The organism is Mesorhizobium sp. M7A.F.Ca.US.008.03.1.1 (assembly GCF_003997495.1).
Classification (GTDB): domain Bacteria; phylum Pseudomonadota; class Alphaproteobacteria; order Rhizobiales; family Rhizobiaceae; genus Mesorhizobium.
Window position 1 is genome coordinate 1 of the sequence record NZ_RZRU01000015.1, and the last position, 113,232, is coordinate 113,232.

Sequence of the window (113,232 nt, forward strand, 5' to 3'; positions counted from 1 at the left end):
CGCCGACAACTCCAGACATGCCAGCCCTTGGGCTGCAAAGGTCTATCAGGACGCCAGAAAGCGAGGGTGCAGACACCCTCATGCCGTTCGCATCCTTGCCAGAGCTTGGCTCAGAATCCTCTGGCGCACCTGGCAGGACGGTACACTCTACAATCCAGACAGACACCCCGCCGCAGCCGTCTTGCTCGCCAAAGGTTGACACAGGAAGTCTCATGGAACTGTCTCCTTGAGCCGGAATATCGCCCCTCGGGGCGTCGATCGCCACCCGAAACTTGCCTTCTTGCGGCGCATACCCAGATAGACTCCGATTTCGAGCCCAGGAGTCGCTCATGGCCGGCGAAAAAGTAAATCTCAGCGGGGCAAAAGAGACCTTGCTGATGACGCTCTACGGCAAGGCGCTGGAGAGCAGGTTGCCGGATTCGCTGCTCGGGGATCATTTCGCCGACGAGGCGGTTCGCAAGATCGACTATGATTTCTCCCGGCTCAAGGTTGACGACAATCTCGGCGTCGGCCTGGCGATCCGGGCAAAGACGCTGGACGTCCGCGTCGAGGACTTTCTCGCCAGAAATCCCGACGCCATCGTGCTGCATCTGGGCTGTGGGCTCGATACGCGCATCTTCCGTGTCGATCCCCCGCCAGGCGTGGACTGGTTCGATGTCGACTATCCCCAGGTTATCGAACTCAGGCGCAAGCTTTACCCGTTGCGCGACCATTACCACCTGATCGGTTCGTCGCTGACCGAACCGGATTGGCTGGCTGAAGTGCCGCGCAATCGCCCGGCCATCGTGGTGGCGGAAGGACTGACGCCCTATCTTCCAGCAGAAGAGGGGCCACGCCTGTTAGCGCGGCTCGTCTCGCATCTAGCCAGCGGCGAGCTGATGTTCGACGCCTACAGCCGTTTCGGCCTGAAGCTGCTTCGCCTCAATCCGACCATCAAGGCGACGGGCGCCGAGGTCCACTGGGCCATCGACGATCCGCACGAACTGGAGTTGGCGGTTCCGAAGTTGCGATTCGTTGAGGACATCTCGGCCTACAAGCTTGAACACGCCGCCCGTATGGGCTGGTCCGCGAAGCTGTTCATCCGGCTGTGGCGACATATTCCTGCATTGCGAAAGGTGGGCAGGCTTTTGCGCTATCGGTTTTGAGACGTCCTTTGTTTGGCGCAATTCCCGGGAGAAGGCGCCACGCTTTTCCCGGAAAACCGCTTCACACTTTCCCGGAATTGCTTCTAGCGCGTCTTGGCGGTCGCCAGCGCGCGTGAAAAAGCCGTGGCAAAACTCTCGCGGGAATCGGGGTCCAGGAACGATCCGATCGGCACGTTCTGGCCTTCGCCTTCCACCGTCATCCCTGTGATGCCGATCTCGGCGTGGCGGGCCACCGAAAACCGCGCCCAGAACGGATTGAAGCGATGCGCTTCCGATTTCCCCGAGGGGGCTGTCTTGCGGATGTCGAGGCTGGTGCGCGAGACCGAGACTTCTTCGCGTGCGCGAGCGGCACGATAGTTGACGCGAAAGGCGATGTAGACGGCGGCCACGTCGAGGCCGAAGAAGCCAAACACCGGCCAAGCGCCGCGCGACAGGAAAAACGCGCCTGTCACCAGCCAGCCGAACATCAGCGCCCCCATCAGCACGAAGAAGCCTGTCCGGCCCAGAGACCGGTGCGGGGTGAGTAGCGCCTGAAAGAATGGCTCGTCGGCCTGAAACGAGGCGTTTGTGTCGCTCATGAGGGGATATTATAGGAGGGAAATGGCAAGCCCCAAGTCCAAAGATTTTTCCCTGTCCAAAAAAGAGCTGTTGCCCGCACGACGCGATGGTTCGAACGCAAAGCCGCGCCCGCGGCCGGCGAGAAGCGCGTCACGCTACAGCCCGGCCGAAGTGAACGAGATATTCCGGCGCTTTTCCGTCCAGCGGCCCGAGCCGAAGGGGGAGCTCGAACATGTCAACGCCTTCACGCTGCTGGTCGCGGTGGTGCTGTCGGCGCAAGCGACGGATGCAGGGGTCAACAAGGCGACGCGGGCGCTGTTCAAGGCTGCCGATACGCCGCACAAGATGCTGGCGCTGGGGGAGGCAAGGGTCGGCGAATATATCCGCACCATCGGGCTGTGGCGCAACAAGGCGAAGAATGTGATTGCGCTGTCGCAGGCTCTGATCCGCGACCATGGCGGCGAGGTACCCCATAGTCGCGATGAATTGGTCAAGCTGCCCGGGGTCGGGCGCAAGACCGCCAATGTCGTGCTCAACATGGCATTCGGCCAGCACACGATGGCGGTCGACACACACATTCTCCGCATCGGCAACCGGCTTGGATTGGCGCCCGGCAAGACGCCGGAACAGGTCGAGCAGGGACTGTTGAAGATCATTCCGGACGAATATATGCGCCATGCACATCACTGGCTGATCCTGCATGGCCGCTACGTCTGCAAGGCGCGCAAGCCGGATTGCCCGGCCTGCGTCATCGCCGACATCTGCAAGGCCGAGGTCAAGACGACCGATGTGCCGGCTCCGCTGGTACCGATCGCACCGCTCGACCCTGTCGAAGAGGTTCAGGACCGAAACGGAACGACGGCGTAATTCAACTCTCCTCCACAAACACCTCTTCGCGCTTTTTCTTGACCGCCGGCAGGAAGACGATGACGAGCACGGCGAGCGCGATGAGCAGCAGGCTGGCGCTGATCGGTCTGGTCACGAAGGTGCTCGGGTCGCCGCGCGACAGGATCATGGCGCGGCGCAGGTTTTCCTCGAGCAGCGGGCCGAGCACGAAGCCGAGCAGCAGCGGTGCCGGTTCGCAGCGCAGCTTGGTCAGGAGATAGCCGAGGAAGCCGAAGAAGGCGACGGCGTAGAGGTCGTAGACGTTGCTGTTGACGCTGTAGACGCCGATCGAGCAGAACACCATGATGATCGGGAAAAGCACGTAATAGGGGATCGTCAGCAGCTTCACCCAAAGCCCGATCAGCGGCAGGTTGAGGACGATCAGCATCAGATTGCCGATCCACATCGAGGCGATGATGCCCCAAAACAGCGCCGGCTGTTCGGTCGCCACATTGGGGCCGGGCACGATGCCCTGGATGATCATCGCGCCGATCATCAGCGCCATGACCGGGTTGGCCGGAATCCCGAGCGTCAGCATCGGGATGAAGGACGTTTGCGCACCGGCATTGTTGGCCGATTCCGGCCCGGCGACGCCCTCGATAGCCCCCTTGCCGAACTCCTTCGGGTTTTTCGAGACGCGTTTTTCGACCGTGTAGGACGCAAAAGCCGCCAGGATCGCGCCGCCTCCCGGCAGGATGCCGAGAGCCGAACCGATGATCGTTCCGCGCACGATGGGCGCTGCCATGCGCCGAAAGTCCTCGCGGGTCGGCATAAGGCCGGTCACCTTGCGGATCATCACGGAGCGCTCATCCTCGTTTTCGAGGTTGCGCAGGATCTCGGCAACGCCGAAGACGCCGACCGCCACCGCAACGAAATTCAACCCGTCGGCATATTCCCGGATTCCAAGCGTGAAGCGCGGCGTGCCGGTGTAAATGTCGGTGCCGACAATGCCGAGCAGCAGGCCGAGCACGACCATGGCCAGCGCCTTGACGATCGAGCCGTGGGCGAGCGCGACGGACGAAACCAAGCCGACGATCATCAGCGAAAAATACTCGGCCGCGCCGAATTTCAGCGCTAGCGCCGTCAGCGGCGGGGCAAAGATGGCGACGAGGAACGTCGACACGGTGCCGGCAAAGAACGAGCCGATGGCCGCGATCGCGAGGGCCGCCCCGGCGCGGCCGTTCCTGGCCATCTGGTAGCCGTCGATCGCGGTGACGGCGGACGAGGATTCGCCGGGCATGTTGATGAGAATGGCGGTGGTCGAGCCGCCATATTGCGCACCGTAATAGATGCCGGCAAGCATGATGAGAGAGGAAACCGGGTCGCCGATCTGGAAGGTGATGGGCAAAAGCATGGCGATGGTCGCGGTGGCGCCGATGCCGGGCAGAACGCCGATCAGCGTGCCGAGAAGGACGCCGATCAGGCAGAAACCGAGGTTGGTCAGCGACGTCGCCGTTGAAAAGCCGAGCGCGAGGTTGTCGAGCAGATCCATGCTCATCGCCTCACGATACCAACCATGGGGCCAGCCACGGGCCGAAGCGGCGGAACGGCAGGCCGAGCGCGTAGCTGAAGACAAGGAACGCAAACAACGTCAGGCCGGCCGACAGCACGAGCGCGGTCAACGGCTTCATGCGGCGGCTGGCAAACGACGCGATCAGCGCCGTCAGGAAGATCGACGGGATGAATCCGAGGCCGCGCACCGTCAGGCCGAAGAAGATCGGAGCAGGCAGGATGAGCAGCATGCCGCGCCACGCAATATGCCCGATCGCTTCGCCCTCGACGCGTACGGCCTGGACGAGAATGACGGCGCCAAGCAGGATCAGCACGATCGCCAGGACCAGCGGAAAATAGCCTGGACCCATGCGCAACGCGGTGCCGATCTCGAGGCCGAGCGATTGCAGCGCGAACCATGCGCCGAAACCGATGAACAGGGCGGCGCACAGGCCGTTGGCCCTGTCGATCGCGAAAGGTTTCATGATGGTTCTCCCAAGCCCGCAGTGGGTAGCGGATGCCGAGCGGACAGGGGCGCTGGCGGCGCCCCTATTCAAACCTCAGTCGGCGTACTGACCGGCGGCTTCGATGATCGGCTTCCAGCGCGCGATCTCGCTTTCCAGCTTGGCCTTCAGTGCGGCGGGCGTCGCATCGGCCTCGGTCGACGGCTTGGTGCCGAGTTCGGCGAAGCGGGCCGCGACGTTCTGATCCTTCAGCGCGGCCTGCAGCGATTTCGACAGGCGTTCGGTGATCCCGGCCGGCGTGCCCTTGGGTGCATATAGGCCGTGCCAGATGCCCACCTGCACTTCGGGAAGGCCGCCTTCCACCGTCGTCGGCACGTTTTTAAGTACATCGAGGCGCTCCGGCGAGGTGACGGCATAGGCCTTGATAGTGCCGCCCTGGATCTGCTTGGTGGTGTTGGTCGTTTGGTCGCACATGATGTCGACCTGGCCGCCGAGGAGATCGGTCATGGCCGGGCCGGTGCCCTTGTAGGGTACGGTGACCAGCGGCGTCTTGATGGCGCTCATGAACAGCATGCCGCACAGATGCGATGCCGCACCGATGCCAGCATTGGCGACGGTTATGGAATCCTTGTTGGCCTTGGCGTACTCCACCAACCCCTTGAGATCGGTCGGCTCCAGGTCCTTGCGACCGACGATGGTCATCGGCACCTCGGTGACGAGGCCGACATATTCGAAGGCGTTCAGGGTGTCGTAGGCGAGCTTTCTGTACAGCGTCGCACTTGTCGCCATGCCTATATGATGGAGCAGCAGCGTATAGCCATCAGGCTCGGCGTTGGCGACGCGGCCGGCACCCAGCGTGCCGCCCGCGCCGCCGACATTCTCGACGATGACCTGCTGGCCGAGATCCTTCGACATGGCTTCGGCGACGAGGCGCGTGACCGTGTCGGTCGGGCCGCCGGCCGCAAACGGCACCACAACGGTGATGGTGCGTTCAGGGTAGGTCTGCGCGCCAGCAGTGAACCCATAAAGCGTGACGGCCGCGGCAGCAGCCAGAGTGGCGACAAATCTTCTCATCGTGATCTCCTCCCGGGATGAATCTTTAACCGCTGTGCGGAACTCCTCTCAACACCGGCTGCGCATGAAGCAACAACTAGGGCAAGCTAACAAATAGCAACTGGGCTCAAAACGGCAAACTGCCGATATCCGCAAACATCCGCACTCAATGGATGGAAGATGTCGAGATGGAAGATCTCGGAGGATGATCGCCACCCTAGTAGCCGTAGCCGCGCGCCATCGCCGCGGCGAAGACCGGGATGAGCAGGAAGATGAAAGCTTCGGCGCGGATGTAGGTCTTCACGGACGCAAGCTCGGTCGCCGGTACCTGGAACGAGGCATTGCCGCTCGCCTGCCTGTTCCAGGATATGAAGCGGACGGTTGGAATGATCGACAGCAGGCCGACAGCGCCGAACGCCGCTATCTTGGCCCAGAACACCCAGTTGTAGACGTAGAATTCCCAGCCCTTGAGGCCATAGAAGACGCGGCCGATGCCGACGACGATGATCAGTGCGGCGATGACGCCGTAATGGCGGTCGATGCCGGCGAGCCTCTTGAGCGTCGCAGCACCCAGGTCGCCGCGGATCAGGACGAATTCGGCGCCGATGATCCCCGCCAGCGAAAACACCAGCAGATGATGGAAGATCGCAAGCACAAGATCGGTGGTGTCCATGCTCTTTCCCCGGGTTTGACGGCACCAATGCGCGCCTGAAAAAGGTCGCGCTGGCAGGTGTTGAATCAGCCTGCCGTGGAAAATAACACCGTCGCGCAAAATTCCCATAGCGCGCCTGGATGATGGGCCGTGTTGCCCTGGCCCCTTGCGCCGCACCGGCGATTTGCTAAGCGCTGACGATCCGTGCGAGGCAGATCCCATGAACAATCCGCAAGCGACCAGTGCTCCTGTCATCGAAACGAAGCGAACCATCCTGCGGGCACACCGGCTGGACGATTTCGACACCTATGCCGCGATGTGGACCGATCCCGTCGTCACCCGCTTCATCGGCGGCAAGCCGCGCACGCGCGAAGAAAGCTGGATGCGCTTCCTGCGTCACGCCGGCCTGTGGTCGTTGCTCGGCTATGGCTTCTGGGCGATCGAGGAGAAGGCGACCGGGCGCTTCATCGGCGAGGCCGGGTTTCACGATCTGAAGCGCGACATGGAACCATCGATCGAAGGCATTCCCGAGGCCGGGTGGGCGCTGGTTCCGGCCGTGCACGGGGCGGGCTTCGCCACCGAGGTGGTTGGCCGCGTCCTGGCGTGGGGCGAAGTGATTTTCGGGCGCGAGAAGACCGTCTGCATCATCGATCCGGAAAACGGCGCTTCTCTGAGGGTGGCTGCCAAGTGCGGTTACCGGGAAGTGGTAAAGACCACCTATCACGACGCTCCGACCATCCTGCTGGCGCGGTGACCTGGGTGGCGCGGTTGACCGCTGCCGGCGCCGGCATGATGGCGCCTGTCGCCAGCAATGACGACGAGGCGGGCCGCGCCAAGAACCGCCGTGTGGTTCTGGTCAAGTTGAACTGAGCGAGCCTTCCCAACCAGGACGCATTCTACGGCATGGCGTCCGCTGCCAGGCTTGCCTGCTCGAGCATTGAGGCGTCCTCGCCGAAGGCGCGGGTGGCGCGGGCCGCCGCCTCGAGCAGCGGACGCCTCATGCGCTGCAGAAATGCCGCGTCGACGCGCGTGCTTGGTCCAGCCAGGGTCAAGGCGCCGAGCAGGACGCCCCCCGGCCCGAACACCGGCGCCGACACGCCCCCCGTCTCGGGGTCGCGGTCGCCGACGGCGAGACAGTTGCAGGTCTTGCGGATGGTCTCGTAGGGTTCGCCCTGCTGGCCCGAAAACGCCGCGAGCACGCGGCCGCCCGAGCCGAGCAGCAAAGGCAATACGTCGCCTTCGCGTATCGTGTAGCGGACCGGGTGCTTGGATTCGACGCGGTAAAGACAGGTGCGCACGTCACCAGAGCGAACGTAGAAGGCAACGCTCTCCCAGCTTCGCTCGGAAAGATCGCGCATGATCGGCAGCAGGATATCGACCGCCACGACCGAACGCTGGTAGAGCGCACCGAGCCGAAAGGTCGCGGGTCCGACGCGGTAGCGCCCATTGTCGAGGCGCTCGAGCAAGCGTCCGCGCAAAAGGGAATTCGCAAGCCGCAGGATGGTGCTCTTGTAGAGGTCGGTGCGCGCCGCGATTTCGGCCAGGCTGAGCGACCGGTCATCCGTGGTGAAGGCATCGAGGATGGCAATCGCCCGATCGAGTGCCGCAACACCTTCGGTGGACGAGCGGTCGATTTTCGCATCTGCCGGTTTGCTTGGCGAGTCCATGGCGGGTCCGGTTTGAAGAAAGCCGAGCGACGCGACTGTGTCGCGCCGCCAAATCGTTCTGTCCAGTAGAATATCGTTTCCGTTGACAGAACTCCGTAACATCTGCTTGAAATCGATGACGGGTCTGGATGCAGGCGCGTTTTGGCGGGCACCGGAGGAGGTGTCGTGATTTGGAGGAATCCCATGCTGAACAGACGCAGGTTTTTGATGAGCACCGCAGCCGTGGGTGCCGGGCTGATGACGTCGCATCTTTCTCCCGCTTTCGCCGAAGGTGCGCCCCAGATACAGCTCTTCGTGCCTGCCGCACCGGGTGGTGGCTGGGACCAGACGGCGCGCACGATTGATCAGGTGCTGCGCAGTGAAAAGCTCATCTCGGGCTCGCAGATCACCAATGTCGGCGGCGCCGGCGGCACTGTCGGGCTGCCGCAATTCATCAGCCAGTGGAACGGCAAAGGCAATTCCCTGATGGTTGCCGGCATGGTCATGGTTGGCGCCATCATTGCCAACAAGGCCGCGAACAACCTGACGCAAGTCACCCCGATCGCCCGCCTCACCGGCGAGTTCGAGGCGTTGGTCGTGCCGGCGGAGTCACCGTTCAAGACGGCCGCTGATTTCGTCGCCGCGCTCAAGGCCGATCCGACAAAGGTTCCTGTCGCTGGCGGCTCCGCAGGCGGTTCCGATCACATCCTGTTCGGCTTGATTGCCAAGACCGTCGGCGTGCCGGCGACAAACCTGTCCTACGTGCCGTTCGCCGGCGGCGGCGAGGCGTTGTCGGCGCTGCTCGGCAACCAGGTCGCGGCCGGCATCTCCGGCTTTGGCGAGTTCTCCGAGCAGGTCAAGGCGGGCGCGCTGCGGCTGCTCGCCATCTCGGCAGACAAGCGCCAGGACGGCATCGATGCGCCGACGCTGAAGGAGGCCGGCATCGATGTCGAGCTGTTCAACTGGCGCGGCGTCTTCGCACCGCCGGGCATTTCCGACGCCGACAAGGCGGCGATGGTCAAAATGATCGAGACCATGGCCAAGAGCGATGCATGGACAACCGAGTGCAAAAACCGCAACTGGACGCCCATCCTTTTGACTGGCGACGACTACGCAAAATTCCTTACCGAGGACACGGCCCGCATCACCGCGATCCTCAAGGATCTCGGCCTCGCCTGATGTCTTCAGGGGGCGGTTAGAGTGCCGCCCCTTCCCATCTCGCCTGCCGCATGGACATATGATTGATGCGGCGAATGCGGCCGGCTGCAGGATGCCGGCCACCTTGGGAGGACACCGATGAGCACCAGCGACCAGCAGGCGGCGCCGTCGCGCCTTGCCGTGCCGGAATTGTTGATCGGCATCGGGCTTCTGGCCTGCGCCGGGGCCGTAGCCTGGCAGACCTTGGCGATCCCGGTGTCGCCGCTCTATTCCAAGGTCGGGCCGACCGTCTTTCCCTATATCACCATGACCGGCATGATCGTGCTTTCGCTGCTGCTCATCGTCGCCGCACTGCGCGGCGGCTGGCAGCCGGAGGAAGAAAAGGAAACGCCGACCGACTGGAAGGCGATGGGCATCGTCGTTGCCGGACTGGTGGCGAACCTGGTGCTGATCCAGCCGCTCGGCTTCACCGCCGCCTCGGTCGTTATGTTCGTTCTGGTCTGCTACGGCTTCGGCAGCAAGCGCACGCTGCGTGACGCAGTGCTCGGTCTGATCCTGGCGCTGGCCGCCTATTTCGGCTTCGCCAGGGCGCTTGGCGTCAACATCGGTGCTGGCTTCCTCGAGAACCAGCTGAACACGGTCATCGATGCGCTCATCACCATGTTGAGGGGCTGACGCCATGGAAACGCTCGGACATCTCGCACATGGCTTCTCGGTTGCCTTCACACCGGTCAACCTTCTGTGGTGCCTGCTTGGCACCACGCTTGGCACCGCCATCGGTGTGCTGCCCGGTCTTGGGCCGGCGCTGACCATCGCGCTGCTTTTGCCGATCACCTATCAGGTGGCGCCGGAGGCATCCTTCATCCTGTTCGCCGGCATCTACTACGGCGCCATGTATGGTGGTTCGACGACGTCGATCCTGCTCAACACGCCCGGCGAAAGCGCCACCATCGTCACTGCGCTGGAAGGCAACAGGATGGCGCGTTCGGGCCGTGGCGGTGCGGCACTCGCCACATCGGCGATCGGCTCTTTCGTTGCCGGCACCATCGGCACGATGGGCGTCGCTTTCCTGGCGCCGGTGGTGGTCAAGTTCGCGCTGGCCTTCGGGCCGGCCGAATATTTCTCGCTGATGGTGCTGGCCTTCATCACCGTTTCGGCGGTGCTCGGCTCCTCGTCCGTGCGCGGCCTGACCAGCCTGTTCGCAGGCTTCGTCATCGGCATGATCGGCGTCGACCTGCAGACCGGCCAGCCGCGCTTCACCTTCGGCATGACCGAACTGCTCGACGGCGTCGACGTCATCATCGCCGCCGTTGGCCTGTTTGCCGTCGGCGAAACGCTGTACATGGCCTCGCGCCGCTATGCCGGCAAGGACGAGATCGTGCCGCTGAAGGGCTCGCTCTACATGACTGCGGCCGAGTGGGGGCGTTCGTGGAAACCCTGGCTGCGCGGCGCCGCGATCGGCTTCCCGATCGGCGCCATGCCGGCCGGCGGCGCCGAAATCCCGACCTTCCTGTCCTATGCCATCGAAAAGAAGCTGTCGAAGCACAAGGAGGAGTTCGGCACCGTCGGCGCCATCGAGGGCGTTGCCGGCCCGGAAGCCGCCAACAATGCGTCCGCAGCCGGCGTGCTGGTGCCGATGCTGACGCTTGGCCTGCCGACCTCGGCGACGGCGGCGATCATGCTGTCGGCGTTCCAGAGCTACGGCATAAACCCCGGACCGCTGCTTCTGACGACCCAGGGCGACCTCGTCTGGGGATTGATCGCCAGCCTGTTCATCGCCAACGTCATCCTGGTCATCCTCAATCTGCCGCTGATCGGCCTGTGGGTGCGGCTGCTGAAAATCCCGGCACCGCAGCTCTATGCCGGCATTCTGGTGTTCGCCACGGTCGGCACCTATGGCATTTCGCAATCGCCCATCGACCTCGTCATCCTCTATCTCCTGGGGGCCGCCGGTTTCCTGATGCGGCGGTTCGATTTCCCGACCGCGCCTGTCATCATCGGTATGATCCTTGGGCCGCTCGCCGAAACCCAGTTCCGCCGGGCGATGACCATCTCGAATGGCGATTGGTCGGTGTTTTACACCCACAAGCTGTCGCTGACGCTGCTGACGCTCGCCTTCATCGGCCTCGCCGGCCCGCATATCTGGGCCTTCATCGAGCATCGGCGTCGGCGCGGGCCGGAGCATGTGCCCGGCGATGCCTGATCGACCCATGATGCCATGACCCAACTGCTTTCCGGTATCCGCGTCCTCGACCTGACCAATGTGCTGGCCGGTCCCTACTGTGCCTATCAGCTGGCGCTGCTTGGCGCCGACGTGATCAAAGTCGAGGCGCCGCAAGGCGGTGACCTGGCGCGCCAGCTCGGCGGCTCGCCAAAGCTGAACAGCGCCGGCATGGGAGCCTCGTTCCTGGCGCAGAACGCCGGCAAACGGTCGGTTGTGCTCGACCTCAAGAAGCAAGCCGATCGCGAGCGCTTTTTCGATCTGGTGGCCAGCGCCGACGCTCTGGTCGAGAATTTCCGCCCCGGCGTGATGGATCGGCTGGGGCTTGGCTACGAGGCGCTGAAGACGGTCCGTCCGGGCCTCGTCTACTGCGCGATATCGGGTTTCGGCCAGACCGGGCCAATGCGCGACAATCCCGCCTATGACCAGATCATCCAGGGCCTGTCTGGGATCATGAGCATCACCGGCACACCGGAAACGGCGCCGCTGCGGGTCGGCTATCCCGTCGCCGACACGCTTGGCGGACTGGTCGGTGCGTTCGCCATCACCTCGGCGCTGGTGCGGCAGAAGACGAGCGGCGAGGGTGCCTTTCTCGACGTCTCGATGCTCGAATGCACGCTTTCCGCACTTGGCTGGCCGGTTTCCAACTATCTGACCGCAGGTATCGACCCCAAGCCGATGGGCAATGAGAATATGACGGCGGCACCCTCCGGTGCGTTTCGCACCGGCGACGGGCTCATCAACATCGCCGCCAACAAGCAGGAGCAGTTCGTGGCGCTGTGCCGGCTGATCGGCCGGCCGGAACTGGCTTCCGATGTGCGCTTTGCCGAGCGCGAGACGCGCAAGCGCAACCGTGCGGCGCTTAAAGTCGAGATCGAGGACGCCCTGGCGGGCGCGCCGGCTGCGGCCTGGGAAGAGATGCTCAATCGCGCCGGCGTGCCTGCCGGCAGGGTGCTGACGATCCCGCAAGTGCTGGCCGAGCCGCAAGTCCTCGAACGCCAGGTGACCGCGAATTTCGACGATGTGGCTGGCATGGACAAGCCGCTGACCGTTCTGCGCGGCGGCTTCATGGTCGATGGCGAGGTGCCCTTGCCGACAAAGCCGCCGCCGGCGCTCGGCGAACATATGGGCGAGGTGTTCGCCGACCTGCCACCCCGCGCCAAGACAAAGGCACGCGCATGAGCGGCACGGAGAAGAAGACGGGCCGTGAGCGTGGCGAGGAATGGTGGCAGACCGACATCATCGAGATGCGGCCTGGTGTCATCCGGCTGCGCGGCTACGAGATCCGGGATCTGATCGGCCGCGTCAGCTTCCCGGCTGTCATCTGGTTGATGCTGCGCGGTGAACTGCCCAGCGAGGATCAGGCAGAGTTGCTCGGCATTGCCTTGGCTGCCGCCGTCGACCACGGACCGCAGGCGCCATCGATCGCCATCGCGCGTATGGCTGCAACCTGCGGCGTCGGTATCAACAGCGCCATGGCCTCGGCCATCAACGTTCTCGGCGACGTGCATGGAGGCGCCGGCGAGCAGGCACTTTCCTTCTATGGCGACATTGCCGTGGCGATCGATGCCGGGATGACGCTGAATGAAGCGGTCTCGGCGCGGCTCGACCGGTTCTTCGCCGAGGAGAAGGGCTATGTGCCGGGGCTCGGACATCGCTTCCATCCCGTCGACCCGCGCGCGCCGCGTCTGCTGGAACTGACCCGCGAATTTGCCGCACGGGGTGCCGTCAATGGACGTTTCGCCGACATCGCCGATGCGATCGAGGCGGATGTCGCGCGGCGCAAGGGGAAAAAAATACCGCTCAACATCGATGGCGCCACCGCCGTCATCTATGGCGAACTCGGTTTTCCGCCGCCGCTGACGCGCGGGCTTTTCGTGCTGTCGCGCTCGGTCGGCATCCTGGCGCATGCCTGGGAGCAGTCGCAGCAGGCCGAGCGAAACAAGGGGCCGCTGCCGCGCGAGTGGCTGTGGGCCTATACCGGCACGCCGGTGCGGCCGTTTCCCGAAAGCGATGACCCCGGCGAGTGAGGTTTTATGCCTGGTCCACCTGCAAAGGCTGAGGGATCTTCAGCGTCTTCACCAACGTTGAAAGATCTGGCTCGTCGATGAGCATGGCCGCGTCGGCTGGCGCCAGCCAGGCGCGCTGGCGTCGTTTGGCTTCCTGCCAGTCGGCCAGTTCCTCCGTTACCTCGAGCAGATAGACGATGACGTCGACGCGGACAAAGCGATTGGCCAGCCGCTTCCAGTAGGAATAGGTGCCCGCCGGCTGTTTCAGCGTCTTGCCGAGCACGCCGGCTTCTTCCTGCGCCTCGATGGTGGCCGCCTTGCGTCCGCTCTTGCCCTTCATCGGCCAGCCCTTGGGGACGATGAAGCGCCTGGTGGTACGCGACGTGACCAGCATAACCTCGATGTCGCCGTGCGCGGTCAGACGAAAGGGAATAGCCGCCACCTGGCGGATTCTCTCGCCCTTCTTTGCCTTGCGTACGGCCTTCTTCTTGGTGGCTGCCATTCGTCAATCCAGTCGATGCAATGCCGCATAGCGCGACAGTGCGTCGTTGCAAAACCAAAACTTTCGCATGTGCCGGAAGACACTCGAAATACCTAAGTCGGCTAATAAACGAAAAAGGCCTTGATGTCAGCGGCAATTGCTCACGGCGGTGGTGCCGATTATCTGGGTCTGGCAGCTTGGCTTGAGCTGCTGCACGACCGGTGGCGGTTGCTGAACAATCTGGCGGTCCTGGGCGCGGTACTGCTGCTGTTGCTGCTGATATTGCTGCCGCTGTATCCTGTTTTGCAGGATTTGCAGGTCGTTCTGCCGGATCAGCGCATTGTTGCCGGTAGCGGAATTGAGCGCTTGCGCAGAAGCCGGCAGGCAAACGCCCGCCAGCACTGCGGCCAGCATTGCCACTGTGAAGATCGTTGATGGCCGAAGTGCCGACATCCGCTCATTCCCGCGCAAAAACTCTGTCCACTGATATAGGACGTTTGCGCGGCGATGCCATGGCCAGCGGGTCGATCGACCAGATCTGTCTGTCACGGCTGAGGGCAGCTTCCGCTTCGGCGGAGAATCTGCCTGGCAGCCCCGCATTGCACTTGACGGAAGCCGTCGATTCGCCGCTCTATCGGGTCGGCGCCGGCCTTGAGCCGAATGGCGTCAATGGCGTCGGCATGTCCGTCAGATATAATGGCGCCTTCGGAAACGCGATCAGCGCATCTCTCAAGGTCAGCTTCCAGCTGGCCCGAGGCGGAGCCGGGCGGGAGGGATCTTGATGAGGAAGTACGCGTATTTCGTGGCGATGCTGGGTGTTGCCTGCACCCTCGGTGTGCCGGCCGTGGCGGCGCAAACCAAGAGCGACAAGGCGGTCGCGGCACCGGCTGCCACCGGCGCGCCGCAGTTGCCCGGCGGCGCGTCGGCACTGTCCGAAACCCACGGCGACTGGACGGTCAATTGCCAGATATCGGGCACGGCCAAGACCTGCAGCCTGTCGCATCAGCAATTCAACAAGCAAAACAATCAGCGGCTGCTGGCGATCGAGCTGTCGAGCAAGACCGGCGAGGATGCGACGGGAACGCTTGCGCTGCCGTTCGGCCTGGCGCTGGCCAAGGGAGTGAGCCTGACCATCGACGATCAGAAGCTTGACGGCAGCCTGGCGTTCAACACCTGCCAGGTCGTCGGCTGTCTGGTTCCGGTGGTGTTCGATGCGACTGTCACGCCGCTGCTGAAATCAGGCACCACACTGAAGATCGACGCTTTCGCGGCAGACACCGGACAAGCGGTGAGCTTTTCCATTCCGCTCAACGGCTTCGCCGGCGCGCTTGCCCGGACCGCCGAGCTTTTGACCAATTGATTTAGAGCCGCAGGACTTGAAGCGCGCCTGAATGCCGTCTCGCGGCAGGGCGGTGCGTTACTGCAGCAGAACGTCTTTCAACTCAAACGACGATCGTTTTAAGTCTTTCGGCGATCAGGGCGGCGAGCCGCGCCGCCACATCGTCCTTGCTCATCTCCGGCCATTCCTCGACACTGGCCTTTGACACGATCCGCACCCGGTTGCGATCGCCGCCCATCACGCCCGAAAAACCGACGCCGCTTCCCTGCGACACGTCGTTGGCAACGATGAGATCGGCGCCTTTCTTCTTGAGCTTGGCCTCGGCGTTGGGCAGGAGATCCTGTGTCTCGGCGGCGAAGCCGATAACCAGGCCGGGTCGCTGGCTGTGATGGCCGACGCCGGCGAGGATGTCGGGATTCTCGACCATGCGCAGCACCGGCGGCCCTTCGCCCACGACCTTCTTGATCTTCTCACCGGCTGAATTCTCGGTTCGCCAGTCGGCCACGGCGGCGACGAACACTGCCGCGTCTGCGGGCAGGAGCTGTTCCACCGCGTCGCGCATCTCTTGCGCACGTTCGACATGGATGGTCTTCACGCCTGCCGGATCGGCGATGCCGACAGGGCCGGAGACGAGGTGCACATCGGCGCCGAGCCTGGCCAGTGCCGCGGCGATGGCATGGCCCTGCTTGCCGGACGAACGGTTGGCGATGTAGCGCACCGGGTCGATCGGCTCATGGGTCGGGCCGGAGGTGACGATGATCTTGCGCCCCGACAGCGGCCTGGGGCCGACATCGAGCAGCGCCTCGATCGCAGCAACGATCTGCAGCGGTTCGGCCATGCGGCCTTCGCCCGCTTCATTGCTTTCGGCCATCTCGCCCTTGGCCGGACCGACGAAGGTGACGCCGTCCTTCTGCAGCGTCACGCGGTTGCGGCGGGTGGCCGGATGCGCCCACATTCTGGGGTTCATGGCCGGCGCCATCAGCACCGGCTTGTCGGTGGCGATGAGCACGGTGGAGGCCAGATCGTTGGCGTGGCCGTTTGCGAGCTTCGCCATCAGGTCGGCGGTGGCGGGCGCCACAACCAGCAGATCGGCCTCGCGCGACAGCCTGATATGGCCGACATCGTGCTCGTCATTGCGGTCGAACAGCTCGGTAAAGACATGGTCGGCGGAGAGCGCGCCGACCGACAGCGTGGTGACGAATTCCTGCGCGGCTGATGTCATGACCACCCGAACCGCAGCCTCGCGCTCGCGCAGCCGGCGGATCAGGTCGAGCGCCTTGTAGGCGGCGATACCGCCGCCGATGATGAGCAGGATGCGCTTGTCGGAGAGGGGCATGCCCGAGACCAGTTCCTGTCGTTCTGGCCTCCGTCCGAGCGCCAAGATTTCGTCACGTGAAGTCTTCAGCCGCCACGCTCCATCCTCGATCTTGTTTGGGATTGCCAAGTCACGCAAGGCATCCCGCACTTCCTGCTCCATCGAAACGCCACGCGCGGCAGCGCGCTCGCGAAGCACCTGCTTCACGCTGTCGTCAAGATTGCGGACTGTTATTGTGCCCATGGGCTGCTCCTTGCTCTAACATAGGCAACGAACACAATGCATGCAATGACAGCAATGCCGTCATTGCTGTCGCTCAGATCAGCTTCCAGGCGATATAGACGAGCGTCAACGCAATCACCCAGAGCGCCCAGCGGCCGGAGCGGCTGTAGCGCGCCTCGGCTTTGCCGATGGCGTGGGCGGTGGTTTCGTCGAAGCGCAGGCCGTGCTCCGCCATCAGGTCGATCTCGCGCGACAGCCGGTCGGTGCGCGCCGCAAGCTCGGGCACCTGGCGGGCCAGTGTCAGCAGCGCCTTGGCGCCATCGCGCGCATCGATCATCATGCCACGCGGTCCAAGATTGCCTGATATCCAGTCGCCGACCACCGGCTCGGCCGTCTTCCACATGTTGAAGGCCGGGTCGAGCGTGCGCGCCACGCCCTCGACCACGACCATGGTCTTCTGCAGCAGGATCAATTCGGGCCGCGTCGCCATGTCGAAGAGCTCGGTGACCTCGAACAGCAGGGTCAGAAGCTTGGCCATCGAGATGGTCTCGGCCGGCTGGCCATGGATCGGTTCGCCGATAGCCCTAATCGCCTGCGCGAAGGCCGCGACATTGTGCTGGCGCGGCACATAGCCGGCCTCGAAATGCACTTCGGCGACGCGCAGATAGTCGCGCGTGATGAAGCCGTAGAGGATTTCGGCGAGGAAACGGCGCTCCTTCTTACCGAGACGTCCGGCAATGCCGAGATCGACGGCGACGATCGTGCCGTTTGCCTCGACGAAGAGGTTGCCCGGGTGCATGTCGGCATGGAAGAAGCCGTCGCGCAGCGTGTGGCGCAGGAACGACTGGATGAGGTTGGCGGCGATCGCCTTCAGATCGTGGCCGGCAGCATCCAGGCCGGCAATGTCGTTCATCTTGACGCCGTCGACCCATTCCATGGTCAACACGTCGCGGCCGGTGCGCTCCCAGTCGACGGACGGCACGCGAAAGCCGGGGTCATCCCTGGTGCTTTCGCCGAGTTCCGAGAGAGCCGCCGCCTCGAGGCGAAGATCCATCTCGATCTTGGTGGTCTGCGCCAGCGTCTGGGTGACCTCGACCGGCCGCAGCCGGCGTGACGACGGGATGTATTTTTCCTGCAGGCGGGCGGCGAGGAAATAGCTTTCGAGATCCTGGAAGAAGCGGCGGCGCACGCCGGGACGGATCACCTTGACCGCAACCTTGGTGGCAACGCCGTCATGCATGGCATCGGCGGCATGGACCTGGGCGATGGAGGCGGCTGCGACCGGATCGCCGAATTGCGTATAGAGATCGCCGACCTTGCGCCCGAGCGAAGCCTCGATGGCCGCGATGGCTTCAGCCCTGGGGAAGGTGTGCATCTTGTCCTGCAACATGGCGAGATCGAGCGCCATGTCGTTGCCGACGACGTCGGGCCGTGTCGCCAGGAACTGGCCGAGCTTTACATAAGATGGACCGAGCCGGACGACCGCCTTTGCCAGCCGGTCGCTGCGCTCATAGGCCAGCGCGCGGCGGCGGGTGAACAGCCGCGCCATCCGCCAGCCGAATTTCGGCAGGCCGGACAGTTCCTCACCGGGCAAGGCGGCGACGACACCCTCGCGGACCAGCACCCAGCCGGCCCTTACGAGCCGGAATCCTGCACTGACATTGCTCATGGCAGCGCCAATCCTGCCGGCTCTTTGAACCGGCATAGCACGCGTCGATTGTGAGAAATGCGGTCCGGCCTCAAAGCTTCCAGCCCGAATGAAGTGCTGCAATACCGCCGGAATAGTTGCGGAAGGAAACGCGGTCGAAGCCGGCGTGGGAAATCATCGTCGCGAAATTCTGCTGATTGGGAAACCTGGCGATCGATTCGACCAGATAGGAATAGGGTTCGCCGTCGCCAGTGACCATCTTGCCGATCTTGGGGATGGCGTTGAACGACCAGGCTTCGTAGGCCTTGTCGAGCAGCGGCATCTCGACCTCGGAAAACTCCAGGCACAGGAAGCGCCCGCCGGGCTTCAGCACGCGAAACGCTTCGCCCAAGGCCACCTCGATGCGCGGGACGTTGCGGATGCCGAAAGCGATGGTGTAGGCATCGAATGTGGCGTCGGCAAAGGGCAGTTCCTCGGCGTTGGCCTCGACGAAATCGGTGTTGCCGGACAGGCCTTTCTTTTCGGCCCGGTCGCGGCCGACAGCCAGCATCGAGCCATTGATGTCGAGCACGGTGGCTTGGGCATTGCCGTGGCTGGCATCGACGATGCGGAAGGCGATGTCGCCGGTGCCGCCGGCAACGTCCAGCACGCGCCAGCCGAGCCTTTTTGGAGGATTGAGCCAGGTGACCATGGCGTCCTTCCACAGCCGGTGCAGGCCGGCCGACATCAGATCGTTCATCAGGTCGTAACGGTTGGCGACCTTGTGGAAAACATCGTTGACCAGGGACTGCTTGTCGCCAGCCCCTACACGCTTGAAACCATAGGAGGTTTCCATGCCGCCCGCGGCCGTGGTTCTCTCAACTGACATTTTTTTGATCCGTCATAAAACCGGCGGGACCATAGCCGATCGATGGTGCGGGCGCTATTGTTTAAGGCGCGGTGTTCAGCCGCGCTTCCAGGTGGCGGGTTTCGAGACCTGGACGGACCGACGGGATGATTGAATGCCTTTGAAAGCGGAACTGCACTGCCACATCGAAGGGGCAGCGGCGCCCGAACTCGTCATCCGCCAGGCGCAGAAATACGGCAAGGACACCTCGCCCTATATCCAGAACGGTTCCTTCGTCTGGCACGATTTCACATCGTTCCTTGCCGCTTACGATTTTTCCGCCGATCTGTTCCGGACCGAGGAGGACTATGCGCGGCTGGCCGACCATTATCTGACCAGTCTCGCTCGCGATGGCGCCATCTATTCCGAGGTGTTCACCTCGCCGGACCACGCGAAAAAGGCCGGCCTGTCGCCGAAAGCCTATACCGATGCGCTCGGCGAAGGCATGGCCCGCGCAAAGGCCAAGACCGGCATCGAGGGCCGCATGATCGTCACCGGCGTGCGCCATGTCGGCGTCGAGTCGATCGAGCAGGCGGCGCGTTTCGCGGCGCGCTGCGGGCATCCGCTGGTCACCGGTTTCGGCGTCGCCGGTGATGAGCGCATCGGCGATATGGAGGACTATGTCAGGGCTTTCGAGATCGCCCGTGAGGCGGGGCTCGGCATCACCATCCATGCCGGCGAACTGACGGGCTGGGAGACGGTCCAGGCGGCGCTCGATCATATCCGTCCGTCCCGCATCGGCCATGGCGTTCGCGCCATCGAGAACCCGGACCTCGTCCGGCGCATCGCCGACGAGGGCGTCGTGCTGGAATGCTGCCCCGGTTCCAACATCGCGCTCAAGGTGTTCGACAGTTTCGCCGATCATCCGTTTCCGGCCCTGCAGGCGGCCGGCTGCAAGGTGACGCTCAATTCCGACGATCCGCCCTATTTCTGGACCTCGCTGAAGCGCGAATACGACATTGCCGCCGAGCATTTCTCGATGAACGAAAAGGCGCTGGCCGCCGTCACCAGAACGGCCATCGAGGCCGCTTTTGTCGACAAAAAGACCAAGACGGCTCTTCTTGCCCGGTTGAACGGAGCGGCGCGCTGATTTCCGCCGACAAAGCTGTGGTCGGTGCGGGCCAAGCGGTTCCTTGGCCGGCGCATTGCCGCTAGGGTTCGCCCAGGCAGCTTGAAGCGCGGCGCGTCCGAAAGGGCCATGCGCGCATTTTCGGGCGCAGGCATCAGGAGAACACCATGAAGGGCGTCACCGTCGTCGACCATCCGCTTGTCCAGCACAAGCTGACCATCATGCGCAAGAAGGAAACCTCGACGGCCGGCTTTCGCCGGCTGCTACGCGAGATATCGCTGCTGCTCGGCTACGAGGTCACCCGCAACCTCGAACTGACGACGACGACCATCGAAACGCCGATGGAAACCATGGAAGCGCCGACGCTTGAGGGCAAGAAACTGGTCTTCGCCTCGGTGCTGCGCGCCGGCAACGGCTTGCTGGAAGGCCTGCTCGACCTGGTACCCGCGGCGCGCGTCGCCCATGTCGGTCTCTACCGCGATCACGAAACGCTGGAAGCGGTCGAGTATTTCTTCAAGGCGCCGAGCGATCTCGCGGACCGGCTGGTGATCGTCGTCGATCCGATGCTGGCGACCGCCAATTCGGCGATCGCGGCGATCGACAAGCTGAAAGAGCGCGGCGCCACCAACATCCGTTTCCTTTGCCTGCTGGCGGCGCCCGAAGGCATCGAGCGCTTCATCAAGGCGCATCCGGACGTTCCCGTCTTCACCGCTTCGATCGACCGCCAGCTCAACGAGAAGGGCTACATCATGCCCGGCCTCGGCGACGCCGGCGACCGCATGTACGGGACCAAGTAATATCAGGCAAAGTCGCCTGGTACGATTTACCAAATATTTACGCAAAGGCGCGGTTTTGGCGCGCGTTAAAGCGGCAAACACCATCCGGGCTTAACGATCGGCTGTCACTACAGCGCCGAGCGTCCATTTCGGACGCGCAAAGGACGCTGTAGCACTTTGATTTTGCGCATGAGCCTTTCCGAAAATCGATCCCGATTTTCGGGGTCATGCGGCGAGGCCGATCCATGCTGCGCAAACTTCTGATCCTCGCCGTTTTCGCCGGCACATCGGCATCGATACCGATTGTGTATCAGTCGAATCCGCAACTCGTCGAAAACCTGCTGAGGTCGGCGGTGCCGGGCAAACAAGCGGCCGAAGCCCAACCGGACGTCAATCTGGCATCGGTGCCCAGCAAGCCCGCGGCACCGCTGCCGATGGGCCGCAAGGTGGTCGTGTCGGCAGACGAGCGCGGACATTTCTCATCGGCCTTCAAGCTCAATGGACGTCAGGTCGACGGCATGATCGACACCGGCGCCACGCTGGTCGCCATCAACATTTCGACGGCACGCAGGATCGGCCTGTCGCTGAACGCTTCGGACTTCAACCGCGAGGTCAACACAGCCAACGGCACCATCAAGGCGGCCGTGGCCATGATCGACCGCCTGCAGATCGGCAACATCACGGTCAACGACGTCCAGACCATCGTGCTCGACGACAGGGCGCTGCGCACCAATCTGATCGGCATGAGCTTCCTCAACCGGCTCGACAAATACCAGGTCGAGAACGGCACGCTGCTGCTCGTCCAGTAAAGGCGTTACTGCTTTTGACGCAATTCCGGACGGATAACCGCTTCACACTTTTCCTGGAATTGCTCTAGCCGCGCGGCAAAATCCGCCGGATGACCGACTTGTCGGCGGGCGGCTTCGAGGCGCCGACCGTATAGGCCGAAAGCACGGTTATGGCAGCGGTCTCGGCATCGGCCGATGAGCGGGCATGGACCAGCGCCAGCGGCTCGCCGACCCCAACCTCCGCACCGACCGGCAACAGCCTGGTGATGCCGACCGCGGGGTCGACCTTGTCGTCCGGCCGCGTGCGCCCACCTCCCAGGCCGACCACGGCGAGCCCGATGTCGCGGGTGGCGATGCCGGTGACGAAGCCATTTGCGGTCGCCTTGACGGCAAATTCGATCGCCGCCGCTGGCAGGTATTTTTCCGGCTTCTCGATGAAATCGGCGGGGCCGCCAAGCGCGGCCACCATGCGTGCGAAGGTGGCGGCGGCGCGACCGCTGGCGAGCGTCTCGGTGGCGCGCCGCATGCCATCCTGGTTGGACGACACCAGCCCGGCCGACTGCAGCATTTCGGCGGCCAGCGCCAGCGTCACGTCCTCGAGCCTCCGGTCGCGAAACCGGCCGGTGAGGAAATCAACGGCATTGCGCACCTCGACGGCGTTGCCGGCGGCCGACGCCAGCGGCTCGTTCATGCCGGTGATCAACGCCGAGGCCTTCAGTCCGGCCCCGTTGGCGATCTCAACCAGGCTGTTGGCGAGTGCGGTGGCGTCGCGCGATTTTTCCATGAAGGCGCCGTTGCCGACCTTGACGTCGAGCACCAGCGATTGCAGCCCGGCCGCCAGCTTCTTCGACAGGATCGAAGCGGTGATCAGCGGCACCGATTCGACCGTGCCGGAGACGTCGCGGATCGCATAGAGCCGTCGATCGGCGGGCGCGAGGTCGGCGGTCTGGCCGATGATGGCACAGCCTGTTTCGAGCACCGCCTTGCGAAACAGCGCTACATCGGGCTGGCTGACGTAGCCGGGGATGGCATCCATCTTGTCCAGCGTACCGCCGGTGTGGCCAAGGCCACGGCCCGAGATCATCGGCACATAGGCGCCGCAGGCAGCGACGATCGGCGCCAGCATCAGCGAGACATTATCGCCGACGCCGCCGGTCGAATGCTTGTCGGTGACCGGGCCGGGCAGGTCCGACCAGTCGAGCACATCGCCGGAATCGCGCATCGCCAGCGTCAGCGCCACGGCCTCGTCGCGGTTCATGCCGTTGAAGAACACCGCCATGGCGAAGGCGCCGGCCTGGCCGTCCGTGACGGCGCCCGACGTCACGCCCTCGACGAAGCCGGCGATCTCCTCTTCCGACAGCCTGAGGCCATCGCGCTTGCGGCGGATGATTTCCTGGGGAAGCATCAGATCTCCAGCAGTCCGTCGCGGAACACGCGCTGCAGGATCGTCGCCAGCCGCGCGCCGCCGACCGGCGCCATGTCCTTGGTCTCCTGGTGCGAAAGCTCGGCCCCGGTCATGCCGGCCGCCAAATTGGTGATGACCGAACAGGCGGCGACGCGCAGTCCGAGGAAGCGGGCGAGAATGACCTCCGGTACGGTCGACATGCCGACCGCATTGGCGCCCATGATGCGCGCCATGCGGATTTCGGCCGGCGTTTCGAAGCATGGGCCGGAGAACCACATATAGACGCCCTTGTGCAGGGTGGTGCCCGTCGCATTTGCCGCCCGTTCGATGGCCTGGCGGATGCCGGCATCATAGGCTTCGGTCAGGCCGACGAAACGCCGGTCGCTTGGTTCGCCGATCAGCGGGTTGGTGCCCGAGAAATTGATGTGGTCCGATATCAGCATCACCGAGCCCGGCGGCATGTCCGGATCGACCGAGCCGGCGGCATTGGTGAGGATCAGTTTCGTGATGCCGATGCCGGCAAGCACTTCCAGCACCGGCCGCATCGCCGCGGCAACGCCGTGCTCGTAGTAATGGGCGCGGCCCGACAGCATCAGCACCGGCACGCCGGCAAACAGCCCTGCCACCACTTCGCCAGCGTGCCCGGTGACACCGCTTCTTGGAAAACCCGGCAGGTCGGCATAGGAGATGCGGATCGGGTCCTCGATCTGGTCGACCAGACCGCCGAGGCCCGAACCGAGCACCAGTGCCGTGGCCGGCGCCAGGCCGTCCAGCCTTTCGACGAGATGATCCAGGGCTTTTTCCGTCATCGCTGCCAGCTGTTCATTTGAGCCCGTTGTTCATTTCAAAATATCGCCGCGGAAGCCATAGGGCAGCATGTCGCCCATGGTCACGGTCTCGGCCACACCGGCATTGTCGCAGAGATAGAGCTTTGTTTCCGGCCGGCAGAATTCGGCAAGCCGCTGGCGGCAGCCGCCGCAAGGCGAGCATTTGGCCATGCGTTCGGCAAGGACGGCGATCTCCACGATCTTGCCGCCGCCGCCCATGATGTAGTGGCCGAGCGCCGTGGTCTCGGCGCACCAGCCTTCCGGATAGGAGGCGACTTCGATGTTGGCGCCGGTAAAGACGCGCCCGTCCTCGGTGCGCAAGGCAGCGCCGACCGGAAACTTGGAATAGGGCGCGTAGGCCTTGGCCATGGCGGCCTTGGCGGCCTCGAACAGATCATGCGACATTCAGGTGTTCTCTCCGATGATCGTGTTCAAAACCCGGCGCAAAGCCGACCTGCCGCTCAACGTTCCTTGACATAAGGCACGCCGCCGGCGCGGGGCGGGATTGCCTTGCCGATGAAGCCGGCGAGCAGGATGACGGTGAGGATGTAGGGCAGCGCCTGCATGAATTGCGCCGGCACCTTGCCGATGATGGGCAGCGGCGAGCCTTGCAGGCGGATCGACGCCGCGTCGAGGAAGCCGAACAGAAGGCAGGCGAACATGGCGTTGACCGGCTTCCACTTGGCGAAGATCAGGGCTGCCAGCGCGATGTAGCCCTTGCCGGCCGTCATGTCCTTCACGAAGCCGCCATTTTGCACCATCGACAGGTAGGCGCCGGCAATGCCGGTGAGGATGCCGGTGCAGATCAGCGCCCTGTAGCGCAGCCAGGCGACCGATATGCCGGCGGTGTCGACGGCGGCCGGGTTCTCGCCTACGGCGCGCAGCCTGAGGCCAAAACGGGTGCGAAACAGCACCCACCAGGTGAACGGCACCATCAGGAAGGCAAGATAGACCAGGATCGAGTGGCCTGACAGGAGCTCGGCATAGATCGGTCCGATGATCGGCACGTCGCGGATGGCCTCGGCACCCGGCAGGGTGATGGCCTCGAAGCGCTCGCCCGGTTGCAGCGCCGGCGTGCGCCCGCCCTGCTGGAACCAGGCCTGGCCGAGGATGATGGTCGAGCCGGCGGCGATGAAATTGATCGCGACGCCGGAGACGATCTGGTTGCCGCGATGGGTGATCGAGGCAAAGCCGTGGATCATGGCGAAGGCGACCGAGATCAGGATCGCCATGCCGAGGCCGAGAAAGGCCGAATGGAACACGGAAGCGGCCGCAGCACCAGCGAAGGCGCCGACCAGCATCTTGCCTTCGAGGCCGATGTCGAAGATGCCGGCGCGTTCCGAATAGAGCCCGGCGAGGCAGGCAAGCAGCAGCGGCACCGAGAGGCGGATGGTGGAGTCCAATGTCTGGATGATCGCGTTGAACACATCCATCTCAGGCACCTTTCCCCTTGACCGCTTCCATGCCGACCGATCGCGGACTGAACGAGGCGAATAGCGCCTGGATGTAGGGCCGGAACATATGCTCGAGGGCACCGGCAAACAGGATGACCAAGCCTTGAATGATGACGATCATGTCGCGGCTGATTGCCGGCATCTCGAAGGCGAGTTCGGCGCCGCCCTGGTAGAGCATGCCGAACAGAATCGCCGCAAGCACGATGCCGACAGGGTGCAGGCGGCCCATCAGCGCCACGGCGATGCCGACGAAGCCGGCGCCGGAAACGAAGTCGATGGCGACATTGTGCTGATCGCCCATCACCGGATTGAGCGCCATCATGCCGGCCAGCCCGCCCGAGATCATCATGGCGGGGATGATGATGCGGGTTTCGGAAATGCCGGCATAGCGTGCCGCCTTCGGGCTGTGACCGTAGGTGCGCATCTCATAGCCGAGCTTGGTGCGCCAGATCAGCAGCCAGACCAGAAAGGCCATGACCAGCGCCAGCAGGAAGGTGACGTTGAGCGGCGCCGAACGGATCTTGGCGCCGAACAGCTCGATGATCCAGTTGAGCTTGGGTAATTCCGCGCCGGCGAGGAAGTTGCGCGTCTGCGGCGCTTGCGAGGCGGCTGGCTTCAAAGGGCCGACCAGCAGGTAAACCATGATCGAGGCGGCGATGAAGTTGAACATGATGGTGGTGATGACGATGTGCGAGCCACGCTTGGCCTGCAGATAGGCCGGGATCAGCGCCCACAATGCGCCCACCGCCGCCGCTGCAATGATCGCCAGCGGGAAGGTCAGCCACCATGGCAGTGTACTGTCGAAGCTCAGGCAGACGATGGCGATGCCGAGGCCGGCGATGTAGGCCTGCCCCTCGGTGCCGATGTTGAACAGGCCGCAATGCGCTGCCACCGCCACCGAAAGCCCGGTGAAGATGAACGTAGTGGCATAGAAGAGGGTGAAGGCGATGCCTGTGCCCTTGCCGAAGGCGCCCTCGACCAGGATGACGGCGGCGCGGAGCGGATTCTCGCCGACCAGAAGCACGACGAAGCCGGCGACGACGAAGGCGACGAACAGATTGATCAGCGGGATCAGGCCATAGTCGGCCCAGGCCGGCAGTTTGGCGTAAGGCGTGCTCAAAGTGCTGCCTCCTGGTGCTCGATGCCGGCCATCAGCAGGCCGAGTTCGCCCTCGGTCGCTTCCGGGCCGCGCTCGCCGACGATGCGGCCGGCAAACATCACCAGGATACGGTCGGACAGCGAACGGATCTCGTCCAGCTCGACCGACACCACCAGCACCGCCTTGCCTTGGTCGCGCATGGCGATCAGGCGCTTGTGGATGAACTCGATGGCGCCGACGTCGACGCCGCGTGTCGGCTGGCCAACGATCAGAACACCCGGGTCCTGTTCCATCTCCCGCGCCAGCACGATCTTCTGCTGGTTGCCGCCGGAGAAATTGGCGGTCTTCAGCCGGCAGTCGGCCGGGCGGATGTCGTATTTGGCTATTCTGTCCCTGGCATCGTTGCGGATGGCATCGATGTTGAGGAAAGGGCCCCGGAGATAGCGGGGATCATCGTGATAGCCGAGGATCGAGTTCTCGTTCTCCTCGAAGGCCAGCACCAGCCCGACGTGATGGCGGTCCTCCGGCACATGCGCCAGGCCGCGGTCGCGCAATTCGCCCGGGTCGGCGGCGCCGGTCAGGTCGATCGGCTTGCCGTCGAGCATGACAGACCCGGAAACAGCGCGCCTGATGCCGGAAATCGCCTCGAGCAGTTCGGATTGTCCGTTGCCGGCGACGCCGGCGATGCCGACGATCTCGCCCGCCCTGATATCGAAGGAGATGTCGTCGACCATGGTGACGCCGCGCGTATCCTTCACCGTCAGGTTCTTGACCGCGAGCTTGACCCCGCCGGCTGCCGCCTCGCCCTTCTCGACCCGCAAGAGCACGCGCCGCCCGACCATCAGCTCGGCCAATTCCTCGACCGTGGTCTTGGCTGTCTCGCGCGTCGCCACCATCGTGCCCTGGCGCATCACCGACACGGTGTCGGTGATGGCCATGATCTCGCGCAATTTGTGGGTGATCAGCACCACCGTCTTGCCCTGGTCCTTCAGCTGCCCGAGGATACGGAAAAGATGGTCGGCCTCGGCCGGTGTCAAAACGCCCGTCGGCTCGTCGAGGATCAGGATCTCGGCGCCGCGGTAGAGTGCCTTCAGGATCTCGACACGCTGCTGCAGGCCGACCGGCAGTTCCTCGATGATTGCATCGGGATCGACTTCCAGCCCGTATTCACGCTCCAGCCGCTCCAGTTCGGAGCGCGCCTTGGCGATGCTCTTCTTCAGCAGCGCATCGCTTTCGGCGCCGAGGATGACGTTCTCCAGCACCGTGAAATTGTCGACCAGCATGAAGTGCTGATGCACCATGCCGATGCCGAGTGCGATTGCGTCATTGGGGGTCTTGATCGAGGCCGGCTGGCCGCCAACGCGGATCTCGCCGCTGTCGGCCTGGTAGAAGCCGTAGAGGATCGACATCAGCGTCGATTTGCCAGCTCCGTTCTCGCCGACAATGCCGTGGATCGTGCCGCGACCGATCTCAAGATTGATGTCCCGGTTGGCGCGCACCGCACCAAAACTCTTGTTGATGCCGATCAACTCGATTGCGGCTTGCGCCATGCAGCCTGTCCCACTCTTATTTTTTTATCGCTTGGTCAAAACGCCTAGCATGACGCTCAGCCCGTGCCAATTGGCGGAGCAGGTTCACTCTCGACAAATCCCGGTGCGCTTGTCAATTTGCAACGTGGCCGGGGCCTTCACATTCGCTAGTATGACGGAGCCGAAATTCGCATCACGGCGCAAGAACATCACGGCGCAAGACCATCGCGGTGAAGACTGGGGAATTCACATGATTATGCCCGCCGACCGGCTGACGACGCTGGAGATCCGCGCCGCCGAGCAGGAGAAGACCATCGAGGAACTGTCCGGCCAGATCGCCGAGCAGTGGAAAGTGATCGAGCGCATGCAGCGCAAGCTCGACTCGCTGACGGATCGCTTCCTGGCGCTGGAGGAGCAGACAGGAGATGAAGTGCCGGTGACCAAGCCGCCGCACTGGTGAGGAAAAAGGGAAGGTGCACGCCGTGGTCAGTGAAAGCGATCGCATCGCGCGGGCCGGCGACTATGTGCTCGGTCTTATGAACGATGCGGAACGTGAAAGGGCAGAGCGCGACCTCGAGATCGATCCCGCCTTCCGCGACGCGGTCGTGCAGCTTGCCGAACGCATGCACATCTTCGACCGTGCGGAAAAACCAGCCGGCGCCAATCATTGGGCTCTGGTTACGCAACGCCTCGCCGAATTGCCGCAGATGCGCAGCGTTGGTCTGGGCGGCAATGATGCTGGGCCGCGCCCGGCGATCCGAAGCCTGTCGCAGCGGTCGCACGGCTTCGGCCTGCATGCAGTTGGCGGCCAGCGCGGATTTGCCGTCGCCATCGGGCTGTTAGCGGCGTTTGCGCTGGGCTATCTGGCGGGCAAGTTGTAAGCTGACGTAAATCGAAGTGAGTGCTATAGAAGATAGATATTACACAAAAACGTGTTCGAACTTAAATTCATCTATCTTTCTCTGGTATGCAACTTGGATAAGACCAAGAAGAATGCAAGCGGCGAATGTCTCGTGAATGTCATCAGTCGACTTAGGTTCGTCCAAATTGAATCTTCCGTTTAATCGTTCAGATCCATGTACCAAAGATGATCTTATACCATACATTTTTCCGATCGACTTCTCTATGTCTATTTTCGCCGTCTCTATGCCAGGGAATATCACTTTTAGCTTTGACTTCAAGGCTCCCACTATCGTGTAGCCCGACTCGCCTAAAACCGACTCGATTCCGGCGACGCTCCACACGATATCTTGCAATTCGTCACTCATGTAGTGCTGACGGAAGAGTCTAGTGTATATCGATAGCGCTCTGGACACGCCTGACGATGTGTCACCTGTAACAACGCCCGGCATCTTAGAATACCAGTCCCAAACGGATGGAGTGCTGAATTGTCGAAAGGTTGGCCATCCAACTTTGTCATTCATTGTATGAATATATCGCCAAAAGCCATTGAAGGCTCCGATGCCTCTATGTCGATCCGATTCGGAATCGCTGGGATTGAAAGAAAAGCAGCCGGGTCTTGCAATGTTAATCGCGCAACCGAAATTATTTATAATCTTTTGAAGATCCCACCTAATATCACGCCCTACTATGCTATTTTTCGCTTCGGCCAAATCGATAAGGGCTTTTTTGTTAAGAAATCCCTCAAACCTTACTAGGCAAACTGGACCGCCATCAAAGGATTTTGGCTTTTCATTCCAATTTACTTCTTTTTCAAAGGCGGATGGATCGCCTTTTCGCACAGATTCAAAATATTCTTCCCAATTACAGAGGCCGATACCAATTTCAATATAGTCAATAAATCTAGAAAGGTGCTTGGTATTGAGTCGCCCGCATCTAAACCCCAGATCATTGATTCCGTTTTGAAAACAATCAGCAATAAATGGATCGTCATTACCCCATGGGGGCCAAATCGAATCGGTAGCTACTACGCTACCCAAAAAAACGCCGGCGTCTTTGCCGGCGTTCTTTTTTCTGAAGAAGATCGCCACGTAACTTAATCTATGCGCTCAATAGGGGCAGGCGTTATCAGCCGTATAGTCGTGCACTTCGATCTTGCCGGCGATGATGTCGGCCTTGGCCTTTTCGACGGCCGTCTTCATCTCGTCCGTCACCAGCGCCTTGTTGTTGTCGTCCATGGCGTAGTCGACGCCGCCTTCCTTAAGGCCCAGATTCTCGACGCCGCCCTTGAAGGTGCCGTTCTTGCCGTCCATGAAGGCGGTGTAGACGGCGACGTCGACGCGCTTCAGCATCGAGGTCAGCACCTTGCCGGGCTGCAGGCCGTTCTGGTTGGAATCGACACCGATGCCGAGCTTGCCGGCATCCGCCGCAGCCTGCAGCACGCCGACGCCAGTGCCGCCTGCCGCGGCATAGACCACGTCGGAGCCCTGGTCGATCTGCGTCTTGGCGATCTCGCCGCCCTTGGCCGGATCGTTCCAGGCAGCCGGCGTGTCACCCGTCATGTTCTGGATGACATCGGTCGCGCCGGCCGATTTGGCGCCGCCGACATAGCCGCATTCGAACTTGCGGATCAGCGGGATGTCCATGCCGCCGACGAAGGAGACCTTCTTGGACTTCGAGGCCATCGCCGCCATGATGCCGACGAGATAGGAGCCTTCGTTTTCCTTGAATACCAGCGAGCGGACATTGGGCATGTCGACGGCGTCGTCGATGATGGCGAAGTTGAGATCGGGATATTCGGCCGCGACCTTCTTCAGCGCATCCTCCCAAGCGAAGCCGGCCATGACGATCGGATTGTGACCGTCCTCGGCGAAGCGGCGCAGCGCCTGCTCACGCTGCGAGGCATTGGAGACCTCGAATTCGACGTAGGCCGTGCCGGTTTCCGTCTTGAATTTCTCGGCGCCGTGATAGGCAGCCTCGTTGAAGGATTTGTCGAATTTGCCGCCGAGATCATAGAGGATGGCCGGCTGGACATCCGCGGCGAAAGCCGGAAGAACCATTGCGGTTGCGGCCAGGAGGCCGAGAACGATACGTTTCATGTGATCCACACCCTGTCGGTTATTTTTTCCGTTACGCACCGCATGCCGGCCCGGTTCTCCGGCAGGCATGCGACGTCAGCCAGGAGTGTACTCCCTCCCGCTCGGCGGCAATCTGGCATGGCCCGAAACAAAATTCACGCGGAATTTTGACCTTTTGGAAAAGCTTGGTGCGGGCAAGCCGCACCGCAGCTTGTCCTTGCGCCAAGTGTTACGCGGACGCGGCAGCAGGGATGGCGCAGGCGACGCCGGTGCCTTTGAGGTTGCAAGTGCCGTAAGGGTTCTTCGCCAGATATTGCTGGTGATCGGCTTCGGCGAAGTAGAATTCGGCCGCCGGGGCGATCTCGGTGGTGATCCTGCCGTGGCCGGCACCGCGCAGCGAGGTCTCATACGCGTCGCGCGAGGCGCTCGCCGCCGACAATTGCGCCTCGTCGCTCGCGTAGATCGCGGACCGATAGGCGGTGCCGACATCATTGCCCTGGCGCATGCCTTGCGTGGGGTCGTGGCTTTCCCAGAACAGCTTCAGAAGCCCGGCATAGGAGACGATCTCGGGGTCATGGACCACCAGCACCACTTCGGCATGACCGGTAAGCCCGGTGCAGGTCTCCTGATGGGTCGGATTGGGCGTGAAGCCGCCGGCATAACCGGCCGCCGTGACCCAGACCCCTTCGATCTGCCAGAACAGCCGCTCCGCACCCCAGAAGCAACCCAGTCCGAAGATCGCCGTCTCCAGCCTCTCGGGATAAGGACCTTTGAGCGGTCTTTTCAAGACCTTGTGCCTGGATGCGGTCGGGATCGCCCTGGCGCGGCCCGGCAGGGCCTCGGAGGGCTTCGGCAGATTGAGCTTCTTGTTCAGCATGTCGCTGAGAAAGAACATGCGCGGGTTTCCCTCTCTTCGCGGAAAGCGGATCAGTTTGCGACGAACTGTCCGGCGCGACGTTGCCGCCTGTAGCCTATCGCATAGAGCAGGAAAGCCAGCACCGCGAACACGGCGAAGCCCGGCTGGTTCAGCACCCAGGCGATGGCGCCGTCCCACAGCAGCGGGCTGGCCTTGGTTCGGATGAAGGTCTCGAAGGCGGCCCGCGTGTCGGGCGAGACCGCCAGCCAACTGGTGTTGAGCGGGGTCAGCACCAGCACGGAGGCCGCCACCGTGCGTGTCGCGTCGAGCACCGCCATGATGACGGAAATCGACAGCGCGATCATTGCGGCAAGACGAAAGACGAAGCGAAACATCAGAACCCTCCTCCGGGCTGGTCCCCTCCCGAGGGGCCTTTCAGAAATAGAATGCGCATGGCTGGATCGCAATCGCCATACGCGAATTTGCAGACTCCAGACTCAGGTCAACAGAAGGCCGGACGACAGTCGGTCGGGTGGCTTTTCATTGACATGTGAGGGCAGCTATGCTAACAATTCCGGCATGGTGCTGACTTGCGCCGACGACCCGCCGCACAGGCGGGTTTTTGCGTTTGGTGCCTCGCAAACCGACGCGCCGGCGAAGTCTCTAAAGCCGGGGGGAACCCGGATCCGGTGCCCTGCGCGAACTATGCGGCCAGCTTCCTTTTGCGCCGATGGACACGCCAGACGGCAAAGACGCCGCCGCCAATGGCGCCGATCACCAGGCCGGCCAGGCCGGTGAACACGGCGAAATAGCCGCAGGCGCCTTCGAAACAGCTCATCTCGGTGGCATCAGCAATCACCGAGCCGATGGCGAATCCGCCCACGGCGCCGATGACCGCACCCAGGACGATGCCGAGCAGCGCGGCGATGACCGAGGCGAAGGCCGATGGGCTTCCGGTTTCCGGACTGACATAAACGGCATCGGCTTCGGATCCTTGGCGAAGAAGATAGATGCAGAGAGCGCCGATGGCGATTTCGGCGCCGGTGATGGCAAGCGCCTGGCCCGAAAAGACGAATCCCGGCACCGTGAGTGCATAGGCATGGATGACCAGCAGCCCGACGATTATGGAAATCTGCCAGATGGTGAACCGGCGCCGGAAGCGGGCCGAGCGGCCGAAGGCGAGGCCGAGCAGGTAAAGCCCCCACAGGATGGTGACGATGTCGACGGCGAGCCCGCCATAGATAAGGTAAAACACACTGTCTGGCAGGCCGGTGGCGCCGACCACCGGCCAGGCGGAGATCAGGCCGTAGACCGACCACGCCATGACGAAGACAAGCCAGCCCACCGGCACGAAGGACAGCCCGCTGTCCGGCCGCCTGACTGGCGTCTGTCCATTGCTCGATGTCATGTCCGCACAATGCCCCCGCAAAGCCTCGGCACCCGACAGGCAACTCCGGGGGAAGTCAAGGGCGGCCGGCCCTGCGGTCCTGCCTGTGCACACCATTGCAGCGGCGGCGCCTGCAAAAACGGGCGTGCCGGCGGCCTTGCGAAACACTGTGTGGCCGGCAAAGCGAATAGACTGCCGTTATGGCTTGGCATTCGGCGCCGGATCGACTAGATGAGCCCCGCGCCTGTTGCTTCGACGGCTCAGGTGCGGGGGAAGGCGTTTGCTGGTTGGCGACGCCGATGGCGGAAGTTCCGCCTTGCCCGAGGGAGGTGCATCTCCCCAACCCGCACGGCAAAACCGGCCGACGTGACATGCATGGACGGAGAGGTGGCCGAGTGGTTGAAGGCGCACGCCTGGAAAGTGTGTTTACGGGAGACCGTAACGCGGGTTCGAATCCCGCTCTCTCCGCCATCCTGCTTCGCTCTACGAGCTTCGCAGGACAAGCCCGAGCCTCTGTGCGAAGCAGGTGCCCTTCGAAGCCGTAGCGAAGGAGGGCGGTAAACATCAGATGTGGCATGTGTATCTTCTGGAGAGCGAGGCTGTGAAAGGTGAGCGCTATATCGGCGTAACGTCGGATCTGAAACGACGGCTTGCTGAGCATAATTCGGGAAAATCCGGTCATACATCCAAGTTCCTGCCTTGGCGGATCGTCACCTATATGGGCTTCTCGAATCCGGCCAGGGCCGCGTCATTCGAGCGTTATCTCAAATCCGGTTCGGGGCACGCATTCGCCAACAAGCGCCTTTGGTGAAGGCCATTCGCCTGAACGGCAATCCCGGCGAGATCGAATGCAACACCAAGCAAGTGAAGGGCCTGGTGCTCAAGACCGAGTTCGTGAAGAAGGCGTGATCCTCAAGGCGGCAAGCGATCTCGATGGCTCCTTCGGGATTTTGGAGAGCTTGCCGTCGCCAAGTGGACTGCGAAGCCGTTGAGCGCCCGGCACGATAGTCGCGCTGCAAAATTGATAATTTCGCCGACCAGGCACAATAAAAAATCGCCAAGGCCCAAGCCTGGAACCTCCGGCCTCGTTGCGCGTTTCACGGCGTCCCGTTCGCGGACCCGCCCGGATATCTCTCCAAGCGCGCGAAAAACCAGGAGCCCGCTTCATGCACGACAAGCTGTTTCATTCACCGGTCGCACTGTCGGTCGGCCTCGGCTTCAAGCGCGAGATTGCCTCGCTGGCCGAAATGCACGATTTCCTCACCAATTGGACGACCTCCCGCCGGGGGCCGCTTTACCGAAACGCGGTGAAGGCATGTGATCTTGCCGTCCCAGGTTATGTGAGCGTCGAGCAGGCGCGCCGGGCGTTGCTCGAATTCGCGCAAGCCGCCGGCATCCTGTGGCCGGACCTCGAGCCGGTGGCGGGCGTGCACGCCGTTGCGCGTGGCTATGGCGGCTACGCCGCCTGAAGATTGCCGCCCTCCGTGGCGGCTAAAGCCGCACCACCATAGAAAGCCCGGCTGGCCCCAGCCGGGCTTTCGCCTTTCCGGCAGCTCGCGAGGAAATCGCAATCCAGTGGCTGGCCGTGTGTCTTGCGCGACAATCCCTGCGTGGAGTGTTCGGAAGAGCCCGCGCAAAGATCTTTATGAAATTCCTATTTCTTTCCACTGCGCCCCGTCTCGAACCTTTATGGCGATCGGGTCCATATTCCCTTCAGAAAACACAACCGGTTCCGTCGCGAAGGATGCGACGGGCCACTTTCGAGATATTGCGATCCCTCCTGTCAAATTCGCAAAGTACAAAAGAATAAAAAGGAATAAACGCAATGGATATAGCCGTTATTGGGGTCGGAATCTTGTTCTTCGCCCTTTGTTTCGCCTACATCAAATCTTGTGACGCGCTCTAGAGCGAGGCTGAAAAGATGATCGTCGACTATATTCTCGGTGGCGGCGTTACGCTGTTCCTGCTCGCCTACCTGACATACGCCCTCGTTCGTCCAGAACGCTTCTGAAGGCACGGAAAGCCCAAAGCCATGACACTGAACGGTTGGATACAGATCCTGGTCTATTGCGGGATCGTCATTTTGCTGGTGAAGCCGCTCGGCGGCTACATGCTCCGCGTCTTCAACGGCGACCGCACACTGCTTTCGCCACTCTTCGGCCCGCTCGAGCGCGGGCTTTATCGCCTTTGCGGAACCAGCGAGCGCGAGGAACAGCATTGGACCACATATGCGGTGGCTCTGCTGCTGTTCAACCTCGCCGGCTTCCTGGTGCTCTATGTCCTGCAGCGCCTGCAAGGCAGCCTGCCTTACAACCCGGCCGGCATGACAGCGGTTGAACCAGGGCTGGCCTTCAACACCGCCGCCAGCTTCATGACCAACACCAACTGGCAGAACTATGGTGGCGAGAGCACGATGTCCTATCTCGTGCAGATGGCCGGGCTGACGGTGCAGAACTTCGTTTCGGCGGCCACCGGCATTGCCATCGCCATCGCGCTGATCCGCGGCTTTGCGCGGGCCTCGGGCAAGTCGATCGGCAATTTCTGGGTCGATATGACCCGCTCCACACTCTATCTGCTGCTGCCGTTCTGCATCGTGCTGACGCTGGCCTATGTCTGGCTCGGCGTGCCGCAGACGCTGGGCGCCTATGTCGACGCCACGACGCTGGAAGGCGCGCAGCAGACCATCGCCGTCGGCCCGGTCGCTTCGCAGGTGGCCATCAAGATGCTCGGCACCAATGGCGGCGGCTTCTTCAACGCCAATGCCGCGCACCCGTTCGAGAACCCCGACGCGATCTCCAACCTGATCCAGATGGTGTCGATCTTCGCCATCGGCGCCGCCCTGACCAACGTCTTCGGCCGCATGATCGGCAACCAGCGCCAGGGCTGGGCGGTCCTCTCGGCCATGGGCGTCATGTTCATCGCCGGTGTCGCCATCTGCTACTGGGCGGAAGCCGCCGGCAACCCGCTGGTGCATGCGCTGGGCATCGACGGCGGCAACATGGAGGGCAAGGAGACGCGTTTCGGCATCGCCTTGTCGGCGCTGTTTGCCGTCATCACCACGGCCGCTTCCTGCGGCGCGGTGAACGCCATGCACGGCTCGTTCACGGCGCTCGGCGGCATGATCCCGATCGTCAACATGCAGCTTGGCGAAGTCATCGTCGGCGGTGTCGGCGCGGGCCTCTACGGCATCCTGATGTACATCGTCGTCGCCGTCTTCGTCGCCGGCCTGATGGTCGGCCGCACGCCCGAATATCTCGGCAAGAAGATCGAGGCCAAGGAGGTCAAGATGGCGATGCTGGCCATACTGTGCCTGCCGCTGGCGATGCTGATCTTCACGGCCATCGCCGTCGTGCTGCCGACGGGCGTAGCGTCGATGGGCAATGCCGGCCCGCACGGCTTCTCGGAGGTCCTCTATGCCTACACTTCGGCGGCGGCCAACAACGGTTCGGCCTTTGGCGGCCTCAGCGGCAACACGCCCTGGTACAACATCACCATCGGCATCGGCATGCTGATGGGCCGCTTCCTGGTCATCATCCCGGCGCTGGCCATTGCCGGCTCGCTGGTGGCGAAGAAGACGGTTCCGGCTTCCGCCGGCACCTTCCCGACCGATGGCCCGCTGTTCGTCGGGCTGCTGATCGGCGTCATCCTGATCGTCGGTGGCCTTACCTTCTTCCCGGCGCTCGCCGTCGGACCGATCATCGAGCACCTGGCGATGGCTCACGGGCAGACCTTCTGAGGCCGTCATGTCCTGGTTCAACACCATGCGTCGCAAGATCAGCCACGGTGGCGATCATGGGAAGGAGGAGAGACCTCCTCCTTTCCCGACCCTGTCGACGTTTCTTGGTCTTGCGGCAGTCATGCTCGTCCTCTGGCTGCTGGCCTACGGGCCGCCCCATCTCTTTTCGGCATCCGATCATCCGGTGCCGTCCAACAACACCGAAGCCGGAGCTTCAAAATGAGCCACTCGAAATCAGCCAGCATCATGGATGCCCGCATCTTGCTTCCCGCCATCGGCGGCGCCTTCCGCAAGCTCGACCCGCGCACGCTGGCCAGGAATCCGGTGATGTTCGTCGTCGCCGTCGTATCGGCGCTCACCACGGTGCTGTTCATCAAGGATGTGGTCACCGGCGGCGGCAATCTCGGCTTCACGCTGCAGATCATCATCTGGCTGTGGTTCACCGTGCTGTTCGCCAACTTCGCCGAAGCGGTCGCCGAAGGCCGCGGCAAGGCGCAGGCGGATTCGCTGCGCAAAGCACGCACCGAGACCCAGGCCAAGCTTTTGGCCGGTGAAGACCGCACCAAATATAAACTCGTGCCCGGCACCAGCCTCAAGGTCGGCGATGCCGTGCTGGTCGAGGCCGGCGACATCATCCCGTCCGACGGCGAAGTGATCGAAGGTGTCGCTTCGGTAAACGAGGCTGCGATCACGGGCGAATCCGCGCCGGTGATCCGCGAATCCGGCGGAGATCGTTCGGCGGTCACCGGCGGCACGCAGGTGCTGTCCGACTGGATCCGCGTGCGCATCACGGCCGCCTCCGGCCACACCTTCCTCGACCGCATGATCTCGCTGGTCGAAGGTGCGGAGCGTCAGAAGACGCCGAACGAGATCGCGCTCAACATCCTGCTCGTCGGCATGACGCTGATCTTCGTGCTGGCCACCGCGACGATCCCGAGTTTTGCTTCCTATTCGGGCGGCTATATCTCGGTGACCGTTCTGGTGGCGCTGTTCGTCACCTTGATCCCGACCACGATCGGCGCGCTGCTTTCGGCCATCGGCATCGCCGGCATGGACCGTCTGGTGCGCTTCAACGTGCTGGCCATGTCGGGTCGCGCTGTCGAGGCTGCCGGTGACGTCGATACGCTGCTGCTCGACAAGACCGGCACGATCACGCTCGGCAACCGCCAGGCGACGCAGTTCCGCCCGGTCAAGGGCGTCACCGAGCAGGAACTGGCCGACGCAGCGCAACTCGCCTCGCTCGCCGACGAAACGCCGGAAGGCCGCTCGATCGTCGTTCTGGCCAAGGAGAAATACGCCATCCGCGCCCGCGACATGGCAACGCTGCACGCCACCTTCGTGCCCTTCACCGCGCAAACCCGTATGAGCGGCGTCGACATCGATGGTTCGTCGGTGCGCAAGGGCGCCGTCGATTCCGTGCTTGCCCATGTCAACCAGTCGGCAGCCGCCGCCCATGGCACGCGCCCAAGCAGCGAATCCATCCGCGATCTTCAGGCCATCGCCGACGAGATCGCCAAGTCCGGCGGCACGCCGCTGGCGGTCGAACGCGACGGCCGCCTGCTCGGCGTCATCCACCTCAAGGATATCGTCAAGGGCGGCATCAGGGAGCGCTTCACCGAACTGCGCCGCATGGGCATCCGCACGGTGATGATCACCGGCGACAATCCGATGACGGCGGCAGCCATCGCCGCGGAAGCCGGCGTCGACGACTTCCTCGCGCAGGCCACACCGGAGGACAAGCTGAAGCTGATCCGCGACGAACAGGCCAAGGGCAAGCTGGTCGCCATGTGCGGCGACGGCACCAACGATGCGCCAGCCCTCGCGCAAGCCGATGTCGGCGTCGCCATGAACACCGGCACGGTCGCCGCCCGCGAGGCCGGCAACATGATCGATCTCGACAGCGATCCGACCAAGCTCATCGAGATCGTCGAGATCGGCAAGGCGCTCTTGATGACGCGGGGCTCGCTGACGACCTTCTCGATCGCCAACGACGTGGCCAAGTATTTCGCCATCATCCCGGCGATGTTCGCTGTCTTCTACGTCGCACCGGGGCAGACGACCGGCCCGCTGCAGGCACTCAACGTCATGCATCTGGCGACGCCGCAGAGTGCGATCCTGTCGGCCATCATCTTCAACGCGCTGATCATCATCGCGCTGATCCCGCTGTCGCTGAAGGGCGTCAAATACAGGGCTATCGGCGCCGGCTCGCTTCTCAGCCGCAACCTGCTTGTCTACGGCCTCGGCGGCCTCATCGTGCCTTTCGTCGGCATCAAGGCGATCGACATGATCGTCACCGCGCTTGGCCTCGCTTAACTCTTTATTTTAACGCAATTCCGGACGGAAAACCGTTCCACACTTTTCCTGGAATTGCTCTGAGGAACATCTCCATGCTCACCCAGATAAGACCCGCGATCATCATGATCGTCTTCTTCACGGTCCTGACCGGCCTGATCTATCCCTTGGGCATGACCGGCATCGCCCAGGCGCTGTTCCCTCGCCAGGCCAATGGCAGCCTGGTCGAGAAGGACGGCAAGATCATCGGCTCCGAACTGATCGGCCAGGGGTTTGCCAGCGACAAGTATTTCCACGGCCGCCCCTCGGCTGCCGGCGACGGCTACAATGCGGCGGCCTCGAGCGGCAGCAATCTCGGTCCGACCAATCCCAAGCTGATCGATCGTATCAAGGGCGACGCCGAGAAGTTGAAAGCGGAAAATCCGAACCAGCCCGTGCCGATGGATCTGGTGACGACGTCCGGCAGCGGCCTCGATCCCGACATCGGCCCGGAAGCCGCCTACTTCCAGGTCGCCCGGGTGGCCAAGGCCAGGGGCATCGACGAAGCCAAGGTCAAGGCGCTTGTCGACAGCCAGGTCGAGGGCAGGGAACTCGGCTTCATGGGCGAGCCTATGGTCAACGTGCTTGGCCTCAACCTTGCGCTGGACGCCGCGAAACAGTGAATGGTGCGGGCCGGGGATCGACAGTACCCCCGGCGCCATCCATGATCGATCCCGATGCCTGACGACAGAAGCAGCGACGCCAGACCCTCACCCGACGCACTGCTTGACCATGCGGGGCGGGAGGGGCGCGGCCGGCTGAGGATTTTCCTCGGCGCGGCACCCGGCGTCGGCAAGACCTACGAGATGCTGATGTCGGGCCGCGCCAAGCTGGCCGATGGCGTCGATGTGGTGATCGGCGTCGTCGAAACGCATGGCCGCAAGGAGACGGTGGCCCTGGTCGAGGGCTATGAGGTCATTGCCCGCCGCAAGGTCGACTACAAGGGGCGCATCCTCGACGAGATGGATATCGATGCAATCCTCGCCCGGCGCCCGGCGCTGGTTCTTGTCGACGAACTCGCACACACCAATGCGCCTGGCAGCCGCCATCCCAAGCGCTATCTCGACGTCCAGGAAATCCTGACGCACGGCATCGACGTCTACACGACGCTCAACATCCAGCATGTCGAAAGCCTGAACGACGTCGTCGCCCAGATCACCAAGGTCAGGGTCCGCGAGACGGTTCCCGATTCTGTCATCGACCAGGCCGACGATGTCGAGATCATCGATCTCACCCCTGATGACCTGATCAAGCGGCTCGAGGAAGGCAAGGTCTATTTCCCGAACACCGCGCAGCGCGCGATCGAGAACTATTTCTCGCCGGGCAATCTGACAGCGCTCAGGGAACTGGCGCTGCGCCGCACCGCACAGCGTGTCGACGACCAGTTGCTCATTCATATGCAGGCGCACGCCATTCCCGGACCGTGGGCGGCAGGCGAAAGGGTTCTCGTCTGCCTCGACGCGCGTCCGGGAGGAGCGGCCCGCGTGCGCTATGCGCGCAGGCTGGCCGACCGGCTGCGTGCTCCGTGGACGGCGCTGCACGTCGACAGCACTCGTTCGGCCAGCATGCCCGAAGACGACAAGGACCGGCTGGCGACGAACCTGCGCCTTGCCCAACAGCTTGGCGCCGAGGTGACGACCATTCCGGGTCAGAATGTGGCGCAGGACATCGTGCGTTATGCGACGGCGAACAATTTCACCCATATCGTGGTCGGCAGGCCGACCCGGTCGCGCTGGCGCGAATTGATCGAAGGCTCGCTCACCTACGATCTCATCCGCAACGCCGGCGATATCAGCGTCCATGTCATTTCGGGAAGCGAGCGCGGCACCGAGACGGCGTCGAGGAGCGTCAAGGCGGCGGACGAGCAGTGGCAGTTCGAAATCTGGCCCTATCTCAAGGCCACGGCCTTTGTCATCGGCTCGCTCGCCTTCGCCGTCCTTCTCGACCAGTTCCTCGATGTTCGCAATCTGGCGATCATTCTTCTCATCGGGGTGCTGGCATCGGCAGTGACCGGCGGCCTGTGGCCGGCTCTGTATGCCTGTTTCGTCAGCGCCCTTGCTTTCAATTATTTCTTTCTGGAGCCCCGCTATACGCTGACGATCAGGGATCCGGAGAGCATCGTCGCGCTTGGCGTCTTTCTCGTCGTTGCGGTCATTGCCAGCAATCTGACGGCGCGCGTGCAGCGCCAGGCGGTCGCCGCCCGCTCGCGGGCGCGGGCGACCGAGGACATCTACCTTTTTTCGAAGAAGCTCGCCGGTGCCGGGACGCTGGACGACGTTCTATGGGCTACCGCCTTTCAGATCGCTTCGATGCTGAAGCTGCGCGTGGTGCTGCTGTTGCCGGAAGACGGGACGATCACCGTCAAGGCCGGCTATCCGCCGGACGACACGCTGGCCGAAGCCGACATCGCCGCCGCCCGCTGGGCCTGGGAGCACAATCGTGCCGCCGGTCGCGGCGCCGACACGCTTCCGGGCGCCAAGCGCCTCTATCTGCCCTTGCGGACGGGGCGCACGGCGATCGGTGTCGTCGGCCTCGACAACGACAAGCAAGGACCGCTGCTGACGCCCGAGCAGCAGCGGCTGCTTGACGCACTGGCCGACCAGGCGGCGGTCGCCATCGAGCGTATCCAACTGGTCGCCGACGTCGACCGCGCCAAGCTCGCGGCCGAGGCGGACAGGCTGCGCTCGGCGCTGCTCACCTCAATTTCCCATGATCTGAAGACGCCGCTCGCCGCCATCATGGGCGCGGCCGGCACGCTGCGGGATTTTTCAGCCGCGCTTCCCGAATCGGATCGGGCCGAACTGCTGTCGACGGTGCTCGACGAATCCGAGCGGCTGAACCGCTTCATCGCCAATCTGCTCGACATGACCAAGATCGAGTCCGGCGCGATGGAGCCGAACTACGCCTTTCACTATGTCGGCGACATCGTCGGCTCCGCCCTGCAAAGGGCCAGGAAAATCATTGGCGAGCACAGGATCGAGACGGACATCCCCAGGGATTTGCCGATGTTGAAGGTCGACCCCGTCCTGTTCGAGCAGGCGCTGTTCAATCTTCTCGACAATGCGGCGAAATATGCCTCGGCAGGCTCGACGATCCGCGTGCAGGGCTGGACCGACAATGGCTCCGTCCTGCTGCAGATCATGGATGAAGGGCCAGGCATTCCTTCCGGCGATCTGGAGCGGATTTTCGACACGTTCTACAGGGTGCGCAAGGGCGATCAGGTCCGTGCCGGCACCGGGCTCGGGCTGTCGATCTGCCGCGGCTTCGTCGAGGCGATGGGGGGCACGATCACGGCGGCAAACCGGACCGACGGTTCGGGCGCGGTTTTCACCGTCAAGATGCCGAAGCCGGCGAACCCGCCCGATCTCGACGCCTCGAATACGGACGATGTGGGTGACCTGGCATGACAAACTCGAACGTCAGGATACTGGTCGTCGATGACGAGCCGCCGATCCGTAAGCTGCTGCGCGTCGGGCTCGGCAGCCAGGGCTATGCGGTCAGCGAGGCGCCTAACGCCAGGGTGGCGATCGAGCTGATGGAGGCGGAGAAGCCGGACCTCGTCCTGCTCGACCTTGGCCTGCCCGGCATGAGCGGCCATGAGCTGCTGCGCAAATGGCGCGACGACGGTCTCGACATTCCGGTGGTCATCCTGTCCAGCCGGACCGACGAGGCCGGTATCGTCCAGGCCCTGGAACTCGGCGCCGACGACTATGTCACCAAACCCTTCGGCATGAACGAACTGGTCGCACGCATTCGGGTGGCGCTCCGCCACAAGCTCCAGCGACAGGGCGAGAAGCCGATTTTCCAGACCGGCGATCTCAGCGTCGATCTGGTCAAGCGCCTCGTCAAAGTCGAGGGCAAGGAGGTAAAGCTCTCGCCGAAGGAATACGACATCCTGCGCATGCTGGTGCAGCACGCCGGCAAGGTGCTGACCCATCATTTCCTGTTGAAGCAGGTCTGGGGCGACTCGACCGACGTGCAGTATCTCAGGGTCTATGTGCGGCAGCTCAGGCAGAAGATCGAGAAGAGCCCCGACCAGCCGCGCTACATCACCACCGAGACCGGCGTCGGCTACCGCCTGCGCGAGGTCGAGTGAGCGGGTTGGAATTAGCCGATCGCTTCCAGCTGCCGACCAAACGGTCTGGAAACCCGCAAGGCCGCCAGGCAGCCGACAATGCCGAGCGGCACGAAGGCAAGAAACAGCCAGCTAGCGACATTCGCCGCCGCGTCGTGGTTCAAACCTTGCGAAAAGCCGCTGGCATTGGCGACGATGCCGGCCAGTGCGGCGCCCACGGCATAGCCGATGCGCTGCATGGTCGGCACCGCCGCCGAGGCGATGGTCTGCTCGCCCTCCGGGGCGGAGGCGACGATGACACGCGTCAGGAAGGGCCAGGCGATGCCGAAGCCGCCGCCTTGCAACAGGGCGCAGATCAGGATGAGCGGGATGGAGCCCAGGGGTATCGTGTAGGCAAAGCCGGCGATGCCGGCCGCGATCATCACCGCGCCGCCGATGATGATCAGCCGCTCGCGCCGCGGCGGCGCGTTGGCGACCAGGATCGACAGGATCGACCAGGCGATCGATTCGGCGGCGATGATGTAGCCGGTGGTCAGCAGCGGAATGTCGTGCAGGCTGGTCAGCAGCAGCGGCCCGTAGACGCCGAAGGAACAAGTCGCCACCGAAAAGGCGGCAACCATGGTCATGCCTGCGCCGACCGGCGTGCGCCATGAGAACAGCCGTGCCGGGAACAGCCGCGAACGCGGCTTCAGCGCGTCGATGGTGAAGAACAGCACCAGGCCGATAAGGCCGAGGGCCATCAGCAGCGAGGAGCGCAGCAAGGCGATGTCGACGCCGGCCGAGGCGATCAGCACCACCGCCACGGCAAGGCAGCCAAGGGCTGCGAACGGGAAGGGTGGCGCCTTGCCTGTGGTCGTCCTGGGTTTCGTCGCCTCCGGCGTGTCGAGCACGATGAAGCTTGCCAGCGCCATGGCGGTGCCGCCAAGGGTGAAGATGCCGAAGGCCCAGCGCCATGACAAAAGCTCGGTCATGATCGCGCCGAGCAATGGTCCGCTGAAGGCGGCGACGCCCCAGATCGCCGACATGATGCCGAAAAGCTGCGGCCAGATAGCGCGCGAGAACAGCCGTTCGACCGAGACGAAGGCCAGCGACACCAGCGCACCGCCGCCAAGCCCTTCGATCAGGCGGCCGGCGAGGAACAGTTGCATGGAAGGCGAGGTGGCGCAGATCAGCGCGCCTGCTGCGTAGAGCAGCGCGGCGACCACCATGTTGGTGCGCAAGGGGACATAACTCACCAGTCGTCCGGCGGCCGCGCCGGCAACGATGGCGCCGAGTTCGTAGATCGCCAGCGACCAGCCGACGAGCTGTACGCCCGCCAGTTCGCCGACCATGGCCGGCATCACCGTTGCCACCATCGTTTCGTTGGTGGCGTGCAGCAGAATGCCGAGGCTGATGAAGCAGAAGCGCGCCAGGTCGCCGCTTGCCCACAATACGCGCCAGTCGACCCTGTTTGTGCTGATCTCGGTCATTTCCACCCCCGTCTTGCATATCTCGACGCCAGCGCAGGACGCCAGAAGCCAGTGCGGGTTTCCGGCAGGACCATGCGAATCGACAGCGCCGGATCGAGGCGTCGTTGCGCTCGGGGCAGGCTTGTAAAACCTCAACCGGGGTTGAGTTCAAGCGGTTTTTCGAGGACCGTTCGCGCGGCAGCCTTTCCGATTGCCGGGTTGGTTGCGCGATCAGTTCTCGGTGCTGCGCAGCTGGAACTGGCTGACGCCGATCGCGAGGTTCATGCCGGTCTGCGTCTGCAAGCTGAGCGGCTGCAAGGTGAACGCCTGAGAGGAGCCGCCGACCAGCAGATTGGCGCCGGCGCCGACGGCGGCCGTCACCTCCGCGCTGGCGCCGATGTAGTCGCCGGCCAGCGCACCCGGCGCATAGATGTTCTTCAGCGGCGTCAGCACGATCCACTGCATGATCGTCTGCTTCGTCGTGCCGATGTCGAGGCCGTATTTGTTGACGGCGCCGAAATAGGCTTCCGGCGCGAAGCTTTTGTCGGCGGGGTTGAAGGTGCAGCTCAGATCCTTGCTCGAGCCGAAGATGAAGCCGGTGCCGCCGCCAATGGCACAGTCAAGCGTACCGAGTTCTACGCCTCGGTCCTGCGCCTGCACGGCTCCGGAGAGCGTGGTGAACATGGCGGCAGCGATGGCTGTCTTCAGCATGATGGTCCCCTCAAAAATCCGCGGCGCGGAACCATCCTATCTGGTTCCGCGCCGCGGAGTGAGGGGGCATGGAGCGCATGGCTCCATGCATTCACTTGAACGAGTGGATCAGCTGGAGCGAGGTCACAGCCACGGCAAGGTTGACGCCGGTCTGCGCCTGGACGCTGAGCGGCTCCAGCATGAAGGCGCTGTCCAGGCCGCCAACCAGCAGGTTGGCGCCGCCGCCGGTCACGACGCTCGCCTCGGCATTGACACCGTAGTAGCTGCCGGCGAGATCGCCCCCGTCACTGTCCCGGGTCGCAGCCAGCACGGCCCAGACGAGCTGGCCCTGATGCGTCTGGCCGACATCGAGGCCGATCTTGGAGATGACGCCTGTGTAAACCTCGGACGGTCCGTGATGATGAGGCCGGAAGACACAGGACACGCCCTTGTTGGAGGCGACGATGTAGGCGGTGCCGCCGTCGATGGTGCAATCGAGCGTGCCGAGTTGCAGCTTGCCGGCGCTGGCTGGAGCCACCGCGAACATCGTCGTGGCGAGGGCAGCGGCGCAGGCGAGTTTCTTGATCATGGGAGGGTCCTTTCGCAAACTACTTTCAACAACGGCTTGGGAGGGTAGACCGTTCCGCTGAAAACTTGGCGCGATCAAGGCAGGGGCCGAAAGCCTCCTGCCGGGGTTAATGCGCGGTTGCGACGTGCGTCCTTTCGGACAGCCAAAGGATCCCGCGGCACTTGGATGTCACGCGGATTTGTATGGGGAGCGCCTGCCGAAACCGAGATCAGCTGACGCGGGCGAGGCCATCCTTGGCCGGCTGGTAGGTCGGATCAAGCCGAACGGCTTCCTTATAGGATTTCGCTGCCTTGGCCTTGTCGCCGCGCCGCTCGTAGATCAGCGCCTGATTGGACCAGGCCTCGGCATTTCTGCCGTCGAGCTTGATCGCCATGTTGAAATCGGAGAAGGCGTTGTCTTCGTCGTTGGTCGCCAGATAAGAGAGGCCGCGGCCGTTGTAGGGCTCGGCGGCGTCCGGCGCCAGCGAGATGGCGGTCGAGAAGTCCTCGATGGCGAATTTGTGCTGGCCCTGGCTCTGATAGATCAGGCCTCGATTGTGGTAGGCGCGCGCGTCGGTCGTATCGAGCTGGATCGCCTTCTGAAAGTCGTTGAAGGCGTCCTGGGTGCGACCCGCCTTGCGGTAGAGATTGCCGCGGCCGATATAGGCGGCGTCATAGTTTGAGTTGATCTGGATCGAACGGTTGTAGTCCGCCAGCGCGGCTTCCTGGTTGCCGAGGAAGCGCTGGATGAGCGCGCGATTCGAATAGGCCTGGAAGAAATTCGGATTGAGCTGGATGGCTTGATTGAAATCCTTGAGCGCCGCCTGGTACTGACCACCACGGCCATAGGCCGAGCCGCGCACATTGTAGCCTTCGGGATCCTGGGGATTGCGCTGGATGACCCCCGACAGCGAGGAAATGTTCTCGCTCGACCCTTGCGCCTTGTCGATGTTGTTGAATTCACCGGTCGGGCCCGCCGTTTGGCAGCCGGCAAGCGCCAGCCCGGAGAGCAGGGCTGCTGTCAGGGCGAAACCACGCAATGCGGTCCCGCGCTCCACGCTCGTTGCGTTCATGTCTGCCCTGTCCTCACTTCAAGTCCGGTTCCCCCTCCGGACCGGTCACATCAAAACAAAAAGGTGGCGGCGATTCCACATCGCGCCACCTCTGATATCCTTCGAAAAGGACGAAAAATTGGCGTTAGAACCGCGGCGGACGCGGAGCGCCACCTGGGCCACCGGCGGCGCCAGCAGCAACCGGGCGCGGCGTCATCGGCAGCAAGCCTTCGCGCTGGGCGCGCTTGCGGGCCAGCTTGCGGGCGCGGCGGACGGCTTCAGCCTTCTCACGGGCGCGCTTCTCGGACGGCTTCTCGTAGTGACCGCGCATCTTCATTTCGCGGAAAATGCCTTCGCGCTGCATCTTCTTCTTGAGAGCGCGAAGCGCCTGATCAACGTTATTGTCGCGGACGAGTACCTGCACGGGCAATCCTGTCTTTCGGGTTTGATATCAACAGGCAAGCGGCCATAGCCACTAGCCTCCGCGGCGGTTTACACCACGAATTGTGGCGGCTGATAGCAGAATCATACCGCACTGTCCACAGCGGAAATGAATTTGCGAGGCCAGCCGCCGTCTGTTTGCCCGGGGCAAGTGGCCACTTGCCTCTGAGATAGGGAGCCGGCTAGGCCGTCGCGAGGTGCAACAGCTCGAAATCCTCGAAAAACTCGCCGTAGTCGCAGGTGATCTCCTCGCCCACGGCGATGTCGCGGGTCGCGGTGGCCCCGCCATATTGCGAAAAATCCGTATTCGGATTGCTGGAATGGTTCATGAAGCGGCCGTTGTCGACTTCATAGACCATGAAACCTGGCCGGTCCGGGCTCGGATAGGCATAGCGGTCGAGCAACTCCCTGAGATGCGATGGTGCCGTCTCGTATTTGTCCATGGGGATCAGCCGGTCGAAATCCGGATCGAGCCGCCAGATCGAAGCGCCTTTCCCGATTGGCTCCGCGGCGAACACGCCGACGCCTTCGATCGCACTCGCAGTCACATAGGTTCTGATCAGCATCATGGTTCCAGACCCGCTTTTAGACAGAAACGGAATCACCAAATCGCGGCGAAAAATCAAGACCGGCCGTTTGCCTGGCGACTAAGACATCCATCCCGCCGCTTGAATTCTTCACGTCCGGTTGATCGACACGCCGCCATCGGCCAGCAGTGCCGCTCCGGTGGTGAAGCTCGAGGCGTCGGAGGCGAGATAGAGCGCCGAGCGGGCGATCTCCTCCGGCATCGCGACACGCTTCAAAGCATGCAGGCCTTCGACGAAAGCCCGTGATTCCGGGGTCTTGAAGGTTGCCGCCGGTGTGTCGGTCCCGCCGGGCAGCAGCGCGTTGACGCGAACGCCTTTCGGCCCATATTCGGCGGCAAGCACCTGCGTCAGCCCGATCAGGCCTGCCTTGCTCGCGGCATAGCTGGTCATGCCTGGCATGCCGACGGTGTGGCCGACGAAAGTGGAGGTGAAGATCAGCGAACCGCCACCGCGCTCGATCATCGCCGGCACCTGGTATTTCGCACCGAGGAACGCGCTGGTGAGGTTGGTGTCGAGTGTCTCGCGCCAGCCTTCCAGCGGCAGGTCCGAAATCGGCCCCATCTGGCCGACGGCGCCGGCATTGTTAAAGGCGATGTCGAGCCCACCGAACTTTTCGACAGCCAGATCGACAAGAGCCTTTGCATAGGCTTCGTCCCTGACATCGCCGGCAAGGGCGACCGCCGTGCCGTCGGCGTCAGCGATCTCGGCGACAAGCGCATCGAGCTCGGCCTGACGGCGGGCGGCGACGATGACCTTGGCGCCTTCCTCAGCGAATAGTCTCGCGGTGGCGCGGCCGATGCCGGAACTGGCGCCGGTGACGATGGCGATCTTGTTTGTGAGTGCGAACATTTTTTGCGTCCTTTTTTGCGCCAGCTGCGCCGGCAATTGGATGCTTGGTCGCAAATGGGGCGGGTCGGAGCCACCCGATACCTGCGAAGGCCGCGTCGCCCTGAGCTATTGCCTCAACAGCCAGCCGAGTCGGTCCATCGAGAACGCATAGCTGATGGCGATGAGCAGGGCGACGATGATGCCCGTAGTCGTGTAACCGGCCCCATAGAACCCAGCCGCACCGCCGAACAGGATGACCAGCTCGAGCGCCAGCCGCACCACGCCGGGCACAGGCACCGGTGCGCGGCCAGACCGGCTTGGGTCGTTGAGTACCGCGAAGATTCCCCACAGTACGGCCGCAACGAGCGGCAAGCCCAGCGCGAGGAGCCAGCGCCCCCATCCGTCGGAGAGACTCCAGCCGGCAATGCCGAGGCCGAGCAACGCGGCAAGCTCCAGCAAAAACCGCAACGTCAGATTCCACCAGGCGTTGCCCATATTCGTCCTCCGAGACTCGCGGCAGGCAGTGTGACTGAACGCAGCCATGGCAGCCAGATCGCATGTGTCTTTTTCGTCGCGGCGCAAAACGGCAAGCGCCGTCGCAAACAGCGCAAGGGTGGAAGCGCTGTTTCGCTAGTGATACACCTCGCGCGCCGGGACAGAATGAATGCCCGGCCCCTATTCGCGAGACCTTTTGGCGAGAGGCTGGGACGTTGAAGAAATATTCGGTATTCGCCATCGCCCGCGAGGCCATGCGCGGCCACAAGGGCTGGGAGGAGCAGTGGTCCTCGCCTGAGCCCAGGAAAGAATACGACGTCATCATCGTCGGCGCCGGCGGCCATGGCCTGGCCACCGCCTATTACCTCGCCACGGTGCACGGCATAACCAATGTCGCGGTGCTGGAAAAGGGCTGGCTCGGCGGCGGCAACACCGGCCGCAACACCACCATCATCCGCTCCAACTATCTCTATGACGAGAGCGCCGGCATCTACGACCATGCGCTGAAGCTGTGGGACGGGCTCAGCCAGGAGCTCAACTACAACGTCATGTATTCGGCGCGCGGCGTCATGATGCTCGCCCACAACGTGCACGACGTCCAGGTGCTGAAGCGCCACGTCCACGCCAACCGGCTGAACGGCATCGACAATGAGTGGCTGACGCCGGAGCAGGCGAAGGAATTCTGCCCGCCGCTCAACACCTCCAAGGACGCGCGCTATCCGGTGGTCGGTGCGGCGCTGCAGCGGCGCGGCGGCACGGCCCGTCATGATGCCGTTGCCTGGGGCTATGCGCGCGGCGCCTCGGCGCGCGGCGTCCACATCATCCAGAATTGCGAGGTCACCGGGGTCAAGCGGGCGCCAAATGGCGCGGTCATGGGCGTCGACACGACGCGCGGGTTCATTGGCGCCAAGAAAGTCGGCGTCGTTGCCGCCGGCCATTCCTCGGTCATCATGAACATGGCCGGCGTGCGCATGCCGCTGGAAAGCTATCCGCTGCAGGCGCTGGTGTCGGAACCGGTCAAGCCGGTGGTGCCCTGCGTGGTGATGTCGAACACGGTGCACGCCTATATCTCGCAGTCCGACAAGGGCGAACTGGTGATCGGCGCCGGCACAGACCAGTATGTCTCCTATTCGCAGACCGGCGGCCTGCACATATTGCAACATACGCTGGACGCCATCTGCGAGATGTTCCCGATCTTCACGCGCATGAAGATGCTGCGCTCGTGGGGCGGCATCGTCGATGTCACGCCCGACCGCTCGCCGATCCTGGCCAAGACGCCGGTGCCCGGCCTCTATGTCAATTGCGGCTGGGGCACGGGCGGCTTCAAGGCGACGCCGGGCTCGGGCCATGTCTTTGCTCACACCATCGCGAAAGACGATCCGCATCCGATCAACGCGCCTTTCACCATCGAGCGCTTCCGCACCGGCCGGCTCATCGACGAGGCGGCGGCGGCGGCGGTGGCACACTGATGATGGTTGAGATGGCTGTCGCGATGCCGCTGATGCTGGCGGGGGAACAGGGCTTGTTCCATTTTCCGTCGGCGGACGAAGTGCGCACGCAGCCGATCAGCCGTACCGGCAACGAAACCGCCTGGCCGTTTTCGGTCGACGACGGCACGCTGGCCTGCGTCTGGAGCGGTGGCCAGAGGGTGGTGATGTTCTTCGAGGGACGTCCCGAAGGGCTCGACCAAGACGAGACATTCCAGCCGCGTCAAGTCATCGTCACCACCGATCCGATGCAACTCACTCTCGGCAACATGGCGTCCCGCGATCTGTTCCGTCCCGCTGCAAGTGTGGCAGAACGCATCCGGCTCGTTGCTCCGTTCGCGACCCTGGGACAGAAGCTTTGCGATCAACCGGCGGGCGCCCGCGTCGGCCACGGCGAATTGTAGGAACGAACCAAATGCTTCTCATCCGCTGCCCCTATTGCGAGGAAGAGCGTCCGGAACTCGAGTTTCGCAACGCCGGCGAGGCGCATATCGCGCGCTCGGCCAATATGGCCGGCGAGAGCGATGACGATTTCGAAAAGTTCTTCTTCATCCGCTCTAACCCCAAGGGCATCATTTATGAGCGGTGGCGGCACATGCATGGCTGTGCGCGCTTCTTCAACGCCGTGCGCGACACCGTCACCGATAAGTTCGTCATGACCTACAAGGCCGGCGAGCCCAAACCCTCCAAGCTGCCGGGAGTTGGCAAATGAGCGGCGCGTTCCGCATTCCAGGAGCCGGCCGCTTCAAACAGGCGAAGACCGCGCGCTTCAGCTTCGATGGCCAGTCCTACACAGGCATCGAAGGCGACACGCTGGCCTCGGCGCTGCTCGCCAATGGCGTCCATCTCGTCGGTCGATCGTTCAAGTACCATCGTCCGCGCGGCATACTGTCGGCGGGCGCCGAGGAGCCGAACGCGCTGGTCGAGATCAAGCGCGACGCGGCACGCAAGACGCCGAACGTGCGGGCAACCGTGCAGGAGCTCTATGACGGGCTCGACGCGCAGTCGCAGAACCGGTGGCCGTCGCTGTCCTTCGACCTCGGCGCGGTCAGCGATATCGCCTCACCGCTGCTTTCGGCCGGCTTCTACTACAAGACCTTCATGTGGCCGAAAGCGGCGTGGAAGAGCCTCTACGAGCCAAAGATCCGCGCCGCGGCCGGGCTTGGCGTTTCCCCGGACCAGCCGGATCCCGACCATTATTCGTCACGCTACGCGCATTGCGACGTGCTGGTGCTGGGCGGCGGTGCTGCAGGCATCGCGGCGGCATTGGCCGCGGCTGAAACGGGCGTGCGGGTCATCCTCGCCGACGAGCAGGCCGAGTTCGGCGGCAGCCTGCGTTTCGAGAGCGGCGCGAAAATCGACGGCCAGGATGGTTTTGCCTGGGCGCAAGCTGCGGTGGCGAAGCTCGCTGCCATGGACAATGTCCGCGTGCTTTCGCGCACGACGGCGTTCGGCTATTACGCGCAGAATTTCGTCGCGCTGGTCGAGCGTGTCAGCGATCATCTGAAGGCTCCCGGCCACGATCTGGCGCGCGAGCGGCTGTGGCAGGTCAGGGCCAAGCGCGTGGTGCTGGCCTCCGGCGCGATCGAGCGGCACATGGTGTTTGCCGACAACGACCGCCCGGGCATCATGCTGGCGGGTGCCGCGCGCACCTATCTCAACCACTATGGCGTCGCCGTCGGCAGGAATGTCGGCGTCTACACCGCCAATGATTCTGCCTATGCAGCGGCGATCGACCTGAAGAAGGCCGGCGTCAACGTGGCGGCGATCGTCGATTTGCGCGACAATCCGACCGGACCGGTGATCGACGAGGCGAGGGCGCTCGGCATCGAGGTCAATTTCGGCCGCGCGGTGATCCGCGCTGGCGGCAAGCTCAGGGTGTCGTCGATGACCGTGCAGCCGAAGAACGGCGGCGGCGAACGCACCATTCCGGTCGATGCGATCCTGATGTCGGCCGGCTGGACGCCGTCGGTGCATCTGTTCTCGCAGTCGCGCGGCAAGGTCGCCTTCAACGACGAGACCAAGCGCTTCGTGCCCGGCACCTATGCGCAGGATTGCGTCTCGGTCGGCGCCTGCAACGGCACTGACGGGCTGTCTGCCACGGTGGACGAGGCCTATGCGGCTGGCGCCAAGGCGGCCAAGGATGCGGGTGCCAAAACCGCCAAGGGCAACAAGCCGAAGGTCGATGCCTCGGAGAGCTGGTCGCGCGGCATGCTGGGTGCGGCGCCCGGCGCCGGGCCGGACACGACGGTCAAAGCCTTCGTCGACTTCCAGAACGACGTCACCGCCAAGGACATCCGCCAGGCGGTGCACGAAGGCATGCGCTCGATCGAGCACGTCAAGCGCTTCACCACCAACGGCATGGCGACCGACCAGGGCAAGACCTCCAACATGCACGGCCTGGCGATTGCCGCCGAGATGCTGGGCAAGCCGATCCCGGAGGTCGGCCTGACCACGTTCCGGGCGCCCTATACGCCGGTGACCTTCGGCGCGATCGTCAGCCATGCGCGCGGTCCGCTGTTCGACCCGACACGCAGAACCGCGATCCACCCCTGGGCCGAGGCGCAAGGTGCCGTGTTCGAGGATGTCGGCCAGTGGAAGCGCGCCTGGTATTTTCCCAAGGCGGGTGAGGACATGCACGCGGCGGTCGACCGCGAATGCGTCGCGGTGCGCAAGACGGCCGGCCTGTTCGATGCCTCGACGCTGGGCAAGATCGAAGTGGTCGGGCCGGATGCGGCCAAATTCATGGAACTGCTCTACACCAATCCGTGGGAGAAGCTGGAACCCGGCCGCTGCCGCTACGGCATCATGCTGCGCGAGGACGGTTTCATCTATGATGACGGCGTCGTCGGCAGGCTGGCGCCGGACCGTTTCCACGTGACCACGACGACCGGCGGCGCGCCGCGCGTCATGAACCACATGGAGGATTATCTCCAGACCGAGTTCCCGCATCTCAATGTCTGGCTGACCTCGATCACCGAGCAGTGGGCTGTCATCGCCGTGCAAGGCCCCAAGTCGCGTGACATCATCGCGCCGTTGGTCGAAGGCATCGACATGTCGGACGAGGGGCTGCCGCATATGTCGGTGCGCGAAGGCAAGATCTGCGGCGTGCCGACCAGGCTGTTCCGCATGTCGTTCACCGGCGAGCGCGGCTTCGAGGTCAACGTGCCCGCCGACTATGGCCAGGCCGTCTGGGAAGCGCTGTGGGCTGAAGGCCAAAAGCACGGTGCGGCCGCCTACGGTACCGAGGCCATGCACGTGCTGCGTGCCGAAAAAGGCTACATCATCGTCGGACAGGACACCGACGGCACGGTGACGCCGAACGATGCCGGTCTCGACTGGGCGGTCGGCAAGAAGAAGGCCGATTTCGTCGGCATCCGCGGCATGGCCCGGCCGGATCTGGTCGCCAAGGGCCGCAAGCAGCTGGTTGGCCTCAAGACCAAGGACCCCAAGGTGGTGCTGGAAGAAGGCGCGCAGATCGTCGAGGACCCGAAGCAGGCGATCCCGATGAAGATGATCGGCCACGTCACCTCGAGCTACTGGTCGGAAAATTGCGGCCGCTCGATCGCGCTGGCGCTGGTCGCCGGCGGCCGCGACCGCATGGGCGACACGCTCTACGTGCCGATGCCGAACGGGGTGATCGAAGTGGAAGTTACCGGCATGGTGTTCTTCGACGAGACGGGAGGTCGCCTCAATGGCTAAGGCCGCTGCAAGGAAGACGGCTCCGGCTGCATCGCCTTCGGTTGAACGCCGTCCGGCGCTGGCTGGTCGCAGCACCACTGCTGCCGGCGTCAAGGTCGAGGTGCTGCCGCCCGCCGAGCGCATGTCATTGCGTGCGCCGGAGGGCTCGGTTGCAGCGCTTTCGAAGGCGCTCGGCGTGACCTTGCCGAACAAGCCTAAGACGTCTGCCTCGAAGGGCGGGCGCACCGCCCTGTGGCTCGGCCCCGACGAATGGCTGGTCATCGACGAGGCCGGCAACGATCCGCTCGCCGATCGCGCCAAAGTATCCGCGCTGCATTCGGCGGTCGGTGTCTCGCATCGCAACATCGCGATATCCGTGACGGGCGCCGGAGCCGCGGCGACGATCAATGCGGGCTGCCCGCAGGATCTGTCGCTCGAGGCCTTCCCGGTGGGAGCAGCGTCGCGCACCATCCTGGGTAAGACCGAGATCGTGCTGCTGCGCACGGCTAACGAAGCCTTCCGTGTCGAATGCTGGCGTTCCTTCTCGGACTATGTCTTTACTTTCCTGTCCGAGGGATCGCGCGACGCGGCGGTCTGAGCTCGGAACGTTTTGCAGGGCACGCTCGTTCTGCATCCGCACGCCGAGGGAGAACGCCGATGCCGTCGAATTCCGCGCCGAAGTCGCCGGTCATAAAGACATCGGCCGTCCGCTCGCTCGAGCATGAGCGGCACGAAGCGCCGAGCGCCGAAGAGGAACTCGAGGAAGGCCTCGAAGACACGTTCCCGGCCAGCGATCCGATATCCATTACCGGAACCGCCATCCCCGGCGCACCGGCAAGACCGGGCAAGGCCAAGACCGTGCCAGGGCGCAAGAAGCGCAAGACGTAATTTCCATCGGACCAGATCGGATCGGACCTTCTCAATCCCGTTGGGCATGCTATTTAAAGCGCTTTGGGAGATGAAAATGCCGACAAAAGCGACCGTTTGGGGCGAAAATGTCCACGAGCAGACCAATGAAGCCGTGCGCGGCCTCTATCCCCTGGGAATGCATGGCACCATTGCCGCGGCGCTCAACCAGGACAAGGGCATCGAGGCGACCACCGCCACCTTGCAGGAGCCCGAGCACGGCCTGGGCGAAAAGCGCCTGGCGGCCACCGACGTGCTTTTGTGGTGGGGCCACGCGGCGCATGGCGAGGTCAAGGACGAGATCGTCGAGCGGGTGCAGAGGCGTGTGTGGGAAGGGATGGGCCTGATCGTGCTCCATTCCGGCCATTACTCGAAGATATTCAAGCGGCTGATGGGCACGCCCTGTTCGCTGAAATGGCGCGAGGCGGGCGAGCGCGAGCGCGTCTGGGCGATCAACCGCGGCCACCCGATCGCGCAAGGCATCGGCGAGTGCCTGGAGATCGGCGAGACCGAAATGTATGGCGAGCCGTTCGCGGTGCCGGAGCCGCTGGAGACGGTGTTCGTCTCCTGGTACGAGGGCGGCGAGGTGTTCCGGTCCGGGCTGACCTACCAGCGGGGCGCGGGACGGATCTTCTACTTCTCGCCTGGCCACGAGACCTATCCGATCTATCACAATGAGGGCGTGCAGCAGGTGCTGCGCAACGCGGTGCACTGGGCGCACAATCCGGCGCCGGCATGGTCCGGCATCACCAACGCGCCGAACGTGCCGACGGATGCGGCCAAGGAGAAGATCGTCCAGAAGGGGCTGCGCCTGCATGCCGATGGCGACAAGGGCCTTGGTTGATTAGGGCGGCCTGACCTGATCGGGCCTGAGTTGCCTAAGGCGTGAGTTGATTTGGGGCTTGGGGCTAATGCATCGAATTCTTCTGCTCGGCACCGGCGGTATCGCCGGGCATCATGTCGAGGAGTTCGCCGGGATTGCCGGCTGCAGCATCGTCGCCTGTGTCGACCAGGTGCCCGGCCGCGCTGCGGCGTTCGCCGCCGTCAGCAAGATCGGCGATTCTTTCGAGAGCCTGGACGCGGCGATCGCCTGGGGCCAGTTCGATGCCGCCATCAACGCGACGCCGGATGGGGCGCATATGGCAACGACACTGGCGCTGCTCGGCGCCGGAAAACACGTGTTTTGCGAAAAGCCGCTGGCACCGAACCACGCCGATGCGCTTGATATGACCGAAGCGGCCGAGGCTGCCGGGGTGATCAACATGGTCAACCTGACCTATCGCAACTCACCGGCGATCCACGAGGCGCGGCGCATGGTTCAGGCCGGCGAGATCGGCGCGTTGCGCCATGTCGAGGCGAGCTATCGGCAAAGCTGGCTGGTCAGCAAATCATGGGGTGACTGGCGGGTCGAGGACAAATGGCTGTGGCGCCTGTCGATCCGGCACGGCTCGACAGGCGTGCTGGGCGATGTCGGCATCCATATCCTCGACTTCGCCACCTATGGCGCCGACCAGGACATCGTCAGCCTGCACGCCGATCTGCTGACGTTTCCGAAGGCCGAGGGCGGGCGCATCGGCGACTATGTGCTGGACGCCAATGACAGCGTGGCAATGACGGCGCGGCTCAGCTCCGGAGCGCTCGCCACGATCGTGGCGAGCCGCTACATGACCGGCCACGCCAACGATCTCTCGCTGGCCCTGCATGGCACCAAGGGCGCCATCAAGGTAGAAACCGACGGCAAGGCATCGAACCTGTCCGCCTGCCTGGGTGGGGATGTCGATCTGCAGCGCTGGCAGACGCTGGCGCTGCCCGATGTCAAGCGCAACGCCCGGCGCTTCGCCGACGCGCTCGACGCGGGCCGCAACGGCGATCCGTCGTTCCGGCGCGCCGCCGACATGCAGAAGCTGATCGACGCAGCCTTCGAGAGTTCAGCGGCTAAACTGCCGATCTCGGTCGGCTGAAACCGGCCGGCTTGTGGCGGCCAGACGTGATTTCTGCGGAAATCAGAATGCGCTCGGCACAATCCACGGATTGATGCTGATGCCGAGGCGCGGGCCCTTGCCCTCAGCGGTGTTTTCCGTGGCGCCCTTCTTCTCGACCGACCCGGTCGAAGCGCAATCGAGCTTCACGTTGGCCTTGGTGTCAATGCAGGTTGCGGTGGGCGCATGCTTGACGGGGTGAGCGGTGCCGGCGGCGAAGGCCGAGCCCGAAAGTGCCAGCACGGCGGCCAGGGTGAGAAGGGTCTTTTTCATTGTCGATCTCCGTTTTCGACGGGTGAATTTTTCTCGTACATGTACGATACACCGTACAGATACGTCCGCCGACCGCGAAGTTCAAGTCAAAACCGTACGCGTACGGTAACTTCTTTGTTAACCAAGAAATTCGCCCCGCTTTGGCTGGGTAGAGAGAGGACATGGAAACGAAGGAACTGGCGTTCAGCAGTTGACCGGTGTCTCGGTCAGCGGCGGCACGTTTTGCGTGCTGAGCGTGGCAAGCGTGAAATCGCACATCCGCTTCACGAAAGCCTGCGGATCGCCGAAGGGGTAGAACGGAAAGGTGATGAGCAGCGAGATCGTGCCATGGCCGACCGCCCACAGCATGGTGGCGATGGCGCGCGGATCGCCTTGCAACTTGCCGGCGGCAACGCAGGCCTCGACCCTGCTGATCAGTGCTTTCATAGCTGGGTTGCCCTCTTCCATGTCCTCGTAGCTTCTGCCTTCCGGCAGCTTGGTCTTTTCGGTCATGAAGACAGTCCGGTATTCATTGGGATTGCCAAGCCCGAAGGCGGCATATTCCGTCATCACTGCTTGCAAGGCCTCGATCGGATCGTCGGACGAATGTTCCTCGATGCGTCGGGCAAGCGTCTCGAACGCATCTTCCGCCAGTGCAAACAGGATGTCCTGTTTGTCGGCGAAGTAGGAATAGACCGACATTGGGGCATAGCCGACCCGCTTGGCCAATTTGCGGATGGTCAGGCCCTCATAGCCTTCTTCCTGGACGAGCTTATGGGCGGCCGCAACCAACTCGGAGCGCTGTTCTGCCTTTTGTTTCTCGCGGCGTGTCTGGACGCTCTGCGGCAAGATCTGGTGCCTTTGGTTGTCGGTGGCTGGCTAAATTATATACGCTGTACGGAAACGGACAAGGGCACGGGAAGTTCCCAAGCGGCATGCTTCGGATCGTGCCCACGCTCGTCGAAGTTAGGCAGACCCGTGATCAACATCGTTGCTCCGTCAAAGCGGCCCATCACGCCTCCTTGTCGATCAGTCTTGCGGCGAGATGCGAAAGCAGCTTTACCGCCTCGCCATAGGTCCTGGCTTTTTCCGGATTGGAGGCGTTGCCGTCCAGCGCCCGCTTGAAGACGCCCTGGCAGATTGCAGCCAGCCGGAAGAAGGAAAAGGCCAGGAAGAACGTCCAGTTCCCTATACCGGTGAGCCCGCGCCGCCGGCAGTAGCTGGCGACATAGTCCTCCTCGGAGGGAAGGCCAAGCGCGGAACGGTCGACACCACCCAGGCCGCGAAAACCCGACGCGTGCGGCAGCCGCCATTGCATGCACTGATAGGCGATATCGGCGAAGGGGTGGCCTGATGTCGACAGTTCCCAGTCGAGCACCGCCAGAACCGTTGGCCGCTCCGGCGCGAAGATCAGATTGTCCAACCGGTAGTCGCCATGCACCAACGAGATCCGGCCGTCATCGGCGGGCATATGCGTTTCCAACCAGGCAATCAGCCGGTCCATGTCGGCGACGGTGCCGGTTTCCGAGGCACGGTACTGGCTGGTCCAGCGCGCCAGCTGGCGTTCGAAATAGCTGCCCGGCCGGCCGAAATCGCCGAGACCCACTGTTTCGACATCGACCTCGTGCAGCGCGGCAAGGGTATCGTTCATGGCGTCGTAGATGGCGGCGCGTTCTTCGTTGTCGCGCGCCTCCGGCAACGCCGGATCCCAGAAGATGCGGCCGTCGAGGAAATCCATCACGTAGAACATGCGGCCGATCGGCGAGTCCTCAGCCGACAGATGCAGCATGGCAGGCACAGGCACGGCGGTGCCGGCAAGCGCGCTCATCACCCTGAATTCGCGGTCGACCTGGTGCGCCGATTTCAGCAATTGCCCCGGCGGCTTGGCGCGCAGCACGTAGCGGCCGCTTGCCGCCGTCAAAAGGTAGGTCGGGTTCGATTGGCCGGATTTAAACTTTTCGATTGCAGCAAGCCTGCAAAAGCCCGGTATGTTCGCCTCGAGGTAAGGCGCAAGCGCTGGCTGGTCGAGAACGGGATCACTCATGCCGTCTCGGGCTGGCGTTCTATCAAGGTCAGCGTCAGCCAGCGGGCAGTCAGCGCCGGCTTCTTCGAACCCTCGATCTCGATCGTCACGTCATGCGCCGTCTGCACCCAGCCCGATGGCCTGACCTTGACGTCGGCCAGCACGAAACGCGTGCGGATGCGCGCACCGGTCTTCACCGGCGCCAGGAAGCGCAACGAATCGAAGCCGTGGTTGACGCCCATCTTGCTGTTTTCCAGCGGTGGCATGGTCTCGAACGTCATAGCCGACAACAGCGACAGCGACAGGAAGCCGTGCGCGATGGTGCCGCCGAACGGCGTCTCGCGCATGGCCCGCTCCGGGTCGCAGTGGATGAACTGGTGGTCGTCGGTGGCGTCGGCGAACTGGTCGATCATGCGTTGCGTGACCACCCGCCACGGCGACACGCCAACCTCCTTGCCGACATTGGCCAGAAGCACATCGAGACTGATCGGTTCCACGCTCATGTCCTCCAGTTCACCCCCCGGCTTCTGTGGCCGGAAAATGTCATTCCTTGAACAAGGTCAGCCCATGCTGCACCGACTGTCCGCCGTCGATCGGCAGGATGGCGCCGGTGACATAGCTGCCTGCACGGCTGCACAAATAGAGCGTTGCGCCGGCAATGTCATCCGGTGCGCCGATACGGCCGATCGGAACATGGTTGCCGACATGTCTGGCCTGTTCATCCGTGCCGGTGGCAAACGCCGTCATGCGGCTCTGGAAGGGGCCGGGGGCGAAAGCGTTGACGGTGATGCGGCGGGCGGCGAACTCAAGCGCCAGGGTGCGCGTCAGATGATGAACGGCGGCCTTCGAGGCAGTGTAGGAATAGGCGTCGTCGGCCAGCGGCTGCGTGCCCATCACCGAACCAAGGTTGATCACCCTGGCCGGATCGGCATCGCTGGCGGCGGCATCGAGCAACGGCAACAATTCGCGGGTCAGATGGAAGACCGCGGTGACGTTGACGCCAAACACCTTGGCCCATGCCGAATAGGGGAAGCTTTCCAGGGGCGCGCCCCAGGAGACGCCGGCATTGTTGACCAGAATATGCAGTTTCCCGGTCCGCGCTTTGACCTCGGCGACGAGTGCAGCGATGCCGGCTTCGCTGGAAACGTCGCCGACGAAGCCCTCGGCCCGGCCCGGTACACCAAGCTCGTTCAACTCTTCGGCGACCTTGATACAATCCTCGCCCTTGCGCGACGCGATCATCACGCTGGCGCCAGCCCTGACCAGCGCGGTCGCCGCCATGCGGCCTATGCCGGTCGCGGCACCCGTCACCAGCGCGGTCTTGCCGGCCACCGAAAACAGCTCGTCCAGATAGCTCATCACAATCCTCCGCGCTCGGCATGCGGGCAAACAGTTCGCGTTGACAAGGCTATCCGAAGTACGGTCATCCTTGCCACTGACAAAATGCCTGGCGTGCATGAAGGGTTAGCGACCGATGACGGAGATGAATCTCGGCATGACCGAGCGGCTGAAGCCGATCCACGCGCGCGTCGCTGCCATGGTGCGCGACGAGATCATGCCGCTCGACAGGGAATTCCTGAGCGAGGTGGGCAAGGCAGGCGACCGCTGGGTCTACAGTGCGCGCCAGAGCGAGATCCTCGAAGGGCTGAAGAAGACCGCAAGAGAGCGCGGCCTGTGGAATTTCTGGCTGACCGGCTCGGAACGCGGCTATGGCCTTTCCACCGTCGAATACGCCTATCTGGCCGAGGAGATGGGCAAGGCGCATCTCGGCGCCGAGACTTTCAACTGCTCGGCGCCCGACACCGGCAACATGGAGGTGCTGGAGCGGTACGGCTCGGCCGACCACAAGAAGGAATGGCTGGAGCCGCTGCTCGAGGGCAAGATCCGCTCGGCCTATCTGATGACCGAGCCGGATGTCGCCTCGTCCGATGCCACCAACATAACCATGCGCTGCGAGCGTCAGGGCGACGACTATGTGCTCAATGGCGAGAAATGGTGGGCTTCGGGCGCCGGCGATCCGCGCTGCGCCATCTACATCGTCATGGTCCGGACCGGCGGCGATGAAGAGGCGCAGCATCGCCGCCATTCGATGATCCTGGTGCCATCAGACACCAAAGGTGTGACCAAGGTCAGGGCCATGCAGGTCTATGGCGACGACGACGCGCCGCATGGCCATATGCATCTTCGCTTCGACAACGTGCGCGTACCGGCGTCGAACCTGATCCTCGGCGAGGGCAGGGGGTTCGAGATCGCGCAAGGACGGCTCGGCCCCGGCCGCATCCATCACTGCATGCGCGCCATCGGCCAGGCCGAGATGGCGCTGGAGATGCTGTGCCAGCGTTCCGTACGCCGCGAGGCCTTCGGCCAGAAGCTGGCAAAGCTCGGCGCCAATTTCGACATCATCGCCGAATGCCGCATGGAGATCGAAATGGCCCGGCTGCTCTGCCTCAAGGCGGCGTGGATGATCGACCAGGGCGATGCGCGGGCCGCCGCCCCCTGGATCAGCCAGATCAAGGTGGTGGCACCGCGCGTCGCGCTCAAGGTCACCGACGAGGCGGTGCAGATGTTCGGCGCGCAAGGCATCAGCCAGGACACGCCGCTGGCGCGGTCGTGGACGCATCTGCGGACATTGCGCCTTGCCGACGGACCGGACGCTGTGCACCGCCGGCAGGTGGCACGCACCGAACTGAGGAAATACACGCAGGAAAAGGTCTGAGCGCCGGTATCGTCATCCGGCGACGCCGGCAGGTCCAAGCGAGGAGTGTTCCGATGACAATCCCCTCCGAAATGAAGGCGCTGTTGCTGGTCGGCGACGGCTACACCAGGACGCCGAGCGGCAGCGTGCTGGAGGCGATGGAGCCCTATCTCGAGCCGGGCAGCATCGCGGTGCCGACACCCGGGCCGACGCAGGTGCTGATCAAGGTGGGCCTCGCCTCGATCAATCCGTCCGATGTCGCCTTCGTCAAGGGCCAGTACGGCCAGCCGCGCGCCAAGGGCCAGCCGGCCGGCTTCGAGGGCGTCGGCATCGTCGTCGGCAGCGGTGACGAGCCCTATCCCAAAAGCCTGGTCGGCAAGCGCGTCGCATTTGCCACGGGCGTCAGCAACTGGGGCTCATGGGCCGACTATGCCGTCGCCGAGGCGGCGGTCTGCATCCCGCTGCTCGACACCGTCCGCGACGAGGATGGCGCAGCGATGATCGTCAACCCGCTCACCGCGCTCGCCATGTTCGACATCGTCAAACAGGAAGGCGAAAAGGCCTTTGTCATGACCGCCGGCGCCAGTCAGCTCTGCAAGCTGATCATCGGCCTGGCCAGGGAGGAAGGTTTCCGGCCGATCGTCACCGTGCGCCGCGACGATCAGATCGCGGCTCTGAAAGAGCTTGGCGCGGCCCACGTCCTCAACGAAAAGGCGCCGGATTTCAAGGCGGCGCTGCGCGAGGTGATGAAGGCCGAACAACCGCGCATCTTGCTTGACGCGGTGACCGGGCCGCTGGCCTCCGCCATTTTCGACGTCATGCCGAAGCGTTCGCGCTGGATCATCTACGGGCGGCTCGATCCCGAAGCCACCGTCATCCGCGAGCCCGGCCAGCTGATCTTCCAGCACAAGCATATCGAAGGTTTTTGGCTGAGCGAGTGGATGCGCCAGCATCGCGACCGCCGCGGCCCGGCGATCCTGGAAGCACAGAAGCGGTTTTCCGACGGGCGCTGGTCGACCGACGTGACGGCGGTGGTGCCGCTTGCCGAAGCCATGGCGCGGGTGCCGGCGGAACTGGCCAGACCCAACGGAAAGGTGTTCATCCGGCCTTGAACGAACACGGCTGACCGAGATGAAGCCCGATAAACCGCAAAAAGCGGGAGCTGCTTATGGGAAAATGGTGGTTTGTCTCGATCGTCGTGATGTGGATGGCCGGCACCATTGGCGCACAGGCTGCCGACAAGTTCCCGGCATTCTGGCGAAAGGCGATGACGAACGACCCGAATTCGAACTACTTTCTCAAGAAATATTCGGCCCCTCTCGATGATCCTGCCGGGACCGCGGTCAGGAACATCATGCTGGCTCGGGTGATTGGCGCTGAATGTCAGTCGTCGAGACTCAACAAGGCCAAGGTCAAAGCCTATCGCGACAGAATGATCGGCCCGCTTTCACCCGAGCAACTCAAAGCGGCCGCGTTCGAGGGTGGCAGTGCGCTGCGCAGTTTCAACTACCAGGATCTCGCTTACCTCTGTGCCGGCATCGATTATCAATTTGGGCCGAAAGGCGTGCTGATCCCTGGGGCTGTTTCAGCTGGCAAGGGCGAGCCAAAGTACCCCTTTGATCCGCGCAACCCCTATTTTCGTTTGCCTGAATTCACTGGCGATTAGTCAGGTCTCCTGCCTCGGACGGAGGCCATGAAGGTGGAAATGCATATTCGAGGCGAAGGAGGTGTGGCCCCGGCGTTCATCAAGCCCCCTATGCCACGCCGCTTCGTCCGTGATATGCCGCCGCCATCGAATGCCGGGACAGGCTGGACTGATCCAGTCCGGGATTGCATGGAGCGCCTTGTTGATGACGATTTCCAAGCCGGTTTTCGACCGTTTGGGGTTCGGCCTGTGGATCGGAGCGTTCCTGGTCGTTCTTACCATGGTCCTGTGGTCGCCGCACACGCGGACGGTATGGCAGGCCTATATCGACGGCAGCGAGGCGCTTCTGGCCGGTCTGCCGCTCTACGACACCCAGTCGGAGATGGGATATCTCTACGCGCCGGCCTTTGCCGCGCTCTACACTCCAATAGTCAAGCTCGGTCCGCATCTGGGCGGCTTGGTTTGGCATTCCATTGGCTTTGCGGTGCTGACCTATGCCGCGATGCGGCAGGTGCGCAAGCTCGGCGGCGGCGAACTGATATGGCTGCTTTCTTTCGGCCTTTTCCTCGCTTTGCCGATGGCGGTGGGGGCCATCCGCAACGGCCAGGCGACGATCCTTTTGACCGGCGCCTGCTGGCTTCTCACATTGTCGGCGCTGGAAGGTCGGCGGGCGGAGACGTTCTTCTGGGCTTCGCTTGCCATCATCGCCAAGCCGACCGCGATCATCATGCTGTTGTTGGTAGGAGCCCTTCGGCTCCGGTTGATACCGGTGCTGCTGTTGGCGCTGCTGTTCGTGCTGGCATTGCCTTACGCTTTTGCTCCCGCCGGCTACCTCAACGATCAGTATCTTGTCTTCGCCCGGATGCTGACCTCCATGGCCGTCGACAACGCCAGCCATTTCGTACCCACCGATTTCACGGCACCGTTCACCACGATAGGACTGCCGATTCCGGAATTTGGCGCAACGATCGTGCGCATGGTCATGGCCCTGCTTACGCTTTCTGCCGTCATCTGGTTCGACCGCAGGCTCGAACAGGGAAAGGCGGCGCTGGCGATCTTCCTGACGGCCACCTTCTACATGTGCGTCTTCAACCCGCGCGTCGAACCCAACACCTTTGCCATGATCGCGGTACCAGCCGGTCTTGCCATCGCCCTGTTGTGGCGCGAAGAACGAGGCGGCGTCCTCGCCTCGGTGCTGTCGATAACGCTGTTCGTGACCGGGCTGAGCGGCGTCGAGCGCCATGTGCACGATTTCCTCTTCCCCTGGTTCCGGCCGGTCGCCGTCACTTTCATCGCCGGTTCGCTGATCTGGTGGTTCTGGGCCAAGGCACGGGAAAAGGTGATGAATGCGGGAGTCGCGAATGGTTGATTTGCGGCCGAGCCTCGATATCGTCGCACCGTTCTTCAACGAATCGGCATCGGCATCGGCCTTCGCGCACCTGCTCGGCGAGCTCGAAGCGGCCGTGGCACAACGCTTCGGCATGACCGTACACAAGATCCTCGTCGATGACGGCAGCCGTGACGATGGCGCCGTGCGGTTTTCGCAAGCGCTGACGGGGTCGTGGGAGATCGTGCGCCTCAGCCGCAATTTCGGCAAGGAAGTCGCGGTGCTCGCCGGCCTCGACCAGTCGCGCGGCGAAATGGTGCTGATCATGGACGCCGACCTCCAGCATTCCCTGGACATCAGCCTGAAGCTGATCGCCGAGCTGGTGGACCATCCGGACATCGACGTCGTCTATGCGCAGAACGACCGCCGCGAGGCGAGTTGGCGGCGCAGCCAGCTTGCACGGCTTTTCTACAGCCTTATCAACAGCAGCCAACGTTTCGACATTCCCGAAAATGCCGGCGACTTTCGCGCCATGCGCGGCGCCGTGGCGCGCGCGCTGACCAGCCTGCGTGACAAGCGTCGCTTCAACAAGGGCCTGTTTGCCTGGGCCGGCTTTCGCCAGAAGGCGTTGCCCTATTCGCCGGAAAACCGCGCCAGCGGCACGTCGAAATGGAGCCGGCTCAACCTGATCGCCTTCTCGCTCGAAGGATTCACCTCGTTCTCCGTCATTCCGCTGCGCCTGATCAGTCTTAGCGGGCTGCTCGCGGCGTTGGCCGGCGCGCTCTATGGCGCCAAGGTGTTCTTCGAGGTGATCTTCTACGGCATTGCCGTTCCGGGCTACCCCAGCCTGTTGGTCGCCGTGGTTCTGCTCGGCGGCCTCAACCTGACCCTGCTTGGCCTGATCGGCGAATATGTCTGGGTCACGCTCAGCGAGAGCAAGGATCGCCCGGTCTATCTCGTGCGCGACGTCGTGCGTAGCCAGGCTCCCGCCGACCGGCCGGAGCCGGGCACTTCGAACGGATGACGCGGCGTATCCGCCTGATCGCTGACGATTACGGCCTGGCGCCCGGCGTTTCCGCGGCGATTCTCGACCTGCTCGATCGTGGGAAGTTGACCGGCACCAGCTGCATGACCGGCTTTCCGGAATGGGAAGCGGAGGCAGCGCGCATAAAACCTCTGTGCGGCCGTGTCGCGGTCGGGCTGCATCTTACCTTGACCGACCAGCAGGCGGTCACCGGCCGGTCGAGCCTGGCGCCGGAAGGCCGGCTGCCGCCGCTTCGCGGGCTGGCCTTGCCTGTTCTGCGCGGCCGCATCGACGACCGCCATGTTCATGCCGAGCTTGACGCCCAGTACAGCCGCTTCGTCGAGGCGCTTGGCCGTCGCCCCGATTTCGTCGACGGGCATCAGCATGTGCATTTCCTTCCAGTCGTGCGCACATGGCTGCGCGCGCGCCTTGGCGAAGGAAGCGACAAGCCGGCCCTGCGCGGCGCCCCGGCGCTGGCCGCAGGGTCGAAAGTCGCCGCGATTGCCGCGCTCGCTGCCGGGTTCAACCGCTCGATGCAGCGCGCGGGCTTCATCGTTTTCCAGCCGCTCGCCGGCATCTATGACTGGCGGCAACCCGAAAAGTTCACTGCGGTTCTGCAGGCCGCCGTCGAAGGGTTGCCGGAACGAGGGCTGTTCATGTGTCATCCCGGCCATGTCGACGAGACGCTGCGCGCGCGAGACACGATGCAAGGTGTGCGCGAGGTCGAATTCGCGGCCCTGGCATCGGACGCGTTCGGAGCCAGCCTGGCCCGCGCCAATGTCGCAATCATGGATGGCAGGGGATGAGCGGCGCCGAGCGGCCCCCGCGTTCGACCGGCAACAAGATCGTCCGCTTTGCCATTGTCGGACTGGCGAATACGGCCATCGACCTTGCCAGCTTCTTCCTGCTGCTCAAGCTCGGGGTTTCGCCGCTGCCCGCCAACATCGCCGCCTGGTTCATCGCCGTCACCTTCTCGTTCGCGGCGAACGGCTTCTGGTCGTTCGAGCGCAATCGAGCCATCCGGCTGCGTGACGCCTTCCTTCGTTTCGCTTCGCTTGGGGGGCTGATTTCGCTCGGCGTCTCCAGCCTCTCCATCGCACTGTTTGCCGGCATCGCCGGAGTGTGGCCGGCAAAGATCGGCGGTGTCGTGGTGGCGGCGGTGCTGAACTTCCTTGCGGCGCGCTGGTCGATCGAAGGCCGGTTCCTGAGATAGGCGGAACTATTTTTCTTACGAAATTCCGGACGGAAGACCGCTACACACTTTTCCTGGAATTTCTCTATTCCGCCGGTTCCACATTGGTGTAGGCGGCTTCCTCCAACTCGCGCTTCAGTCGCGCTTCCTCATGGGTCTTCGGCGTGACGAAGCGGCCAAGCAGGAGATAGGCGACCGGCGTCAGGAACAGCGTCGAGACGGTGGCCAGCCCCAGGCCGCCGACGATGACCCAGCCGAGCGCGACGCGCGCCTCGGCACCGGCGCCGCTCGCCAGCACCAGCGGCAGGCCGCCGAGCACGGTGCAGATCATCGTCATCATCACCGGCCGCACGCGTATGATCGAGGCCTGCTCGATCGCCTCGCGCACGCCAAGCCCGCGATCGCGCAGCTGGTTGGCGAATTCGACGATCAGGATGCCGTTCTTGGCCATGACGCCAACCAAAAGCACCAGGCCGATCTGGCTGTAGGCGTTGAGACTGGTGCCCGAAAGCAGAAGCGCGAAGATCGCGCAGGCCAGCCCGAGCGGCACCGTCGCCATGATGATGACGGCACTGACAAAACTTTCGAACTGGGCGGCCAGCACCAAAAGGATGATGACCAGCGCGAAGCCGAAAATGGTGACCATGGCGCTGTTGGTCTCGCCCAGCGTCGCCGCCTCGGCCAGCGGCAGGATGCGGCTGCCCGCAGGCAGCAGCGGCGTGGCGATTTGCTCGGCGCGGGTGAACGCATCGCCGAGCGCGAAGTCGCCACTGAGGTTGGAGGTGATCGCCACCGAGGGCTGCTGCTGTTCGCGCGACAGCGATGGCGGCACGGCACGTTCGGTCAGCGTGGCGATGGTCGACATCGGCACGAAACGTCCGTCTGATGTTTTCAGGAAGATGTTTTCCAGATCCGTCGGATCGTTGATCGGATTGGTGGTCGAGACCAGCTTCACGCCATAGCTGCGGTCGGCGATGTAGACGTCGACGACGTCGTTGCCGTCGAGCATGGCCTGCAACGTGTTGGCCAGTCCTGATATGTCGATGCCGAGGTCGGAGGCGCGCTCGCGGTCGATGGCCACGGCAAGCTGCGGCTGCGTCGGGTCGATCGACAGGCGCGGTGTCTGGAAGCGCGGGTCCTTCTGCATCTCGGCGATGATCTTCACCGCCGCTTCGCCGAGCGCCTTGCGGTCGTTGCCGACCAGCGCGAATTGCAAGCCGTTGCCGGCGCCACGGATGCCGAGGCTGTTGGGCTGCACCGGGAAGATGCGCACGCTCGGCACCTGCCTGGTCAGCCGGCTGATCTCGGCCATGATCTCCTGCTGGCTGCGGCTGCGCTCGTTCCACGGCGCCAGCGTCATCACCATGAAGCCGGAGTTGTAGGAGCCGTTCTGGCCGGCATTTTCGAAAGTGCTGCGGATCTCGCCGGAATCGCGCATGGGCTGGATCAGTCTCTCGATCTTCTGCATCTGCTGCGTCGTGTAGTCGAGGCTGACACCTTGCGGGGCGCTGATGCGCAGCAGCACGGCAGCGCGGTCCTCTGTCGGCGTCAGCTCCTGGCGGATGGTACCGAACAGCGTAAAGGCGGTGCCGGCAAACAGCACCGCGACCAGAAGGACGATCCATGGCGCGTTGAGGCAGGCGTGCAGGCCGCGCTTGTAGGCCGTATTGAGCGCGCCGCCGATGCGGGCGCCGATGCCATGGCCACCTTCGTGGTGGAGCGATGCGCTGGTCAGCATGCGCGAGGCGAGCATCGGGCACAGCGTCAGCGCCACCACGCAGGACAATAGGACCGACATGGCAAGCACGAAGCCGAATTCTCGGAACAGGCCGCCGGTCTGGCCGGGCAGGAACGAGATCGGCACGAAGACGGCGACCAGCGTCAAGGTGGTGGCGATGACGGCAAAGAACACTTCCTGCGCGCCAAGCACGGCGGCAGCACGCGGTCCCATGCCTTCGTTGCGTCGTCGCACGATGTTTTCGAGCACGACGATGGCGTCGTCGACGACCAGTCCGGTCGCCAGCACCAGAGCGAGCAGGGTCAGGATGTTGACCGAGAAGCCGGCCAGGTAGATGGCGGCGATGGTGCCGATCATGGCGACCGGCATCGACAGGCCGGGGATCAGCGTCGCGCGCCAGTCGAGGAGAAACACATAGATGACGATCAGCACCATTGTCACGGACAGGCCGAGCGCGATCTCGACCTCGTGCACTGCCCCCTTGACGAAGACGGCGTCGTCGCTGGTGATCTTGATCGACATGCCTTTGGGCAGGTTTTCCTGCAGCTTGGCGACGGCGGCCTGGACGCCGGTCGAGATGTCCAGCGTGTTCGATTCCGCCTGGCGGATGATGCCGATGCCGATGCCGGTCTTGCCGTCCGAGCGCAGCGTGGTCTGGCCGACGTCGGGGCCGAGCGTGACGGTGGCGACGTCGCGAATGCGCGTCGTGCCGCCGACAATGATGTTTTCGAACTCTTCAGGCGTGGTCACGTCGGCAGTCGTGCGGACAATCAGGTCCTGGTTGGTCGTGGTGATCGAACCGGCGGGGGAATCGAAGGCGACCGAGGCAAGGGCGGCCCTGAGGTCGGCAACCGTGAAGCCGAGGCTGGCCAGCTTGTTCTGGTCGACATCGATGCGAAAGATCTTGTCGCGGTCGCCATAGACCTGGACGTCGGCAACGCCGGGCACGGCGGCCAGCTCGTCCTCGATCTGGTCCTGGACCACCACGGTCATGTCCTGGATCGACATGTTGTCCGAGGTCACCGCCAGTCGCATCACCGCGTCGGAATTGGCGTCGGCCTTGACGATGCGCGGCGGATCGGCGGTGTCCGGCATCTGGTTGGCGACGCGGCCGACGGCGTCACGCACGTCCGACGCGGCGACATTCAGATCGACGCCGTCGTTGAACTCGATGGTGACGCGGCTCGAGCCGAACGAGGAAGACGACGAGATCGACTTGACGCCTGAGACGCGGGCGACGGCGCCCTCGATCGTGTCGGTCAGTTCACGGTCGACGGTCTCGGCTGCCGCGCCCTCGAAGGTGGTGGAAACAGTGACGACCGCGCGATCGACGTCCGGCAGTTCGCGGATTTCGACGCCGTAGAAGGCGGCCAGGCCGGCGACCGCGATCAGCGTGTTGAGCACGAAGGCCATAACCGGCCTGCGGATGAACAGCGCGGTGAAGCCGGTATCGCTGGCGGCGTTGATGGTTCCGGTCATGAGCCTTGGGCCGCGTCCACCGCGCGCTGCTCTTCGCCGGCAAGGCGGACCGCGCCGCCCTCGCTGACGCTCTGGGTGCCTTCGGTGACCACCATGTCGCCGCTGTCGATCTCGGCGTCGATCAGTACGGTCTCGGTGTTGCGCTGGATGATGCGCACCGGCACCCGCCTGGCCTTGCCATTCTCGATCTGCCAGACATAGGCGCCGTCCGAACCCCACAGGATCGCCAACGGACTGACGGCTGGATAGGTCTGCCCCGGGAATTTCATGGTGATGCCGAACGACATGCCGGCACGCAGCGAATCGGCCGGGTTGGCGATCTTGGCCTTGACCAGCAGGGTGCGGCTCTTTTCGTCGATGTGGTTGTCGATAGCCGAAACGGTGCCGCTGTAGGCGTTGCTGGGATTGGCGATCGGCGTCGCCGTCAATTGCGCACCGACCTTGACGGCGGCGGCGAAGCGCTCGGGCACCAGGAAGTCGAGCAGGATAGAGGACCGGTCGTCGAGCGTGGCGATGGCCGACTGGTTGGTGACATAATTGCCGGCCGAGATCGGCAGGATGCCGACGGTGCCGGCGATCGGCGCCAGAATCGACCGGCGCTGCAGTGCAAGTTCCGCATCCTGAAGCGCCAGCTTGGCGCCCGCCAGCACCACCTCGGCGTCAGCCACGGCCACCGGGGTCGCGGCATTGGAGGCACGAAGCGACTTGACGCGGTCGAGCTTGGATTGCGCATCCTGCAAGGCGAGCTTGGCACGGTCCTGAGAGATCACCTCGGTCTCGGAATCGAGGGTGGCGAGGATCTGTCCCTTATCGACATGGCTGCCGGATTCGACCAGCAGTTCGGCGAGGCGGCCGGAGCTGTAGGGATTGACGGTCACCGAGGCGTTGGCACGGCCGGTGCCGATCGCCTGCAGGCGGTCGTTGATGACAGCCGAAGTGGCCGCTAGGGCGACCACGTTCACCCGCTGGTTGCCGTTGTGGCCCTCTGCCTGCCTCGCGTTCGCGGCGCCGCTTGCAGCCGGGGGCGTTGCCGCGTAGGCCCAGTCGATGCCCCAACGTGCCAGCACGTCGGGTGCGCCGGGATAAAAGCGCAGCCAGGCGACTGCCGCCACCACCAGCACCACGAGTGCAAAAAGTATCTGTTTCCAGGCGGCCATCAGCACTCCGGTTGGTAAAACAATCCTTCCGTCTACCGGTTTCCCTAGAAGAAGCAGACGCAGCGAGGCTATTGTAAGGCAAAGAAGCCGCCTCGATATCGCGTCTTTATGACAACTCTCCGGGGGCCGCGCACATTAAATATATGTAACGTTTGAGAAAATATGCGTAACGCTTTGGATCATCGCACATGCACTAACGCAGACTTTCCATCTCGCGAATGCGTTTGGCGCCTTCTGCTTCCAGCTGCCTGGTGACGGCGCCGATCAGCGTTTCGGCGACGACGAAAAGGGCAGCCGATGAGTCCCATGCCGACGGCACCGCGGTTCGTCCGGCGATAACATGGCGAGCAAAGCGGGCGATCGGCGATAGCCACTGGTCGGTGAACAGCACGATCTGGACGCCACGCTGATGCGCCTTTTCGGCGAAGCGGAGGAGGCTGTCCTGGTAGCGCCTGATGTCGAAAATCACCAGCACGTCGCGCTTGCCCATGTCGATCAGCCGGTCACGCCACATGCTTTCCTGCCCGGCGAGGTGAAAGACATCCGGCTGGATGATGGCGAGGTGGGCGGCCATGTAGCGCGCCAGCGGATCGGTGAAGCGACCGCCGATCAGGAAGGTCTTGCCGCGCCGGTCCGCTAGCCGGGCGGCGATGTCGGCAAGCTGCTTATCGGACAGGTGCCTGAACGTCTCGCGCATATTGTCAAGCGTCGCTTCCAGCATCGGCGACACCGTCCCACCGCCGGGCGAGGGCGGATTGAGCGTCCTTGTCGCCGGCGATTGCAGTTGCGCCGCCAGTTCGTCCTGCAGGCTCGACTGGAACTCCGGATAGTTCTGAAAGCCCAGCCGGGCGACGAAACGCAGGATTGTCGGTGAGGAGACGCCCGCCGCGGCCGAAAATTCAGCAACAGTTTTCAGGCCGATCATCGGATAGTTGGCGATCAGCGTCTGGGCTGCGCGCCGTTCGCTGGCCGGCATGGTACCGATGCGGTCGGCTATCAATTCGGCAATGCTGGAAATCATCTTTTCCCCACCCTGGCTCTGTCGATGGTCTTTTCCGAGATCGCATTTGACAAAGCCGGACAAACTGTATGAAATCATCCACAGGGACGCAATGAGGCAAAATACGTAACATACGATACAGCGCTCCCCGGGGACGGCAGAGTATGGAGAAAGCACGGCCCGCCAGCCTTGCATCGTCTGATACCGTAAGGGTGACGAACCCCGGCGGATCAAGCCCTTTCGTGCTGACCTGCGATCACGCCTCGAACTTCCTGCCCGCCGAATTCGGCACGCTCGGCCTTGCCGTCGAGGACCTGTCGCGCCACATTGCCTGGGATCCCGGCGCGCTGCCGGTTGCCCGCCGCATGGCGCAGGCGCTCGACGCGACGCTGGTCGAAACCCGCATTTCGCGCCTCGTCGTCGACTGCAACAGGCCGCTCGATGCGCCCGATCTGGTACCGCCGGTCAGTGAGACAACAGCCATACCGGGCAATACCGGCCTGTCTGAAAGTGAGCGTGCCGCGCGTGTTGCGCTGTCATGGCAGCCTTTCCATGACACGATTGCAGATATCATCGAAAACAGGCTGTCGCACGGTCAGGAAACGCGGCTGGTTTCGGTCCATTCCTTCACGCCGGTCTACAAGTCCAAAAACCGGCCCTGGCATATCGGCATCATCCATGACGAGGATCGCCGGCTGGCGGCGCCGCTGATATCGGCGCTGAAGCGGCTTGCCGGCGTCACCGTCGGCGTCAACGAGCCGTATTCACCTGCCGACCGCGTCTATTTCACGCTGGAACGGCATGCGCGCTCGCGCGGCCTGCCCTGCGCGATGATCGAAATCCGCAACGACGAAATCGCCGGCGAGACCGGGCAGCGGAAATGGGCGGATCTGCTCACGGGTATTTTTTCGGATCTGGAGCCAGAGGAGGCCGGATATTCCAGATCGCATTCAGTCGGAAAGTCAGTTCAATCGGCTAGCTAGGGCGGGATGTCATCCCGACCCGAGAACCAACAGGGGACACTAAAATGGCAGCACCGGGTTATACTGAAGTTGACAAGGCGGAGGACGTAAAGCACCTCCACAGCATGGGCTATGCCCAGGAACTGGAGCGGCGCCTCAGTCGCTTTTCGAATTTCGCCGTTTCCTTCTCGATCATCTGCATCCTGTCGGGCGGCATCAATTCGCTGGCGCAAGGCACCTCCGGCGCCGGCGGCATCGGCATCGGCATCGGCTGGCTGGTCGGTTGCTTCGTCTCGCTGACCTTCGCGGTCGCCATGTCGCAGATCAGCTCGGCCTATCCGACGGCCGGCGGCCTCTACCACTGGGGTTCGATCCTCGGCAACCGCGGCACCGGCTGGGTCACCGCATGGCTCAACCTGCTCGGCCTGATCACCGTGCTCGGCGCCATCAATGTCGGCACCTGGACGTTCTTCATAGGCGCCTTCGGGCCGACGCTCGGCATTGAAGGCACGCTGACCAACCAGATGATCTTCCTGGTCATCATCACCGGCGCCCAGGCGCTGATCAACCATCTCGGCATCAAGCTGACGGCCAAGCTGACCGACTTTTCGGGATATCTGATCTTCTTTGGCGCGATCCTGATTGCCGTCGTCTGCCTGATCTCCGCCGAGACCTGGGATTTCAGCCGTCTCTTCACGTTCCACAATTACTCCGGCGATGCCGGCGGCGGCGTCTGGCCGGCGGTGTCGAATGCCTGGGTGTTCGCGCTCGGTCTGTTGCTGCCGATCTATACGATCACCGGCTATGACGCTTCCGCGCATACCTCGGAGGAAACCATCAAGGCGGCTTCTTCCGTGCCGCGCGCCATGGTCATGTCGGTGATCTGGTCGGCGGTCTTCGGCTACCTGTTCCTCGCTGCTTTCGTGCTGATGATCCCGAACATGGATGACGCCGCCAAGCAAGGCTGGAACGTGTTCTTCTGGGCCTTCGACCAGCGCGTCAGCCCCGGCATCAAGGAGTTCGTCTACCTCGTCGTGTTCATCGCGCAGCTGCTGTGCGGTCTCGCCACGGTGACGTCTGCCTCGCGCATGATCTTCGCCTTCTCGCGTGACGGCGGCCTGCCGGGTTCGGCGGCACTCGCCAAGGTCAGCCCGACCTACCGCACGCCGGTGGCGGCGATCTGGACGGCCTCGATCCTGTCGGTGCTGTTCGTCTGGGGGTCGACGCTGGTTTCGGTCGCCGGCACCTCGGCCTACACCATCGTCGTGTCCTGCACCGTCATCTTCCTGTTCCTGTCCTTCACCGTGCCGATCGTGCTCGGCATGCTGGCCTGGGGCACGCCGAAGTGGGACAAGATGGGTCCATGGAACATGGGACGCGGCGTGTTCATGCTGTTCGCCTTCCTGTCGATCGTGTCGATGATCCTGATCTTTATCATCGGCATTCAGCCGCCGAATGACTGGGCGCTCTACATCACCGTCGGCTTCTTCATCCTGACGGCGATCGTCTGGTTCGGCTTCGAGAAGCGTCGCTTCCAGGGGCCGCCGCTTGGCGACATCATCGCAGCGCGTCAGGCGGCCATCAAGGCGGCCGAACAGGCCGTCGGCGAAACCGGCCACTGACACCAACCATCACGGCCATGGCCGGCATCGTGCCGGCCATGGTTTCGTTCAACTCATTCAAAGCCCAAGCGCTGGAGTGCCAAAGGAATGGCCGGAAATTTCTCGTTCGATCAGTTGAAGAAGGCGGTCTCCAGCGGTGAGATCGACACGGTGCTGGCCTGCATCGTCGACATGCAGGGACGGCTGGCGGGAAAACGCTTCCTGGCGCAGTACTTCGTCGATTCCGCGCATGACGAAACGCATGGCTGCAACTATCTGCTGGCCGCCGACATCGATATGGAACCGGTGCCCGGCTACAAGGCGGCGAGCTGGTCGAAGGGCTATGGCGACTTTGTCATGAAGCCGGATCTCGCCACGCTGCGGCGCATTCCCTGGCTGGAAAAGACCGCACTCGTGATCTGCGACGTGCTCGACCACCACACCCATGACGACCTGCCGCACTCGCCGCGCGCCATCTTGAAGAAGCAGGTCAAGCGGCTGAGCGAGCGCGGCTATATCGGCTATTTCGCTTCCGAGCTCGAATTCTATCTGTTCAACGAGACCTATGATTCCGCGCGCAAGAAGCACTGGCAGGGTCTCGACACCGCGTCGCCCTATATCGGCGACTATCAGATCGGCATCACCACCAAGGAAGAAGGCGTCATGCGCCGGCTTCGCAATGAGATGGAAGCGGCCGGCATTCCGATCGAAAACTCCAAGGGCGAGTGGGGTCCGGGCCAGGAAGAGATCAATGTGCGCTATGCCGAGGCGCTCGACATGGCCGACCGCCACGTCATCCTGAAGAACGGCGCCAAGGAGATCGCCGAGTCCGAGGGCAAGGCGATTTCGTTCATGTCCAAGTATAATTACGGGCTCGCCGGCAATTCCAGCCACATCCACAATTCGCTGTGGAGCGCCGACGGCAAGACACCGTTGTTCTTCGACAAAAAGGCCGACTGGACGCTGTCGACACTTGGCCAGCAATGGGCCGCCGGCCAGCTCAAATACGCCAAGGAGTTCACCTGGTTCCTGGCGCCCTACATCAACTCCTACAAGCGCTTCCAGGCTGGCACCTTCGCGCCGACCAAGATCATGTGGAGCGAGGACAACCGCACCGCCGGCTTCCGCCTGTGCGGCGAGGGCACCAAGGGCATCCGCATGGAATGCCGCATCGGCGGCGCCGACCTGAACCCGTATCTTGCTTTCGCAGCGCTGATCGCCGCCGGCCTTGCCGGCATCGACGAGAAGCTGGAATTGCAGAAGCCGTTTGTAGGCGATGCCTATCAGGCATCCCGCCTGCCGGAGATCCCGAAGACGCTGCGCGATGCCACCGACACGCTGGCGAAGTCGAAGATGCTCAAGCAGGCGCTCGGCGAGGATGTGCTCGAACACTATGTCCACACCGCGAAGTGGGAGCAGTTCGAATACGACCGCCGCATCACGGACTGGGAACTGCACAGAGGGTTCGAGCGGTACTAGTTATCGACCGTTCGCGCCGCCCCTCACCCTCACCCTTACCCTCTCCCCTCAAGAACGGGGAGAGGGGTACCGGCAGGCGGATGAAGGGGCAACGCCAGCCCATACGATTTGTGATTTAGAATACGAGGACTTACAAAATGACCGAGACGGTCAAACTCATTACCCCCGTCGATGGCTCGATCTATGCCGAGCGGCCCGTGGCAACAGACCAGGCGGTCAATGCCGCGGTGGAACGCGCCAAGGCGGCGCAGGAGAAATGGGCGCTGACGCCGATCGTCGAGCGCGGCAAGTACATGCTCGCCATGCTCGAAGCGCTGGTCGCGATGACCGATGAGATCGTGCCGGAGATTGCCTGGCAGATGGGGCGGCCGGTGCGCTATGGCGGCGAGTTCGGCGGGGTCAAGGAACGCACCAACTACATGGTCGAGATCGCAGAGCAGGCGCTCAAGTCGGTGCCGGCCTCCAACCCGAAGGACGGCTTCCGCCGCTATGTGAAAAAGGACCCGCTCGGCGTCGTCATGGTGATCGCGCCGTGGAATTATCCCTATCTCACCGCCGTCAACACCATCGTGCCGGCGTTGATGGCAGGCAACGCCGTCATCCTCAAGCACGCGGCGCAGACGCTGCTGGTCGGCGAGCGCTTTCAGCAGGCTTTCGACAAGGCCGGTCTGCCGAAGGGTGTGTTCCAGAATATCGTGCTGAACCACGCCCAGACCGAAAAACTGCTCGGTTCGGGCAAGATCGACCACGTCAACTTCACCGGTTCGGTCGGCGGCGGCCGCGCGATCGAAAAGGCGGCGGCGGGCACCTTCATGACGCTCGGGCTCGAACTTGGCGGCAAGGATCCGGCCTATGTGCTGCCCGACGCCAAGATGGATCATGCAGTCGCCAATCTGGTCGACGGCGCCTTCTACAATTCCGGCCAGTGCTGCTGCGGCATCGAACGCGTCTACGTGCACGAAAAGGTCTATGACGAATTCGTCGAAGGCTTCATCGCCGAGACCAAGAACTATGTCGTCGGCAATCCGCTTGACCAGGCGACGACGATGGGGCCGATGGCGCAGGCGCGCTTCGCCGACCTGATCCGCGAACAGAAGGCCGAGGCGCTGCGCAAGGGCGCCAAGGCGCACATCAACATGAAGGTGGCTAACGACAGGGCCGGGTCGCCCTATCTGGCGCCGGAGGTGCTGACCAATGTCGATCATCAGATGAGCGTGATGCGCGAGGAGAGCTTTGGCCCGATCGTCGGCATCATGAAGGTGCGCAGCGACGAAGAGGCGATCGCGCTGATGAACGACAGCCCCTACGGGCTGACCGCTTCGATCTGGACGCGCGATACCGACCATGCGGTGGCGATCGGCAACCGCGTCGAGACCGGCACGGTGTTCATGAACCGCTGCGACTATCTCGACCCGGCCTTGGTCTGGACCGGGGTCAAGGACACCGGCAAGGGTGCGGGGCTGTCGGCCATCGGCTATGACAATCTGACCCGGCCGAAATCTTTCCACCTGCGCGAAGCCATCTGATTTATTGAAAGACAAAAATGTCCAAGCTGATCTCCAAATGGAACTACCCCACCACCGTCCGCTTCGGCGCCGGGCGCATCAAGGAATTGCCCGAGGTGCTTGATGCCACCGGCATCAAGCGGCCGCTGTTCGTCACCGATCCGGGCCTGGCGAAACTGCCGGTCGTCGCCTCGACGCTGAAGATCCTCGACGATGCCAAGGTTCCCTACGGCGTATTCTCCGAGGTCAGGCCGAACCCGGTCGAGTCCAATCTGACCGCCGGCATCGCCGTGTATAGGAAGGGCAAGCATGACGGCGTCATCGCCTTCGGTGGCGGCTCGGCGCTCGATCTCGGCAAATTGATCGCCTTCCAGGCTGGGCAGACGCGGCCGGTGTGGGATTTCGAGGATGTCGACGACTGGTGGACCCGCGCCAATTCGGATGCGATCGCGCCGATCATCGCCGTGCCTACCACCGCCGGGACCGGATCGGAGGTTGGTCGCGCCGGCGTCATCACCAATGAGGCGACGCACACCAAGAAGGTCATCTTCCATCCGAAACTTTTACCGGCAATCGTCATCGCCGATCCGGAACTGTCGGTCGGCATGCCGGGCTTCATCACCGCCGGGACCGGCATGGATGCGCTTGCCCACTGCCTCGAAGCCTATTGCGCGCCGGGCTACCATCCGATGGCCGACGGCATCGCTGTCGAAGGCGTGAGGCTGGTCTTCGAGAACCTGCCGAAGGCCTTTGCCAACGGCAAGGATCTCGTTGCCCGCGCGCATATGATGAGCGCCGCCGCGATGGGCGCCACCGCGTTCCAGAAGGGGCTCGGCGCCATCCACTCGCTGTCGCATCCGGTCGGCGCGCTCTACGACACCCATCATGGCATGACCAATGCGGTGTTCATGCCTTATGTGCTGGCCTTCAATCGCGACTCCATCGAGGAGCGTATTGGCCGGCTCGCCGCCTATTGCGGCATCAAGGGCGGTTTCGACGGCTTCGCCAAGGCGATCATCAAGCTGCGCAAGGAATTGAAGGTGCCGCATGCGCTGCCGGGCCTGATCAAGGGGCTCGACATGGACAAGAAACGCAAGGCGCTGATCGCCGACATGGCGGTGGTCGATCCGACCGCCGGCGGCAACCCCGTCAAGCTGACCAAGAAGGCCGCGCTGACGTTGCTCGAAAACGCCATCGCCGGCACGATTTGAGGCGTTTTCCGCACCGGGAATTGATCTGAAAAGAGGCTATAAAAACAAGGGGGAGGGATGACGGGCAAGGCAGAAACTAGTTAGCCGGAAAAAGAATCGCCAGGCGATTGCTACAGCCGGTTAAAAAGAGTTTACTTTTTCGCACTGCGAGCAGTCGGTTTCACAAAGCTTTCATCTGGCTGTCACATGAAAACGATACCGCATCGCAGGCGTCCAACGGCGTCAGTTCAACGGAGAGAACACATGTTCAAATTCACGGGGAAAGTGCTTTCCCTTTCGGCCGCGGCGCTTTTCGCGTCGACGGTGATTTCGTCCGCGGATTCGATGGACGATCTCGTCAAGGCCGCCAAGGCCGAAGGCCAGCTCACCACCATCGCGCTGCCGCATGATTGGTGCGGCTACGGCGATGTCATCGCAGGCTTCAAGGCAAAGTATCCGGAAATCACCATCAACGAACTCAACCCCGATGCCGGCTCCGGCGACGAGGTCGAGGCGATCAAGGCCAACAAGGACAACAAGGGCCCGCAGGCGCCTGACGTCATCGACGTTGGCCTGTCCTTCGGTCCGTCCGCCAAGAAGGATGGTCTGATCCAGGCTTACAAGGTGTCGACTTGGGACTCGATCCCCGATAGCGCCAAGGATGCCGAAGGTTTCTGGACCGGCGACTATTACGGCGTGCTTTCCTTCCAGGTGAACAAGGATCTGGTCAAGGAATCGCCGAAGGACTGGGCCGACCTGCTGAAGCCGGAATTCGCCAACTCGGTCGCTCTTGCCGGTGATCCGCGCGCGTCGAACCAGGCGATCCAGGCGGTCTACGCCGCTGGCTTGTCGTCGGGTGCGGCTGCTGGTGAAGCTGCCGGCACCGCTGGCCTCGACTTCTTCAAGAAGCTCAACGCCGCCGGCAATTTTGTGCCGGTCATCGGAAAGGCCGCGACGCTCGCCCAGGGCCAGACCCCGATCCTCGTCACCTGGGACTACAACGCGCTCGCCGGCCGTGACACGCTGAAGGGCAACCCGCCCGTCGACGTCGTGGTGCCGAAGACCGGTGTCGTCGCCGGTGTCTATGTGCAGGCGATCAGCGCCTATGCGCCGCATCCGAATGCAGCCAAGCTCTGGCTGGAGTACCTCTACTCCGACGAAGGCCAGATCGCCTGGCTGAAGGGCTATTGCCACCCGATCCGCTTCAACGATCTCGCCAAGAACGGCAAGATCCCGGCGGACGTGCTGGCCAAGCTGCCGCCGGCTGAGTCCTATGCTGCCGCGGTGTTCCCGACGCTCGACGAGCAGGGCAAGGCCAAGGAAGCCATCACCAAGAACTGGGACGCCGTTGTCGGCGCCAACGTCAAGTAACAGTTGAAATCCACCGGGTGGCTTCGCGGCCGCCCGGTTCTTTTCTCGAAGACGGTAGCCGGCGCATGACCGATCTCTCAATGTCCGACCACGCTGTTACCGGGAAAACCGCGCCTCCCGCCGAGGCACGCAGCATGCGGCTGCCGACGCAGTGGCTTGGCGTTGCGCCGTTCTTCATCTTCGCCATCATGTTCCTGATCCTGCCCACGCTCTATCTGATGCTGGGCGCATTCCAGAACGATGCCGGTGAGTTCACCCTCGAAAACATCGCGGCGCTGGCGCAACCGTCAATCGTTGCCGCCTACTGGATTTCGATCAAGGTCAGTCTCGCGTCGTCGCTGATTGGCGCCTTTGCAGGCCTGGCGATTGCCATCGCCATCGTGCGCGGTGGCCTGCCGGACTGGATACGTTCGGCGACACTGACGTTTTCCGGCGTGGCCTCCAATTTTGCCGGCGTGCCGCTGGCCTTTGCCTTCCTCGCCACGCTCGGCCGCCTCGGCCTTGCGACGGTGATCCTGAACACCGTGTTCGGCCTTAACATCTACGCGCATGGCTTCAACATCCTGTCATTCTGGGGCCTGACACTGACCTATGTTTATTTCCAGATACCGCTGATGGTGGTGATCATCGTGCCAGCCATCGACGGGCTGAAGAAGGAATGGGGCGAGGCAGCCGCGACGCTGGGCGCGACCATGTCCCAGTACTGGCGGATGGTGGTCATTCCGGTGATCTGGCCGAGTTTCCTCGGCACCGTGATCCTGTTGTTCGCCAACGCCTTCGGCGCCATCGCCACCGCGTATGCGCTGACCGGCTCGTCGCTCAACATCGTGCCGATCCTGCTCTATGCCCAGATCCGTGGAGATGTGCTGCACAATGCCCATCTCGGCTATGCCATCGCCTTCGGTATGATCGTCATCACCGGTCTTGCCAATGTGTTCTACATCTGGTTCCGGACCCGTTCCGAGAGGTGGCTGAAATGAAGTCGGGAAAGTTCTGGGCCTGGCTCGTCTTCGCTCTTGGCGCGGCCTACTTTTTCATTCCGCTGATCGCGACCGTGGAGTTCTCGATGCGCATGCGGCGCGGGGAGTACTCCTTCGACGCCTACAAGGTCGTGTTGGGCGATGCCCGTTTCCAGGCCACCTTCGGCTATTCGGTACTGGCCGCCGTCTTCACCATCATTCTCGGTGTGCTCATCGTGGTGCCAGCCGCCTACTGGATCCGGCTTCGCCTGCCGCAACTGCGGCCGATCGTCGAGTTCATTACCCTGCTGCCGCTGGTCATCCCGGCCATCGTCATCGTCTTCGGCTACATTAGAATGTACGGGTCGAATTCGCCGCTACCGTTCCTGGCGACCGATACAGGCACCAATGCCTTGCTGGTCATCGGCTATGCGACACTGGCGCTGCCCTATATGTATCGCGCCGTCGACACCGGGCTTCGCACAATCGACGTGCGCACCTTGACGGAAGCTGCACAGATCCTTGGCGCTGGTTGGGGAACGATCATCACCCGTGTCATCCTGCCCAACGTGCTGATCGCGGTGCTCTCGGGCGCCTTCCTCACCTTCGCGATCGTCATCGGCGAATTCACCATGGCCAGCCTGCTCAACCGGCCGGCCTTCGGCCCCTATCTGCAGAATATCGGCGCCAACCGCGCCTATGAGCCAGCGGCGCTCGCCATCATCGCCTTCGCCATCACCTGGGGCTGCATGTCGCTGATCCAGATCCTGTCCCGCTTCGCGCCGAAATCGGCGAACCGCCCAAATTGATCGAGAGAACCACGCCATGGCCGACCCATTCCTCTCCATCCAGCACGTTCGAAAATCCTTCGGCGCCACCACGGTGGTGGAGGATTTCAATCTCGACGTCGAGCGCGGCGAATTCGTCTCCTTCCTCGGGCCATCCGGCTGCGGCAAGACGACCGTGCTGCGCATGGTCGCCGGTTTCGAGGAGCCGAGCGCGGGCACGATCGTCGTCAGCGGCAAGGACATTACGAGGCTGAAGCCCAACCAACGCAATGTCGGCATGGTGTTCCAGGCCTATGCGCTGTTTCCGAACCTGACCGTGGCGCAGAACATCGGCTTCGGCCTGAAGGTCGCCGGCATGCCAAGGGCGGACATCGATGCCCGCGTCGCCGAGATGCTCGGCATCATCAAGCTGCCGCAGATGGCGGATCGCTACCCTTACCAGCTCTCGGGCGGCCAGCAGCAGCGCATCGCATTGGCCCGCGCCATCGCGCCGAAGCCGAAGCTGCTGCTGCTCGACGAGCCGCTGTCGGCGCTCGACGCCAAGGTGCGCGTGTCGCTGCGCGAGGAAATCCGCTCGATCCAGAAGAAGCTCGGCATCACCACCATTTTCGTGACGCACGACCAGGAAGAGGCGCTGTCGATCTCGGATCGCATCGCCGTCATGTATGGCGGCAAGGCCGAGCAGGTCGGCACGCCGTTCGAGATCTACAACCGTCCGGCGACCAAGTTCGTTGCCAATTTCGTCGGCACGCTGAACGTGCTGGAAGGCACCGTCACCGATGCCGCTGCAGGCACGGTGCGGGTCAATTCCGAACAGGTCTCGCTCAAGGGCAAGCTCAACGGTTCCAAGTCAGGCGACACGCTGTCGCTGGCGTTGCGTCCGGAAGCCATCTCGCTTGGCCGCCAGCCCGGCCGCGACTCCAGCCTTTCCGGAGAAATCTCCGAAGTGCATTTCCTCGGCTCGGTCATCCGGGTTCGTGTCGGCATCGGCGGCAACACGGTCTCGCTCGACACCTTCAACAGCCCGGCAACACCGCCCCCCGCGGTCGGCGAAAAGGCGGAAATCTCGTTTTCGTCGAGCGATATGCTTGTGCTGCACTAGGCTGCTGCGCTTGTTTGGAATGAATGGCTGCATCCCGGTCTACGAAGACGGAAGATGCTTCCGCCCGCGTGGCATGGGCTGCAATGCAGCGAAGTCCGTGTTTAAGCGAATCCTCTATCGGGTGATCTCGATGTCGGTGGGGTCGGCGGATTTGTCGAATTAGCAAAAAGGCAATTCGAGGCATAATCCTGCCGGCACGAGCTTGCTGGGCAATCAACAGTTTCCAGCCGCTTTGCCGCTGCCAGAATCTCGTTTCCCGGCTATAAGAGGCCATGGTTCTTTTCGAACTGACACTTGTTTTGCTGTTGATTGCTGTTGCGCTTACGGCGCTGTCGCGGCGCGTGCAGGTTCCCTATCCCTCTTTGCTGGCGCTGGCTGGGGTGGGCATAGCCTTCGTGCCCGGCGTGCCGACCATCGAGATCGACCCGGAACTGGCGCTTGCACTGTTCATCGCGCCGGTGCTGCTCGATGCCGCCTATGACACATCCCTGCGCGATCTCAACCGCTACAGGGTCCCGCTTGTGCTGCTGGCGCTTGGTGCCGTCCTTTTCACGACAGCGACGGTCGCGCTGGCCGGCTGGGCGATGGCAGGTCTGCCCATCGCCGCGGCCATAGCGCTTGGCGCCATCGTGGCGCCGCCCGATGCGGTTGCGGCATCGGCCGTGCTTGGCCAGTTCAAGGTGCCGCATCGCATCACTGCCATTCTGCAAGGCGAGAGCCTGCTTAACGATGCTACCGCGTTGCTGATCTACCGGATGGCGATTTCGGCGGCAGCAGGTTCCATTCTGCTGAGCAGCGCCGTCCCGATGATCTTGCTGTCCACGCTCGGCAGTCTTGCGGCCGGCTACCTGCTTGGCCGGGTGTCTCTGATGACCCTGGGCCGGATCGAGGATCCCGCGAGCGGCACTGTGGTGCAATTTGCCGGCACATTCGGGGTCTGGATCCTGGCCGACAGGATCGGACTGTCGGCCATCATCACCCTAGTCGTCTATGCCATGACGATCGCTCGCACCGCGCCGCGCCGCATGCCGGCCAGAAACCGCATCAGCTCGTATTCGGTCTGGGAAACGGCGGTCTTCGTGCTCAATGTTCTGGCTTTCGTGCTGATGGGGCTGCAGGCGCGTACGATCGTCGGCCGGCTTGCCGGGCAGGGGCAGACCGACGCGTTCGTCCTGGCCGGGACAGTGCTTGCCATCGTCATCGTCTCACGCCTCATCTGGGTGCTGGGGTGCGGCGCGGTCATCAGGTGGTTTGACCGTTTCGGCGTAGCTGATCGTCAGCGTGACGCTCCGTCGTTTCGTGGTGGCGTGCTGATCGGCTGGTGCGGGATGCGCGGTTTGGTGACGCTTGCGGCGGCATTCGCCCTGCCGGCTGAATTCCCGGCCCGCGACCCGATCGTGCTCGCTGCCTTCACGGTGGTGCTCGGCACGCTGGTGCTGCAAGGCATGAGCCTGAAGCCGCTGCTGCGCCTGCTGAACCTCGACCCTGACGAAACGGTCGACCGCGAGGTTGCGCAGGCGCGTGTTGTGGTCATGCAGGCCGCGCTCGACATATTGAGTGGCAAGACATCGGACGCGGCGGCCGCGGTGCGCGAGCAATATGCCGCTCAACGCAAGATCGCCAAAAACCCCGACGATGCCCAGGCGGCGACCGAATATGACCGCTTGCGTCTTTATGCGATCAAGAGCCAGCGCGACGCGCTGGAGGAATTGCGCCGCAACGGGACGATCGGGGACGAAGCCTATCATCGCCTTGAGGAAGAGATCGACTGGACCGAACTGGCGGCGTCGCCACCCGGCCGGTTCCAGCCGCTGAATACTTAAGGCATCGCACGCCGTTTTCCGGCGCACGGAAGATACCGAAGTGCTTCGGGATCGGTGCATGATCCCGGTGAAAGGCAAGGCTGGTCCAAGCCACATCCATTCTCCTGCACATTGCAACCGTGGCATCGAACCGCTACTGCCAACACGAAATTGAGCCGGATAAGCAATGAAGCTGGTCAGCTACAACATCCAGTACGGGTTCGGCGGCGACGGGCGCTACGATCTTTCGCGCGCGGCGCGGATCGTTGCCGGCGCCGATATCATTGCCCTGCAAGAGGTCGAGCGGCACTGGCAGCGCAGCAATCATGACGACCAGCCGGAGCTGCTTTCCCGCCTGCTGCCCGAACATCACTGGGTCTATGGCCCGGCCTTCGACATGGATGCCAGCGAGCAGCGCGACGGCCGTCTGGTCAATCGGCGCCGTCAGTTCGGCACCATGGTGCTGTCGAAACTGCCGATCGTCTGGTCGCGACTGCATGCGCTGCCGATGCGCCGCACGCAGCGGCCGCTCAACACCCGCAACGCCGCGCTTGAATGCATGATCCGCACGCCGGCAGGGCCGGTGCGGGTGTTGTCGCTGCATCTCGCCCATATCGCGGCCGAGGAGCGGCTGGAGCAGATCGACTATCTCCTGGCCGAGCATCGCCGGGCACTGTCCGATGGCGGGCCGTGGAGCGGCGTCGACGACGAGCCCACGCGCAACTGGACCAGCGGCGAGGCGGAGCCGGAAAACCCCCTGGCGGCGATCTGGATGGGTGATTTCAACATGGAACCGGGCAGCGCCGAATATCGCCGTATCGTCGGCAGCACGCCCTACCATCGGGGTGCCGCCTATTTTGACGGTTTCGTCGATGCCGCCGCCGTTGCCGGGGAGCCGGTTCCGGACTTCCACACCCATGTGAAGACCATCGACGGCAAGCTGGCAAAGCGCCGGCTCGACCATTGCTTCGTCGGCGGCATGTTCGCCGGGCGGGTGCGTTCGATCAGTGCCGACATCGGCGAGGTTGCGTCGGATCATTTTCCGCTACGGGTCGACATCGACCTGGAAACGCCCGGCATCGCCACATGAGCCACGCATGACGCTTTTCGTCTTCTTCGCAGTGCTTGCAGCCGCCGCCATGCACGCGATCTGGAACGCGCTGGTCAAGGTCCATCTCGACCGCTTCCTGTCGATCACGCTGATGACGCTCGGCATGGGCGCGGCGGCACTCGTGGTGCTGCCTTTCGTCGAAGTGCCGAAGGCGGAAGTGTGGCCCTACATCATCGCCTCCGTCATTTTCCACATGGGCTACCGGACCTTCCTGATCGGCGCCTACAAGGCTGGTGATTTCGCCCAGACCTATCCGCTGGCGCGGGGCACCGCACCTCTGCTGTCGGCCTTTGGCGGCATGTTCGTCGTCGCCGAGATTCCCGGCCCGTTCGCCATGCTCGGCATCTTCCTGCTGTCGGCCGGCACGCTGGTGATGTCGTTTCGGGGCGGCGCACATCTGGAAAAGCTCAATCTGCGCGCGGTCGGCTTCGCGCTGGGCACTTCGATCTTCATTGCCAGCTACACGCTGTCCGACGGCAGCGGCGCGCGGCTGGCGGCAACCGCGCAGAGCTATGCAGCCTGGCTGTTCATCTGCGATGCTTTTGGCGCCTTGGCGCTGTGCCTCATCTTCCGCGGGCCGAAGGCACTGCCGGTGCTGGCGCGCGACTGGAAGGCCGGGCTGTTCACGGGCGTGCTCAGCGGCGCCGCCTACTGGATCGTGATGTGGGCGATGACCAAGGCGCCGATCGCCTCCGTGGCCTCGCTGCGTGAAACCTCGATCCTGTTTGCCATGATAATCTCGGTCTTCGCTCTCGGCGAAAAGATGACCGGCTGGCGCGGTGCCGCCGCGCTCAGCATCGTTGCCGGTGTCGTCGCGCTCAGGCTCGGCTGATTGCCGTCAACTCAGCACGGTCATTACCTGGCCACGTCGTTCCGGACTGAAGCGGATGACGACGATGATGCAGACGGCAACCACGCCTGCGAACAGCGCCAGCGCATAGCCATAGCTGCCTCCGGCGCTTTCCGCGATTCCTGCCTGATAGGGGCCGCCATAGGATGCCGCGAGATTACCCGCCTGATAGATGAAGCCCGGCAAGGTCGCCCGCACCGCGCCGGGCGAAAGCTCGTTGAGGTGCACCGGGATGACGCCCCAGGCGCCCTGGACCGCGACCTGCATGACGAAGGCGCCGATGGCGAGCATGAACGGGGTGGTCGAGTAGGCCCATAGCGGAATCGACGGCAAGGCGATCAGGCAGGCCAGCGTGATGGCGTTGACGCGGCCGATCTTCTCGGACAGCGCGCCGAACGCCAGGCCGCCGACGATGGCGCCGATATTGGCGACGATGGTGATCCAGCTCACCGTGTGCGGATCGAAGCCGTGCTGCTTCTTCAGGAAGGTCGGATAAAGATCCTGCGTGCCATGGCTGAAGAAATTGAAGAACATCATCAGCACGACGGCATAGAGCGCGACGCCCCAGTGCTTCCGCAGCGTTTCCCACATGCCCGGTCTCGCGGTCTTCTGGGCTTGGACGAAGGCCGGCGATTCCGGCACATGCGAGCGGATGAACAGCACAATCAGCGCCGGCACAAAGCTGAGCAGGAACATGGCACGCCAGCCGATCGTGTAGCCGCCGATCGTCTGCTGATAGAGCAGGCCGTAGACCACCGCCGCCAGCAGATAGCCGGCCGGATAGCCGCATTGCAGGATGCCGGAGACCAGGCCGCGTGCACTGGGTGGGATGGATTCCATGGCCAGCGAACTGCCAAGCCCCCATTCACCACCCATGGCGATGCCGAACAGAGCGCGCAACGCCAGGAAGATGCCGAGATTGGGCGAGAAGGCGGCCAGTGCGCCGATCACCGAATAGCTGACGATGTTGAGCATCAGGATGGGCTTGCGCCCGTATTTGTCGGCAAGCATGCCGAAGAAGAACGCGCCGATGAAGCGCGTTGCCAGCGTCAGGAACAGCGCCTTGGAGACGGCCGGGACATCGGCGTGGAATTCGGTCGCGATATCGGTGAGCAGGAATGTCAGAAGGAAGAAATCGAAAGCATCGAGCGTCCAGCCCAGGAATGAGGCGAGGACGGTCTTCTTCTGCTGCGAATCAAGGGGCAAATCTTCCTCCTCCATCATCATCGATGGGGGGAATTATCGGCCAGTTCAGGGAAGACCGGTGGTCACTTTTTCGCGTGGCTCATTTGATCGAACGCCCGCTGGAATGGCGGAAGGTGCGACAGTGCGTGTCATCGGTCGACGGGTTCTAGATTTCGAGATCAAACACCATCAGCCCGTCTGTACCGCCTTCGAGAGCCGCAACAAGCCGAGCCCCGGCGCGCTGGTGCGCCTCATGCGCCAGATAGGCGTCGCGGGCGGCAGCATCGCGAAAATCGATGGTGAAGCCATGGGTGAAGCCGCGTGCGAACGGCTCCGGGCTGACATTGGCGCTGAATTTTACTGCGTCCATGCCGTCGATCACCTGTCGAAGAGCCTCGAGATCGGCATGGATAGCGGTGCGCTCGGTGGCGGCGACATCATTGCGAAATCTAGCGAAAACACAGTGCCTGATCATTTTTCACTCCATCTCTTTTTTACGCAATTCCGGACGGAAAACCGCTTAACACTTTTCCTGGAATTGCTTCTAAGCCGCCCGGTTTCCGGAAAACACCGCCGGCGGCAGTGGCTCGCGGCCGAGGACTAGGTCGGCGCCCTTTTCGCCGACCATGATGGTCGGCGCATTGGTGTTGGAGGAGGGCACGCGCGGCATCACCGAGGCATCGCAGACGCGCAGGCCCTCAATGCCGCGTAGCCTGAGATCCGGCGTCACGACAGCCATGTCGTCGTGGCCCATGCGGCACGTGCCGACCGGGTGGTGGTCGGTTTTGGAACTGCGGCAGGCATAGTCGAACAGTTCGTCGTCGCTGGCGAGCGACGGGCCGGGCAGCACTTCACGCAGCACATAGGGGGCAAGCGCCTTCTGCCGCATGATCTCGCGCGCCAGTCGCAGGCCCTTGATCGACATGGCGCGGTCATAGGGATCGGACCAGTAGTTCGGATCGATCAGCGGGTGGTCGGCCGGGTCGGCACTCTTCAGCCGCACCGTGCCGCGCGAGCGCGGCCGCAGGAAGGCCGAGTTCAACGTGACGCCGGGGTTTTTCAGCTTCTCGACGCCGGCCTCGATGCCGGAGCCGAGGCCGAGGTGGAACTGGATGTCGGGCGAAGCGGCTGTCGGGTCGGCGTACCAGAAGCCGCCGGTCTCGAACAGGCTGGAGGCCACCGGTCCCTTCTTCAGGAGCAGATATTGCAGGCCGGCCCAGGCCGTGCGGTGCAGCTTGGCGTAGTTGTCGTAGGTGTGGTCGCCGGTGCATTCGGCGATGACGAACAGGTCTAGATGGTCCTGCATGTTGGAGCCGACGCCGGGCAGGTCGTGCACCGGCGTGACGCCGACCGCTTTCAGATGGTCCGCGGGGCCGATGCCCGACTGCATCAGGAGTTTTGGCGAGCCGATGGCGCCGGACGAGACGATCACCTCGCGTTCGGCGCGCAGGATTTTCTTCTCGCCGCCTGGTCCGTCGACCACCTCGACGCCGATGGCACGGCCCTTTTCGACGACGATGCGGGTCACCAGCACGTCGGTCCTGACCGTCAGGTTCTTGCGGGCGCGGATCGGCTTCAAATAGGCGACGGAAGCGGACGAGCGCCGGGCATCCTTCTGGGTCAGCTGGTAATAGCCGACGCCTTCTTGGGCAGCGCCGTTGAAATCCGGATTGAAGGGAATGCCCATCTCCTGGCCGGCGCGGAAATAGGCCTCGCAGATCGGCAGTGGCGCAATCGGGTTCGAGACGCCGAGAGGTCCCTGGTCGCCGTGAAAATCGTTGGCGTAGCGCTGGTTGTTTTCGGCCCGCTTGAAATAGGGCAGCACGTCGCGATAACCCCAGCCGGTGAGACCCTCTTCCTTCTCCCAGGCATCATAGTCGCGGGCATTGCCGCGCGTGTAGATCTGGGCGTTGATGGACGAGCCGCCGCCGACCACCTTGGCCTGCGTGTACCAGAAGACGCGGTCCTTCATGTTTCTCTGCGGCACGGTCGACCAGCCCCAGGAGGCGATCCCCTTCGTCATCTTGGCGAAGCCCGCCGGCATGTGGATATAGGGATGCCAGTCCTTGCCGCCGGCTTCCAGCAGCAAGATTGAGTTGCTGGGATTCTCGCTCAACCGGTTGGCCAGAACGCAGCCGGCCGGACCGGCGCCCACGATGATGTAATCGGTCATTTTTTCATCCGTTCACAGCCGTGGCACGGAGAGCGCGCCGTCGACATTGATGATCGAGCCGGTCGAAAAGCCGAGCTTTCCACCGGCGAGCGTCGCCACCACGGCGCCGATGTCCGATGCTTCGCCCCAGCGCTTTGCCGGCACCAGCCCACCGTCGATGAGGGCGTCGTATTTGGCGGTGACGCCTGAAGTCATGTCGGTGCGGATGATGCCGGGCCGCACCTCGAAGACGCCAATGTCTTCGGGCGCAAGCCGCAGCGCCAGGTTCTTCACCCACATCGAAAGCCCGGCCTTTGAGATGCAGTAGTCGGAGCGTTCCGGCGACGCCATTTCGGCGCTGACCGAGGTGATGGTGATGATCGATCTTGGATGACTGTCAGGTGCGGCCAGCATCGCCTTGGCGACGGCCTGGCTGAGGAAGACGGTGCCGCGCAGATTGATGCCAAGCGCGCGGTCGAAATTCTCCGGCTTGAGGTCCAGGAGGTCACCGCGCACCACGGCGCCGACGCCGGCATTGTTGACCAGGCAGTCGATCCGGCCGAAGGCGCGCATTGCGGCATCGACAAGTGCGGTGTGGCTGGCGAGATCGGCGATGTCGCACCTGACATAGGCGAACTGCGCGCCACGCTTGGTGATGTCGGTGGCAAGTCCGTCAGCGGCCGTTTCGGCAAGGTCGGCGACCAGAATATCGAAGCCGGCATCCGCCAGTGCCTGGGCGCAGGCAAGGCCAATGCCGCGCGCGCCGCCGGTGACGATGGTGGAGGGTCGGGTCATGCGGCGAGGTCCGTCTTACGGATGTGATCGGCGACACGCAGCGCCTGGGCTGCAATCGATAGCGCCGGATTGACCGCCGCGGAGTTCGGCAGGAAACCGGCGTCGACGACGAACAGGTTCCGGTGGTCGAAGGAGCGGCAGTAAGGGTCGAGCGCCGCCGTCGCCGGATCGTCGCCCATCTTGACCGTGCCGCACTGATGCGATGGCGTGCGCTTGTCGAAGGGGCGCGAGAGAACGATGGGATAACCGCAGGCGCGGAAATTCTCGCGCATCACCTTGGTCAGCCCGTCGAGCGACTGCATGTTGGAGCGCCGCCACTGCATGACGATGTCCGTGCCGTCGACCATGATGCGGCTTTCAGGATCGGGCAGGTCCTCGCACATCAGGTACCAGTCGACGGCGTGGCCGGCCATGAAATCGAGCGCGAATCCCGGCGTGTACTTGACATTGGCCCGCAGCATGTTGCCGTCGATCTTGCCGAGCAACTGGACGTTCCCCAGCGGCTTGCCGCCCTTGCCGTCGGACAGATAATAGTCGTTTAGCATCAACGTCTTCTGGTAGACGGCATCGTTGCGGCGGCGCGGGTCGATCGCCAGCATGGCGCTGGAATTGTGGTTCATGAAATTGCGGCCGACCTGGTCGGAGCGGTTGGCAAGGCCCTTGCCGTGCGATGTGGGCGAGCGCAGCAGGATGACGGCGGAATTGACCGCGCCGGCCGAGAGGATGACCAGCTTCGGTGATACTTTCTTCAGCTCGCCATTCTGGCGGTAGTGAATGGCTGATATCGTCGTGCCGTCGGCCGAGGCTTCGAGATATTCGACATAGGCGCCGGTCTCGAGCTTGATGTTCTGGTCGGTCAGGGCAGCGGCAAGCGGCCCGGTTTGCGCGTCTACCTTGCCCTGGCCGGTGTTGGGAAAAGCATCCCAGCCGGTCTTGCCCTCTTTCAGCCAGGTGTCGATGTCGACGCCGAGCGGCAGCGAGGCCGGGTGCAGGCCGAGGCCCTTCAGCTCGGCGCGGGCTCGGGCGATGGGGGCTTCGTCTGGCACCGGCTTGAAGGCATAGGGGACCGAATGGAACGGCTCGGTCGGATCCTCGCCCAGTGCACCGCGCACGCGAAACAGCTGTTCGGCTTTCGAATACCAGGGCTCGAATTCCTCATAGGAAAACGGCCATGCCGGCGAGACGCCGCCAAAGTGCTCCATGGCGGCGAAATCTTCCTTCCGGTAACGGATCAGCACCGCGCCATAGAACTTCGAATTGCCGCCGACATAGTAATAGTTGCCGGGGTTGAAGGCGGCGCCGCCGGCCTCACGCCACATCTCCTTCGGCCTATAATGGCCGTCGACGAAGATCGAGCGCGTGTCGCGCGCGTGCGGCGTTGCCGGCAACGGCTCGCCGCGCTCCAGCATCAGGATCGAGGCGCCGCTGCCCGCAAGGCCGGAGGCGATCGTGGCGCCGCCAATGCCGGAGCCGATGATGACGATGTCCGGATTTGTCATGGCGGTCAGCGAATGCGGGTCTCGGTCGCCGGATCGAAGAACACCGCCTTGGTCAGGTTGAAGGCAAGCGGCGTGCTGGTGCCCGGCTGGATGTTGGCGTCGGCGCGCAGCCGCGCCACCACGCCCCTGCCGCCGAGATTGGTGACGGCGAAGGTGTCCGAGCCGGCCGGTTCGACGACCTCGATGTGACAGTCGGCGGTGGCGATGTGCGAGGCGTTGCGCTCGGCACCTTCCGGATCGGTCAGGGCTTCGGGGCGGACGCCGAAGATGATCGGCTTGCCCTGGAATGCCGACAGGCCCGCCGGCGCATTGGCCATCGGCAAGTTGATCGGCTCGCGCGCCTCGCGCTGCAGCACGACCGACAGCGCGTTGCCTGACGTGCCGATCGTCGCCGGGATCAGGTTCATCGCCGGCGAGCCCATGAAATCGGCGACGAAGAGGTTGGTCGGGTTGTTGTAGATTTCGGCCGGCGTGCCGAACTGCTGCACTTCGCCGTCGCGCATGACGGCGATCTTGGTCGCCAGCGTCATCGCCTCGATCTGGTCGTGGGTGACGTAGACGATGGTGGTGCCGGTGGTGGCATGCAGGCGCTTGATCTCGATGCGCATGTCGACGCGCAGCTTGGCGTCGAGGTTGGACAGCGGCTCGTCGAACAGGAACAGTTTGGGGTCGCGCACCAGCGCCCGGCCCATGGCGACGCGCTGGCGCTGGCCGCCCGAAAGCTGGCTCGGCTTGCGCTGCAGCAAGTGACCGATCTGCAGCACCTTGGCCACCTTGTCGATCGCCTTCTGGCGCTCCGCCGCCGGTACACCGCGCATCTCCATGCCGAACGAGATGTTTCCGGCCACCGTCATGTTCGGGTAGAGCGCATAGCTCTGGAACACCATGGCGATGTCGCGCTTGGAGGGGTGCAGATCGTTGATGGTGCGGCCGTCGACACGGATTTCGCCCGAGGTGATCGTCTCCAGGCCGGCGATGGTGTTGAGCAAAGTGGACTTGCCGCAGCCGGAAGGGCCGACCAGCACCAGGAAGCCGCCTTTCTCGAGCTCGACATCGATCCCTTTCAGGATTTCGACCTGGCCGAAGCGCTTCCTCAGACCATCAATTTCCAGAAAAGCCATCAGATTATCCTTTGACGGCGCCAGCCATGAGACCGCGCACGAAATAGCGGCCGGCGAGCACATAGACGAGAAGGGTGGGCAGTGCGGCGATCATCGCGGCTGCCATGTTGACGTTGTATTCGACGACGCCGGTCGAGGTGTTGACAACGTTGTTGAGCGCCACCGTCATCGGCATCGAGTCGCCGGTGCCGGCGTAAGCCGAGGCGAACAGGAAGTCGTTCCAGATGTTGGTGAACTGGTAGATCACGGTGACGACGAAGATCGGCATCGAATTCGGCAGCATGATGCGGCGGAAGATCTGGAAGAAGGAGGCGCCGTCGACCTGTGCCGCCTTGACCAGTTCGGTCGGGAACGCCTCGTAATAATTGCGGAAGAACAGCGTGGTGAAGCCGATGCCGTAGACGACGTGGACGAAGACGAGGTTGACCGTCGGGTTGCCGAGGCCAAAGCTGGTTCCCGTCGCATTCTGCAGCGTGACGCCGAAGCGGCCGAGGCTGCCGAGGATCGTCGCCATCGGCAGCAGCACCGATTGGAACGGGATGAAGCAGGCGAACAGCATCAGCCCGAACACCAGCGTCGCGCCGCGAAAGCGCCACTTGGTCAGCACGTAGCCGTTCAGCGCCCCGAGCATCGTCGAGATCAGCACGGCGGGAACCACCATCTTGATGGAGTTCCAGAAATAGCCCTTGATGCCGGCGCAGGTGAGGCCGACGCAGGTCTCCCCCCAAGCCTTCAGCCACGGATCGAAGGTTGGCGCCTTGGGCAGTGCCAGCATGTTGCCGTTCTGGATCTCGTCCATGGTCTTGAACGAGGTCACCAGCATGACGAACAGCGGCATCAGGTAGAACAGTGCAAACAGCGCCAGCAGCCCGTAAATGACGATCCGATTGAGCGTTTTGACGTTCATGCCGCCGGAGGCGTTGCGGGCGGGGGTGGTGACGGCGCTCATCGCGGCTTCTCCCGCAGTTCCGAATAGAGATAGGGCACGATGATGGCGACGATGGTCATCAGCATGATCACCGCGCTTGCCGAGCCGACGGCCATCTCGTTGCGCTTGAACGTGTACTCATACATGAAGTTGGACGGCAGCCAGGCCGAGCCGCCTGGGCCGCCGCTGGTCAGCGCCACGACCAGATCGTATGACTTGATGGCGAGGTGCGCGAGCACGATGAAGGCCGAAAGGAAGATCGGCCGCAGCAGCGGGATGACGATACGACGGTAGAGCTGGAAGGTGGTGGCGCCGTCGATCTGCGCCGCCTTCATGATCTCGCCGTCGATGCCGCGCAGGCCGGCCAGGAACATCGCCATGATGAAGCCGGAGGCCTGCCAGACGCCGGCAATGACCACCGTGTAGATGACGAAATCCTTGTTCTTGATCCAGTCGAAATGGAAACTCGTCCAGCCCCATTGATGCAAGGTCTGCTCGAGGCCGAGGCCGGGATCGAGGAACCATTTCCAGGCCACGCCGGTGACGATGAAGGACAGCGCCATCGGGTAGAGATAGATCGGCCTCAAAACGCCTTCGCCGCGGATCTTCTGGTCGAGCAGGATAGCCAGGAACAGGCCGAGCGCCAGGCAGATTGCGATGTAGAGGAAACCGAAAATACCCATATTGGTGATTGACGTGTACCAGCTCGACGGCGGGTCTGTGTCGAAGGTCCAGCCCCACAGCCGCTGATAGGCGCGCGAGCCGGTTAGGACATAGGACGGGAAGGTCTTGGAATTGGTGAAGGACAGATAGATCGTCCACAGGATGAAGCCGTAGACGAAGACGATGGTGATGGCGAAGCTCGGCGCCAGCACGATCTTCGGCAATGCGTCCTGCAGGCGCGAGCGCACCGAGGCGCGTGGCCGCGCATGCTCCGGCGTCAGCTTGATCTGGCTTGTCGCTACCGTGCTCATGGGGCTCCTCCCGTCGACTCGCGGCCAACCAGCTTCGCCGATCTAAGTTCGCGGATCTGGCCTTCCCCGCCGGAGCGGGAAAGGCGTTTTTGGCGCGTGGCGCTTACTTGGCGTCGTCGATCGCCTTGACCAGCTCGGTCACGGCCTCGTCCGAGGTCTTGATCTGACCATGGACGAATTTGGAGACGACATCCTTGTAGGCATTGGCGACCGCCGGAGGCGCGCCATAGCCCTGGGCCAGCGAGCCGAACAGCGTGCCGCCTTCGTTGGCTGCCTTCAGGTCGGCGATGCCCTTCTTGCCGCAAGCGTCGAAGTCGGTGTCCGGAACGTCGGTACGGGCCGGGACCGAACCCTTGACGACGTTGAAGGCCGACTGGAAGCTCTTCGACAGGGTGGCGGTGGCCAGCGCGACCTGGGCGGCCTTGCGGTCGTCCGGAACGTTGAACATGCCGAACATGTCGGAGTTGTAGATCACCGAGCCGTCGGTGCCCGGGAAGCGATAGCACAGGAAGTCCGTGCCCGGGGTCTTGTTGGCGGCGTGGAACTCACCCTTGGCCCAGTCGCCCATGACCTGCACCAGGGCGTCGCCCTTGATGACCATGGCGGTGGCAAGGTTCCAGTCGCGGCCCGAGAAGTTCGGATCGACATAGGTGACGAGCTTGGCGAGGTTGTCGAACGACTTCTTCATCGTGTCGGACTTGAGCGAAGCGTCGTCGAGGTCGTTGAAGGCCTTCTTGTAGAACTCAGGTCCGCCGGTCGACAGCACGACGGAGTCGAACATGGTGGCTTCCTGCCAGTTCTGGCCGCCGAGAGCGAGCGGGATCACGCCTGCCGCCTTGGCCTTGTCGAGCAAGGCAACGAAGTCGTCGAAGGTCTTCGGCTCGGTGCCGCCGATCTTGTCCATGACGGCCTTGTTGATCCACAGCCAGTTGACCGAGTGGACGTTGACCGGAGCCGCGACCCACTTGCCTTCATAGACCGAAAACTTCTGCAGGGCCGCCGGAACGGACTTGTCCCAGCCTTCCTTCTTCGCCGTCTCGGTCAGATCACCCATGACGCCGGCGGCCGCATAGTCGAGCACGGTGTAGCCGAGCATCTGCGAGGCGGTCGGGTAGTTGCCGGCCGCGACCATTGCCTTCAGCGCGGTCATGGCGGCATCGCCGCCGCCGCCGGCCACCGGCACGTCCTTCCAGGCATAGCCTTCCTTGGCCAGGTCGCCCTTGAGGACGTTGAGAGCAGCCGCTTCGCCGCCCGACGTCCACCAATGCAGCATCTGGACTTCCTTGACGTCCTCGGCATGGGCCGCGAAAGCCAGACCGGATGCGAGAGCCGTTCCGATAAGCAGTTTGCGCAACATGTACTTCCTCCCTTGTTGCATTACACGACCGGCGGATGCCGCCGGGTTCTTCTCAACTCAGCCGACCCACCACCCGGTGCGCTGGCCGCGATGAAACTGGATTGTTTTTTCCTCGGTATAGTCCTCGACGGCGCGTTTGCCGAGTTCGCGTCCGAGACCGGACTGCTTGTAGCCTCCGAAAGGCAGCTCGGGATAACCTTCCATGAATGTGTTCACCCAAACGGTTCCCGAACGCACTCCACGCGCGACCGACATGCAAGTGTCGATGCTGGCGCTCCACACGCCCGCCGACAAACCATAGGGCGTGTTGTTGGCGATGTGCAACGCCTTTTCAATCGATTCAAAAGTCAGCACCGAGAGCACCGGGCCGAACACTTCCTCGCGCGCTATGGCCATCTCCTCGGTAACGCCGCGGATGATGGTGGGATCGAGGTACTGGCCGGCGTTTGAGGCCAATTGCTTGCCGCCGCTGAAGACCTGGCTGCCAGCGCTTGCCGCCGCCGCGACATAGTCGGCGACCTTGGCCAGATGGTCTGCCGAAATCATCGCGCCGACCTTGGTTTGGTCATCGAGCGGATCGCCGACCGTGACCCTGGCGGCAAGCGCCTTGACGGCGCTGAGAAAATCGTCGGCGATCGCCTCGTGCACGATCAGCCGGCTGCCGGCATTGCAGCACTCGCCGGCATTGAAGAAGCCGCCGAACACCGCCGCATCGGCGGCCGCTTCGAGGTCGGCGTCCGGGAAGACGATCTGGCCGTTCTTGCCGCCGAGCTCCATCGAGACTTTCTTCAGCGACTGCGCGGCCGAGGCCATCGTCATCTTGCCGACGCGGGTGGAGCCGGTGAACGAGACCATCTCGACCAGGGGATGGCTGACCATCGGCGCACCGACGTCGGCGCCAAGACCGGCGAGGATGTTGACGACGCCGGCGGGCAGGCCGGCCTGCATCAGGATATCGCCAAGCACGAAGGTCGAGGCTGAGGTCATTTCGCTCGGCTTGACCACCGCCGTGCAGCCGGCGGCAAGCGCGAAGGGAAGTTTCTGGCTGACGATCAGGAACGGGAAATTCCTTGGGGTGATGATCGAGACGACGCCGATCGGTTCGCGCAGCACGACGCCCAGCATGGCGTCGCCGAGATTGGCGTAGGATTCGCCATGCAACGTACGGGCGAGCGAGGCGGCGTAGCGCCAGATGTCGACGGCGCCGCCGATCTCGCCGCGCGCCTGGGCGATCGGTTTGCCCGATTCCAGTGCGTCGAGCCGGGCGATGTCTTCCAGCCGGCCCTCGATCAGGTCAGCCGCCTTGAGCAGGATCGCGGCACGCTCAGCTGCCTTCATGCGCGGCCATGGACCGGTCTCGAACGCCTTGTGGGCGGCCTGTACAGCGGCTTCCACTTCGCCCGCGCCGGCCTGTGCGTAGTGCGAGACGGTGAAGCCGTGGCCGGGGCTATTTCGAGCAATCGTGCGGCCGTCGCGGGCATCGACATGCTTGCCGTCGATCAGCAGCTTGTACGCTTTCGGTGCCGCAGCCGCCTCGGCCGGCATGGCGATCTTGAGGGGTGCGTTCATATGTTTGCTCTAGGCTCTCGAAAAGGCCGGCTTCTGCTTGGCCTTGAAGGCATCGACCCCTGCCTTGAGATCGCTGGTCAGGGCGATGAAGCCGCTGGCCAGCGCTTCGGTGGCGGCGGCACTTTCCTCGCCTTCGGCAACGGCGATCATCAATTTGGCGGCTTCGGTCGCCAGCGGGCCGCGCTCGGCGATCTTTTCCGCCCACGCCTTGGCTTCGTCGTGCGCCTTGCCAGTCGCGACCACCCGGTCGACGATGCCCAGAGCGAGTGCCTCGGAGGCGAGAAAGATCTCGCCGCCGAGCGCCATGCGGCGCACCGTCTGCGCGCCGAAGCGGCGCACGGCGCGCTGCGTGCCGGACCAGCCGGGCACGACACCGATCGAGGTTTCAGGGAAGCCTAATTTCACTTGTGTTTCCGCCACGCGGAAGTCGCAAGCCACAGCCAGTTCCAGGCCGCCGCCCAGCGCATGGCCGGACAGGACGGCGATGGTCGGCTGCCTGAGCCGCGCCAGGCGGTCGAAGACGCGGTGGCCATAGCGGACCCATTGCACCTGGAAATCGGCGGCACTCATCCGCGCCCACGCCTCGACATCGCCGCCGGCGCAGAAGCCCTTGCCTTCGCCGCGCAGCAGCACGACGCGAACGCCTTCCGCACCCTCGGCCGCGTCGAGCGCCGTCTCTAGCGCCCGCAGTATCGGGATGTCGAGCGCGTTGAATTTCTCCGGCCGGCGCAGCGTGACGATGCCGATGGCGCCATCCTGCTCGAAGGTGACGAGAGGCTCAGCCATGCCCACCTCCGAGCGAGGCGCCGCCATTCAGCGACAGGCCTATCGGTTGCTCCTGATAGAGGGCTGCCGGTGTCGTCTTGAGGTCCTTGGCAACGCCCAGCGGGATTTCCGACTGCGCCAGCACATCGCGCTGCAGATCGATGCCGGGTGCGAGTTCTGTGATGACGAGGCCCTCCGGCGTCAGCCTCATCACGCAGCGCTCGGTCACATAGGTGATGTCCTGACCCTGTGCCACCGCGCGCTTGCCTGAAAACGAGATGTGCTCGACTTCGTTGACCACCTTCTTGACCTTGCCCTCCGCCTCGATGCGGATGCCGCCATCGGCCAGAGACAGCTTGGCCCCGGCATTGAAGAAGCCGGAGAAGACGATCTTCTTCGCCCGTGCGGTGATGTCGACAAAGCCGCCGGCGCCGGCGGTGACATGCGGCCGCGCCGAAAGCTTCGAAACGTTCACGGAGCCGTGTCGATCGATCTGCAGGAAGGACAGCAACGAGGCGTCGAAGCCGCCGGCCTGGAAGTAGATGAACTGGTGCGGCGAGGGCATGAAGGCGTCGGCGTTCGACGAGCAGCCGAATTTGAAGTCGAGCAGCGGCACGCCGCCGACCGCGCCCTGTTCGATCACCCAGGTAATCTTGCCGTGCTGTCCTTCTTCGAGAAGGATGCGCGGGACATTGGCTGAGATGCCGAAGCCGATGTTGACGGCCATGCCGTCGCGCAATTCCATGGCGACGCGGCGCGCGATCACCTTCTGGACGTTCATCTCTGGCGTGCGAAAGCTCGACAGCGGCCGGAAGATTTCTCCGGAGATGGCAGGGTCATAGGGCGTCAGCGTCGTCTGCAACTGGTCGGGCGCGACGACGATATGGTCGACCAGGACGCCCGGCACGCGCACGTCATGCGGTTTCAGCGTGCCGTTTTCGACGACGCGCTTGACCTGCGCGATGACGATGCCGCCATTGTTGCGGGCGGCGAGCGCCTGCTCCAGCCCCCCGAGATAGGCGCCTTCATGCTCGTAGGTGAGGTTGCCGCGCTCGTCGGCTGACGTGGCGCGGATGATCGAGACCTGCGGCACGATGGAGCGGAAATAGAGCCATTCCTCGCCGTCGAATTGCTGCACCGAAACGATCGGCTCGCTGGCGGCGGCGTTCATGGCGCAGCCCTGATGGCGCGGGTCGGCGAAGGTGTCGAGGCCGACCTTGGTCAGCACGCCCGGCCGCTTGGCGGCGGCTTCTCGGTGCATATCGAACAAGATGCCGGACGGCACGTTGTAGGCGGCGACAGAATTGTCGCCGATCATCTTCCATATCTGCGGCGGTTCGGAAGAGGAGGGGCCGGACGGGTAGGAGCCGCACAAGGTACGCTTCAGCAGCCCAGGCTTGGCCAGATGGTCGATACCCCTGATGCCATACATGTCGCCGGCCGCAATCGGGTGCAGCGTGGTGATGTTCTTCGGATGGCCTTCTGCGTCGAAGCGTTCGCCGATCGCGGCGAGCACCGCGTCGGGGCAGCCGAGGCCGCTCGACGAGGACACCGACACGGCCATGCCGTCCTCGATCAGGCCGGCTGCCTGCGCCGCGGAGACGACCTTGCTCAATTCATGCTCCCAAGCTCAGGGTGGATTGCGATCGCCTTGCCCGATTTCGCGGTTTGCAATGCTGCTTCGACTGACGCCGATGACCGGATGTTGTCCTCGCCCTGCGCGCGGATGGCGCTGATCATGAACTGCCTGGCGATCGTGCTGGCGCCGATCAAGCTCGTTTTGACGCTCATGCAGCGCTTCCCAAACCGACCGCCCTGTTTCGAATGCGACGATCCGGGCCGCAGCTTTCCCTGACCACGAGATTGACCGCGCCGATATGGTCTTCGGCGCGTGTTGTCCGCGACTGGATCATTTTCAGCATGACATGGGCGGCGCGCTCGCCGAGGCCCGCCGAATCCACCGCGACGCTGGTCAGAGCCGGCATGTAATGCTCGGCCTCGGCCACATCGTCGAAACCGACGATGGCGAAATCAACGCCCGGCTCAAGCCCGCGCTTGCGCAGCGCCAGCATGGCACCAAAGGCGACGGCGTCGTTGAAGCAGAGTGCCGCGGTCGGCGGTTCAGCCATTGCGAGAGCGGTTTCGAGGCACGCGATACCCCCTCTGCGGCTGGTCTCTCCCTCGACGACCAGTGCGTCGCGGTCGGCGATGCCCTGCGTCTGGCAGGCTTCGCGAAATCCGCCAAGCCGCTCGTGATAGACGACGAGATCGGACGAGCCGCCGAAGAAGACCAGCCGGCGATGTCCCTTGCCGATCAGATGGACGGTGGCGAGATAGGCTCCGCGATGGTTGTCGGGTGCGATGACCGGAATGCGGCTCTCGGGAAGCCGGCGCATGGCGAAGACCACCGGCAGACCTGCCGTCTCGATCCGCCTGAAGGCGCCCGGCGTCGTGCCGCGAGCCGGGGACACGATGAGGCCGGCGACGCCTTGCTCCATCAGCGATTTCAGCACTTCTTCCTGGCGCACCGGATTTTCCGCCGTGTTGGCGATGAACGGCACGATGCCGGCCGACTGGAAGACCCGCTCCATGCCAACCGCCAGCTCTGCGAAGAAAGGATTGGTGAGATCGTTGATGACCATGCCGATGACATTGGAGTGCGCCTTGCGCAGATTGGCGGCGCCGCGGTTGTAGACGTAACCGACATCCTCGATCGCCTTGCGCACCTTGCTTGCTGTCTCGGGCCGGATCAGCCCGCTGCCCTGGAGCACGAGCGATACCGTCGATTTGGACACGCCTGCTTCGCGGGCGATGTCGAATATCGTCGCCTTGGCCCGGTTGGCCATCCAGATGCATCCTCCCCGATTGCAGGCCCAAAAAGTATTGGAACGTTCTAATCTCTGCTCCGCTCGTGAGTCAATCGGGATTTTTCCCGCGCCTCGAACATCGATTGTACGTACTCAAATGGCATGCGCTACAAGGCTTTTTGTGTTGCAATGCAGCATTTTCCCCTGCAGAGAGTTCGGATCTTAAAGGTTCTTGATTTATTGGAACGTTCCATTTAGTAGCGTTGCGAAGGGAGAGATGGATGGATATTTCCTTGCCTGGTGAGGGTGGCGGCAGCACCCGCTACACGCTGGTCGGCGAACCCGTGCAGCCGATGGTCGGCGCGCGATTTTCGCGCATCGCCTATGCCGCCGCGCATGTCGTTGCCGATCCGCTCGCCATGACCGATCCGTGGTCCAGGCCGGCAGTCGACTGGGACAGGACGATGGCGTTCCGTCACCATCTGTGGCGGCAGGGCTTCCGCATCGCCGAAGCGATGGACACGTCGCAGCGCGGCATGGGCTTCGACTGGGCAAATGCACAAGAATTGATCCGCCGTTCGATCGCCGAGGCGCGCACCGTCGATGGCGCCGATCTCGCCTCGGGTGCCGGCACCGACCATCTGGCGCCCGCCGCCGCCAGGACGCTGGACGATGTGATCACCGCCTATGAGCGGCAATTCGCTTTTATCGAAGGCTTGGGTGGCAAGGCGATCATGATGGCCAGCCGGGCATTGGCGGCAGTTGCCAAGGGGCCGGATGACTATGTCAGCGTCTACGACCGCATCCTGTCCCAGTCCTCCGGTAGGGTCATCCTGCACTGGCTGGGCGACATGTTCGATCCGGTGCTCAGGGGCTATTGGGGCAGCGAGAATTTCGAGACTGCTCTCGATACAGTTGTTGCCATCATCGAACGCCACGTTGGCAAGGTGGAGGGGATAAAAATCTCACTGCTCGATGCCGGCAAGGAGGTCGCGCTGAGGAACCGTCTGCCGGACGGCGTCGTCATGTTCACCGGCGACGATTTCAATTATCCCGAACTGATCGCTGGCGATGGCAGGAAGCACTCGCACGCACTGCTCGGTATTTTCGATGCGATTGCGCCGGTCGCCAACGCGGCCCTGTCGAAACTGGCGGAAGGCGACCGCGCCGGTTATGAGGCGTTGATGGCGCCGACCGTGCCGCTATCGCGAAAAATCTTCGAGGCGCCGACCGAGTACTACAAGGCCGGCATCGTCTTCATGGCCTGGCTGAATGGCCATCAGGACCATTTTGCGATGGTCGGCGGCATGCAGTCGGCGCGCGGCGTCCGTCACTATGCCGACGTGTTCCGCCTTGCCGATCAGGCAGGATTGCTGGCGGATCCGGATCTGGCGGTCGCCAGGATGAAGAGCCTTTGCAGCGTGGCGGGCGTCTAAGCGCGGAAAGGCTGACCGGTCGAAGGGGATACCCGACGCGTCGCCACGCGATTGCTGCGCCTGCCCAGGCGTCTCCTCTGTCGAACAACCGCGAGGGTTGTTTTCGCCGCCATCACCAATTCTCTTGTGAACCAATTTCTCCCGAGGCGCGACCAAGCGACGTGTCCAAACATGGTCCATCAAGGAGAACGTCTGATGTTTACTGTTTCAAGAAACGTCCTTTTGGCCGCCATCGCCGTTTCGGTGCTGGCCGGCTGCAAGACAACCGCTCCCAGGGAATGCGACAGGCTGAAGCCTGGCGTCACCTACAACGGCAAATGCTGCGGTATCGGCGAGCCTTGTCGCGAAGGCAAGGGCGGCGGCGACAGGCCCGGAAATACGCCCGATCCAGAGCCGCAATGATCTGATCGACCGTGGCCCGTTTCGGCTAGCGTCGGAGCGGGCGCGTTGCGCATCGAAAAGCTCACCGCTGTCCAGCTCTGGCGAGCCGGCCAGGATGTCGATCTAAGTCTGGTTGTCTGGATTGGATGGTGGGCGTGACAGGGATTGAACCTGTGACCCCTGCAATGTCAATGCAGTGCTCTCCCGCTGAGCTACACGCCCATCCGAAGCCGCGCATACACCATTTTTGATCCAGCGCGTCAATAGCAGGAAAAAGGAAAGAAGGCGTCGTCTCGCCGCAGTGGCGAAGAGGTGCGGCGCCTCGCTTGAAAAACGGCTCAGGCCGCCTGCAGCATCTTCTCGACCTCGTTGACGAGGTCACGCAGATGGAACGGTTTCGACAGCACCTTGGCGTCTTTCGGCGCCTTGGAATCCGGGTTCAGCGCAACGGCGGCAAAACCGGTGATGAACATGACTTTCAAATCAGGATCGATCTCCGTGGCGCGCCGCGCCAGTTCGATGCCGTCCATCTCCGGCATGACGATGTCGGTCAACAGCAGCGAGAAAGGTTCTTCGCGCAGCCGCTCATAGGCGCTGGCGCCATTGTCGAAATCGCTGACCTGGTAACCGGCGCGCTCCAGCGCCTTGACGAGGAACCGACGCATATCGTCGTCGTCTTCCGCCAGAAGAATGCGTGCCATGATATCCCGTCCGAATCACCCGCCCGAGATTGCCGTTGGGCAAGCCCGTTAACCATCCTGTATATGAGGAGGTGAGGGTAAACATCAAGTGAACGCGGACGGCGATGATCCATATTTGCCAGGGCGTGTGCTGCCGCTGAAATGCTGGACACGCGGCCTGCAAGGTGGCACTTTCATATCATGATGCACTGGTGTTTTCGGGTTCGCTCAAATTGAAGACGGCAGCCGAGGATTTTTCGGTCTTTCCACCCTTCGAAATCCGGTCGGGCGCCGAGCAGCGCGTCCCCTTCCTCTTCAACTCGCCGCATAGCGGCCGCTACTATCCCGAACGCTTCCTTGCCATGGCAAGGCTGGACCGCAACGCCATCCGCCGGTCGGAAGACTGTTACGTCGATGAGTTGTTCGGCGGCGCCGTCGCGCTCGGCGCGCCGTTGCTGGCGGCGAATTTCCCGCGCGCCTATCTCGACGTCAATCGCGAGCCGTGGGAGCTCGATCCTCGCATGTTCGCCGAGCCAGTGCCGTCCTTCTGCAACATCCGCTCGGCGCGGGTGGCTGGCGGGCTTGGCACAGTGCCCAAGCTGGTGGGCGAGGGGCTCGACATCTATTCCGGCCGCCTGCCTCTGGCCGAAGCGGTCGCCCGCATCGAAGCCGTCTACAAGCCCTATCACGAAACACTTAAGCGGCTTTTGACCCGGACCCATGCGCGGTTCGGTTTTGCCGTGCTGATCGACTGTCATTCGATGCCCGCGAGCATCCGTGTCGGCGACAGCGGTCTGCGGCCCGACTTCATCATCGGCGACCGCTTCGGCATCTCGGCAACCGCCGCCCTGACCGAGACCGCGATCGGCCTGCTCAGCGCCATGGGCTATTCGGTTGCCCACAACAAGCCCTATGCCGGCGGCTTCATCACCGAGCATTACGGCCGCCCGGCGCGCCATCTGCATGCGCTGCAGATCGAGGTCAATCGCGGGCTCTACATGAACGAGCGGACATTCGAGAAGGCCGCCGGCTTCGATGCGCTGGCCGACGATCTGACGCGGTTCTCAGCCGACCTGATGTCGATGCCCGACCATCATTTCATCGACCTGCCGCTGGCAGCGGAGTGAGCGACCTGCCGCTGGCCGCAGAGTGAAATCGCGGCGTAAAAAAAGACCGCATCGTTTGCACGATACGGTCGAAGTCTAGGGAGGAAACGCCCAAGGAGGGCATGGACAGGAAACCCTGTCCGAGGTCGAGGGTATTGTGCGCTGCACAAAAGTCAAGCGACCTTCAGGCTTTTTTAATTCACTCTGATGTGGAAATTGCGTTTCGGCGACGCTTGTGTGACATCCGGGCAACAGAGGCCGTCGCGAAAAAGTCGTCGGACACTCTTGTTCTGGTACGAAATTGGCGGCACAGCACGGCTCGGACATGCTGCAGTGCGGGAGAATCAGTTGGACATCAGTGTCGATTTCATGCGCCGCATCGCGCAGGCGGCAGCGGCGGAGACCTTGCCGCGCTTTCGTGCCCAAGGGGCGGTCGCCAACAAGGAACAGGGCAGTTTCGATCCGGTCACCGAGGCCGATCGCGAGGCCGAGCGTGCCATCCGCGCACTGATCTCTGCTGAATATCCCGACCATGGCATTCTTGGCGAGGAGCATGGCAGCGAGAACATTTCGAGCCGGCATGTCTGGGTGATCGACCCGATCGACGGCACGCGCGCGTTCATTTCCGGCCTGCCGGTGTGGGGCACGCTGGTCGGGCTGACGGTCGATGGCGACGCCGTTGCCGGCATGATGGCACAACCCTTCACCGGCGAGCTGTTCTACGCCAACGCCTCGGGTTCGCATTATGAGGGGCCGGGCGGGCCTCGCAAGCTGACGACCCGCAAGACGACGAAGCTCGCCGAGGCGACGCTGTTCACCACCACGCCGGCGCTGTTCAAGGGCGCGGCGCGCGAGCGTTACGACCAGTTCGAAAAGCAGATCCAGCTCGCCCGCTACGGAGCGGATTGCTATGCCTTCGCCATGATCGCTTCGGGAAGCGTCGACATTGTCGCCGATCCCGGTTTGAAGCCCTACGACATCGTGGCGCTGATCCCGATCATCGAAAAAGCAGGCGGCGTGGTCACCACATTCGATGGCGGGCCGGCGGAACAGGGCGGCGACGTCCTGGCCGCGGCGACGCCGGAGCTTCATGCCGCCGCCATGGCCGCCTTGCGCGGCTAAACGGGAGCCCGCCGCCATTTTCAGGTGATGCCGACGCTTGAAGCCGTCCTTTTACTGCCTGGCGGCACCCCTTGGGGAACGCCAGCGACGGGCGCCAGTCAGGCTGTGGGGTCGTCGCTGCCGGGAATGAAGGCGTCGAAGGCGGCGAGCAATTGCTCGCGGTAGATGTCGGCTTCCTGCAGGATTTCGTGACGGGAGCCATCGATCATCAGCAATGAACCGAGCCGCAGACGTCTGGCGTAGGCTTCCACGGCTCTGGTCGAGACAACCTGGTCGGCGCCGGCGGCGATGATCAGCTGCGGGATCTGGATCCGAGCCATGAAGTCGGGATCGCTGACGGCTTCCGAAGCTTTCGCGGCCGTCTGCAGCCAGCGGATCGTCGGCCCGCCAAGCGCCAGTTGCGGGTATTCTTCGTAGATCCGTGTGTTGCGCCGATAGCGCGTCGGGTCCGATGTCAGCTTGTTGGTCTCGAAAGGGGCCGTTACCCTCGGCCGCGGGCCCCAGGCGGCATAGAGCCGGCCGAGGCCGAGAGCGCAGAACAGGGAACAGACGCGGCGAACCGTCGAGATCGAGACCGGCAGGTCGGGCAGCGTCAGGAAGGGTGCGATCAGCACCATGCGCCGGACGCGGTTCACCATCGACGGCGCGGCAAGCAGGGTGATCAATGCGCCTGCCGAATGGGCCAGGATGTAGTAAGGTCCGCGGCAATCGGGCAGCACGATCTCCTCGAAGAACTGTTCGAGGTCGGCGGTGTAGTCGCGGAAGCTGCTGACGTAGCCGCGCTGGCGATCGCGGATCAGCCGGTCGGAATCGCCCTGGCCGCGCCAGTCGAGCGTGGCGACGCCAAAGCCGCGATCGGCAAGGTTGCGGATGGTTTCGAAATATTTCTCGATGCACTCGTTGCGGCCGGTGAGCAGGACCACGGTGCCCTTTATCGGCCGAGCGACCGCGCCAAACAGGCCGTAGCGGATATTCTTGCGGTCACGCGTGGTGAAGAAGCCGCCGGTGGCGTTTTCCGGCCGCGGATTGCCCTCGACTTCGTGAAAAAGGGAGTTCTCGGTGAAAAGATCCGTCATTCGGGGCTTCGTGCTCGGCGTCTCGCATGCCCGCCTGCGCTGGCCGGCTCCGCTAAGGTGATAGACGCCCATGCGCCAAAAGCCAAGGAATTCCCGGTGACTGGGGCTGCAACAGGGAAGGCCGGAAGCCGCTTGTAAGCGTGCTTCCGGCCTCTGTCGATCCGGGAGGAAGGGACGTTACACCCGGTCGGCCTCGTTGCGGTGCCTGTTGTGCCATCGGCGCCGCCAGTCCTTGATCCTGGTATGGACTTTAGCGCCGGCTGCCTGAACGCGCGCCGAAGTGCCGGTTCATCTGCCGTTCATCAAGGGGCCGGCCGCCGTGGCTTTTGCCGCCAGGTGAAATCTTGAAATGCTTTCCAGCGCTCCCCAAATGTCTCGTGCGGTCGCCAATGTCGGGGCCGCTGGCCCACCCGAAACGCCGCTCAAGGGTTTCGCACCGGCCATACGCAAACCATGTTGCTCAACAGGAGAACACCTCATGCGTCACGTTGATTTTTCCCCGCTTTATCGCTCGACCGTCGGCTTCGATCGTCTGTTCACGATGCTCGATTCGCTTGCGCAGCCGGATGGCGCGCAGACCTATCCGCCCTACAACATCGAGCGCACCGGTGAGGATTCCTACCGCATCTCGATGGCGGTTGCCGGCTTCTCGGACGAGGAAATCTCGATCGAAGCCCATCGCAACGTGCTGACCGTGAAAGGTGAGCGCAAGGACGAGGGCACCGGCGAAGGGTCTGAACTGCTCTATCGCGGCATTGCCTCGAGGGCTTTCGAACGCCGCTTCCAGCTTGCCGACCACGTCGAAGTTGTCGGTGCTTCGCTGAAGAACGGCCTGCTGTTCGTCGACCTCAAGCGCAACATCCCCGAGGAGCTGAAGCCGCGCAAGATCGCCATTACGGCGTCTTCGGCCAAGGCCAAGCAGATCGAGGCCAAGACCGCGAACTAAACCAATAGCCTCCCAAGGCAAAGGCGGCGCCGAGAGGCGCCGCCTTTTTGTTGTCTGGAATATTGATTATCAAGCGATCAACTGGCCAAAACGGTCGACTTCATCGGCTGTCGTCGCAAAGCTGGTGACGAAGCGATAGAGCAATTCGTCCTCGCCGATGTGGCCGTCAAAGCCGTGCGGCTTGTGCCAATCATAGAACGCTGCACCCGCTGCCTGCAGCTTTTCGACTTCGGCTTTCTTGATCACCGCGAAAACCTCGTTCGCCTGCGGCAGCCATGCCAGCTTGGCCGTGGCCGAATCCTCGATCGCGGCGGCAAGACGTGCGGCCATGGCGTTGGCGTGGCGAGCGGTGTCCAGCCACAGTCCATCCTTGAAATAGGCTTCGAACTGCGCTGCGACGAAGCGCGATTTCGAAAACAGCTGGGCGGCGCGCTTGCGCAGGAACGCCAATTCCCTGGCACGATCAAGATCGAACAGCACGACTGCCTCGGCGCACCAGCAGCCGTTCTTGGTGCCGCCGAAGGAGAGGATGTCGACGCCGCGTTTCCAGGTCATTTCGGCCGGTGTCGTGTCGAGTGCGACCAGCGCATTGGCAAAGCGGGCGCCATCCATGTGCAGGGGCACCGAATATTGTTTGGCGATCGCCGAGATCGTCTCGATCTCATCCAGGCCATAGATGGTGCCGACCTCGGTCGACTGGGTGATCGAAACGGCCATCGGCCGTCCCCAATGGACGATTTCCGGTGCGAAACGGCCGATGGTCCTTTCCAGATTGTGCGGATCGATCTTGCCCAGCGCGCCATCGATCTCATGCAGACGGGAGCCGCCGGAGAAATACACCGGCGCGCCGCATTCGTCCTCGATGACATGCGATTCGCGGTGAGCAAAGGAAATACCGCCCGGCTTGTTGTAAGCGGTCAGCGCCAGCGAGTTGGCGGCCGTGCCGGTGGCAACGAAGAACACCGCGACCTCGCGTTCGAAAATCTCGCTGAAGCGCTGGTAGACTGCCCGGTCGAGCGCGCCGTCACCATAGGCGGTGGAAAAGCCGCCGGCATTCGCCGACAGGCCGGCGGCAATGTTGGGATGGGCGCCTGCCCAATTGTCGGAAGCGAAGAACATGCATCTGCCTATGTCTTGGGAGATCGGGGTTTGGGGAAATCAGCCTGAAGTTGACCGGTTTCGGGAGCGGACCGCAAGGGGCCATGCGTCGGAAAAATAGTAAAGCCAGCCAACCGGCAAAGCCCAGGCCGACGACTGAAGCTTACGTTTTTCCTCAACTTCACGACATTTTCTGTCGCGAAAAGCCCAAGTTTTTTGTGAATCGGTCTTGTATGCGTTCGGGATTTCTGCCATAAAAATTTAGGACAGTAGTGCTGTCTTATTTTGTCGCACAAAACGAGCTGGATTGGCGTATCATTTGGGCCTCTCCGGCTGTTGCCGCGAGCGACAGGTGGACAGCCAGACTCTGGCCTGTACGATTACCAGATGCGATCCATGCGGAAAGCCGCCTGGTTCGACAAGGATTTCGCAAGACGTGCCACAAGGATCAGGGTGAGCCAAGCGCTTGCCGAGGCAAACCAGCGCCTGAATGGCTGGGAATGGAGGACAGGAGATGACGGACATGACGCACTCTGCGACGAACGGCCAGGCCGCGCAGACGAAAGCGGCAACCGTCAAAACCACCTTGCGATCCGATATTGGCCGAACCGCCAACGGCTTTTCCGCCCAGGGCCTCTACGATCCGCGCAACGAGCATGACGCCTGCGGCGTCGGCTTCATCGTCAACATGAAGGGCGTGAAGTCGCATCAGATCGTCGAGGACGGGCTGGCTGTGCTCGAAAACCTGACGCATCGCGGTGCCGTCGGCGCCGATCCGCTGGTCGGCGATGGCGCCGGCGTGCTGGTGCAGCTTCCCGACCGTTTCTTCCGCGAGGAGATGGCGGCCCAGGGCATGGAGCTGCCGCCGGCGGGCCAGTACGGCGTCGGACACTGGTTCATGCCGCAGGACGCGGCCCTTCGCGCCCATATCGAGGACATCATCGCCGAATCGGCACAATCCGAGGGGCTGCCGCTGCTGGGATTCCGTGACGTGCCCGTCGACAATTCGTCGCTGTCGAAGGCGCCTGACATCGTGGCATCCGAGCCGTTCCATCGGCAGATATTCATCGGCCGCACGCCAGACATCACCGATGACGAGGAATACGAGGCCAGGCTCTATCTGCTGCGCAAGGTCATATCGGGCCGCATCTATGCCGAGAACGACAACATGGACATCGGCGCCTATTGCGTGTCGCTGTCGGCGCGCACCATCGTCTACAAGGGCATGTTCCTGGCTTATCAGGTCGGCGCCTACTACAAGGACCTCAAGGACCCGCGCTTCGAGACGGCGCTGATCCTCGTCCACCAGCGCTTCTCGACCAACACGTTCCCGTCATGGAAGCTGGCGCATCCCTACCGCATGGTCGCCCACAATGGCGAGATCAACACCGTGCGCGGCAACAACAACTGGATGGCTGCGCGACAGGCTTCGGTCGATTCCGAACTGTTCGGCAACAACATCTCGAAGCTGTGGCCGATCTCCTATGACGGCCAGTCCGACACCGCCTGCTTCGACAATGCGCTCGAGTTCCTGTTCCAGGGCGGGTACAGCCTCAGCCATGCCATGATGATGCTGATCCCGGAAGCCTGGGCCGGCAACAAGCTCATGGATGGCGATCGCAAGGCCTTCTACGAATACCATGCGGCATTGATGGAGCCGTGGGACGGGCCGGCGGCGGTGGTTTTCACCGATGGCCGCCAGATCGGCGCCACGCTCGACCGCAACGGCCTGCGCCCGGCGCGCTACATCGTCACTGACGATGACCGCGTCATCATGGCCTCGGAAGCCGGCGTGCTGCCGGTGCCGGAGGAGAAGATCGTCAAGAAGTGGCGGCTGCAGCCCGGCCGCATGCTTCTGATCGACCTGGAGAAGGGGCGCATCGTCTCCGACGAGGAGCTCAAGTCGGAGATCGCGACCAAGCATCCCTACAAGACCTGGCTCGCCAACACGCAGCTGATCCTCGAAGATCTGAAGCCGGTCGAACCGCGCGCGCTGCGCAAGGATGTCAGCCTGCTCGATCGCCAGCAGGCGTTCGGCTACAGCCAGGAAGACACCAAGCTGTTGATGTCGCCGATGGCGACGACAGGCCAGGAAGCGGTTGGCTCGATGGGCACCGACACGCCGATCTCGGCGATGTCGGACAAGTCGAAGCTGCTCTACACCTATTTCAAGCAGAACTTCGCCCAGGTAACCAATCCGCCGATCGATCCGATCCGCGAGGAGCTGGTGATGAGCCTGGTGTCCTTCATCGGGCCGCGGCCGAACATCTTCGACCTGGTCGGCAATTCGCGCCGCAAGCGGCTCGAAGTGCGCCAGCCGATCCTGACCAATGGCGATC

112 protein-coding genes, 2 tRNA genes and 1 pseudogene (1 of these 115 only partly in view) are annotated in these 113,232 nt (G+C 63.2%); 59 read left to right on the forward strand and 56 right to left on the reverse strand.

From position 1 onward, the window contains the following. Positions 1-329: 329 nt before the first annotated feature. Positions 330-1,145 (forward strand): class I SAM-dependent methyltransferase, encoded by an 816-nt coding sequence (locus EOA16_RS20375; protein WP_127259880.1) that lies wholly within the window; start codon positions 330-332, stop codon positions 1,143-1,145. 83 nt (positions 1,146-1,228) lie between these two features. Here EOA16_RS20375 and EOA16_RS20380 read toward each other — a convergent pair whose 3' ends face one another. Beyond that, entirely contained in the window at positions 1,229-1,723 is a 495-nt protein-coding gene (locus tag EOA16_RS20380) for a DUF2244 domain-containing protein (protein WP_127259881.1), read from the reverse strand. 22 nt (positions 1,724-1,745) lie between these two features. Between EOA16_RS20380 and nth the strand changes: the two genes are divergently transcribed. Continuing rightward, entirely contained in the window at positions 1,746-2,570 is an 825-nt protein-coding gene (gene nth / locus EOA16_RS20385; RefSeq protein WP_127259882.1) for an endonuclease III, read from the forward strand. A gap of 1 nt (position 2,571) precedes the next feature. On the opposite strand, the gene EOA16_RS20390 is transcribed toward nth, so the two are convergent. From EOA16_RS20390 to EOA16_RS20405, 4 genes are all read right to left on the reverse strand, one after another. Beyond that, entirely contained in the window at positions 2,572-4,080 is a 1,509-nt protein-coding gene (locus tag EOA16_RS20390) for a tripartite tricarboxylate transporter permease (RefSeq protein WP_127259883.1), read from the reverse strand. A 10-nt stretch (positions 4,081-4,090) separates the two neighbouring features. Then, entirely contained in the window at positions 4,091-4,564 is a 474-nt protein-coding gene (locus EOA16_RS20395; protein ID WP_024502813.1) for a tripartite tricarboxylate transporter TctB family protein, read from the reverse strand. Positions 4,565-4,639: 75 nt separating this feature from the next. Further along, entirely contained in the window at positions 4,640-5,617 is a 978-nt protein-coding gene (locus EOA16_RS20400) for a tripartite tricarboxylate transporter substrate-binding protein (RefSeq protein ID WP_127259884.1), read from the reverse strand. Between the two features lie 196 nt (positions 5,618-5,813). Continuing rightward, positions 5,814-6,269, reverse strand: a complete 456-nt coding sequence (locus EOA16_RS20405; protein WP_024502811.1) for a DUF2214 family protein — start codon at positions 6,267-6,269, stop codon at positions 5,814-5,816. Positions 6,270-6,468: 199 nt separating this feature from the next. On the opposite strand from EOA16_RS20405, the gene EOA16_RS20410 reads away from it, so the two are divergent. Together EOA16_RS20410 and EOA16_RS20415 are read left to right on the forward strand one after the other, a co-directional pair. Beyond that, positions 6,469-7,002, forward strand: coding sequence for a GNAT family N-acetyltransferase (locus EOA16_RS20410; RefSeq protein ID WP_013529609.1), 534 nt, complete (start codon positions 6,469-6,471; stop codon positions 7,000-7,002). 11 nt (positions 7,003-7,013) lie between these two features. Beyond that, positions 7,014-7,118, forward strand: a pseudogene (locus EOA16_RS20415) (flagellar motor protein MotB); the annotation flags it as partial. Between the two features lie 26 nt (positions 7,119-7,144). On the opposite strand, the gene EOA16_RS20420 reads toward EOA16_RS20415, so the two are convergent. After that, positions 7,145-7,915 carry an IclR family transcriptional regulator gene (locus EOA16_RS20420; RefSeq protein WP_127259885.1) on the reverse strand — a complete coding sequence of 257 codons (771 nt, stop codon included), beginning with the start codon at positions 7,913-7,915 and terminating at the stop codon, positions 7,145-7,147. A 183-nt stretch (positions 7,916-8,098) separates the two neighbouring features. Here EOA16_RS20420 and EOA16_RS20425 point away from each other — a divergent pair, with 183 nt between their 5' ends. From EOA16_RS20425 to EOA16_RS20445, 5 genes are all read left to right on the forward strand, one after another. Further along, positions 8,099-9,073: a tripartite tricarboxylate transporter substrate-binding protein gene (locus EOA16_RS20425; protein ID WP_127259886.1), complete on the forward strand. Its 975-nt coding sequence runs from the start codon at positions 8,099-8,101 to the stop codon at positions 9,071-9,073. A gap of 117 nt (positions 9,074-9,190) precedes the next feature. Beyond that, complete coding sequence (locus tag EOA16_RS20430; protein WP_127259887.1) at positions 9,191-9,727, forward strand: tripartite tricarboxylate transporter TctB family protein; 537 nt, start codon at positions 9,191-9,193, stop codon at positions 9,725-9,727. A 4-nt stretch (positions 9,728-9,731) separates the two neighbouring features. Further along, a complete protein-coding gene (locus tag EOA16_RS20435; RefSeq protein ID WP_127259888.1) occupies positions 9,732-11,255 on the forward strand; it encodes a tripartite tricarboxylate transporter permease in 1,524 nt (507 codons plus the stop codon). A 15-nt stretch (positions 11,256-11,270) separates the two neighbouring features. Next, positions 11,271-12,455, forward strand: coding sequence for a CoA transferase (locus EOA16_RS20440; RefSeq protein WP_127259889.1), 1,185 nt, complete (start codon positions 11,271-11,273; stop codon positions 12,453-12,455). Then, the gene (locus EOA16_RS20445; protein WP_127259890.1) at positions 12,452-13,303 is read left to right on the forward strand and encodes a citryl-CoA lyase; all 852 of its coding nucleotides are present in this window, start codon (positions 12,452-12,454) and stop codon (positions 13,301-13,303) included. The genes EOA16_RS20440 and EOA16_RS20445 overlap by 4 nt, the downstream gene beginning before the upstream one ends. A 4-nt stretch (positions 13,304-13,307) precedes the next feature. Here EOA16_RS20445 and EOA16_RS20450 read toward each other — a convergent pair whose 3' ends face one another. Further along, positions 13,308-13,784 carry an NUDIX hydrolase gene (locus EOA16_RS20450; protein WP_127259891.1) on the reverse strand — a complete coding sequence of 159 codons (477 nt, stop codon included), beginning with the start codon at positions 13,782-13,784 and terminating at the stop codon, positions 13,308-13,310. Positions 13,785-13,910: 126 nt separating this feature from the next. Beyond that, the gene (locus tag EOA16_RS20455; protein ID WP_127259892.1) at positions 13,911-14,216 is read right to left on the reverse strand and encodes a hypothetical protein; all 306 of its coding nucleotides are present in this window, start codon (positions 14,214-14,216) and stop codon (positions 13,911-13,913) included. 328 nt (positions 14,217-14,544) lie between these two features. Between EOA16_RS20455 and EOA16_RS20465 the strand changes: the two genes are divergently transcribed. Beyond that, positions 14,545-15,123 (forward strand): invasion associated locus B family protein, encoded by a 579-nt coding sequence (locus EOA16_RS20465; RefSeq protein ID WP_127259894.1) that lies wholly within the window; start codon positions 14,545-14,547, stop codon positions 15,121-15,123. Positions 15,124-15,205: 82 nt separating this feature from the next. Here the strand turns inward: EOA16_RS20465 and coaBC are convergent, their stop codons facing one another. The 3 genes from coaBC to ubiE all read right to left on the reverse strand — a co-directional run bounded on the left by coaBC (position 15,206) and on the right by ubiE (position 19,155). Beyond that, positions 15,206-16,660 (reverse strand): bifunctional phosphopantothenoylcysteine decarboxylase/phosphopantothenate--cysteine ligase CoaBC, encoded by a 1,455-nt coding sequence (gene coaBC, locus EOA16_RS20470; protein ID WP_206517351.1) that lies wholly within the window; start codon positions 16,658-16,660, stop codon positions 15,206-15,208. A 73-nt stretch (positions 16,661-16,733) separates the two neighbouring features. Beyond that, positions 16,734-18,308, reverse strand: coding sequence for a 2-polyprenylphenol 6-hydroxylase (gene ubiB / locus EOA16_RS20475; protein ID WP_127259895.1), 1,575 nt, complete (start codon positions 18,306-18,308; stop codon positions 16,734-16,736). A 70-nt stretch (positions 18,309-18,378) separates the two neighbouring features. After that, positions 18,379-19,155, reverse strand: a complete 777-nt coding sequence (gene ubiE, locus EOA16_RS20480) for a bifunctional demethylmenaquinone methyltransferase/2-methoxy-6-polyprenyl-1,4-benzoquinol methylase UbiE (RefSeq protein ID WP_127259896.1) — start codon at positions 19,153-19,155, stop codon at positions 18,379-18,381. Positions 19,156-19,288: 133 nt separating this feature from the next. Between ubiE and EOA16_RS20485 the strand changes: the two genes are divergently transcribed. The 3 genes from EOA16_RS20485 (at position 19,289) to EOA16_RS20500 (ending at position 21,827) form a co-directional block, all read left to right on the forward strand. Continuing rightward, a complete protein-coding gene (locus tag EOA16_RS20485) occupies positions 19,289-20,263 on the forward strand; it encodes an adenosine deaminase (RefSeq protein WP_127259897.1) in 975 nt (324 codons plus the stop codon). 146 nt (positions 20,264-20,409) lie between these two features. Continuing rightward, positions 20,410-21,039 carry a uracil phosphoribosyltransferase gene (gene upp / locus EOA16_RS20490; RefSeq protein WP_023812571.1) on the forward strand — a complete coding sequence of 210 codons (630 nt, stop codon included), beginning with the start codon at positions 20,410-20,412 and terminating at the stop codon, positions 21,037-21,039. A gap of 224 nt (positions 21,040-21,263) precedes the next feature. Further along, positions 21,264-21,827, forward strand: coding sequence for a TIGR02281 family clan AA aspartic protease (locus EOA16_RS20500; protein ID WP_127259899.1), 564 nt, complete (start codon positions 21,264-21,266; stop codon positions 21,825-21,827). 64 nt (positions 21,828-21,891) lie between these two features. Here EOA16_RS20500 and deoA read toward each other — a convergent pair whose 3' ends face one another. Genes deoA through EOA16_RS20530 form a run of 6 tightly spaced genes read right to left on the reverse strand, consistent with a single transcriptional unit; the run spans position 21,892 to position 28,141 of the window. Beyond that, on the reverse strand, positions 21,892-23,211 hold the full coding sequence (deoA, locus tag EOA16_RS20505; protein WP_127259900.1) for a thymidine phosphorylase: 1,320 nt from the start codon (positions 23,209-23,211) through the stop codon (positions 21,892-21,894). After that, the gene (locus EOA16_RS20510) at positions 23,211-24,020 is read right to left on the reverse strand and encodes a purine-nucleoside phosphorylase (RefSeq protein WP_127259901.1); all 810 of its coding nucleotides are present in this window, start codon (positions 24,018-24,020) and stop codon (positions 23,211-23,213) included. Before EOA16_RS20510 ends, deoA begins: the two co-directional genes overlap by 1 nt. A gap of 30 nt (positions 24,021-24,050) precedes the next feature. Next, on the reverse strand, positions 24,051-24,443 hold the full coding sequence (gene cdd / locus EOA16_RS20515) for a cytidine deaminase (protein ID WP_013529630.1): 393 nt from the start codon (positions 24,441-24,443) through the stop codon (positions 24,051-24,053). A 56-nt stretch (positions 24,444-24,499) separates the two neighbouring features. Next, entirely contained in the window at positions 24,500-25,471 is a 972-nt protein-coding gene (locus EOA16_RS20520) for an ABC transporter permease (protein ID WP_027037672.1), read from the reverse strand. Between the two features lies 1 nt (position 25,472). Further along, positions 25,473-26,612 carry an ABC transporter permease gene (locus tag EOA16_RS20525; protein WP_127259902.1) on the reverse strand — a complete coding sequence of 380 codons (1,140 nt, stop codon included), beginning with the start codon at positions 26,610-26,612 and terminating at the stop codon, positions 25,473-25,475. Further along, positions 26,609-28,141, reverse strand: a complete 1,533-nt coding sequence (locus EOA16_RS20530; protein ID WP_127259903.1) for an ABC transporter ATP-binding protein — start codon at positions 28,139-28,141, stop codon at positions 26,609-26,611. Before EOA16_RS20530 ends, EOA16_RS20525 begins: the two co-directional genes overlap by 4 nt. A 232-nt stretch (positions 28,142-28,373) precedes the next feature. Between EOA16_RS20530 and EOA16_RS20535 the strand changes: the two genes are divergently transcribed. Continuing rightward, positions 28,374-28,580 (forward strand): SlyX family protein, encoded by a 207-nt coding sequence (locus EOA16_RS20535; RefSeq protein WP_206517352.1) that lies wholly within the window; start codon positions 28,374-28,376, stop codon positions 28,578-28,580. 22 nt (positions 28,581-28,602) lie between these two features. Further along, positions 28,603-29,001, forward strand: coding sequence for a hypothetical protein (locus EOA16_RS20540; RefSeq protein ID WP_127260003.1), 399 nt, complete (start codon positions 28,603-28,605; stop codon positions 28,999-29,001). A gap of 39 nt (positions 29,002-29,040) precedes the next feature. Here EOA16_RS20540 and EOA16_RS20545 read toward each other — a convergent pair whose 3' ends face one another. The 5 genes from EOA16_RS20545 to EOA16_RS20565 form a co-directional block, all read right to left on the reverse strand. Further along, on the reverse strand, positions 29,041-30,111 hold the full coding sequence (locus tag EOA16_RS20545) for a hypothetical protein (RefSeq protein WP_127259905.1): 1,071 nt from the start codon (positions 30,109-30,111) through the stop codon (positions 29,041-29,043). An 18-nt stretch (positions 30,112-30,129) separates the two neighbouring features. Then, a complete protein-coding gene (locus EOA16_RS20550; protein WP_127259906.1) occupies positions 30,130-31,119 on the reverse strand; it encodes a BMP family ABC transporter substrate-binding protein in 990 nt (329 codons plus the stop codon). A 208-nt stretch (positions 31,120-31,327) separates the two neighbouring features. Then, positions 31,328-31,993: a peptide-methionine (S)-S-oxide reductase MsrA gene (gene msrA / locus EOA16_RS20555; RefSeq protein WP_127259907.1), complete on the reverse strand. Its 666-nt coding sequence runs from the start codon at positions 31,991-31,993 to the stop codon at positions 31,328-31,330. Between the two features lie 32 nt (positions 31,994-32,025). Continuing rightward, positions 32,026-32,349: a hypothetical protein gene (locus EOA16_RS20560; RefSeq protein ID WP_127259908.1), complete on the reverse strand. Its 324-nt coding sequence runs from the start codon at positions 32,347-32,349 to the stop codon at positions 32,026-32,028. A gap of 308 nt (positions 32,350-32,657) precedes the next feature. Next, the gene (locus EOA16_RS20565; protein WP_245455986.1) at positions 32,658-33,362 is read right to left on the reverse strand and encodes a hypothetical protein; all 705 of its coding nucleotides are present in this window, start codon (positions 33,360-33,362) and stop codon (positions 32,658-32,660) included. A 360-nt stretch (positions 33,363-33,722) separates the two neighbouring features. Here EOA16_RS20565 and EOA16_RS20570 point away from each other — a divergent pair. The 11 genes from EOA16_RS20570 to EOA16_RS20620 all read left to right on the forward strand — a co-directional run bounded on the left by EOA16_RS20570 (position 33,723) and on the right by EOA16_RS20620 (position 43,504). Further along, positions 33,723-33,812 (forward strand) — tRNA-Ser (locus EOA16_RS20570). 97 nt (positions 33,813-33,909) lie between these two features. Continuing rightward, on the forward strand, positions 33,910-34,152 hold the full coding sequence (locus EOA16_RS20575) for a GIY-YIG nuclease family protein (protein WP_206517353.1): 243 nt from the start codon (positions 33,910-33,912) through the stop codon (positions 34,150-34,152). Beyond that, positions 34,149-34,250 carry a PhnA domain-containing protein gene (locus EOA16_RS33660; RefSeq protein WP_206517355.1) on the forward strand — a complete coding sequence of 34 codons (102 nt, stop codon included), beginning with the start codon at positions 34,149-34,151 and terminating at the stop codon, positions 34,248-34,250. Before EOA16_RS20575 ends, EOA16_RS33660 begins: the two co-directional genes overlap by 4 nt. Before the next feature lie 257 nt (positions 34,251-34,507). Next, positions 34,508-34,810: a DUF982 domain-containing protein gene (locus tag EOA16_RS20585; RefSeq protein ID WP_023810142.1), complete on the forward strand. Its 303-nt coding sequence runs from the start codon at positions 34,508-34,510 to the stop codon at positions 34,808-34,810. Between the two features lie 452 nt (positions 34,811-35,262). Then, positions 35,263-35,352, forward strand: coding sequence for a K(+)-transporting ATPase subunit F (locus tag EOA16_RS20590; protein WP_032808122.1), 90 nt, complete (start codon positions 35,263-35,265; stop codon positions 35,350-35,352). Between the two features lie 21 nt (positions 35,353-35,373). Continuing rightward, positions 35,374-37,077: a potassium-transporting ATPase subunit KdpA gene (kdpA, locus tag EOA16_RS20595; RefSeq protein WP_127259911.1), complete on the forward strand. Its 1,704-nt coding sequence runs from the start codon at positions 35,374-35,376 to the stop codon at positions 37,075-37,077. Between the two features lie 7 nt (positions 37,078-37,084). Further along, positions 37,085-37,300: a hypothetical protein gene (locus EOA16_RS20600; RefSeq protein WP_127259912.1), complete on the forward strand. Its 216-nt coding sequence runs from the start codon at positions 37,085-37,087 to the stop codon at positions 37,298-37,300. Then, the gene (gene kdpB, locus EOA16_RS20605; RefSeq protein WP_127259913.1) at positions 37,297-39,390 is read left to right on the forward strand and encodes a potassium-transporting ATPase subunit KdpB; all 2,094 of its coding nucleotides are present in this window, start codon (positions 37,297-37,299) and stop codon (positions 39,388-39,390) included. Before EOA16_RS20600 ends, kdpB begins: the two co-directional genes overlap by 4 nt. Before the next feature lie 74 nt (positions 39,391-39,464). Beyond that, entirely contained in the window at positions 39,465-40,031 is a 567-nt protein-coding gene (kdpC, locus tag EOA16_RS20610) for a potassium-transporting ATPase subunit KdpC (protein WP_127259914.1), read from the forward strand. Positions 40,032-40,085: 54 nt separating this feature from the next. Beyond that, positions 40,086-42,815: a sensor histidine kinase KdpD gene (locus EOA16_RS20615; RefSeq protein WP_127259915.1), complete on the forward strand. Its 2,730-nt coding sequence runs from the start codon at positions 40,086-40,088 to the stop codon at positions 42,813-42,815. Then, positions 42,812-43,504: a response regulator transcription factor gene (locus tag EOA16_RS20620; protein ID WP_127259916.1), complete on the forward strand. Its 693-nt coding sequence runs from the start codon at positions 42,812-42,814 to the stop codon at positions 43,502-43,504. Before EOA16_RS20615 ends, EOA16_RS20620 begins: the two co-directional genes overlap by 4 nt. A gap of 11 nt (positions 43,505-43,515) precedes the next feature. Here EOA16_RS20620 and EOA16_RS20625 read toward each other — a convergent pair whose 3' ends face one another. From EOA16_RS20625 to EOA16_RS20660, 8 genes are all read right to left on the reverse strand, one after another. Beyond that, positions 43,516-44,952 (reverse strand): MFS transporter, encoded by a 1,437-nt coding sequence (locus tag EOA16_RS20625; RefSeq protein ID WP_127259917.1) that lies wholly within the window; start codon positions 44,950-44,952, stop codon positions 43,516-43,518. 210 nt (positions 44,953-45,162) lie between these two features. After that, positions 45,163-45,642, reverse strand: a complete 480-nt coding sequence (locus EOA16_RS20630; RefSeq protein WP_127259918.1) for a DUF992 domain-containing protein — start codon at positions 45,640-45,642, stop codon at positions 45,163-45,165. 91 nt (positions 45,643-45,733) lie between these two features. Next, a complete protein-coding gene (locus tag EOA16_RS20635) occupies positions 45,734-46,210 on the reverse strand; it encodes a DUF992 domain-containing protein (RefSeq protein ID WP_027037654.1) in 477 nt (158 codons plus the stop codon). A 208-nt stretch (positions 46,211-46,418) separates the two neighbouring features. Continuing rightward, positions 46,419-47,261 carry a tetratricopeptide repeat protein gene (locus EOA16_RS20640; protein ID WP_027037653.1) on the reverse strand — a complete coding sequence of 281 codons (843 nt, stop codon included), beginning with the start codon at positions 47,259-47,261 and terminating at the stop codon, positions 46,419-46,421. Between the two features lie 124 nt (positions 47,262-47,385). Then, on the reverse strand, positions 47,386-47,664 hold the full coding sequence (gene rpsU / locus EOA16_RS20645; RefSeq protein WP_023671138.1) for a 30S ribosomal protein S21: 279 nt from the start codon (positions 47,662-47,664) through the stop codon (positions 47,386-47,388). Between the two features lie 199 nt (positions 47,665-47,863). Further along, positions 47,864-48,250: an SET domain-containing protein-lysine N-methyltransferase gene (locus EOA16_RS20650; protein ID WP_127259919.1), complete on the reverse strand. Its 387-nt coding sequence runs from the start codon at positions 48,248-48,250 to the stop codon at positions 47,864-47,866. A gap of 108 nt (positions 48,251-48,358) precedes the next feature. Continuing rightward, complete coding sequence (locus tag EOA16_RS20655) at positions 48,359-49,117, reverse strand: SDR family oxidoreductase (protein ID WP_127259920.1); 759 nt, start codon at positions 49,115-49,117, stop codon at positions 48,359-48,361. 105 nt (positions 49,118-49,222) lie between these two features. Further along, entirely contained in the window at positions 49,223-49,591 is a 369-nt protein-coding gene (locus tag EOA16_RS20660) for a YrdB family protein (protein ID WP_127259921.1), read from the reverse strand. A gap of 215 nt (positions 49,592-49,806) precedes the next feature. Between EOA16_RS20660 and EOA16_RS20665 the strand changes: the two genes are divergently transcribed. The 8 genes from EOA16_RS20665 to EOA16_RS20700 all read left to right on the forward strand — a co-directional run bounded on the left by EOA16_RS20665 (position 49,807) and on the right by EOA16_RS20700 (position 57,626). Then, positions 49,807-51,060: a sarcosine oxidase subunit beta gene (locus tag EOA16_RS20665; protein WP_127259922.1), complete on the forward strand. Its 1,254-nt coding sequence runs from the start codon at positions 49,807-49,809 to the stop codon at positions 51,058-51,060. Further along, a complete protein-coding gene (locus EOA16_RS20670; RefSeq protein ID WP_127259923.1) occupies positions 51,060-51,482 on the forward strand; it encodes a hypothetical protein in 423 nt (140 codons plus the stop codon). The genes EOA16_RS20665 and EOA16_RS20670 overlap by 1 nt, the downstream gene beginning before the upstream one ends. Before the next feature lie 11 nt (positions 51,483-51,493). After that, the gene (locus EOA16_RS20675; RefSeq protein ID WP_127259924.1) at positions 51,494-51,790 is read left to right on the forward strand and encodes a sarcosine oxidase subunit delta; all 297 of its coding nucleotides are present in this window, start codon (positions 51,494-51,496) and stop codon (positions 51,788-51,790) included. Then, a complete protein-coding gene (locus EOA16_RS20680) occupies positions 51,787-54,780 on the forward strand; it encodes a sarcosine oxidase subunit alpha (protein WP_127259925.1) in 2,994 nt (997 codons plus the stop codon). The genes EOA16_RS20675 and EOA16_RS20680 overlap by 4 nt, the downstream gene beginning before the upstream one ends. Further along, entirely contained in the window at positions 54,773-55,357 is a 585-nt protein-coding gene (locus EOA16_RS20685; RefSeq protein WP_127259926.1) for a sarcosine oxidase subunit gamma, read from the forward strand. Before EOA16_RS20680 ends, EOA16_RS20685 begins: the two co-directional genes overlap by 8 nt. Before the next feature lie 59 nt (positions 55,358-55,416). After that, entirely contained in the window at positions 55,417-55,647 is a 231-nt protein-coding gene (locus tag EOA16_RS20690; protein ID WP_127259927.1) for a hypothetical protein, read from the forward strand. A gap of 76 nt (positions 55,648-55,723) precedes the next feature. Beyond that, a complete protein-coding gene (locus EOA16_RS20695) occupies positions 55,724-56,509 on the forward strand; it encodes a ThuA domain-containing protein (RefSeq protein ID WP_127259928.1) in 786 nt (261 codons plus the stop codon). A 67-nt stretch (positions 56,510-56,576) separates the two neighbouring features. Then, positions 56,577-57,626, forward strand: coding sequence for a Gfo/Idh/MocA family oxidoreductase (locus EOA16_RS20700; RefSeq protein WP_127259929.1), 1,050 nt, complete (start codon positions 56,577-56,579; stop codon positions 57,624-57,626). A 42-nt stretch (positions 57,627-57,668) separates the two neighbouring features. Here EOA16_RS20700 and EOA16_RS20705 read toward each other — a convergent pair whose 3' ends face one another. The 5 genes from EOA16_RS20705 to EOA16_RS20730 form a co-directional block, all read right to left on the reverse strand. Then, entirely contained in the window at positions 57,669-57,917 is a 249-nt protein-coding gene (locus tag EOA16_RS20705; RefSeq protein WP_127259930.1) for a DUF680 domain-containing protein, read from the reverse strand. A 183-nt stretch (positions 57,918-58,100) separates the two neighbouring features. Further along, positions 58,101-58,745, reverse strand: coding sequence for a TetR/AcrR family transcriptional regulator (locus EOA16_RS20710; RefSeq protein WP_127259931.1), 645 nt, complete (start codon positions 58,743-58,745; stop codon positions 58,101-58,103). A gap of 163 nt (positions 58,746-58,908) precedes the next feature. Further along, on the reverse strand, positions 58,909-59,940 hold the full coding sequence (locus EOA16_RS20720) for a phosphotransferase family protein (RefSeq protein WP_127259933.1): 1,032 nt from the start codon (positions 59,938-59,940) through the stop codon (positions 58,909-58,911). Next, complete coding sequence (locus EOA16_RS20725) at positions 59,937-60,422, reverse strand: MaoC family dehydratase (RefSeq protein ID WP_263495443.1); 486 nt, start codon at positions 60,420-60,422, stop codon at positions 59,937-59,939. Before EOA16_RS20725 ends, EOA16_RS20720 begins: the two co-directional genes overlap by 4 nt. A 40-nt stretch (positions 60,423-60,462) precedes the next feature. Next, the gene (locus EOA16_RS20730; RefSeq protein ID WP_127259934.1) at positions 60,463-61,278 is read right to left on the reverse strand and encodes an SDR family oxidoreductase; all 816 of its coding nucleotides are present in this window, start codon (positions 61,276-61,278) and stop codon (positions 60,463-60,465) included. A 115-nt stretch (positions 61,279-61,393) separates the two neighbouring features. On the opposite strand from EOA16_RS20730, the gene EOA16_RS20735 reads away from it, so the two are divergent. The 7 genes from EOA16_RS20735 to EOA16_RS20765 all read left to right on the forward strand — a co-directional run bounded on the left by EOA16_RS20735 (position 61,394) and on the right by EOA16_RS20765 (position 67,823). Then, entirely contained in the window at positions 61,394-62,635 is a 1,242-nt protein-coding gene (locus EOA16_RS20735) for an acyl-CoA dehydrogenase family protein (RefSeq protein ID WP_127259935.1), read from the forward strand. Positions 62,636-62,688: 53 nt separating this feature from the next. Next, positions 62,689-63,726 (forward strand): zinc-binding dehydrogenase, encoded by a 1,038-nt coding sequence (locus EOA16_RS20740; RefSeq protein ID WP_127259936.1) that lies wholly within the window; start codon positions 62,689-62,691, stop codon positions 63,724-63,726. Between the two features lie 56 nt (positions 63,727-63,782). Next, positions 63,783-64,280 (forward strand): hypothetical protein, encoded by a 498-nt coding sequence (locus EOA16_RS20745; RefSeq protein WP_164754341.1) that lies wholly within the window; start codon positions 63,783-63,785, stop codon positions 64,278-64,280. Positions 64,281-64,464: 184 nt separating this feature from the next. Then, positions 64,465-65,628, forward strand: a complete 1,164-nt coding sequence (locus EOA16_RS20750) for a glycosyltransferase 87 family protein (protein WP_127259937.1) — start codon at positions 64,465-64,467, stop codon at positions 65,626-65,628. After that, on the forward strand, positions 65,621-66,610 hold the full coding sequence (locus EOA16_RS20755; RefSeq protein WP_127259938.1) for a glycosyltransferase family 2 protein: 990 nt from the start codon (positions 65,621-65,623) through the stop codon (positions 66,608-66,610). Before EOA16_RS20750 ends, EOA16_RS20755 begins: the two co-directional genes overlap by 8 nt. After that, the gene (locus EOA16_RS20760; protein ID WP_127259939.1) at positions 66,607-67,416 is read left to right on the forward strand and encodes a ChbG/HpnK family deacetylase; all 810 of its coding nucleotides are present in this window, start codon (positions 66,607-66,609) and stop codon (positions 67,414-67,416) included. The genes EOA16_RS20755 and EOA16_RS20760 overlap by 4 nt, the downstream gene beginning before the upstream one ends. Next, positions 67,413-67,823, forward strand: coding sequence for a GtrA family protein (locus EOA16_RS20765; protein WP_127259940.1), 411 nt, complete (start codon positions 67,413-67,415; stop codon positions 67,821-67,823). Before EOA16_RS20760 ends, EOA16_RS20765 begins: the two co-directional genes overlap by 4 nt. A gap of 64 nt (positions 67,824-67,887) precedes the next feature. Here EOA16_RS20765 and EOA16_RS20770 read toward each other — a convergent pair whose 3' ends face one another. The 3 genes from EOA16_RS20770 to EOA16_RS20780 form a co-directional block, all read right to left on the reverse strand. Continuing rightward, a complete protein-coding gene (locus tag EOA16_RS20770) occupies positions 67,888-71,019 on the reverse strand; it encodes an efflux RND transporter permease subunit (protein ID WP_127259941.1) in 3,132 nt (1,043 codons plus the stop codon). Beyond that, entirely contained in the window at positions 71,016-72,176 is a 1,161-nt protein-coding gene (locus EOA16_RS20775; RefSeq protein WP_127259942.1) for an efflux RND transporter periplasmic adaptor subunit, read from the reverse strand. Before EOA16_RS20775 ends, EOA16_RS20770 begins: the two co-directional genes overlap by 4 nt. Before the next feature lie 193 nt (positions 72,177-72,369). Continuing rightward, positions 72,370-73,197: a MurR/RpiR family transcriptional regulator gene (locus tag EOA16_RS20780; RefSeq protein WP_127259943.1), complete on the reverse strand. Its 828-nt coding sequence runs from the start codon at positions 73,195-73,197 to the stop codon at positions 72,370-72,372. 143 nt (positions 73,198-73,340) lie between these two features. On the opposite strand from EOA16_RS20780, the gene EOA16_RS20785 reads away from it, so the two are divergent. From EOA16_RS20785 to EOA16_RS20840, 12 genes are all read left to right on the forward strand, one after another. Continuing rightward, positions 73,341-74,159 (forward strand): N-formylglutamate amidohydrolase, encoded by an 819-nt coding sequence (locus tag EOA16_RS20785; protein WP_127259944.1) that lies wholly within the window; start codon positions 73,341-73,343, stop codon positions 74,157-74,159. A gap of 44 nt (positions 74,160-74,203) precedes the next feature. Next, positions 74,204-75,760, forward strand: a complete 1,557-nt coding sequence (locus tag EOA16_RS20790) for an amino acid permease (protein ID WP_127259945.1) — start codon at positions 74,204-74,206, stop codon at positions 75,758-75,760. A gap of 87 nt (positions 75,761-75,847) precedes the next feature. Then, a complete protein-coding gene (locus EOA16_RS20795; protein WP_013529682.1) occupies positions 75,848-77,218 on the forward strand; it encodes a glutamine synthetase family protein in 1,371 nt (456 codons plus the stop codon). Between the two features lie 137 nt (positions 77,219-77,355). Beyond that, positions 77,356-78,744 carry an aldehyde dehydrogenase family protein gene (locus EOA16_RS20800; RefSeq protein ID WP_127259946.1) on the forward strand — a complete coding sequence of 463 codons (1,389 nt, stop codon included), beginning with the start codon at positions 77,356-77,358 and terminating at the stop codon, positions 78,742-78,744. Positions 78,745-78,761: 17 nt separating this feature from the next. Next, complete coding sequence (locus EOA16_RS20805; RefSeq protein WP_127259947.1) at positions 78,762-79,934, forward strand: iron-containing alcohol dehydrogenase; 1,173 nt, start codon at positions 78,762-78,764, stop codon at positions 79,932-79,934. Positions 79,935-80,177: 243 nt separating this feature from the next. Next, entirely contained in the window at positions 80,178-81,284 is a 1,107-nt protein-coding gene (locus EOA16_RS20810; protein ID WP_127259948.1) for an ABC transporter substrate-binding protein, read from the forward strand. 80 nt (positions 81,285-81,364) lie between these two features. Further along, entirely contained in the window at positions 81,365-82,264 is a 900-nt protein-coding gene (locus EOA16_RS20815; RefSeq protein WP_206517354.1) for an ABC transporter permease subunit, read from the forward strand. Next, the gene (locus EOA16_RS20820) at positions 82,261-83,052 is read left to right on the forward strand and encodes an ABC transporter permease (protein WP_027037623.1); all 792 of its coding nucleotides are present in this window, start codon (positions 82,261-82,263) and stop codon (positions 83,050-83,052) included. The genes EOA16_RS20815 and EOA16_RS20820 overlap by 4 nt, the downstream gene beginning before the upstream one ends. Positions 83,053-83,068: 16 nt before the next feature. After that, complete coding sequence (locus tag EOA16_RS20825; protein WP_013529688.1) at positions 83,069-84,133, forward strand: ABC transporter ATP-binding protein; 1,065 nt, start codon at positions 83,069-83,071, stop codon at positions 84,131-84,133. Positions 84,134-84,405: 272 nt separating this feature from the next. Further along, positions 84,406-85,956, forward strand: coding sequence for a sodium:proton antiporter (locus tag EOA16_RS20830; RefSeq protein WP_127259950.1), 1,551 nt, complete (start codon positions 84,406-84,408; stop codon positions 85,954-85,956). Between the two features lie 166 nt (positions 85,957-86,122). After that, a complete protein-coding gene (locus EOA16_RS20835; RefSeq protein WP_127259951.1) occupies positions 86,123-87,025 on the forward strand; it encodes an endonuclease/exonuclease/phosphatase family protein in 903 nt (300 codons plus the stop codon). Positions 87,026-87,032: 7 nt separating this feature from the next. After that, positions 87,033-87,878 carry an EamA family transporter gene (locus EOA16_RS20840; protein WP_127259952.1) on the forward strand — a complete coding sequence of 282 codons (846 nt, stop codon included), beginning with the start codon at positions 87,033-87,035 and terminating at the stop codon, positions 87,876-87,878. A 6-nt stretch (positions 87,879-87,884) separates the two neighbouring features. Here the strand turns inward: EOA16_RS20840 and EOA16_RS20845 are convergent, their stop codons facing one another. From EOA16_RS20845 to EOA16_RS20910, 14 genes are all read right to left on the reverse strand, one after another. Beyond that, a complete protein-coding gene (locus tag EOA16_RS20845; protein ID WP_164754342.1) occupies positions 87,885-89,102 on the reverse strand; it encodes an MFS transporter in 1,218 nt (405 codons plus the stop codon). 145 nt (positions 89,103-89,247) lie between these two features. Further along, entirely contained in the window at positions 89,248-89,556 is a 309-nt protein-coding gene (locus EOA16_RS20850) for a Dabb family protein (RefSeq protein WP_127259953.1), read from the reverse strand. Positions 89,557-89,625: 69 nt separating this feature from the next. Continuing rightward, a complete protein-coding gene (locus EOA16_RS20855) occupies positions 89,626-91,254 on the reverse strand; it encodes a GMC family oxidoreductase N-terminal domain-containing protein (protein WP_127259954.1) in 1,629 nt (542 codons plus the stop codon). Positions 91,255-91,266: 12 nt separating this feature from the next. Then, on the reverse strand, positions 91,267-92,028 hold the full coding sequence (locus EOA16_RS20860; protein ID WP_127259955.1) for a 3-ketoacyl-ACP reductase: 762 nt from the start codon (positions 92,026-92,028) through the stop codon (positions 91,267-91,269). Beyond that, complete coding sequence (locus tag EOA16_RS20865) at positions 92,025-93,527, reverse strand: GMC family oxidoreductase (protein WP_127259956.1); 1,503 nt, start codon at positions 93,525-93,527, stop codon at positions 92,025-92,027. The genes EOA16_RS20860 and EOA16_RS20865 overlap by 4 nt, the downstream gene beginning before the upstream one ends. A 5-nt stretch (positions 93,528-93,532) precedes the next feature. Continuing rightward, positions 93,533-94,648, reverse strand: a complete 1,116-nt coding sequence (locus EOA16_RS20870) for an ABC transporter ATP-binding protein (protein WP_127259957.1) — start codon at positions 94,646-94,648, stop codon at positions 93,533-93,535. A gap of 4 nt (positions 94,649-94,652) precedes the next feature. Continuing rightward, entirely contained in the window at positions 94,653-95,597 is a 945-nt protein-coding gene (locus tag EOA16_RS20875) for a carbohydrate ABC transporter permease (protein WP_127259958.1), read from the reverse strand. Continuing rightward, a complete protein-coding gene (locus EOA16_RS20880; RefSeq protein ID WP_024502750.1) occupies positions 95,594-96,550 on the reverse strand; it encodes a sugar ABC transporter permease in 957 nt (318 codons plus the stop codon). The genes EOA16_RS20875 and EOA16_RS20880 overlap by 4 nt, the downstream gene beginning before the upstream one ends. 103 nt (positions 96,551-96,653) lie before the next feature. Further along, on the reverse strand, positions 96,654-97,907 hold the full coding sequence (locus tag EOA16_RS20885) for an ABC transporter substrate-binding protein (protein WP_127259959.1): 1,254 nt from the start codon (positions 97,905-97,907) through the stop codon (positions 96,654-96,656). Positions 97,908-97,964: 57 nt separating this feature from the next. After that, positions 97,965-99,476 carry an aldehyde dehydrogenase family protein gene (locus tag EOA16_RS20890; protein WP_127259960.1) on the reverse strand — a complete coding sequence of 504 codons (1,512 nt, stop codon included), beginning with the start codon at positions 99,474-99,476 and terminating at the stop codon, positions 97,965-97,967. Between the two features lie 9 nt (positions 99,477-99,485). Continuing rightward, entirely contained in the window at positions 99,486-100,262 is a 777-nt protein-coding gene (locus tag EOA16_RS20895) for an enoyl-CoA hydratase/isomerase family protein (protein ID WP_127259961.1), read from the reverse strand. Further along, on the reverse strand, positions 100,255-101,856 hold the full coding sequence (locus EOA16_RS20900; protein ID WP_127259962.1) for an acyl CoA:acetate/3-ketoacid CoA transferase: 1,602 nt from the start codon (positions 101,854-101,856) through the stop codon (positions 100,255-100,257). Before EOA16_RS20900 ends, EOA16_RS20895 begins: the two co-directional genes overlap by 8 nt. Next, positions 101,853-102,032, reverse strand: coding sequence for a hypothetical protein (locus EOA16_RS20905; protein ID WP_127259963.1), 180 nt, complete (start codon positions 102,030-102,032; stop codon positions 101,853-101,855). The genes EOA16_RS20900 and EOA16_RS20905 overlap by 4 nt, the downstream gene beginning before the upstream one ends. Then, a complete protein-coding gene (locus EOA16_RS20910; protein ID WP_127259964.1) occupies positions 102,029-103,087 on the reverse strand; it encodes a LacI family DNA-binding transcriptional regulator in 1,059 nt (352 codons plus the stop codon). The genes EOA16_RS20905 and EOA16_RS20910 overlap by 4 nt, the downstream gene beginning before the upstream one ends. Before the next feature lie 242 nt (positions 103,088-103,329). Between EOA16_RS20910 and EOA16_RS20915 the strand changes: the two genes are divergently transcribed. Then, positions 103,330-104,484, forward strand: a complete 1,155-nt coding sequence (locus EOA16_RS20915) for a dihydrodipicolinate synthase family protein (protein ID WP_127259965.1) — start codon at positions 103,330-103,332, stop codon at positions 104,482-104,484. Positions 104,485-104,679: 195 nt separating this feature from the next. Next, positions 104,680-104,886: a hypothetical protein gene (locus tag EOA16_RS20920; protein ID WP_127259966.1), complete on the forward strand. Its 207-nt coding sequence runs from the start codon at positions 104,680-104,682 to the stop codon at positions 104,884-104,886. A gap of 126 nt (positions 104,887-105,012) precedes the next feature. On the opposite strand, the gene EOA16_RS20925 is transcribed toward EOA16_RS20920, so the two are convergent. Both EOA16_RS20925 and EOA16_RS20930 read right to left on the reverse strand, forming a co-directional pair. Further along, a tRNA-Val gene (locus EOA16_RS20925) sits at positions 105,013-105,087 on the reverse strand. Positions 105,088-105,203: 116 nt separating this feature from the next. Then, positions 105,204-105,566: a response regulator gene (locus EOA16_RS20930; RefSeq protein ID WP_006199474.1), complete on the reverse strand. Its 363-nt coding sequence runs from the start codon at positions 105,564-105,566 to the stop codon at positions 105,204-105,206. A gap of 164 nt (positions 105,567-105,730) precedes the next feature. Between EOA16_RS20930 and EOA16_RS20935 the strand changes: the two genes are divergently transcribed. Together EOA16_RS20935 and hisN are read left to right on the forward strand one after the other, a co-directional pair. Then, positions 105,731-106,672 (forward strand): N-formylglutamate amidohydrolase, encoded by a 942-nt coding sequence (locus tag EOA16_RS20935; protein ID WP_127259967.1) that lies wholly within the window; start codon positions 105,731-105,733, stop codon positions 106,670-106,672. A gap of 327 nt (positions 106,673-106,999) precedes the next feature. Then, complete coding sequence (gene hisN / locus EOA16_RS20940; RefSeq protein WP_127259968.1) at positions 107,000-107,773, forward strand: histidinol-phosphatase; 774 nt, start codon at positions 107,000-107,002, stop codon at positions 107,771-107,773. 98 nt (positions 107,774-107,871) lie between these two features. Here hisN and EOA16_RS20945 read toward each other — a convergent pair whose 3' ends face one another. Then, complete coding sequence (locus EOA16_RS20945) at positions 107,872-108,849, reverse strand: alpha/beta hydrolase (RefSeq protein WP_127259969.1); 978 nt, start codon at positions 108,847-108,849, stop codon at positions 107,872-107,874. A 478-nt stretch (positions 108,850-109,327) separates the two neighbouring features. On the opposite strand from EOA16_RS20945, the gene EOA16_RS20950 reads away from it, so the two are divergent. Beyond that, complete coding sequence (locus tag EOA16_RS20950; protein ID WP_109659260.1) at positions 109,328-109,795, forward strand: Hsp20 family protein; 468 nt, start codon at positions 109,328-109,330, stop codon at positions 109,793-109,795. 69 nt (positions 109,796-109,864) lie between these two features. Here EOA16_RS20950 and EOA16_RS20955 read toward each other — a convergent pair whose 3' ends face one another. Then, complete coding sequence (locus tag EOA16_RS20955) at positions 109,865-110,914, reverse strand: low specificity L-threonine aldolase (protein ID WP_127259970.1); 1,050 nt, start codon at positions 110,912-110,914, stop codon at positions 109,865-109,867. A gap of 493 nt (positions 110,915-111,407) precedes the next feature. Here EOA16_RS20955 and gltB point away from each other — a divergent pair, with 493 nt between their 5' ends. Continuing rightward, positions 111,408-113,232, forward strand: partial view of a glutamate synthase large subunit gene (gene gltB, locus EOA16_RS20960; RefSeq protein ID WP_127259971.1) — the 5' end (the start) only. Its footprint extends 2,912 nt past the window's final position; 1,825 of the gene's 4,737 nt are visible here — the first part of the coding sequence; the start codon lies at positions 111,408-111,410; the stop codon falls past the right edge of the window.

Bases quoted from the DNA above. Each gene is read 5' to 3' on its own strand.
- EOA16_RS20375 (WP_127259880.1), top strand. From the start codon at position 330: ATGGCCGGCGAAAAAGTAAATCTCAGCGGGGCAAAAGAGACCTTGCTG.
- EOA16_RS20380 (WP_127259881.1), bottom strand. From the start codon at position 1,723: ATGAGCGACACAAACGCCTCGTTTCAGGCCGACGAGCCATTCTTTCAG.
- nth (WP_127259882.1), top strand. From the start codon at position 1,746: ATGGCAAGCCCCAAGTCCAAAGATTTTTCCCTGTCCAAAAAAGAGCTG.
- EOA16_RS20390 (WP_127259883.1), bottom strand. From the start codon at position 4,080: ATGGATCTGCTCGACAACCTCGCGCTCGGCTTTTCAACGGCGACGTCG.
- EOA16_RS20395 (WP_024502813.1), bottom strand. From the start codon at position 4,564: ATGAAACCTTTCGCGATCGACAGGGCCAACGGCCTGTGCGCCGCCCTG.
- EOA16_RS20400 (WP_127259884.1), bottom strand. From the start codon at position 5,617: ATGAGAAGATTTGTCGCCACTCTGGCTGCTGCCGCGGCCGTCACGCTT.
- EOA16_RS20405 (WP_024502811.1), bottom strand. From the start codon at position 6,269: ATGGACACCACCGATCTTGTGCTTGCGATCTTCCATCATCTGCTGGTG.
- EOA16_RS20410 (WP_013529609.1), top strand. From the start codon at position 6,469: ATGAACAATCCGCAAGCGACCAGTGCTCCTGTCATCGAAACGAAGCGA.
- EOA16_RS20420 (WP_127259885.1), bottom strand. From the start codon at position 7,915: ATGGACTCGCCAAGCAAACCGGCAGATGCGAAAATCGACCGCTCGTCC.
- EOA16_RS20425 (WP_127259886.1), top strand. From the start codon at position 8,099: ATGCTGAACAGACGCAGGTTTTTGATGAGCACCGCAGCCGTGGGTGCC.
- EOA16_RS20430 (WP_127259887.1), top strand. From the start codon at position 9,191: ATGAGCACCAGCGACCAGCAGGCGGCGCCGTCGCGCCTTGCCGTGCCG.
- EOA16_RS20435 (WP_127259888.1), top strand. From the start codon at position 9,732: ATGGAAACGCTCGGACATCTCGCACATGGCTTCTCGGTTGCCTTCACA.
- EOA16_RS20440 (WP_127259889.1), top strand. From the start codon at position 11,271: ATGACCCAACTGCTTTCCGGTATCCGCGTCCTCGACCTGACCAATGTG.
- EOA16_RS20445 (WP_127259890.1), top strand. From the start codon at position 12,452: ATGAGCGGCACGGAGAAGAAGACGGGCCGTGAGCGTGGCGAGGAATGG.
- EOA16_RS20450 (WP_127259891.1), bottom strand. From the start codon at position 13,784: ATGGCAGCCACCAAGAAGAAGGCCGTACGCAAGGCAAAGAAGGGCGAG.
- EOA16_RS20455 (WP_127259892.1), bottom strand. From the start codon at position 14,216: ATGTCGGCACTTCGGCCATCAACGATCTTCACAGTGGCAATGCTGGCC.
- EOA16_RS20465 (WP_127259894.1), top strand. From the start codon at position 14,545: ATGAGGAAGTACGCGTATTTCGTGGCGATGCTGGGTGTTGCCTGCACC.
- coaBC (WP_206517351.1), bottom strand. From the start codon at position 16,660: ATGGGCACAATAACAGTCCGCAATCTTGACGACAGCGTGAAGCAGGTG.
- ubiB (WP_127259895.1), bottom strand. From the start codon at position 18,308: ATGAGCAATGTCAGTGCAGGATTCCGGCTCGTAAGGGCCGGCTGGGTG.
- ubiE (WP_127259896.1), bottom strand. From the start codon at position 19,155: ATGTCAGTTGAGAGAACCACGGCCGCGGGCGGCATGGAAACCTCCTAT.
- EOA16_RS20485 (WP_127259897.1), top strand. From the start codon at position 19,289: ATGCCTTTGAAAGCGGAACTGCACTGCCACATCGAAGGGGCAGCGGCG.
- upp (WP_023812571.1), top strand. From the start codon at position 20,410: ATGAAGGGCGTCACCGTCGTCGACCATCCGCTTGTCCAGCACAAGCTG.
- EOA16_RS20500 (WP_127259899.1), top strand. From the start codon at position 21,264: ATGCTGCGCAAACTTCTGATCCTCGCCGTTTTCGCCGGCACATCGGCA.
- deoA (WP_127259900.1), bottom strand. From the start codon at position 23,211: ATGCTTCCCCAGGAAATCATCCGCCGCAAGCGCGATGGCCTCAGGCTG.
- EOA16_RS20510 (WP_127259901.1), bottom strand. From the start codon at position 24,020: ATGACGGAAAAAGCCCTGGATCATCTCGTCGAAAGGCTGGACGGCCTG.
- cdd (WP_013529630.1), bottom strand. From the start codon at position 24,443: ATGTCGCATGATCTGTTCGAGGCCGCCAAGGCCGCCATGGCCAAGGCC.
- EOA16_RS20520 (WP_027037672.1), bottom strand. From the start codon at position 25,471: ATGGATGTGTTCAACGCGATCATCCAGACATTGGACTCCACCATCCGC.
- EOA16_RS20530 (WP_127259903.1), bottom strand. From the start codon at position 28,141: ATGGCGCAAGCCGCAATCGAGTTGATCGGCATCAACAAGAGTTTTGGT.
- EOA16_RS20550 (WP_127259906.1), bottom strand. From the start codon at position 31,119: ATGAAACGTATCGTTCTCGGCCTCCTGGCCGCAACCGCAATGGTTCTT.
- msrA (WP_127259907.1), bottom strand. From the start codon at position 31,993: ATGTTCTTTCTCAGCGACATGCTGAACAAGAAGCTCAATCTGCCGAAG.
- EOA16_RS20560 (WP_127259908.1), bottom strand. From the start codon at position 32,349: ATGTTTCGCTTCGTCTTTCGTCTTGCCGCAATGATCGCGCTGTCGATT.
- EOA16_RS20565 (WP_245455986.1), bottom strand. From the start codon at position 33,362: ATGACATCGAGCAATGGACAGACGCCAGTCAGGCGGCCGGACAGCGGG.
- EOA16_RS20575 (WP_206517353.1), top strand. From the start codon at position 33,910: ATGTGGCATGTGTATCTTCTGGAGAGCGAGGCTGTGAAAGGTGAGCGC.
- EOA16_RS20585 (WP_023810142.1), top strand. From the start codon at position 34,508: ATGCACGACAAGCTGTTTCATTCACCGGTCGCACTGTCGGTCGGCCTC.
- EOA16_RS20590 (WP_032808122.1), top strand. From the start codon at position 35,263: ATGATCGTCGACTATATTCTCGGTGGCGGCGTTACGCTGTTCCTGCTC.
- kdpA (WP_127259911.1), top strand. From the start codon at position 35,374: ATGACACTGAACGGTTGGATACAGATCCTGGTCTATTGCGGGATCGTC.
- EOA16_RS20600 (WP_127259912.1), top strand. From the start codon at position 37,085: ATGTCCTGGTTCAACACCATGCGTCGCAAGATCAGCCACGGTGGCGAT.
- kdpB (WP_127259913.1), top strand. From the start codon at position 37,297: ATGAGCCACTCGAAATCAGCCAGCATCATGGATGCCCGCATCTTGCTT.
- kdpC (WP_127259914.1), top strand. From the start codon at position 39,465: ATGCTCACCCAGATAAGACCCGCGATCATCATGATCGTCTTCTTCACG.
- EOA16_RS20615 (WP_127259915.1), top strand. From the start codon at position 40,086: ATGCCTGACGACAGAAGCAGCGACGCCAGACCCTCACCCGACGCACTG.
- EOA16_RS20620 (WP_127259916.1), top strand. From the start codon at position 42,812: ATGACAAACTCGAACGTCAGGATACTGGTCGTCGATGACGAGCCGCCG.
- EOA16_RS20625 (WP_127259917.1), bottom strand. From the start codon at position 44,952: ATGACCGAGATCAGCACAAACAGGGTCGACTGGCGCGTATTGTGGGCA.
- EOA16_RS20630 (WP_127259918.1), bottom strand. From the start codon at position 45,642: ATGCTGAAGACAGCCATCGCTGCCGCCATGTTCACCACGCTCTCCGGA.
- EOA16_RS20635 (WP_027037654.1), bottom strand. From the start codon at position 46,210: ATGATCAAGAAACTCGCCTGCGCCGCTGCCCTCGCCACGACGATGTTC.
- EOA16_RS20640 (WP_027037653.1), bottom strand. From the start codon at position 47,261: ATGAACGCAACGAGCGTGGAGCGCGGGACCGCATTGCGTGGTTTCGCC.
- EOA16_RS20650 (WP_127259919.1), bottom strand. From the start codon at position 48,250: ATGATGCTGATCAGAACCTATGTGACTGCGAGTGCGATCGAAGGCGTC.
- EOA16_RS20655 (WP_127259920.1), bottom strand. From the start codon at position 49,117: ATGTTCGCACTCACAAACAAGATCGCCATCGTCACCGGCGCCAGTTCC.
- EOA16_RS20660 (WP_127259921.1), bottom strand. From the start codon at position 49,591: ATGGGCAACGCCTGGTGGAATCTGACGTTGCGGTTTTTGCTGGAGCTT.
- EOA16_RS20670 (WP_127259923.1), top strand. From the start codon at position 51,060: ATGATGGTTGAGATGGCTGTCGCGATGCCGCTGATGCTGGCGGGGGAA.
- EOA16_RS20675 (WP_127259924.1), top strand. From the start codon at position 51,494: ATGCTTCTCATCCGCTGCCCCTATTGCGAGGAAGAGCGTCCGGAACTC.
- EOA16_RS20680 (WP_127259925.1), top strand. From the start codon at position 51,787: ATGAGCGGCGCGTTCCGCATTCCAGGAGCCGGCCGCTTCAAACAGGCG.
- EOA16_RS20685 (WP_127259926.1), top strand. From the start codon at position 54,773: ATGGCTAAGGCCGCTGCAAGGAAGACGGCTCCGGCTGCATCGCCTTCG.
- EOA16_RS20690 (WP_127259927.1), top strand. From the start codon at position 55,417: ATGCCGTCGAATTCCGCGCCGAAGTCGCCGGTCATAAAGACATCGGCC.
- EOA16_RS20695 (WP_127259928.1), top strand. From the start codon at position 55,724: ATGCCGACAAAAGCGACCGTTTGGGGCGAAAATGTCCACGAGCAGACC.
- EOA16_RS20700 (WP_127259929.1), top strand. From the start codon at position 56,577: ATGCATCGAATTCTTCTGCTCGGCACCGGCGGTATCGCCGGGCATCAT.
- EOA16_RS20705 (WP_127259930.1), bottom strand. From the start codon at position 57,917: ATGAAAAAGACCCTTCTCACCCTGGCCGCCGTGCTGGCACTTTCGGGC.
- EOA16_RS20720 (WP_127259933.1), bottom strand. From the start codon at position 59,940: ATGAGTGATCCCGTTCTCGACCAGCCAGCGCTTGCGCCTTACCTCGAG.
- EOA16_RS20725 (WP_263495443.1), bottom strand. From the start codon at position 60,422: ATGAGCGTGGAACCGATCAGTCTCGATGTGCTTCTGGCCAATGTCGGC.
- EOA16_RS20730 (WP_127259934.1), bottom strand. From the start codon at position 61,278: ATGAGCTATCTGGACGAGCTGTTTTCGGTGGCCGGCAAGACCGCGCTG.
- EOA16_RS20735 (WP_127259935.1), top strand. From the start codon at position 61,394: ATGACGGAGATGAATCTCGGCATGACCGAGCGGCTGAAGCCGATCCAC.
- EOA16_RS20740 (WP_127259936.1), top strand. From the start codon at position 62,689: ATGACAATCCCCTCCGAAATGAAGGCGCTGTTGCTGGTCGGCGACGGC.
- EOA16_RS20745 (WP_164754341.1), top strand. From the start codon at position 63,783: ATGGGAAAATGGTGGTTTGTCTCGATCGTCGTGATGTGGATGGCCGGC.
- EOA16_RS20750 (WP_127259937.1), top strand. From the start codon at position 64,465: ATGACGATTTCCAAGCCGGTTTTCGACCGTTTGGGGTTCGGCCTGTGG.
- EOA16_RS20755 (WP_127259938.1), top strand. From the start codon at position 65,621: ATGGTTGATTTGCGGCCGAGCCTCGATATCGTCGCACCGTTCTTCAAC.
- EOA16_RS20760 (WP_127259939.1), top strand. From the start codon at position 66,607: ATGACGCGGCGTATCCGCCTGATCGCTGACGATTACGGCCTGGCGCCC.
- EOA16_RS20765 (WP_127259940.1), top strand. From the start codon at position 67,413: ATGAGCGGCGCCGAGCGGCCCCCGCGTTCGACCGGCAACAAGATCGTC.
- EOA16_RS20770 (WP_127259941.1), bottom strand. From the start codon at position 71,019: ATGACCGGAACCATCAACGCCGCCAGCGATACCGGCTTCACCGCGCTG.
- EOA16_RS20775 (WP_127259942.1), bottom strand. From the start codon at position 72,176: ATGGCCGCCTGGAAACAGATACTTTTTGCACTCGTGGTGCTGGTGGTG.
- EOA16_RS20780 (WP_127259943.1), bottom strand. From the start codon at position 73,197: ATGATTTCCAGCATTGCCGAATTGATAGCCGACCGCATCGGTACCATG.
- EOA16_RS20785 (WP_127259944.1), top strand. From the start codon at position 73,341: ATGGAGAAAGCACGGCCCGCCAGCCTTGCATCGTCTGATACCGTAAGG.
- EOA16_RS20790 (WP_127259945.1), top strand. From the start codon at position 74,204: ATGGCAGCACCGGGTTATACTGAAGTTGACAAGGCGGAGGACGTAAAG.
- EOA16_RS20795 (WP_013529682.1), top strand. From the start codon at position 75,848: ATGGCCGGAAATTTCTCGTTCGATCAGTTGAAGAAGGCGGTCTCCAGC.
- EOA16_RS20800 (WP_127259946.1), top strand. From the start codon at position 77,356: ATGACCGAGACGGTCAAACTCATTACCCCCGTCGATGGCTCGATCTAT.
- EOA16_RS20805 (WP_127259947.1), top strand. From the start codon at position 78,762: ATGTCCAAGCTGATCTCCAAATGGAACTACCCCACCACCGTCCGCTTC.
- EOA16_RS20810 (WP_127259948.1), top strand. From the start codon at position 80,178: ATGTTCAAATTCACGGGGAAAGTGCTTTCCCTTTCGGCCGCGGCGCTT.
- EOA16_RS20815 (WP_206517354.1), top strand. From the start codon at position 81,365: ATGTCCGACCACGCTGTTACCGGGAAAACCGCGCCTCCCGCCGAGGCA.
- EOA16_RS20820 (WP_027037623.1), top strand. From the start codon at position 82,261: ATGAAGTCGGGAAAGTTCTGGGCCTGGCTCGTCTTCGCTCTTGGCGCG.
- EOA16_RS20825 (WP_013529688.1), top strand. From the start codon at position 83,069: ATGGCCGACCCATTCCTCTCCATCCAGCACGTTCGAAAATCCTTCGGC.
- EOA16_RS20830 (WP_127259950.1), top strand. From the start codon at position 84,406: ATGGTTCTTTTCGAACTGACACTTGTTTTGCTGTTGATTGCTGTTGCG.
- EOA16_RS20835 (WP_127259951.1), top strand. From the start codon at position 86,123: ATGAAGCTGGTCAGCTACAACATCCAGTACGGGTTCGGCGGCGACGGG.
- EOA16_RS20840 (WP_127259952.1), top strand. From the start codon at position 87,033: ATGACGCTTTTCGTCTTCTTCGCAGTGCTTGCAGCCGCCGCCATGCAC.
- EOA16_RS20850 (WP_127259953.1), bottom strand. From the start codon at position 89,556: ATGATCAGGCACTGTGTTTTCGCTAGATTTCGCAATGATGTCGCCGCC.
- EOA16_RS20855 (WP_127259954.1), bottom strand. From the start codon at position 91,254: ATGACCGATTACATCATCGTGGGCGCCGGTCCGGCCGGCTGCGTTCTG.
- EOA16_RS20860 (WP_127259955.1), bottom strand. From the start codon at position 92,028: ATGACCCGACCCTCCACCATCGTCACCGGCGGCGCGCGCGGCATTGGC.
- EOA16_RS20865 (WP_127259956.1), bottom strand. From the start codon at position 93,527: ATGACAAATCCGGACATCGTCATCATCGGCTCCGGCATTGGCGGCGCC.
- EOA16_RS20870 (WP_127259957.1), bottom strand. From the start codon at position 94,648: ATGGCTTTTCTGGAAATTGATGGTCTGAGGAAGCGCTTCGGCCAGGTC.
- EOA16_RS20875 (WP_127259958.1), bottom strand. From the start codon at position 95,597: ATGAGCGCCGTCACCACCCCCGCCCGCAACGCCTCCGGCGGCATGAAC.
- EOA16_RS20880 (WP_024502750.1), bottom strand. From the start codon at position 96,550: ATGAGCACGGTAGCGACAAGCCAGATCAAGCTGACGCCGGAGCATGCG.
- EOA16_RS20885 (WP_127259959.1), bottom strand. From the start codon at position 97,907: ATGTTGCGCAAACTGCTTATCGGAACGGCTCTCGCATCCGGTCTGGCT.
- EOA16_RS20890 (WP_127259960.1), bottom strand. From the start codon at position 99,476: ATGAACGCACCCCTCAAGATCGCCATGCCGGCCGAGGCGGCTGCGGCA.
- EOA16_RS20895 (WP_127259961.1), bottom strand. From the start codon at position 100,262: ATGGCTGAGCCTCTCGTCACCTTCGAGCAGGATGGCGCCATCGGCATC.
- EOA16_RS20905 (WP_127259963.1), bottom strand. From the start codon at position 102,032: ATGAGCGTCAAAACGAGCTTGATCGGCGCCAGCACGATCGCCAGGCAG.
- EOA16_RS20910 (WP_127259964.1), bottom strand. From the start codon at position 103,087: ATGGCCAACCGGGCCAAGGCGACGATATTCGACATCGCCCGCGAAGCA.
- EOA16_RS20915 (WP_127259965.1), top strand. From the start codon at position 103,330: ATGGATATTTCCTTGCCTGGTGAGGGTGGCGGCAGCACCCGCTACACG.
- EOA16_RS20920 (WP_127259966.1), top strand. From the start codon at position 104,680: ATGTTTACTGTTTCAAGAAACGTCCTTTTGGCCGCCATCGCCGTTTCG.
- EOA16_RS20930 (WP_006199474.1), bottom strand. From the start codon at position 105,566: ATGGCACGCATTCTTCTGGCGGAAGACGACGACGATATGCGTCGGTTC.
- EOA16_RS20945 (WP_127259969.1), bottom strand. From the start codon at position 108,849: ATGACGGATCTTTTCACCGAGAACTCCCTTTTTCACGAAGTCGAGGGC.
- EOA16_RS20950 (WP_109659260.1), top strand. From the start codon at position 109,328: ATGCGTCACGTTGATTTTTCCCCGCTTTATCGCTCGACCGTCGGCTTC.
- EOA16_RS20955 (WP_127259970.1), bottom strand. From the start codon at position 110,914: ATGTTCTTCGCTTCCGACAATTGGGCAGGCGCCCATCCCAACATTGCC.